69 protein-coding genes and 1 tRNA gene are annotated in these 84,817 nt (G+C 69.7%); 27 read left to right on the top strand and 43 right to left on the bottom strand.

The features are described from left to right. Window positions 1–1,087: 1,087 nt before the first annotated feature. Window positions 1,088–1,210 (bottom strand): hypothetical protein, encoded by a 123-nt coding sequence (locus HV826_RS37195; protein WP_013941470.1) that lies wholly within the window; start codon window positions 1,208–1,210, stop codon window positions 1,088–1,090. 155 nt (window positions 1,211–1,365) lie between these two features. Between HV826_RS37195 and prfA the strand changes: the two genes are divergently transcribed. The 4 genes from prfA (at window position 1,366) to HV826_RS15295 (ending at window position 5,145) form a co-directional block, all read left to right on the top strand. After that, window positions 1,366–2,454 carry a peptide chain release factor 1 gene (gene prfA, locus HV826_RS15310; RefSeq protein ID WP_176417748.1) on the top strand — a complete coding sequence of 363 codons (1,089 nt, stop codon included), beginning with the start codon at window positions 1,366–1,368 and terminating at the stop codon, window positions 2,452–2,454. After that, window positions 2,451–3,332 (top strand): peptide chain release factor N(5)-glutamine methyltransferase, encoded by an 882-nt coding sequence (gene prmC / locus HV826_RS15305; protein ID WP_176417747.1) that lies wholly within the window; start codon window positions 2,451–2,453, stop codon window positions 3,330–3,332. Before prfA ends, prmC begins: the two co-directional genes overlap by 4 nt. A 14-nt stretch (window positions 3,333–3,346) precedes the next feature. Beyond that, window positions 3,347–4,609, top strand: coding sequence for a UDP-N-acetylglucosamine 1-carboxyvinyltransferase (gene murA, locus HV826_RS15300; protein ID WP_176417746.1), 1,263 nt, complete (start codon window positions 3,347–3,349; stop codon window positions 4,607–4,609). A 146-nt stretch (window positions 4,610–4,755) separates the two neighbouring features. Further along, window positions 4,756–5,145 (top strand): zf-TFIIB domain-containing protein, encoded by a 390-nt coding sequence (locus HV826_RS15295; protein ID WP_176417745.1) that lies wholly within the window; start codon window positions 4,756–4,758, stop codon window positions 5,143–5,145. Window positions 5,146–5,198: 53 nt separating this feature from the next. Here the strand turns inward: HV826_RS15295 and HV826_RS15290 are convergent, their stop codons facing one another. Then, window positions 5,199–6,038 (bottom strand): NADase-type glycan-binding domain-containing protein, encoded by an 840-nt coding sequence (locus HV826_RS15290; RefSeq protein ID WP_255207787.1) that lies wholly within the window; start codon window positions 6,036–6,038, stop codon window positions 5,199–5,201. 157 nt (window positions 6,039–6,195) lie between these two features. Here HV826_RS15290 and HV826_RS15285 point away from each other — a divergent pair, with 157 nt between their 5' ends. From HV826_RS15285 to HV826_RS15260, 6 genes are all read left to right on the top strand, one after another. Next, on the top strand, window positions 6,196–8,367 hold the full coding sequence (locus HV826_RS15285) for an ABC transporter substrate-binding protein (protein WP_176417744.1): 2,172 nt from the start codon (window positions 6,196–6,198) through the stop codon (window positions 8,365–8,367). 59 nt (window positions 8,368–8,426) lie between these two features. Next, window positions 8,427–8,499: transfer RNA gene (locus HV826_RS15280), tRNA-Gly, on the top strand. A 132-nt stretch (window positions 8,500–8,631) separates the two neighbouring features. Then, window positions 8,632–9,399: a hypothetical protein gene (locus HV826_RS15275; protein ID WP_176417743.1), complete on the top strand. Its 768-nt coding sequence runs from the start codon at window positions 8,632–8,634 to the stop codon at window positions 9,397–9,399. Then, on the top strand, window positions 9,381–10,082 hold the full coding sequence (locus HV826_RS15270; protein ID WP_176417742.1) for a carboxypeptidase regulatory-like domain-containing protein: 702 nt from the start codon (window positions 9,381–9,383) through the stop codon (window positions 10,080–10,082). The genes HV826_RS15275 and HV826_RS15270 overlap by 19 nt, the downstream gene beginning before the upstream one ends. Before the next feature lie 9 nt (window positions 10,083–10,091). Then, window positions 10,092–12,110, top strand: coding sequence for an adenylate/guanylate cyclase domain-containing protein (locus HV826_RS15265; protein WP_176417741.1), 2,019 nt, complete (start codon window positions 10,092–10,094; stop codon window positions 12,108–12,110). Between the two features lie 155 nt (window positions 12,111–12,265). Further along, window positions 12,266–12,775, top strand: a complete 510-nt coding sequence (locus HV826_RS15260; protein ID WP_176417740.1) for a DUF305 domain-containing protein — start codon at window positions 12,266–12,268, stop codon at window positions 12,773–12,775. 121 nt (window positions 12,776–12,896) lie between these two features. Here the strand turns inward: HV826_RS15260 and HV826_RS15255 are convergent, their stop codons facing one another. Next, window positions 12,897–13,556: a hypothetical protein gene (locus tag HV826_RS15255; protein ID WP_176417739.1), complete on the bottom strand. Its 660-nt coding sequence runs from the start codon at window positions 13,554–13,556 to the stop codon at window positions 12,897–12,899. Window positions 13,557–13,646: 90 nt separating this feature from the next. Next, window positions 13,647–14,801, bottom strand: a complete 1,155-nt coding sequence (locus HV826_RS15250) for a class I SAM-dependent methyltransferase (protein WP_176417738.1) — start codon at window positions 14,799–14,801, stop codon at window positions 13,647–13,649. 114 nt (window positions 14,802–14,915) lie between these two features. Between HV826_RS15250 and HV826_RS15245 the strand changes: the two genes are divergently transcribed. After that, a complete protein-coding gene (locus tag HV826_RS15245; RefSeq protein WP_176417737.1) occupies window positions 14,916–15,998 on the top strand; it encodes a hypothetical protein in 1,083 nt (360 codons plus the stop codon). Window positions 15,999–16,122: 124 nt separating this feature from the next. On the opposite strand, the gene HV826_RS15240 is transcribed toward HV826_RS15245, so the two are convergent. Next, on the bottom strand, window positions 16,123–16,677 hold the full coding sequence (locus tag HV826_RS15240) for a TetR/AcrR family transcriptional regulator (RefSeq protein WP_217918636.1): 555 nt from the start codon (window positions 16,675–16,677) through the stop codon (window positions 16,123–16,125). Here HV826_RS15240 and HV826_RS15235 point away from each other — a divergent pair. Then, the gene (locus HV826_RS15235; protein ID WP_255217238.1) at window positions 16,630–17,700 is read left to right on the top strand and encodes a saccharopine dehydrogenase NADP-binding domain-containing protein; all 1,071 of its coding nucleotides are present in this window, start codon (window positions 16,630–16,632) and stop codon (window positions 17,698–17,700) included. The two genes, HV826_RS15240 and HV826_RS15235, sit on opposite strands and share 48 nt — an antisense overlap. Before the next feature lie 117 nt (window positions 17,701–17,817). Here the strand turns inward: HV826_RS15235 and HV826_RS15230 are convergent, their stop codons facing one another. From HV826_RS15230 to HV826_RS15200, 7 genes are all read right to left on the bottom strand, one after another. Next, entirely contained in the window at window positions 17,818–18,357 is a 540-nt protein-coding gene (locus tag HV826_RS15230; protein WP_176417735.1) for an AAA family ATPase, read from the bottom strand. 139 nt (window positions 18,358–18,496) lie between these two features. Continuing rightward, window positions 18,497–19,906: an NAD(P)/FAD-dependent oxidoreductase gene (locus HV826_RS15225; RefSeq protein WP_176417734.1), complete on the bottom strand. Its 1,410-nt coding sequence runs from the start codon at window positions 19,904–19,906 to the stop codon at window positions 18,497–18,499. A gap of 31 nt (window positions 19,907–19,937) precedes the next feature. Beyond that, window positions 19,938–21,212: a YcaO-like family protein gene (locus HV826_RS37190; protein ID WP_255207792.1), complete on the bottom strand. Its 1,275-nt coding sequence runs from the start codon at window positions 21,210–21,212 to the stop codon at window positions 19,938–19,940. Between the two features lie 1,017 nt (window positions 21,213–22,229). Continuing rightward, window positions 22,230–23,216: an alpha/beta hydrolase gene (locus HV826_RS15215; protein WP_368670930.1), complete on the bottom strand. Its 987-nt coding sequence runs from the start codon at window positions 23,214–23,216 to the stop codon at window positions 22,230–22,232. A 253-nt stretch (window positions 23,217–23,469) separates the two neighbouring features. Continuing rightward, window positions 23,470–23,691: an SDR family oxidoreductase gene (locus HV826_RS36705; protein ID WP_255217233.1), complete on the bottom strand. Its 222-nt coding sequence runs from the start codon at window positions 23,689–23,691 to the stop codon at window positions 23,470–23,472. Window positions 23,692–23,797: 106 nt separating this feature from the next. Beyond that, the gene (locus HV826_RS15205) at window positions 23,798–26,110 is read right to left on the bottom strand and encodes a kelch repeat-containing protein (protein WP_176417730.1); all 2,313 of its coding nucleotides are present in this window, start codon (window positions 26,108–26,110) and stop codon (window positions 23,798–23,800) included. 390 nt (window positions 26,111–26,500) lie between these two features. Continuing rightward, window positions 26,501–26,863: a hypothetical protein gene (locus tag HV826_RS15200; RefSeq protein WP_176417729.1), complete on the bottom strand. Its 363-nt coding sequence runs from the start codon at window positions 26,861–26,863 to the stop codon at window positions 26,501–26,503. Between the two features lie 1,112 nt (window positions 26,864–27,975). On the opposite strand from HV826_RS15200, the gene HV826_RS38085 reads away from it, so the two are divergent. Both HV826_RS38085 and HV826_RS15195 read left to right on the top strand, forming a co-directional pair. Continuing rightward, entirely contained in the window at window positions 27,976–28,578 is a 603-nt protein-coding gene (locus tag HV826_RS38085; RefSeq protein ID WP_368670929.1) for an SDR family NAD(P)-dependent oxidoreductase, read from the top strand. Beyond that, complete coding sequence (locus tag HV826_RS15195; RefSeq protein WP_368670931.1) at window positions 28,460–29,311, top strand: hypothetical protein; 852 nt, start codon at window positions 28,460–28,462, stop codon at window positions 29,309–29,311. The genes HV826_RS38085 and HV826_RS15195 overlap by 119 nt, the downstream gene beginning before the upstream one ends. 39 nt (window positions 29,312–29,350) lie before the next feature. Here HV826_RS15195 and HV826_RS15190 read toward each other — a convergent pair whose 3' ends face one another. Continuing rightward, window positions 29,351–32,503, bottom strand: coding sequence for a DUF3427 domain-containing protein (locus tag HV826_RS15190; protein ID WP_176417727.1), 3,153 nt, complete (start codon window positions 32,501–32,503; stop codon window positions 29,351–29,353). Window positions 32,504–32,710: 207 nt separating this feature from the next. On the opposite strand from HV826_RS15190, the gene HV826_RS15185 reads away from it, so the two are divergent. Then, entirely contained in the window at window positions 32,711–34,309 is a 1,599-nt protein-coding gene (locus tag HV826_RS15185) for a hypothetical protein (protein WP_255217232.1), read from the top strand. Between the two features lie 121 nt (window positions 34,310–34,430). On the opposite strand, the gene HV826_RS15180 is transcribed toward HV826_RS15185, so the two are convergent. The 3 genes from HV826_RS15180 to HV826_RS15170 form a co-directional block, all read right to left on the bottom strand. Next, a complete protein-coding gene (locus HV826_RS15180; protein WP_176417726.1) occupies window positions 34,431–35,477 on the bottom strand; it encodes an EGF domain-containing protein in 1,047 nt (348 codons plus the stop codon). A 286-nt stretch (window positions 35,478–35,763) separates the two neighbouring features. Then, complete coding sequence (locus HV826_RS15175; RefSeq protein ID WP_176417725.1) at window positions 35,764–40,779, bottom strand: hypothetical protein; 5,016 nt, start codon at window positions 40,777–40,779, stop codon at window positions 35,764–35,766. Between the two features lie 788 nt (window positions 40,780–41,567). Continuing rightward, entirely contained in the window at window positions 41,568–42,953 is a 1,386-nt protein-coding gene (locus tag HV826_RS15170) for an EGF domain-containing protein (RefSeq protein WP_255217231.1), read from the bottom strand. A 745-nt stretch (window positions 42,954–43,698) separates the two neighbouring features. Here HV826_RS15170 and HV826_RS15165 point away from each other — a divergent pair. Together HV826_RS15165 and HV826_RS15160 are read left to right on the top strand one after the other, a co-directional pair. Next, window positions 43,699–44,094, top strand: coding sequence for a hypothetical protein (locus HV826_RS15165; RefSeq protein ID WP_176417723.1), 396 nt, complete (start codon window positions 43,699–43,701; stop codon window positions 44,092–44,094). 115 nt (window positions 44,095–44,209) lie between these two features. Next, window positions 44,210–45,247: a PA0069 family radical SAM protein gene (locus HV826_RS15160; protein ID WP_176417722.1), complete on the top strand. Its 1,038-nt coding sequence runs from the start codon at window positions 44,210–44,212 to the stop codon at window positions 45,245–45,247. A gap of 22 nt (window positions 45,248–45,269) precedes the next feature. Here HV826_RS15160 and HV826_RS15155 read toward each other — a convergent pair whose 3' ends face one another. From HV826_RS15155 to serC, 3 genes are all read right to left on the bottom strand, one after another. After that, a complete protein-coding gene (locus tag HV826_RS15155) occupies window positions 45,270–45,518 on the bottom strand; it encodes a GlsB/YeaQ/YmgE family stress response membrane protein (protein ID WP_176417721.1) in 249 nt (82 codons plus the stop codon). Window positions 45,519–45,705: 187 nt separating this feature from the next. Continuing rightward, window positions 45,706–46,263 (bottom strand): chalcone isomerase family protein, encoded by a 558-nt coding sequence (locus tag HV826_RS15150; protein WP_176417720.1) that lies wholly within the window; start codon window positions 46,261–46,263, stop codon window positions 45,706–45,708. 41 nt (window positions 46,264–46,304) lie between these two features. Next, the gene (gene serC / locus HV826_RS15145) at window positions 46,305–47,393 is read right to left on the bottom strand and encodes a 3-phosphoserine/phosphohydroxythreonine transaminase (RefSeq protein WP_176417719.1); all 1,089 of its coding nucleotides are present in this window, start codon (window positions 47,391–47,393) and stop codon (window positions 46,305–46,307) included. A 161-nt stretch (window positions 47,394–47,554) separates the two neighbouring features. Here serC and HV826_RS15140 point away from each other — a divergent pair, with 161 nt between their 5' ends. Genes HV826_RS15140 through HV826_RS15125 form a run of 4 tightly spaced genes read left to right on the top strand, consistent with a single transcriptional unit; the run spans window position 47,555 to window position 51,733 of the window. Beyond that, entirely contained in the window at window positions 47,555–48,130 is a 576-nt protein-coding gene (locus HV826_RS15140; RefSeq protein ID WP_176417718.1) for a sigma-70 family RNA polymerase sigma factor, read from the top strand. Window positions 48,131–48,136: 6 nt separating this feature from the next. Then, entirely contained in the window at window positions 48,137–48,949 is an 813-nt protein-coding gene (locus HV826_RS15135) for a hypothetical protein (protein WP_176417717.1), read from the top strand. Window positions 48,950–48,959: 10 nt separating this feature from the next. Then, on the top strand, window positions 48,960–50,603 hold the full coding sequence (locus tag HV826_RS15130) for a caspase family protein (RefSeq protein WP_176417716.1): 1,644 nt from the start codon (window positions 48,960–48,962) through the stop codon (window positions 50,601–50,603). Further along, on the top strand, window positions 50,603–51,733 hold the full coding sequence (locus tag HV826_RS15125; protein WP_176417715.1) for a carboxypeptidase-like regulatory domain-containing protein: 1,131 nt from the start codon (window positions 50,603–50,605) through the stop codon (window positions 51,731–51,733). The genes HV826_RS15130 and HV826_RS15125 overlap by 1 nt, the downstream gene beginning before the upstream one ends. 92 nt (window positions 51,734–51,825) lie before the next feature. Here the strand turns inward: HV826_RS15125 and HV826_RS15120 are convergent, their stop codons facing one another. The 4 genes from HV826_RS15120 to HV826_RS15105 all read right to left on the bottom strand — a co-directional run bounded on the left by HV826_RS15120 (window position 51,826) and on the right by HV826_RS15105 (window position 55,240). Then, window positions 51,826–52,563 carry a DUF2063 domain-containing protein gene (locus HV826_RS15120; protein WP_176417714.1) on the bottom strand — a complete coding sequence of 246 codons (738 nt, stop codon included), beginning with the start codon at window positions 52,561–52,563 and terminating at the stop codon, window positions 51,826–51,828. Then, window positions 52,560–53,405 (bottom strand): DUF692 domain-containing protein, encoded by an 846-nt coding sequence (locus HV826_RS15115; RefSeq protein WP_176417713.1) that lies wholly within the window; start codon window positions 53,403–53,405, stop codon window positions 52,560–52,562. The genes HV826_RS15120 and HV826_RS15115 overlap by 4 nt, the downstream gene beginning before the upstream one ends. A gap of 115 nt (window positions 53,406–53,520) precedes the next feature. Next, on the bottom strand, window positions 53,521–53,766 hold the full coding sequence (locus tag HV826_RS15110; RefSeq protein WP_176417712.1) for a hypothetical protein: 246 nt from the start codon (window positions 53,764–53,766) through the stop codon (window positions 53,521–53,523). Between the two features lie 58 nt (window positions 53,767–53,824). Further along, a complete protein-coding gene (locus HV826_RS15105; protein ID WP_255207781.1) occupies window positions 53,825–55,240 on the bottom strand; it encodes a hypothetical protein in 1,416 nt (471 codons plus the stop codon). 475 nt (window positions 55,241–55,715) lie between these two features. Between HV826_RS15105 and HV826_RS15100 the strand changes: the two genes are divergently transcribed. Both HV826_RS15100 and HV826_RS15095 read left to right on the top strand, forming a co-directional pair. Continuing rightward, on the top strand, window positions 55,716–57,335 hold the full coding sequence (locus HV826_RS15100; RefSeq protein ID WP_176417710.1) for a short-chain fatty acyl-CoA regulator family protein: 1,620 nt from the start codon (window positions 55,716–55,718) through the stop codon (window positions 57,333–57,335). Window positions 57,336–57,343: 8 nt separating this feature from the next. Next, window positions 57,344–58,219 carry a tetratricopeptide repeat protein gene (locus tag HV826_RS15095; protein ID WP_176417709.1) on the top strand — a complete coding sequence of 292 codons (876 nt, stop codon included), beginning with the start codon at window positions 57,344–57,346 and terminating at the stop codon, window positions 58,217–58,219. 47 nt (window positions 58,220–58,266) lie between these two features. Here the strand turns inward: HV826_RS15095 and HV826_RS15090 are convergent, their stop codons facing one another. The 3 genes from HV826_RS15090 to HV826_RS15080 all read right to left on the bottom strand — a co-directional run bounded on the left by HV826_RS15090 (window position 58,267) and on the right by HV826_RS15080 (window position 60,487). Further along, window positions 58,267–58,725, bottom strand: coding sequence for a hypothetical protein (locus HV826_RS15090; protein WP_176417708.1), 459 nt, complete (start codon window positions 58,723–58,725; stop codon window positions 58,267–58,269). Then, window positions 58,722–59,504: a sulfite exporter TauE/SafE family protein gene (locus tag HV826_RS15085; protein ID WP_176417707.1), complete on the bottom strand. Its 783-nt coding sequence runs from the start codon at window positions 59,502–59,504 to the stop codon at window positions 58,722–58,724. The genes HV826_RS15090 and HV826_RS15085 overlap by 4 nt, the downstream gene beginning before the upstream one ends. 89 nt (window positions 59,505–59,593) lie before the next feature. Then, window positions 59,594–60,487: a zinc dependent phospholipase C family protein gene (locus HV826_RS15080; protein ID WP_176417706.1), complete on the bottom strand. Its 894-nt coding sequence runs from the start codon at window positions 60,485–60,487 to the stop codon at window positions 59,594–59,596. A 141-nt stretch (window positions 60,488–60,628) separates the two neighbouring features. On the opposite strand from HV826_RS15080, the gene HV826_RS15075 reads away from it, so the two are divergent. After that, window positions 60,629–62,224 carry a leucyl aminopeptidase gene (locus HV826_RS15075; protein ID WP_176417705.1) on the top strand — a complete coding sequence of 532 codons (1,596 nt, stop codon included), beginning with the start codon at window positions 60,629–60,631 and terminating at the stop codon, window positions 62,222–62,224. 43 nt (window positions 62,225–62,267) lie between these two features. Here HV826_RS15075 and HV826_RS15070 read toward each other — a convergent pair whose 3' ends face one another. The 6 genes from HV826_RS15070 to ruvB all read right to left on the bottom strand — a co-directional run bounded on the left by HV826_RS15070 (window position 62,268) and on the right by ruvB (window position 69,256). Beyond that, window positions 62,268–62,885, bottom strand: coding sequence for a hypothetical protein (locus tag HV826_RS15070; RefSeq protein ID WP_176417704.1), 618 nt, complete (start codon window positions 62,883–62,885; stop codon window positions 62,268–62,270). 53 nt (window positions 62,886–62,938) lie between these two features. Continuing rightward, window positions 62,939–64,171, bottom strand: coding sequence for a DUF4388 domain-containing protein (locus HV826_RS15065; RefSeq protein ID WP_176417703.1), 1,233 nt, complete (start codon window positions 64,169–64,171; stop codon window positions 62,939–62,941). A 25-nt stretch (window positions 64,172–64,196) separates the two neighbouring features. Further along, window positions 64,197–65,282: a thioredoxin domain-containing protein gene (locus HV826_RS15060; protein WP_176417702.1), complete on the bottom strand. Its 1,086-nt coding sequence runs from the start codon at window positions 65,280–65,282 to the stop codon at window positions 64,197–64,199. Between the two features lie 47 nt (window positions 65,283–65,329). Continuing rightward, window positions 65,330–66,274, bottom strand: coding sequence for a UDP-3-O-acyl-N-acetylglucosamine deacetylase (lpxC, locus tag HV826_RS15055; RefSeq protein WP_176417701.1), 945 nt, complete (start codon window positions 66,272–66,274; stop codon window positions 65,330–65,332). A gap of 468 nt (window positions 66,275–66,742) precedes the next feature. Next, window positions 66,743–68,218, bottom strand: a complete 1,476-nt coding sequence (locus tag HV826_RS15050) for a hypothetical protein (protein ID WP_176417700.1) — start codon at window positions 68,216–68,218, stop codon at window positions 66,743–66,745. Window positions 68,219–68,224: 6 nt separating this feature from the next. After that, window positions 68,225–69,256 (bottom strand): Holliday junction branch migration DNA helicase RuvB, encoded by a 1,032-nt coding sequence (ruvB, locus tag HV826_RS15045; protein ID WP_176417699.1) that lies wholly within the window; start codon window positions 69,254–69,256, stop codon window positions 68,225–68,227. A gap of 201 nt (window positions 69,257–69,457) precedes the next feature. Between ruvB and HV826_RS15040 the strand changes: the two genes are divergently transcribed. Next, window positions 69,458–70,537 carry a hypothetical protein gene (locus HV826_RS15040; RefSeq protein ID WP_176417698.1) on the top strand — a complete coding sequence of 360 codons (1,080 nt, stop codon included), beginning with the start codon at window positions 69,458–69,460 and terminating at the stop codon, window positions 70,535–70,537. Window positions 70,538–70,540: 3 nt separating this feature from the next. On the opposite strand, the gene HV826_RS15035 is transcribed toward HV826_RS15040, so the two are convergent. The 5 genes from HV826_RS15035 to HV826_RS15015 all read right to left on the bottom strand — a co-directional run bounded on the left by HV826_RS15035 (window position 70,541) and on the right by HV826_RS15015 (window position 75,535). Beyond that, the gene (locus HV826_RS15035; RefSeq protein WP_255207780.1) at window positions 70,541–72,067 is read right to left on the bottom strand and encodes an ELWxxDGT repeat protein; all 1,527 of its coding nucleotides are present in this window, start codon (window positions 72,065–72,067) and stop codon (window positions 70,541–70,543) included. Between the two features lie 272 nt (window positions 72,068–72,339). Further along, on the bottom strand, window positions 72,340–72,948 hold the full coding sequence (ruvA, locus tag HV826_RS15030) for a Holliday junction branch migration protein RuvA (protein ID WP_176417696.1): 609 nt from the start codon (window positions 72,946–72,948) through the stop codon (window positions 72,340–72,342). After that, window positions 72,945–73,520, bottom strand: a complete 576-nt coding sequence (ruvC, locus tag HV826_RS15025) for a crossover junction endodeoxyribonuclease RuvC (RefSeq protein ID WP_176417695.1) — start codon at window positions 73,518–73,520, stop codon at window positions 72,945–72,947. Before ruvC ends, ruvA begins: the two co-directional genes overlap by 4 nt. A 24-nt stretch (window positions 73,521–73,544) precedes the next feature. After that, entirely contained in the window at window positions 73,545–74,294 is a 750-nt protein-coding gene (locus HV826_RS15020; protein WP_176417694.1) for a YebC/PmpR family DNA-binding transcriptional regulator, read from the bottom strand. Window positions 74,295–74,380: 86 nt separating this feature from the next. Next, window positions 74,381–75,535 (bottom strand): PleD family two-component system response regulator, encoded by a 1,155-nt coding sequence (locus HV826_RS15015; protein WP_176417693.1) that lies wholly within the window; start codon window positions 75,533–75,535, stop codon window positions 74,381–74,383. Between the two features lie 105 nt (window positions 75,536–75,640). Here HV826_RS15015 and HV826_RS15010 point away from each other — a divergent pair, with 105 nt between their 5' ends. Next, a complete protein-coding gene (locus tag HV826_RS15010) occupies window positions 75,641–76,357 on the top strand; it encodes a hypothetical protein (protein ID WP_176417692.1) in 717 nt (238 codons plus the stop codon). Between the two features lies 1 nt (window position 76,358). Here HV826_RS15010 and HV826_RS15005 read toward each other — a convergent pair whose 3' ends face one another. The 5 genes from HV826_RS15005 to HV826_RS14985 form a co-directional block, all read right to left on the bottom strand. Further along, window positions 76,359–77,735, bottom strand: a complete 1,377-nt coding sequence (locus HV826_RS15005) for a sigma-54 dependent transcriptional regulator (protein ID WP_176417691.1) — start codon at window positions 77,733–77,735, stop codon at window positions 76,359–76,361. 16 nt (window positions 77,736–77,751) lie between these two features. Next, window positions 77,752–77,994: a hypothetical protein gene (locus HV826_RS15000; protein ID WP_163783905.1), complete on the bottom strand. Its 243-nt coding sequence runs from the start codon at window positions 77,992–77,994 to the stop codon at window positions 77,752–77,754. Between the two features lie 61 nt (window positions 77,995–78,055). Then, the gene (gene mutM / locus HV826_RS14995; protein ID WP_368670928.1) at window positions 78,056–78,910 is read right to left on the bottom strand and encodes a bifunctional DNA-formamidopyrimidine glycosylase/DNA-(apurinic or apyrimidinic site) lyase; all 855 of its coding nucleotides are present in this window, start codon (window positions 78,908–78,910) and stop codon (window positions 78,056–78,058) included. Between the two features lie 120 nt (window positions 78,911–79,030). Next, window positions 79,031–80,047: an RNA 3'-terminal phosphate cyclase gene (rtcA, locus tag HV826_RS14990; RefSeq protein ID WP_176417689.1), complete on the bottom strand. Its 1,017-nt coding sequence runs from the start codon at window positions 80,045–80,047 to the stop codon at window positions 79,031–79,033. A 164-nt stretch (window positions 80,048–80,211) separates the two neighbouring features. Further along, on the bottom strand, window positions 80,212–81,447 hold the full coding sequence (locus tag HV826_RS14985) for an RtcB family protein (RefSeq protein ID WP_176417688.1): 1,236 nt from the start codon (window positions 81,445–81,447) through the stop codon (window positions 80,212–80,214). A gap of 144 nt (window positions 81,448–81,591) precedes the next feature. On the opposite strand from HV826_RS14985, the gene rtcR reads away from it, so the two are divergent. Next, window positions 81,592–83,214, top strand: a complete 1,623-nt coding sequence (rtcR, locus tag HV826_RS14980; protein ID WP_176417687.1) for an RNA repair transcriptional activator RtcR — start codon at window positions 81,592–81,594, stop codon at window positions 83,212–83,214. A 9-nt stretch (window positions 83,215–83,223) separates the two neighbouring features. On the opposite strand, the gene HV826_RS14975 is transcribed toward rtcR, so the two are convergent. Beyond that, on the bottom strand, window positions 83,224–84,606 hold the full coding sequence (locus HV826_RS14975; RefSeq protein ID WP_176417686.1) for a M24 family metallopeptidase: 1,383 nt from the start codon (window positions 84,604–84,606) through the stop codon (window positions 83,224–83,226). Window positions 84,607–84,817 lie beyond the last annotated feature (211 nt).

The following is an 84,817-nucleotide window of genomic DNA, read 5'->3' as shown; positions in this document are numbered from 1 at the left end:
CTATTCGTCGGCAGCGTCAGATGTGTATAAAGAGACAGGTGTCCATCATCGTGGGCGGCGACGTGACCCTGGGCCACAACTACCAGACACACCACGACGCGGAGACCGCCAAGGGCCGCCCCCAGGACGCCCTGCTGGCCTACGGGTTCCAGGAGGTGAAGCCCCTGACGGACGCCGCCGACCTGTTCGTCGTCAACCTGGAGTGCCCCTTCACCGAGCGCGGCGAGAAGCTGCCGAAGAACTTCAACTTCCGCGCGAAGCCGGAGCTGGTGGGCATCCTCACCGCCGGCGGCGTGGACGTGGTGAGCCTGGCCAACAACCACCTGATGGACTACGGCGCCCAGGGCCTGCTCGACACGCTGGACACCCTGGACGCGGCGCACATCCCCTACTTCGGCGCGGGCCGGAACCTGGCGGAGGCCCGGCGCCCCGCAATCGTCACCGTGGGCGGCCAGCGGGTGGCGCTGCTGGGCTACTTCTTCCTGGGCACGCGCAACATCGAACCGCCTGGAGTCCTTGCGACGGAGACGACCCCTGGGGTCGCCGGCCACTTCTCCGACGAGGCCGTCATGACGCGGATGCTCCGCGAGGACATCGCCGCGGCCCGGGCCCAGGCGGACCTGGTCCTGCCCTACTTCCACTGGGGGCGCGAAGGCACCTACACCCCGGAGCCCTACCAGGTCCGGCTGGCCCACGCCGCCATCGACGCGGGCGCCGCGGGGGTGCTGGGCGCCCACCCCCACGTCCTTCAAGCCATGGAGCTGTACCAGGGCAGACCGGTCGTCTACTCACTGGGGAACTTCGTCTTCGGGGGGAACTGGAACCCTCGCGACAAGCGCGGCGCCCTGTGGAAGGGCCACTTCGGGCCCGACGGCGGCTACCTGTCCAGCGAGATTCTGCCCTTGAGGACCGACCGCTTCCCGGAGCTGCCCTTCCAGCCGGTGCCCGTCACGGGCGAGGCGGCGGAGGCGGTGCTGCGGCTGCTGGCGGAGTCTTCAGAAGGCGTGGAGCGGATGCTGCCCGAGCTGGAGCCGTGGGCCCGTCCGCCTCCCTCCCCCGAACTCCGAGGGAGGGAGTCGCCAACGCACTAGACCTTGTTGTTGGACTGGCCCTTCTTGGCGCGGCTGCGGCGGCGCTTCAGCTGGGCCTTCCGGCCCTTGGCACGGTTGGCGACCTTCTTCTTGGAACGATTTCCCTTCTGGGCGGGCATGTGGAAGGACTCCGTGTAGGTGATGTGAAACCGACCGCTGAGCGCGGTGAGGGCGGCCCTTTTTTCATGCTCCCGCCCAAGCGTCCAAGGAATTTCTTGACTCCGCCCGCCCTTGCCAGAGGCCGTGCAAAGGGGCAATACCCCCCGGAACGACGATGATTGACAAACTCGAAGACGTCGAGCGCCGGTTCGAACGACTGACGGCCGACCTGTCGAACCCCGACGTACTCGCCGACTCGGCGAGGCTCCAGAAGGTGTCCAAGGAGCGCGCGGGCCTGGAGAAGCTGGTCGAGGCCTTCCGGGCCTACCGCAAGGTGCTCGCCGACCTCAGCGAAGTCGAAGCCTGGCTCGGCAGCAGCGACGCCGACGAGAAGGCCTTTGCCCGCGAGTCCCTGCCCGGCCTGAAGGAGCAGCGCGACGAGATGGAGGCCAGCCTCAAGATCCTCCTCCTGCCCAAGGACCCGAATGACGAGAAGAACGTCATCCTGGAGATCCGCGCGGGCGCGGGCGGTGACGAGGCCGCGCTCTTCGCCGAGGAGGTCATGCAGATGTACCTCCGCTACGCGGAACGCCGGGGCTGGAAGGCGGACATCCTGGACATGAGCCCGGGCAACGCGGGCGGCGTGAAGGACGCCACGGTGACGCTGTCCGGCGACGCCGTCTTCAGCAACATGAAGTACGAGTCCGGCGTACACCGCGTGCAGCGGGTGCCGGCCACGGAGACGCAGGGCCGCATCCACACGTCCACGATTACGGTGTCGGTGATGCCGGAGGCGGAGGACGTGGACGTGCAGGTGAACCCGGCGGACATCGAGATGCAGGTGATGCGCTCCACGGGCTCGGGCGGCCAGAGCGTCAACACCACGGACTCCGCGGTGCGCCTCATCCACCACCCGACGGGCATCGTGGTGAAGTGCCAGCAGGAGAAGAGCCAGCTGAAGAACCGCACCATGGCCATGCGCATGCTGCGGGCGAAGCTCTACGAAATCGAGCAGGAGCGCATCCGCAACGAGCGAGACTCCGCGCGCCGCGCCCAGGTGGGCACCGGTGACCGCAGCGAGAAGATTCGCACCTACAACTTCCCGCAGGACCGGCTGACGGACCACCGCATTGGCCTCACCGTGCACAACCTGCCGGGAGTCATGGCCGGCAACGTGGACGACGTCGTCACCGCCTGCCGGACCTACTACCAGGCCGAAGCGCTCAAGGCGCAGACGGCCGGCGGCCCGAAGCCCTCCGCATGAGCAGCGACCCCTGGACCATCCGCAAGGTCCTCACCTGGACGACGCAGCACTTCGAGAAGCGACAGGTGGATGCCCCGCGGCTCACCGCGGAGATCCTCCTGTCGTACGTGCTCAAGCTCAGCCGCGTCCGACTGTACGTGGACCTGGACCGCCCGCTCTCCAAGGAGGAGCTGGGCGCCTACCGTGCCCTCATTGAACGGCGCATGGCGGGCGAGCCCACGCAGTACCTGACGGGGGTGCGCGAGTTCTACAACCGCCCCTTCAAGGTGGACGCCCGGGTGCTGATTCCGCGCCCGGAGACGGAGCTGCTGGTGGAGGCGGCGCTGCGCATGCTCCCCAAGGACGCGCCCGGCCGCGCGCTGGACGTGTGCACCGGCTCCGGCTGCATCGCCATCAGCCTGGCGGCCGAGCGGCCCCTGGCCACCGTCATCGCCACTGACTTGTCGCCGGACGCCTGCGCGCTGGCGCGGGAGAACGCCCAGGCGCTGGGCGTGGCGGACCGGGTGACGGTGCTGCAGGGGGACCTGTTCGCCCCGGTGCCCGCGGGCGAGCGCTTCCAGGTGGTGGTCTCCAACCCGCCGTACATCGCCTCCGAGGAGATTGCCGGCCTGTCCGCCGAGGTGCGGCGCGAGCCGAAGCTGGCGCTGGACGGCGGGCCGGACGGACTGGTGGCGGTGCGCCGGGTGGTGACGGGCGCGCGCCAGTGGTTGGAGCCTGGCGGCCTCCTTGCAATGGAGATTGGTGAGGACCAGGGCCCCGCCGTCCTGGAGCTCCTGCGCGCCGCGGGTTACGCGGACGCGCGGGTGGAGAAGGACCTGGAGCGGCGGGAACGGATGGCTTTTGGGACACAGCCCGTGGCCAACGAGCCACAGGGCTGAAGACGCAGGGAACCATGGACAAGATCGTCATCAAGGGCGGCCAGGCGCTGCACGGCGAAGTGCAGGCCTCGGGCGCGAAGAACGCGGCGCTGCCCATCCTCGCCTCGGCGCTGCTGGCCGACGGCACCTCCACCTACCGCAACGTGCCGGACCTGGCGGACGTCGCCACCATGCTCAAGGTGCTGCGCACCATGGGCTGCGACGCGGAGCGCAGCACCGAGACGTCGGACGTCTGCCGGGTGGGCGTCAACGGCCACATCACCCCGGAGGCACCCTACGAGTTGGTGAAGACGATGCGCGCCAGCGTGCTGGTGCTGGGGCCGCTCGTCGCCCGCTTCGGCCGGGCGCGGGTGTCCATGCCGGGCGGCTGCGCCATTGGCGCGCGGCCCATCGACCAGCACCTCAAGGGGCTCAAGGCCCTGGGCGCGGACATCCACCTCACGGAAGGCTACGTGGAGGCCACGGCGAAGCAGCTCAAGGGCGGCACCGTCAACTTCGACGTCATCACCGTCACCGGTACGGAGAACGTGATGATGGCGGCGGTGCTGGCCAAGGGCCGCACCGTCATGGAGAACTGCGCCCGCGAGCCCGAGGTCGAGGAGCTGGCCAAGGTGCTCAACAAGATGGGGGCGCGCATCGAGGGCGCGGGCACGTCCATCATCACCATTCAAGGCGTGGACGGGCTGAAGCCGGTGGAGCACGCCATCCTCCCCGACCGCATCGAGGCCGGCACCCTGCTGGTGGCGGCGGCCATCTCCGGCGGCGACGTGCTGGTGAAGCACGTGGTGTCCGAGCACATGGACGCCATGGTGGAGAAGCTGCGCGAGGCCGGATGCACCCTCACCGCCGAGGGCGGCGGCCTGCGCTGCAAGGCGCCCCAGCGGCTGAACGCGGTGGACATCACCACCACGGAGCACCCGGGGTTCCCCACCGACATGCAGGCCCAGCTGATGGCCCTCATGTCCGTCAGTCAGGGGACGTCCGTCATCAACGAAAACATCTTTGAGAACCGCTTCATGCACGTGCCGGAGCTGCACCGGCTGGGCGCGGACATCACCATCCAGGGGCACACAGCGGTGGTGAAGGGTGTGAAGGGCTTGAGCGGCGCGCCCGTCATGGCAACGGACCTGAGGGCGAGTGCGTCACTCATCCTGGCGGGCCTGCGGGCGGAGGGTCGCACCGACGTCAGCCGCGTCTACCACCTGGACCGGGGCTACGAGCGCCTGGAGCGCAAGCTGAGCGGCCTGGGTGCGGACATCCGCCGCGAGAAGGCATAGGGCCGAGGGGCTCGGGGGGCGACGGGACGGCGCGTTGCCAACAGACTGCGCAAGGCGGGTTGCATCCAAAATTTCGCGCGACCTATCATTCTCCAATCGACTGGGGAGAACACCACTCCCCCCCAACAGGAGAATGGAACCGCCCCATGGATTGCCCCAGCTGCAACGTCGAGATGTCCGATCTCGAGGGGGATGACCAGACGTTGCGAAAGTGTGGAGATTGCGGCGGCCTCTGGATTGACGTCGCGGACCTCAACCGGGTCCTGCTCCACAACAACCTCCCCGGGCTGGAGAGCCAGGGCGGCAAGGTAGATGCGGAGGCATTGACGGGTCAGTGCCCCGAGTGCCAGGTCGACCTCGTCCGCGTGGACGGTGGCGACCGCCAGCATCCGCTGCACTACGACACCTGCGAGTCCTGCGGCGGCATCTTCCTGGAATCCGAGTTCCAGGACGCCACCGACGTGAAGATCGCGGTCGAGGAAATCATGGCGTTCTTCCGCCACTTCAGCGTGAAGCGGAAGATGGCCATCCTCTAAGGCGAACTGCCTCGCCTCCCGGGAAGCCGGGCGGGCGGCAGCCCCCCGTCAGCTCACCGCTGGCCGCGGAACGCCTCGCCCCAGGCCTCGGCGACGGGCCCGTCGAACGCCAGCGACGCATCTGGCGGGCGCGTCCCCTCCGAGTCCCCTCGCGGGAAACGCACCGTCACCCGCCCGTGCGGGGGGACGTCCAGGGACAGCTTCTCCCCGGACAGCGTGTAGGCCCCGCTGACTGTCGTGGACACCTCGCCCTCCAAGGGCTCCTCGGTGAGGCTGTAGGTGCCGTCCAGGTAGAAGGACAGGAAGCGGTGCGGGGCGCCCTTCAGGCCACCAAACCAGGTGCCCAGCAGCGGCGCCAGCCGGGCGTTGTAGCGCAGCTTGGGCGCCAGCCAGGTGCCGTTGAGCGCCTTCCCCCTGGAGTAGAAGACGATGTCGGTGACGCAGACGGGCGCGTCGTCCTTGGCGCCCGGGAAGCGCTCCGACACCTCCAGCGTGAAGCGGGCGCCTCGAAGCCCTGGCTTGAGGGGCACCGCCTGGAGCCCCCGCTTGTCCTCCACGCTGACGCTGCGTGCTTCCTTGATGCCAGTCAGCGTGAGCTTCCGCGCCCGGGCGCGGGCCTTGAACGCGGCCCGGTCCGAGCCATCCCCCGTGTACACGCGGACCTCGTCCACGGTGACGATGTCCTTGAAGCCAAAGGTGAAGGACGCGGGCCCATCTGCGCTGACACACCACGCGGTGGAGTCGCGGCCGTCGAGCACGTTGAGGGGCCCATAGCGCTCCGGCTGGCGGGTACGGTCGAGCCAATCGGAGGCCTGGACGTAGCCAGGCGGGACATTGGATGCGGCGGAGGCCGCCGTGGCGGTCAGGAGGGAGGCGAGGAGCAGGCGTCGCATGTCCCCGCATCTTTGATCGCCTCGCGCGCGCGGCTCCAGTCCGAGCACGCACGGAGCGGCCGGGCGGGTGCGGATGAAAGCGCCCTCGCGGATGTTGGGGTGCTTGACACTCCGTCCCCGACGGGAAGGATGGCGGTTTGTGCTGGAGGAGACTGTGATGAGACGCTGGGGGTGGGCCTGTGTGCTGGGGCTGATGCTGGCCGGCTGCAAGGAAGACAAGGCGCCGGAAGCTCCGGACGCGGGGCCGGTGGAGACGGGGCCGGCCGCGCTCACGGAGCAGGAGCCCAACGACAGGCCTCACCAGGCCCTGGACCTCACCCGCAACAGCACGGTGAGCGCGGAGCTCACCGCGCAGCCGAACAAGGCGGACGAGGACTGGTACCGGCTGGCGCCCGGCGCGCCGCGCATCGCGGACGTCACCGTGTCCGGCCTGCCCGGCGGGGACATCACCCTGGAGGTGTATGACCGCGACCGCAACCGCCTGGTGGGCATCAACAGCGAAGGCGAGGGCAAGCCGGAGCGCTTCCCCAACCTCTTCGTGGAGAACGAGCGCTTCCTCCGCGTGGTGCCTACCCGCAAGGGCGTGGGCGGCGCGTACACGCTCGAGGTCCGCATGCGCGCGCCCGAGGACGGCGAGGAGCGCGAGCCCAACGACCGCGCTGTGGACGCGGTGAGTCTGCCGCTGGGCCAGACGGTGACGGCCTTCCTGGGCCATTCCGGCGACGAGGACTGGTACCGCATTGAGCTGCCGGACCCGGCGCTACCGTCGCCCCCGGAAGGGACGGGCCCAGGTGGGACGGCGGAGGACCCGGCGACCGCGCCCTTTGGCGATTCGCCAGCACGGGGCACGGCGCCCACCGAGGGCGGCGCTGGCGGACCAGGCGCCCCCCAGGGGCAGGACGACGCGCTGGGCGGCGGCCTCGCCGGCACACGGGGCACGAACGGCGCTGGCGCGCAGGACGGACAGGGCCCCTCCGGCGCGAGGCAGGACCTGGGCGGCAACGGCTTCGAGGCCGAGGAAGGCGCGGCGCCCCGGGGCCCGGAGGGGGATGGAGCGTCCGGCCTCATGGCGCAGGAGGGCATGCAGGGCGGGATGAACGGCTTCGGTCGTGACGAGGCCCCGCCCTCCCCCGCCGTGGAGGGCACCTTCGCGGGCAGCGAGCCGCCGCCCGTGGGGAGCCAGGCGGTGGGCGAGGCCATTGCGCGCGCGCTGGACGCGGGCACGGCGGTCGCCGCGCCCTCCGAGCCGGACGTGCCCCCCGAGCCGCCCGAGCCGCCCTCGGTGGCGCTGAAAATCGAGCTGACCGGCGTGGACGGCGTGCGGCCGGAGCTGTCGGTGCTGTCCGCGGCGGAGGCGCCGCTCTTCACCCTGCGCGGCAAGGAGGGCGAGACGCTGTCGCTGCGCAACATCGGCGTGCGCGGCATGGACCGCGTCGTCTACGTGGTGGTGAAGACGAGCTGGGTGGGCACCGGCAAGGAGGCCCGCCGGACCTTCAACACCACCATGCCGTACACGCTCACCGTGTCGCAGGAGGAGGCCGGCGCCAGCGCGGAGCTGGAGCCGAACGACGAGCTCCACAAGGCCACGACGCTCACGGCCGGGGGCTATCGCGAGGGCTTCCTGGCGCCCAGGGGCGACGTGGACCACTTCGTCCTGAAGACGTCCGAGCCGGTGCTGGCGAAGGTGGAGTTGACGGGCGTGGAGCGGCTGGACCTGGTGCTCTCCATGGTGGAGCCCCCGGAGGGAGACTCCGGCAAGGAGACGGTGCTGCTGCGCGCCAACGACGGCGCCATCAAGGAGCCCGAGCGCCTCAACAACGTCGCCTGCGAAGGCGCCTGCTATTTCCGGGTGGAGGGCGCGTCGCGCAAGGTGGACGGCAAGTGGGTGAAGGACTTCGAGAACGCCGAGCAGCCCTACCGCGTCACCGTCACCACGGTGCCGGACAACGGCGGTGAGGAGCGCGAGCCCAACAACACCGCGGACCGGGCGCAGGACCTGACGCTGGGGCAGCCGATGCGTGGCACGGTGTATCCAGTCAAGGACACGGACTTCTTCCGGCTGGACCTGTCGGACCGGCCGGTGCGCACGCCCATCCGCGCCACGCTGCTGGGCATCCTGAAGGTCGACGTGGGGCTGTACCTGCACCGCGTGCAGCCGGACGGGAAGCTGTCGCTCGTGCAGACGGCGGACCGGGCCAAGGGCGACCAGCCGGAGCGCATCCGCTACAGCGCCGAGCCGGGCGTCTACCTCTTCGAGGTCCGCGACGCGCGCAACCGTGAGTCCAACTTCCAGGACGCATACCAGCTCACCGTCGAGGAGTCGGAGTAGCGCCGCACTTCCCGTTGACAAGCCACGGGGCGGCCCGTACCTTGCGCCCTGCTTCGCCCGCGGTGGTAGCTCAGTTGGTAGAGCACGAGCTTCCCAAGCTCGGGGTCGAGGGTTCGAATCCCTTCCGCCGCTCACGCACAAAGGCCGGTAGTCCTTGAGGAAACTCGGGACTGCCGGCCTTCGTGTTTTGGGGCCTCGGGCCGCCTCCCAGACTGTGTGATAGTCAATCGCACAGACACCCCCGAGGCGGGGGTGGGAGGCCGAATGCGCACAACCCACTGGGTGACAGTGGTGGCATGCATCGTAGGGCTGACGTGGGCCGCGCCCGCGCAGGCGGGACGCCGCTCCTTCATCTGGACCTTTGACACCGAAATCGTCCCCAAGGGGGACGTCGAACTCGAGCAGTGGCTGTGGGCCCGCAGCCGCGCTCCAGCCGCCCCCCAGCGGCCATCGGTGTACTGGATATGGTGGGGGCCCGTGCTCGGACTGAGCCAGCACCTGGAGCTCGCGATTCCCTTCCAGGTGCGCGCCAACCAGACCGACACCCAGCTCGAGTCCTTCGAGGCGGACTTCCGCTACCGGCTCTTCCCCCGGGGGGACGACCGCGCCTTCCAGCCGCTCGTGCGCGCGGTGTGGCACCAGGCCATCAACACGCCGGAGCCCTCGCGCGTGGACGTGGACCTCGTCGGCTCGTACCAGTGGGACAGCGGCCTCCGCACGACGGTCGACCTGGGCGCGCAGGTGGGCCTCCCCGCGCTGCGCGGCGACGAGGGGCCGGCCCGCATCCTCGGGACGTACTCCGTCGGCGTGTCCTACCCCGTCATCGAGGACGAGCTCCGGCTGTCGCTCGAGTCCTTCGGGGAGTTCGGCCTGAAGGACGCGAACCAGGACCCGCACCTCTTCGTCGGGCCGAGCGTGGCGTGGACGTTCGGCCGGATGTGGGTGACGGCCGGCACCTTGTTCGGGCTGACGGCCGTTGCCCCCGAACCCCCCCGCTTCATGCCGAGGCTCATATGGGCAGTGGCGCTCTGAAGTCCTTGTTGCTGGCGCTCCTGCTGGCCGCATCGCCCGCGTCGGCGGAGCCGGGCAGCGTCCAGGGCGAGGTGCGCATCTCCGTCATCGGCGCGGACGGCGAGCAGCGCCCGAAGGCGGACCGCTCCGGCGTCGTCGTCTACCTCACCGGCTACACGGAGGAGCCTCCCGCCGAGGTGGCCGTGATGAGCCAGGCCAACAAGTCGTTCACCCCAGGCGTGCTGCCCATCGTCGCCGGGCAGAAGGTGGAGTTCCTGAACAAGGACGTGGTGCTGCACAACGTCTTCTCGCGCTCGGGGGCCCGCAAGTTCGACGCGGGCAAGAACCGGCCCGGCGAGAAGTACGTGGAGACGTTCAAGAAGACGGGCGTCATCGACGTCTACTGCGACATCCACGAGCAGATGGTGGCCACGCTGGTGGTGGTCCCCAACCGCGCCTTCGCGGTGACGGACGCGGACGGGCGCTTCGTGCTGCGCGGCGTGCCCCCCGGGCGCTACCCCATCTTCGCGGTCCACCGGCGGGACGAGAAGAGCGACATCGCCCGCGCGGAGGTCGTCGTGGAGGCGGGCCGCGCCAGCACGGCCACGCTGACGCTCGTGGAGACGCGCACGGATGACACCCACCTGGACAAGCGCGGCAAGAAGTACACCCCCCGGCCCGACTACTCCGAGAAGGACCGCTGAGCGCCTCCCGTGACGCTCGCCCAGAAGCTCATCCTCGCCTTCATGGCGCTCGCGGGCGCGGCGCTCGTCACCGCGCTGCTGCTCACCAACCTCGCCGTGGAGGCGGCGGCGAAGGAGAAGATCGCCAGTGACTTGGAGCGGACGCTGCAGTCCTTCGAGCGGCTCGCCCGCGCCAGCCAGGAGCGCATCCGCGACGTGGCCGAGGCGCGCACGCTGGACCGCTCCTTCAAGGAGATGTCGCTGTCGGTGAACTCCGTCGACGCCGAGGCGGGGCTGGGCGACGCGAGCTCGGAGACGGACGGCATCATCAGCGCCCGCGAGGTCATCGACTCGGCGGACACCGAGGCCTTCGGCTGGAGCCGCGACGGCCCGCTGCCCTGGGCCTTCTTCAACGCCAGCGGGCGGCTCGTCTACACGCGCGCGGCACCGGAGCAGCTGAGCGAAGGCCCGGTCGACCTCCCCCTGCTCGCCACGTCACTTCAGCGAGGTCCCACCTCCGCGCTCTGGTCTCCCGCGCAGCTGCGCGCCCTGCCCTTCGTCTTCGTTCCTCCCGATGAGCTCCGGGACGGGGACCTCCTGCTCGTCCATGCGCAGCCCGCCTACGGCTCGCGGCGGGACCCGGTGGGCGTGGTGCTGTCCGGACAGTGGGTGCGGGATGTGCTGCTGGAGGAACCCCTGGCGCCCCGGGCCCCCGGGCCCCACATGGGGGACACCCGCGCCCGCTTCATCGTGCGCACGGAGGACGGGGCCCTGGCCTCGCAGCTCCCCGTGGGCGCGCTCTTCGACGGCGACGGCGTGCGGTCCGGACAGGCCCACGACGTGTACATCGAAGGCACGCACTACCTCGCGCGCGGGGGTGAGCTGAGCGGCGTGGATGGGACGCGCATCGGCCAGGTGTTCGTGCTGCGCGACTTCGACGCGGAGATCAACCCCATCCTCAAGCGCTTCCAGCGCTGGCTCATCCCCACCGCGTTGGGCGTGGCGCTGCTCGCGCTGGCGGCGGCCGTCTTCATGGCGCGGAGCATGGCCTCGCCGCTGGTGCAGTTGGAGGCCGCGGCCGGCCGCGTGCGCCTGGGGGACCTCACCGTCGAGGTGCCCGTGCGCGGCTCGGACGAGGTGGGCCGGGTGGCGCAGTCCTTCAACGAGATGGTCATCGGCCTGCGGCAGCGGGACCAGATAAAGGGCCTCTTCAAGCGCTACCTCGCGCCCCAGGTGGTGGACGAGCTCATCAAGCACCCGGAGAAGGCCGCGCCAGGCGGCGAGCGGAAGATGCTCACCGTGCTCTTCAGCGACCTGGTGGGCTTCACGTCCATGAGCGAGCAGATGAGCCCGGAGGACCTCGTCGCCGTCCTCAACACCTACTTCGAGCAGGCCACCGGCGTGCTGACGAAGCACGGCGCGACGCTCGACAAGTTCATCGGCGACGCCATCATGTGCTTCTGGAACGCGCCGCTGCCGCAGGAGGACCATGCGGCGCGCGCGTGCCTCACCGCGCTGGAGCTGGTGGCGGTGGTGGAGCGGCTCGCCCCCGGGTTCACGGCGCGAGGGCTGCCCCCGCTGGACTGCCGCATCGGCATCAACACCGGGCAGGCCGTGGCCGGCAACATCGGCTCCAGCGCGGCCCAGGACTACACCGTCATCGGCGACACGGTGAACCTGGCCTCGCGCCTGGAGGGCGCGGCCAAGGTCTACGGCACCCGCACGCTGGTGGCCGAGGAGACGCTCGCCGCCGCCCGGGGCGTGGTGCTGGCGCGAGAGCTGGACCTGCTGCGCGTCAAGGGCAAGCAGCAGGCGGTCCGCGTCTTCGAGCTGGTGGGCCCCGCGGGCACGCCTCCTCCACCGCACCTCGCGCGCTTCGCCGAGGGGCTCGCGCTCTACCGGGCCCGCCGCTTCGCCGAGGCCCGAGCCGCGTTCCTCGCCTCGCCGGAGGACGTGCCTTCGGGGCGGTTCGCCGCGAGGTGCGAGGCCCTGCTCACGGCGCCCCCTCCCGAGGATTGGGACGGCGTCTTCGTCCTCGACAGCAAGTAGCGGCGCCCCGGAGGCGTCTGCCCCCTCAACCGTCTTCAGGCGAGCGCTTCGCCGGACGGAAGTGTCTGCTGCATGGCTCCCACGGGCGCTCGGTCCCGCATGGCGCGGAAGGCGCTCTAAAGCACGAGGCCAGGCCCCTGGGACTGGAGGAGTGAATGAACTACGCACGCTTTGGCGCGATGATCGCCGCGTCAATCCTGGTGATGTTCGGCCTGATGTACCTGAACACCTACGCACTCGACCACGTTCGCTTCAGCCAGACGAGAGCCTGGATGGCCGTGGTGATGGGCGCGACCATGGCCGTCATCATGCTGCTCTTCATGTGGTCCATGTACGGGAACAGGCGGGCGAACGTGGCAATCCTGGCTGGGAGCATCACCGCGTTCGCGGTGGCGCTCTGGCTCGTCCGCAGCCAGGAGACGGTCAGCGACGTCTCGTACATGAAGGCAATGATTCCGCACCACTCGATCGCGATCATGACGAGCAAACGCGCCCACCTCCGCGACCCGCGGGTGCGCAAGCTCGCCGATGGCATCATCGAGGCCCAGATTCGTGAAATCGGCGAGATGGAGACGCTCATCGCCGACCTCGAGCGCAATGCGACGCCGGAGGGTGCTCCCGACCTTCCTCCCCATGATCCGCGAAGCCCCGCGCCCGCAAGATAGACAAGTGCCATGACGCACGGATGTCTGGCGCGGAGCCGTGTCCGGTAGCCTCGAAGACGGCAGCGGTGGGCGTGACGCGCTCAGGCACATGCCATGACGGGCATGACCGGTGAAGCCCCGCTCAGTTGCAGCTGCCCCCTGAGCACTTGAAGCAGGAGGTGGTGCAGTTGCCGGGGGTGCACAGGTCGATGCCTTGGGGGTGGCAGCCGTTCTGGGTGATGTCGTGCATCATCCCCAGCTTGTATTGGTAGAAGGTGTTGGGCGCCACCGCGAGGCCAGCGCCTGAGTCACCGCGGAACCGGTTGAACCCCACGGAGGTGCTGCCTCCCGCGCAGTTCGCGACGCCCCAATGGGCGGAGTGAGCCGCGTGGGCGAAGTTGAGGGCCCCCGACCAGTTGGTGGCGCGGAGGCGGACGACCGTCGTCTCCCGCTCGACCCGGTTGCAGGGCTTGATGGCCGGCTGGCTCGGGTCACCGCACGAGGGGTTTCCATAGACGGATGCGCCCCAGTCACGGAACGACTGCGACCAGTTGGGCGCCAGGGATTGAGCTTCGAGGAGGTGGTCCAGGCTCAAGCCAGCGAGCTCGTCCGCGTTCTCGCGCTGGAGGCGCGCCCGCGTCTCTTCATCCACCGAGAGCAGTTGCTCGCTTTCGAGCATCTCGGGCATGGCCTGACGCTCGGGTGCCACGGCGAGGAAGCGTTCAGACGGCGTGTGCGTCTGCATCAAGTGGGGGGCCATGACGGGGCGGTGCGGATAGGCCGTCGCGACGGCGACGTCCACCTCTCCGTTGGGCGTCTTGAGCCAGCCGACGTAGCTGCCACCCTCCCCGTTGACGCGGGCAAGCTCGCGCGGTTCGGTGGCCAGTTTCCTTCAGGTCACCGGTTTCAAGCAGTAGAGCGTGGTGCTCTCGCGAGAGCGCGCCATGTGCAGCGGGTCTGACGTGTCCTTCGCTTTCGAGTGCCGCGCCGGGGTCGACCGGGCCCACTGCACCGACAGGCCGCACCGCTCGAACTCCGCTTCGAGCCACCCGGGGGAGCGCAGGCCGAGCAGCACCGCGAGGTCCGACAGGAGCAGCAGGCCCACGCCGCCAGGCGCCAGCGAGGTGGAGAGGCCTTCGAGAAAGCGCCGCAGGAACTGGCTGTCCTCGTCGAACACCGCGCGGTCTACCCGGTTCTTGGGCGGCTCGGGAATCCAGGGTGGGTTGCACACCACGAGGTCGGCCGTGCCCTTCGGGAACAAGTCCGCCTCCGCCACCTGGAAGCGCTTGCCGAGCCCGAGCTGCTCCGCGTTCTCCCGGGAACAGGCCACGGCGCGCGAGTCACAGTCCGTCGCCTGCACGGACGCCGCGCCCCGCTGGAGGAGGATGAACGAGAGCACGCCGGTGCCAGTGCCGATGTCAAACACGCGCTTGCCCTTCACCTCCGTGAGGGAGAGCAGCAGCTCCACATAGTCCGTGCGGGTCGGAAGGTAGACGCCGTAGTGCGGGTGCAGCAGCCCTGTGAGGCCAGGAACGGCGAGTCCCTTGCGACGCCACTCCGCCGCCCCGAGCATGCCCAGGAGCTGTTTGAGCGGGACCACGGTGGTGTCCGTCGTGGGAGCCCCCCATACCTGCAGGCAGGCCAGTGAAGTGTCTGGCGCCCGCGCGAGCCCGAGCCGGTAGTCGCGGTCGAGGGACACCACGATGCGCGACAGCGTCTCGTGTTCGAGCTGCCGTGCCCGGCGCTCGGCGCGGAAGGCCTCCAGCGGCGAGCGCGCCTTCGCGGGCTGCGGGAGCCGTCGGCTCAGCGCGCCGAGGAGCTGCTTCGCGTTGTGGAAGTCACCGGAGTACAGCAGGAACTCGCCTCGGCGCACCCGCTTGAGCGCCGTATCCGCGCTGAGGCGGTCATTCACGGGAGACAGCCGAGCAGGCGCGGGCACCGCGCTCTCGGAGTGCCAGGTGAAGGCGGAGTCCGGCGACAGCGCGGACGGAGAGACGGAGGCGGACGGCCCCTCGGGTGAGGTGCCGGTTCGGGGAGCGCGGGACATGTCCCTGGGGTAGCACGTCCACGCACTCCCGTCGCGAGGGGAAACCACCGCCTCGCGTGGGGGCAGCGCATTGCCATTGCCGGCGCTCCGGGGGCGCGTAAGGTGGAGGGCACCATGAGCTCCCTTCGCGCTATCGCGCTCGCCTGCATCGTCGTGCTCGGCTTCGTCGCCGCTTGCGGCAAGGATTCTCCCCCTTCCGAAGGCCCACCCGACGCGTCCGTGCCCGAGCAGTGCGACAGCGCCGGCTTCGAGCTGTGCGACGGCACCTGTACGCGCATCGAGACCGACCCGGCGCACTGCGGCGGCTGCAACCAGGCCTGCGCGACCACGGAGGCCTGTGAGGGTGGCGGCTGCATCGCGGTCTGTCAGATTGGCGACCAACAGGTCGCCTCCGAGACTGTGAACGCGGCGAATGCGTGCGAGCAGTGCGTGCCGGAGACTTCCGCGACCGCATGGACGCAGCGCGTGGACGGGACGCAATGCAGCCCGGGACAGGTTTGCGCGGACGGCGTGTGCGGCCCGAAGTGCTTCATCGGTGGCACCCTCTATGCCGAGGGCGCGGTGAACCCGGAGAACCCCTGCGAAACGTGCCAGCCGTCGGCGTCGACGGCGAACTGGACGGCGCGCGCCAGCATTCCGCTGCTGCGCGGCGGCGAGGACCTCACGGAGCAAGGCTGGACGACAATCTCTCAGGCGCCGAGCACGCTCACGTATGGCGAGGACTTCGTTCGCCTCGCGACGTCGACGAACAGCGGCGCGCGGACGAGCGGGCAACTGCTCACCATACGGGAGAACGCGTTCGACGGAACGAAGCCGTTCACGCTCCGGGTGACGATGCAGGTCGAGTCGGTGACCCCCCACAACTCGCTCGACAGTGGAGCGGCCATCCTGGGGAGCTTCACGGTGCCCTTCGGTAACGCCACGGACCGTTCGCAGATGATCTACCTCGACAGCGCGGCGATCGGCTGGGCGGATGACACGCAGTCCGCGGCGTTCTCCGTGACGGACGGCGCGTATCATGTCTACGAGCTCGCGGTGGATGCGGCGAAGGTGGCGACGGTGAGCATCGACGGCGTCGCGAAGCTCACGCGGAGCAACTTCACGACGACCGGCACCATCGCCATCGGCGACCAGACGAACGATCCGAACGTCGATGGCACGATGAGCATCAAATCGGTCGAGCTACTCTGTCTTTAGTCCTCCAGACGGACACAAACCAACGGAGGCGCCGTCCTGTGCGGGATTGAGGGCCTCCGCCCATCGAGCAACTGCCCTGGATGACGAGCACGCCTCGCGCCTGCGCTAGACTCGGGGCCTGCCTCTACCCTTTGCGCGCGGCTTCAATGAGCGCGAGCGCGGCGTTTCGCAGCAGCGGCAGTGCCTCCTTGGCGAGGAGGGTCTGCGAGCTCACGAACGCCCCGTTGATGAGGAGGGCCAACTGTCCGGCGAGCTCATCGGGGCGCCCGGCTCCGAGGCGCTCGGCAAGGCGCTTCAAGCGCCGCCGCAGCTCCTGCTTGTGCGCTGTCGCCACGCGGCGTGCCGGGTGGTCTGCGTCGGGGAACTCCGCGGCGACGTTCAGCTGCGGGCAGCCGCGGTAGTTCGGCCGGGCGACACGTTCGGCGATCCACTTGAGGTGAGCCTCCAGCTCCGCCAGCGGCTCGTCGGCGTTCGCCCGCGCCACGCGTTCCCAGCCGCCCCAGAAGTCCTCGTCCTCCCGTTGGAGGAACGCCGCGATCAGGTCGTCCTTCGTCCCGAAGTACCGGTACAGGCTGGTCTTGGCCACCCCCGCTTTCTCCACGACGAGGTCAACGCCCACGGCGCGGACGTCCTGGCGGTAGAAGAGCTCAGAGGCGGTCGCGAGGATGCGCTCCCTCACCTCCGCGAGCGCTTCCGGTGGAGGGGCTTTGGTTCGGGCTCGGGTCGCCGCCATTCAACGAACAGACAGGTCTGTTTCGTCACGACAAGAGGAGAACCCCTGACCGCTTCCAATCCTTCCCCAGGGATAAGGCATGCTGTCGCTGTCTTCGGCGCCAACGGGCACACGGGCCGCTTCGTCGTTGCCGAGCTGCTGCGGCGCGGCCATCGGGTCGTGGCCATGGGCAGGGACTTCGCACGGCTCTCCGCTGCGTTCGAGCAGACGGAGGTCGAGCTTCGCGCCGCCTGTCTCGAGGACTCCGACGCGCTTGGGCGGGCGCTCGCGGGAGTGGAGGTCATCGTCAACTGCGCCGGGCCGTTCCTCGACACCGCGGAGGCCCTGGTGGAGGCAGCGCTGCGCGCCAAGGTCCACTATCTTGATGTGAGCGCGGAGCAGGCCAGCGCGCAGGCGCTGTTCGAGCGGTTCTCAGTTGCCGCGAAGGACGCGGGGATACTCGTCCTGCCCGCGGTCGGCTTCTATGGCGGCTTCGCCGACCTGCTTGCCACCGTGGCAACCGATGGATGGGTGGAGGCAGCTGCGGTGAGCATCGGCATCGCGTTGGATGCCTGGTGGCCAACACCGGGCACGCGGAACACGGGCCGCCGCAACACCGTGCCGCGCGTGGTCATCGAGGCAGGCAAGCTCACCCCCAAGGGCGCTGCGGGGCCCGCCGAGTGGCACTTCCCCGCCCTCTTCGGCAGGCAGGAGATGGCCGAGGTGCCCTTCTCCGAAATCGTCCTCATCCACCGGCAGCTGCGAGCGATGCAAGTGCGGACGTGGCTCAACACCGGCCACTGGCGGACTTGGGTGATCCTTCCACACCACCGCCTGTGGCGACCGACGCGTCCGGGCGCTCCGCGCAGCGGTTCTTGGTGGAGGTGCGTGCCCGCCGGGGTTCAGAGGAACGCCGCGTCACAGCCAGCGGGCGCGACATCTACGCATTCACCGCTCCGCTGGTGGTCGAAGCCGTTGAGCGTATCCTGAACGGTGGCGCGCACGCGGGCGTTCGGTCGCCCGGCGAGGCCTTCGATGCAGCGGACTCCCTGCGTTCGCTGGCATCGCATTTCGACTTCGGCCCTTCGACCTTGGCGGCAGACGGCTCTATCCGCGCGCCAGTCGCTCGAGGACTTGGGTGACTCGCGCAGCCCTGGTGCCTTGGATGGGGAGCACCTCCACGCCCAACTCAAATGGGTCATCGAGCAGTATCCGGGCGAGCGCATCGTCCACCGCGACTCTCGACTCGCGGTCTGCGCTCGCCGGGAGCCGGATGAAGTCGTGTTCCTCAATCGGCACGAAGACGATGAGTTCCAGCGTCTGAACGGCGGAGCGCACCTGGGGAAGCCACGCCTCCAGGTCGAACGAATCCGCGTCCTCATGCGTCTGGAGGTACCCCAGGAAGTCGAGCGGGCAGCGGTCAAACAGGATGTTTCGTGAGCGCTTCTCGCTTTCGAGCAACTCCACCGAGAAACGGAGCTGCTCGAGGAAGTCCTCCAAGGAGGGAGGCGACGCGAACTCGTAGCCCTCCTCTTCGAGGAGGAAGTACGGCTCTTCGGCGAGCCGGTACCCCTCGAGTCGTTCCCCAAGCAAGTCAATCAGCGTCGACTTGCCCACCCGGTGTGAACCCGTCACGGCGATGCGCATGGTGTCCTATACCGCGCCTCCAAGCCATCGTACGACACAGGAAGCGGCGGAGCAGGTAGAGGCCGCCGCTACCCTTCAACGGCCCCAAAGCCAGGAAGCAGCCCGCACGGCCTCTCGCAAGGCGCTTCCGCGGTCTCGCTCAGGCGCCGCGCAGGCCCTCCGCCATGCCCACCCCGTTGGCTCCTGACAGGATTTCAAGGGCGGCGCGTTGGCCTGACAAGAGCGCCCCCTCCATCCAGCCGGGCATGGGAGAGGTTTGGTCTCCGGCGAAGTGGACCCGGCCTTCGCGCGTTGCGAGCGCGCGCCCCCACTGCGTGAGTTGCGTCGGCCGGAACCACGCAAAGGCGCCCCGAGCCCAAGGGTCCAGGTCCCATGCGTAGGAGGTTCCGCTCCGCACTTCAGAGGACAGCTCTGGCGCGAACTGGCTCAGTCCGCGAACAGTCATGGCGATGCGCTCATCCTCGGAGAGAAGGCCCGCCGCGCGGGCGCACGGGCCCACGCGATACGCTTCGAGGATGCCTGACGCCTGAGGTTGTGTCGGTGCGGCGTCGAGGACGTGCATGATGGGGAGGTCCGTCAGCCACCCATTCGACCACCCCCACTCTGTCCAGAGGCGGCGCTGGTATTGGATGAAGGTGCGCACGACGGACGCATGCTCGAGCTCGCGAATCGCCCGCATCTTCTCCGCCGAGAAGGCGGGGACGAGCTCAACGTCACGAAGGACCGAGAACGGGATGGCGCACACGAGCCGCTCCGCCGTGAACGTCCTGTGTTCTCCCGTGCTGCCACGGCAATACACGCGGACGGCCCCCTGCTCCTGCTCGATGCGCTTCGCGGCCCATCCGAACTGAATCCTTCCACCGAGCGCTCCCGCCAGGGCGACGGGAAGCCGGTCACTTCCGCCTCTCAAGGTGTAGGCGCTCGAGCCTCCTCTGCCGACCGTCAGCAACTCCCGTCGAAGAACGCCAAGCGCCGAGCTTGCGTCGATGCCATCACCCACCAGGTCAAACCGTCCCAAGCTCACCGCCTCGCTGGCCGCCGAAGAAGCGCCCCGCTCCGCGAGGGCCTCACGCAGGGTCAGGCCATCGAGGTGGGTCGCACCTGGACCGGGCCAGGACGCATGGAAGGGGTCGCCGACAGCCTCGACGAGGGGGGCCACGTACTTCCGATAGAGCCCTGAAAGGCCGAGCTGCTGCTCATCCGCCCTCACTCCCTGCAGGACGTCCGTCTCATCACCGGCGGGGGCCAGGATGCGACGTCCCCGAAGATGGAAGGGCCGCAAGGCCGACGTGTGAGGCGTTGGCAGCGGGTCAAGCTCCAGGCCGAGTCTCCTCGCAAAGCCGAGGACCGTCGCGTGCCCGCTGAGGACATACTTCGCGCCCGCCTCGGCATACATTCCGTCCAGGAACGGCTTCCGCAGGGTCAGGACCCGGCCACCGACTCGAGCGCGCGCCTCGAGCACGACGACGTCCTGCCCCGCGAGGACAAGCGCATGCGCTGCCGCCAGTCCCGCGAGGCCCGCGCCCAGAATGATGACGCGTTCGCTCATTCGAGACGTCGCCTCGCGCCTTCGGTGCGGCTCATGCCAGCGGAAGCAGGTATGGGTTCAGCAGCCCTCGCCTGAGCTTGAGCGGTGAGGTGGGCAGCTTGGGATTCCGCGGGGGGAGGCGGCGCGGTAGCAGCCCACTCCCGAGCCGCAACAAGCTCGGACAGAACGCCAGAGGTTGCGTCCCAAGGACCAGCGCCTGGCAAGTCCGGAACGGAGAAGCCGCCTCCAGCGTGAGATTGATGACCAGGGTGCGCAGCCCATGCTGGCGGAACCTCGTGACGAGCGCCCCTGCCTCGTCGGGGACCCGAGCACGAGGGAGCGCCACCGGAGGGCCCTCCAGGAGCAGGTCGACAGCGCTCCGCATCGCGGGGTTCAAGTAGAGCAACGTGATGTCGAGGAGGGAGTCGATGAGCCAGTAGTTCTCCAGGACCGGGGGCCGCCGGAGCGCCTCGAAGTCAATCGCGAGCTGCCGACGGAGGGCCACCGCCTCCGTCAACATCCGCATCTCACGGAGCGCTCGATGCACGGCCACGGCCGGGTCCCCCGCGGCCGCGGCGGCGAGGAGCGTTCCTCCTTTGGGGAACGCGCCCGCGCCTGTCGCCTCTGCGATGAGCGCGACGACGTGAAGGCCGGCGCGACCGGGCAGGTACGAGAAGTGGAGGGTCCAACCCGAATCCTTGAAATGACGCGACACCCCCTCATCCATGCCGAGCGTAGCCGTGTCGAGGCGCCGCGCCCCTTGACCTCGGTACCAGGCGAGCTGGAGTGCATCGCGCTCGACCACCTCCAGCAGCGCGGACCGCAACGCGGCGTCATCGCTCGTATGCGTCGCGACGCCATTGGATGAGGCGCACAGAAAGCGCGGGCCCACGAGCCGCTCAGAGGTCGTGAAGGCCGCGGGAACGAGCAATTGCTCACCGGTCTCCGCATCGGTGGCCCTGACCCAATCCAGCGGCGTGTCGTGGGTGACTGGCGCGTAGGGGAACCCCGGGCTTGCGTACTGCTCCGGCGTGTAGAGATCCCAGTCACGCATGGGCAGGAATGGTTGTTCAAGCGCACGCGCCGGAGTCGCGGAGACATCGGGCACACGAAGAAGGGACGAGGCGCGCTCGATCGCCTCTGCTCGCGCGGTCAGCCTCCGCTCCTCCAGGGATGCTCCGACGCCCACCTGGGCCAGGAGATGGCCTGACACCACGGGCCGTCCTCGCTTCCGAGGACGGAGGGTGGCCACTCCCCAGGTCAGGGTGACAACGGGAGGAGCCCCCCGCCTGCCGCGGACAGTGGCTTCGCGCGTCGCGATTCCCATGCGCCCCAGCGCGGCGCCGGCCATCCGCGCCCCCTCCAACTTGCCGATGCGGTTCGCCGCGCCCCGGTCCGAGGAACACGCGCAACCCGCCGCGGGCTGGGCCCGGGTGCGCCTGGTGCCTGGTCGCCCGTAGGCGCCCTCTGTCCAGGCACGCGCATCGAATGAATGCGCCTTCAGGGCTTTCCGGAGGGCCGTCAGGTCGGCTGCCCCCAGCGCAATCACGGCGCGGCGCGGAATCGCGTTCGCCACCGCGGCGGCCTCGTCGGGTGCATCCGCGCGCTGGACCTCCCAGAGCAGACCACATGAGATACACACGCCACTGCCAGCGCTTCGCCAACGCGTGGCGCTCAGCTGGATGAGCGCTCCGCTGTTCTCGGAAATATCGTTTGCGCGAAGAGGCCCCAGTCGCAGCCTGCCGGTGATACCCAATGCCTCGCGGAGAGCTTGCTCGTCCATCAAACGGGGAGCGCCTCGTCCCAGCGCCCCTTCCTCTTCGAGCCGCGCCCCGAGCTCCACGGCGCCGGCAGGGTCGACGCCCGCCTTCACCAGCGCGCGGACGACCGCGGCGCTCCCTCCGCGGCGAACGTCTCCGAGGATGGAGACGAGAAGAGCAAAGGGGAGGCCCCGTATCTCCATCAGCGCCCTCCGGGTCTGAAGGATGGAGACTCCCCTCGCCATTTCGAGGAGCACGACACCTGACTGAACGCCCATGTCGTGCCCGGGATACCGCTACTTCGAAACGTGGGAGATGCTGGACACGTTGGTCTCAAACGCCTTGAGCGCGGACACCTTCAGAACGCGCACCGTGACCTTGAGAGTCTTTGAACGCTTTGTACGAGCAGGCTTCTTCATGTTCGGCCTCCCTGGGTGAAAGGGAAGTGTCCCCTCAAGTCACACTTTGAGTCAACAACAGGCCAGGTACTTTGGGCCGTGATGGGGATTGAGCTGGCCCACACTGGAGCTGGGGCATGAGTCTGCGGCTCCGTCAAGCAGACCGGGACCAGCAGCGCCTGTCGCTCACGGCCCGTCGAGCACGGCCAACATGCGCGGCAGCACGTCGAAGAACGCGTAGTTCCAGCAACTGAAGTTGTGTCCGCCGTCACAACCGAAGGGCTTCTGGCCCGGCGCGGGGCGGCCATACATCTCGTAGTGGTGCGGCACGCCCGCGGCATTCAGCGCATGGTGGAACCGGTCCGTGGACGCCCCCGGGACGCGTTCGAGCACATCCCCATCCCAGATGCCCGAACCCGCGTACAAGGCGACGGCCACGCCCCGCAGGGACGCCGCGCGAGGAATGGGGTTGTTCATGTTCCAGGCCTGGTCGAAGGGCCAGAAGGGAGCGCCGAACGCCCCATCCGGGTTCTGCAGCCACCGTGTCCCCTCCTCCGTGACGGTGGCGCGGATGGTGGCGTCACCAAGGTCCAGGGCCCCCGAAAAGCTGGCCGCATAGGCGAACAAGTCGGGGCGCCGCGCGGCGTAGCTGATGGCGCCGAAGCCGCCCATGGACAGCCCCGCGATAGCACGGCCCCGCTTGTACGCCAGCGTTCGGAGGTTCTGGTCCACCCACGGAATGAGCTGGTTGAGGTGGAACTCCTCCCAGGATTGATTCACGCCACGGGGAAAGACCCAGTTCGTGTACCAACCGACCTTGCCGCCATCCGGCATGATGGTGATGACGGGCATGTTCTCGGTAATCGCATACGCCGCACCGAACTCCACCCACTGGGCCGAGTTCGCGCCTCCACCACCGTGCAACAGGTAGACCGCGGGGTAACGCACGCCCGGGTTGTTGTAATACCCCGTCGGCAGGAGCACGCGGACATGGTGGCGTGGGTCATAGACCGCGTGAGGCGCGATCAACGGCGTGGAGATCTCCACATCAATGAGCCGATCCGTGATGTGCCGCACCGCATGAACCGTGATGCCATGCCCTGAATGGAAGTTCGGCGCGAGCGAGGCATCGGAGGCCTCCGCGCCGCCGGGCACGCCAAGGAGCAGGGCCACGAACAAGGCCCCCACGAGCCTGCGTGCGGCACGGGCCTGAGGCGAAACAAATTCATCCTGGGGCAGCAATCCGCGCATCTCAACCTCGGAGAGTAGATGGGGCGACAACGGGCTCTTCATCCGCCAATGACAGGCGCGACGCTAGGGGCCGCATCTGAACATGGCAACGCCCACGTTGGAAGCGGCTGTGTAAATCCCCGACGAGGGCCGCTGCGGCTGTGTCTTTCCTGCGCCTGTGGACGCGAGCTGTCCATTACTGCTCGGAGGCATGAAGGCGGGAGCGGCGCCCAACGGTCTGGATACTGCCTGCCGACGGCTCAGCGTGCCATCGGTTCGTCACGACGCCGTCCACCAGCAGCTCGGTGCCAACGACGAAGCGCGACTCGTCCGAGGCGAGGAACACCGCGGCCTTGGCGAGTTCCCAAGGCGTGTCCATGCGGCTGAATCGCACCAGGCCACGGAGCTGCTCGCGCAACGCATCCTGTTGCTCGGGAACGCGACAAGAGCCCGGGGCCCCGCGCAGGACGTGCGCGGGGCCTCTTCGTTTCGTCACGCAGCTACGTGAGTCACGGCGTGGGGCGTCACGGTGAGTAGATGACCGCGGTGTTGAGGTACGAGTTGCCCCAGTGGCCTGCGGCGACGAGCACCTTACCCGAGGGGAGCAGGACACCCGTGGGGCCCTGGCGGCCCGACGGCATGCTCACGCTGAAAGAGACGGAAGCCGTGGCAGGGTCGTAGATCTCGGTGATGGCGCTGATGGCCTGCGAGCCACCGGTGACCAGCAGCCGGCCCGAGGCCAGCATCACGTGCGTCGGATTGTTCCTGGCGTGGGTCAGCGTGCCCGCGCTCGCCTGGAGGTTGAGCGCCGGATCGTACAACGCGAAATTGACGCCAGCGTGCAAGAGGACCCGCCCCGAGGGCAGCAGGTGGCCCTGACTCCAGCTCGTTCCGCTCGCCCCCGTCGCCGGCGCCCACGTATCCGTCGCGAGGTCATACATCTCGGCGGCGGAGCTACCGCCCGCGACCAAGAGCTTCCCGGAGGGCAAGAGGACCGCGGAATGCGAGGCGCGCAACGTGGCGGCCATGCTTGCGATGGGCACCCAGGTATTCGTTGCCGGGTCATAGACCTCGGGGATGCTGTTGACCGCGCTGGCGGCGCCTCCGATGACCAGCACCTTGCCCGAGGGCAGCAAGGTGGCCGTATGCCTCGCGCGCGCGAAGGTCAGAGGCGTGGCGGCACTCCAGGTGTTCGTCGCGGGGTCATAGATGTCGACGTTCCGGACCGACTGATTGCCCGCCTGGTCGGTGGAGCCGCCAATGGCCATGACCCTGCCGGAGGGCAGGCGCGTCAGCGTGTGGCTCCCGCGCGCGGAGCCCATGTTGCCCGCCGCGCTCCAGGTACCCGTGGCCGGGTCATAGAGTTCAGCCGAGGCCAGGGGGTCCGTGTTGTAGCCGCCCACGACCAGCACCTTGCCGGAGTCGAGGAGCACTCCGGGGGCCGCATAGCGGGGCGTGACCATGCTGCCGGTGGTCTCCCACCGCGCCGAGGCGCCGCTGCCGCAGTCCGTGCCGTTGAGGACGCTGACGCTGAAGGTGTGCGACGCGGAGAACCCCCTCGCGTTGGTCACGGTGACGGTGAGGGTCGGCGCGGCACCCGCGGGCACGCACATCGGAGCAGTCCAGCGGACCTCGCTGGAGGTGAAGCCGTTCGTCGGCGTCCCCACCGTGCCGGTGCTCGCCGTCCAGCCGAAGGTGAGCGCGCTGCCATCGCCATCCTCGGCAATCACGCGCAGCGTGGCGCTGCCACCGCCGGCCACCGATGTCGCGGACTGGTGCGTCAGAACGATGCGCGGCGGAATGCTTGCCCCCGTGCCCGGTCCCACGCAGACGCGCAGCATGCCCTGGCCCCGGCCGCCGTTCGGGTCCGTCACCGCGACGGTGAGCGGACAGTTCCCACACGGGTCTCCGGTAGGCACCGCGGTCGGGGTGAACGTCGCGCTGGCCGTTTCAGCCTCCGTCCACGTGCCCGCGCAGGCCGCCGTCCACTGGTAGGAGAGCGCGTCACCGTCGCCGTCCACGGCGTCCACCGTCACGGTGGTGCTCTGGCCCACCGGCACCGGAGAGCGGGAGATGGTGATGCCCCGCACGGACGGCGACGTGTTGAAGGACACGGTGACGCTGGCGCTGCCCGCCGTGCCGCCGTCCGTCGAGACGACATTGACAGTGAGGTTGATGCTGGCCGAGGCCCCGCGAGAATCCGTCACCGTCAGCGTGAGGACATATGCGCCCGACGTCTGCGGCGCCGTCCACGTCGTGGTCGCCGTCCCCGTGGAGCCGAAGGTGCCGCTCGCCGCCGACCACGAATAGGTAAAGGTGTCGCTCACGTCCGGGTCGTGCGCCGTGGCCCGCAGGGTGATGCTCCCGCCCGGGAGCACCGTGCTGGCCGCCGCCACCAGCGAGTCGATGCAAGGCACGGTGTTGTCGAAGGGCGGCGTCGTGTCGAGAGACTGCAGGGTGATGGCCACCACCGCGACCTCGCCCGCGGCGATGGTAACGCCCGTGGCCTGCCCCCGGTAGCGCAGCGCGCCCTCGGCGTTGAAGGCCTCCGCGGTGAAGGTGCGATTGGTGCCCGCGGGCACCTGATAAAGCGAGCCACTCCAGGTTCCGTTCGCCAGGGCCAGCGTCGTCGTGGCCGACGGGACTCCCGTGGCGCTCAGGGTGACGGTGACCCGGGTCACATCGTCCCCCGCGAGTGCCTGGGGAATGGAGCCCGCGAACTGGACGGAGCCCATGTCCACCGGTTCCTCCACGGAGGCTCCGCACCCCCACGAGGAGGACAGCGCCACGGCGACAAGGCACAGCAGCGCCCACTGGGTCTTTCTTTGTCTTTGCATCTGGGAGGGGTCCTTGCCTGAGTCGTGAGCAGGGAACCACCTCCGCCCCGAAGCAGGGGCCAGCGCGACGAGGAGATAGGCGGAAGGACAATTCCTTGCACCCGCATTCCGTCAGGAACGGAAGGCGAGCGAACAAATTAAAGCACCTTTCTCAAAAAACGATATGGCATTTCTACAAACCCTTGCCGATCCGACCAAGGCTTGCCAGCGCGTGTCAAAACCAGACGCCCGTATTCACTTCCAGTCCATGGCGCACTTCGCCGCAGCAGAGGTGTCTGGACCGCCCCATTACCGGGTCCACGAGGTCACCAAGCCGACCCTTCATCCAGCTCATTGCCGCCACAGTCCGCTTTAAATGAATATCGAGATTTAGTGACAATAGCCGATTACTCATGTGATTGGGCTTGCGCAATGGCATCCGCAGGCTGGATGGCCTTCTTGAACGAGCGTCGACGTGGGGCAGGCATCGGCAATCTGGTTGCCCATGTAGCCAATTGCTGTCGCAGCCTCCGGCCCAAGCACCGCCGAGATTGCCGCCGCCACGCACCGGGCGACGGCGACCAGCATGGGCGCGTGCGCTACCGGGTTCGCCAGCGTGTGGGCCAGCGCCGCTGCCGCGTTCGCCGCATTGCGCACGCTGAGTTCGACGTTGGTGTGCAGCCCTCCGGGCGAAGCGGCCTGCATGTCCGCCAGTGTCGCGCCGCCGCCGATCAATTCCCGAATCGTGTGTAGGAGGGCCTCGGGATGCTTCAAGGGAGCTGCTGAGCGGACTGGATAGGGAGGGGATGGAGCAGGGACATGTCGAGGTAGCGGTGGTCTGCCCAAATGCTGGAGACCTCCAGCGCCACGGTGGTGATGAGGCGCAAGGCGCTGGCGCTGGCGGGGAAGGCGCCACGGAGCGGACTCCGTGGAAGCAGCGCATCCCAGAAGCCCCCCAGGGACGAAGCTAAGGTTCAACAGGCGCGCGAGCCCCCCGTCTCGGTGGGCGCGGGCTGCAGCGCGCCCATATCCACGGCGTAGTCCTCACCCTCTTCCACGGAGAGCCGGGCCTCGCGCGCGCCAGGTGACACCCAGTGCTCGAGCCAGCCGCCCCCGTCCGTGGGTGCCGTAGAGCGCCTCGCCGTCCACCACGAGGCGATAGTCCACGCCCACGCGAGGCCGGTCCTCATCCAGCAGCCGAAGCCGAACCTGCTCGCGCCGTCCCTTCACACGGAAGCGTTGGGTGGCTCCCGTGCCGACAGAAACGGTGCGGGGCTGCTTCGGAGAAATGGTGATGCGGTCAACCACGAGCAGGACGTGCGGACTGCCACGGGCGGCCCTGAGCGCCTGATTGTCGGGATGCTCTCACAACATGCGCCAGTGGAGCCCGGCCGCCTCGGCGATGGAGGACACGCAGTGGCCCTCCCGGACCACAGAGTCCCCCTGGCCCACCGGCGCTCGTGCCCCCTCCGCCATGAGCCCCCTCTCGCGCCGTGCGCTCGCGACGAGACTGTTGAGAAACCTGCGTGCCTCCCCCCCGGGGCGGGGTGCAGCCAGCGTGGCCAGGAGGAAACACGGCGGGCCTGCGTGCTCACCGAACGCGCCTCGCGCCGGGCCGGGACGCGGAAGCTCGACTGCTTCACGGAGCATGAGCCCAAGACGGCCATGAACGTCGTCACCACCGATGTCGACCGGGGTATCGGCCTCGAGTTGGTGCGTCAGTGCCTCTCCCGCGGTGACGTGGTGCACGCCGGCGTGCGCGCTCCCGCGCAGACCGCGGAACTCACCGCGCTCATCCAGGACGCTGTCGGGAGACTCCATGTCCACACGCTCGACGTCGCGAATCCGTCGAGCGTGCGTGCCTTCGGGATGGGGCTCCCCGCCCCGTGCACGTGCTCATCAACAACGCCGGCGTGCGCAGCCGCCCGGACGCCCTCTCCGACCTGGACGGCGACGACCTCACCCGCACCTTCCAGGTGAACGCGGTGGCGGCGTTGCGCGTGACGGTGGCCCCGCTGCCGCGGTTGCGCGCGGCGGGCGGCGCGAAGGTGGCCAACCTCAGCTCGAACCTCGTATCCATCGCGGACAACAGTTGGGGTGGCGCCTACGACTACCGCATGTCCAAGGCGGCGCTGAAGACTCCGGAGGCTTCTTCGACTTCAAGGGCCAACGCATCGCGTGGTGACTCGCGCTGCTCCAGAAGGCGCTGCCCGTATGTGACGCGGGCCCTCGTCAAAATCGCCCTCCCCCACGCAACTCCGTGCGCGGATGAAGGACAATTCCTACAAAGGCATGCAGGAACGCACCTCATGCTTCAGACCAGGGGGGGGCTACAACATGGGTATCATCACGAAGGCAACGACGACGGTGTTGAAGCAGGCCGCGCGAGGCGCGTCCCACACGGGTGGCCACGGGGCACCAGCCCGGGTGCTGAAGCAGGTCGCTCATCACTCCACCAAGGCCCCGAGCCCGTCCCAGATTGCCAGTGAGACGCGGGCGCGGAACAACAGCCATGACCTGATGAGCGACATCATGGACGCCATGGACCGTCGCGATGGCGGCAACAACGCGTCCATGCCTCGTATCAAGCTGGATGTCCCGCTGTCGCGCCGTGAGAACTTCGCGTTCGACGCCATCCAACCGGGGTATGGGACCCCGAAGTCCGCCATCGACAAGCAGGGCAAGCTCCAGCCCGCGGGCGACAGCCCCACCGTCAGCGCCTCCGACCACGTCGATGGCGAGAAGTCCGTCAAGGCGAAGACGCCGTATACGTCCTTCAGCGGTCCGCCGGTGGGCGTGGACGGCAGGGCCACGGGACCCCGGGTCGACAACCCGCTCTACGGCAAGGACCTCATCGTCACCAACCCTGCGAAGGACCCCAAGAGCGGCGTGGTGCTCGACCAGTTCGACATCCAGCGGGACCTCCGGACGAGCACCAGGCCCGGCTTCGACGAGACCGCCGTGCTGCGCTCCGAGCCACGTCCGCAGCCGCTCTGGCAGCCCACCGCCGAGGAGCGCGCCATCATGCCCCTGGTCGGGGTGGACCCCGAGAAGCCCTCGTACTCGTTCCGTGAGCGCGCGATGGTGAACTCGGCGCGAGACGCCGAGTACCTGGTCAAGGGCACCATTCACGCGTTCGACTACTTCCAGGGGCTGCCGGACGGCTCGCTCAAGCCCCTCTCCAAGCAAGAGGTGATTGACGCGGCCGCGAAGAAGCTCTGAGCGGCCGGTTGCTTCACCCGGCGCCCGAACCTGCGCGGCCTACCCGGCGGCCACCTTCGTGGCCTGGAAGAAGTCCGCCGGCATGGGCCGCTCCAGCGTCCAGAGGATGCGCATGGGCCGCTCGGCTTCGTGACTCACGTAGCGGACCGGCCCCAGACACAGGTAGGGCATCGACTCGCCGCGGTCGTCCTTCCTCCGCTCGCGCACGAAGAGGATGACGCGCGTCCCTCGCTGGACGTGCTCCACGTACCGCCGGCCCGTGGGCGAAGCGGACGACGTGGCGTTCTGCGACTCCCAATGGAACAAGCTGGGCGACACGGCATAGTCCGCGTAGCGGGTGGTGGGCTTGAAGTCCGCGTCCGACTTGTCGAGGGTGACGAAGAGCAGGTCCGTCTTGTGCGCGTCCACCCACAAGACGCCCTCTCGCACTTCCCGCAGGCTCCCCTTCGTCCCCAGCACCCCGTAGGCGGCGATGATCTCGTAGAGACCATAGGTCGCATGGCACGCGAGGGGCGCGGCCCCGACGGGGTCCAGCGGCGTGTGCACCCTGCGGCTCCGGTCCTCGAGCAGCTCCAGCAACTCCAGCAGCTCCTCGCGCAGGGCCGTGCAGGACCACAGCTCGGACATCGCTTGCGGCCACTCCGCCACCGCGCGGCTCCGGAAGCCCAGGGCGGCGAAGAGCATCCATTGGAGGCGCTGCTCCCGACTGCCGGGAGTCGCTGGGGGCGGAGGTGCTGGCAAGGACACCCAGGCACACCACTGCCTCAGCCGTTCTTCGTCTCCCACATGAAGCATGCGCGCCAGGGCCTTGGAGAGCGTGGCCTCGTGCGGCCCCACGGGGCGTTGCTCATGGCCGGCGTCGCGGCGCAGCGCCGTGAAGGCGCTGCGCTCCGAGGGCCTGCCGTAAACCTCCTCCAGCTCATGGCCGGTGGCGTCCAGGAAGGCCTGGAGGCGCGTCTCGGGAGGCAGCGACTTGAGTTCCTCGAGCAGGATGCGCCGCGCATGGGAGACGGCCGCCTTGACGTTCTGCAGGACATGCTCGCGGGCAATCCTGTCCAAGCGGATGGCACAGCCGGGCGGCAGGCGTGGGAAGTCGTGCTCCAGCTCGGCTTCCAACTGCCGCCGCGTCCCGCCCACGATGGCCCGGTAGCGCACGTCGAAGCGATAGCGCTTGTTCGCCTGACCGATGAAGTCGAGCACCGTGAGGACGCTCTTGCCCGAGCCATGGGACCAGCGCAGCCCGCGGCCCAACTGCTGGAGGAAGATGGTGGCGCTCTCCGTGGGCCGGAGAAGGAGGAGCGTGTCGACCTCCGGGATGTCCACGCCCTCGTTGAAGAGGTCCACGGTGAAGAGGGCCTGGAGCTCGCCGCGCCGCAGCCGAGCCACGGCCTCACGGCGCTCACCGTCCGGCGAGCCGGAATGCAGGGCCGCGGCCTTGAGTCCCGCGGCGTTGAAGTGGTGGGCCATGACCTCCGCGTGCGTGACGCCAACGCAGAAGCCCAGGGCGCGCATGGCCCGCGGGACGTGGACGTATTCCTCCACGGCCTGGAGAATGCGCCGGGCCCGGAGGTCATCGCCGGTGTACAGGGCATTGAGCTCGCCCCTCGCGTACATGCCCCGTTTGAATGTCACCGAGGAGAGGTCAGTGCCGTCGTGCACGCCGAAGTACTGGAAGGGGCAAAGCAGCCCCTGCTCAAGGGCCTGCCAGAGGCGGACGTCGCAGGCAATGCGGCCGTCAAACCAGCCCAGCACGGACTGACCGTCTCCCCGGTCCGGAGTCGCGGTGAGGCCGACCAGGATGCGCGGCCTCAGGCGCTCCAGCAGCTTGCGGTACGTGGGCGCCTCGGAGTGGTGGAACTCGTCCACCACCACGACATCATACGCATCCGGGGCCAGCGTCTCGAGCTGTCGCTGGAGAGACTGCACGGAGGCGAAGACATGGTGGCCCCCGTGGACCGGGCGCTCGCCCGCGACGAGCCGCTCGCCGAACGCGGCGTCCCGCAGCACCAACTGGAAGACCTGCTGGCTCTGCAGGAGGATTTCATCCCGGTGCGCGACGAACAGGAGCCGTTCATGCCCTTGGGCGCGCAGCCGCCGGTAGTCAAAGGCAGCCACCCAGGTCTTCCCTGTGCCCGTCGCGGCGACGACGAGGTTCTTCCGGTGCCCATGCTGGCGCTCCGCCTCCAGCGCTTCGAGCATTTGCCGCTGGTGGGGCTTGGGTTCGAACTCGATGTCGAGCGCCACGAGGCGCTCGAGCGAGGACGCGCCGGAGCCGCCCCGCTCCCGGGCGAGGGCCGTGGAGAGCCGCTCGCCATCACGCTCCGGGTCGTACGAGACGAACTCCGGCTCGCTCCAGTACTGCTCGAACGTCGCGCCAACCCGTTCGAGGATGCCGGCGTTGTCCGCCTGACTCACACGCACGTTCCATTCCAGGCCGTCCACCAGCGCGCTGTGCGTCAGGTTGGATGAACCGATGTAGGCGGTGTGCAGGCCCGTCTTGCGGTGGAAGAGCCAGGCCTTGGCGTGGAGGCGTGTCTGGTCGGTCTCGAAAGAGACCTTCACGTCGGCGCCCAGCTTCACCAGGTCATCGAGCGCGCGACGTTCAGTGGAGCCCGTGTACACGGTGGTGATGACTCGAAGCCGGCCGCCGCGGCGCACGAAGTCCTCGAGCTGCTTGCGAACCAGGCGCAGGCCCGCGAAGCGGACGAAGGCGCACAGGAGGTCGATGCGGTCGGCGCTTTCGATTTCCCGCGCGAGCTCGGGCCCCACCTGGTAGTCGCGCCGGCCATTCACCAGCAGCCCGCTCTCCGAGAGGGAGAGGTGTGGCCGGAGCGTTGGACTCCGCGCCGTGAGGGCGCTCCCGCCCCGTCGCGCCTCGCGCAGCAGGTGAGCCTCCTCGTGCACCTGGTCCGTCATGAGGACGGTGTCGTCATTCCCCGCCTTGCTCAACAACGTGATGAGGTCATTGGCGAGCCGCACCTGCTTCTCGGCCTGCGCCTCATCCGCGGGCACCGAGGCCAGCGCGCGGCGCGCCATCACGTAGACATGACGGGCGAGCACCTCGGGCAGCATGGCCGCGTCGCACTTCTGTACGTCGAGCCACCAGCCCTCGCGCCTCGAAACATCGAGTTGGTCGTGCAGGGCCAGGCTGAGGAGCGTCTCGTAGAGTCCAGGCTCGAGCCCGGAAGGCATGCTTGGCATCAACGCGGAGCCTACGACAGACAGGACTCCGCTGAGGCCCCCTCCCCGCCCTGGATTCTCACAAACCGGGACCACCCACACGATGCGCAGAAAACACCACACGCAAAGTCCAATTTACCATGAAAATCATGTAAACCATTCGAAACAAACAAGTACGCGGCCACGGGCTGCGCGATGGGGCGTATGCAAAAGCTCTCAATGGCAGTTGTGATGTTGTGCGGAACGCTGGTGTCCGGATGCCAGGGCGCGGAGGAGGAGCAGCAGCAGCAGCCGGCCCTCGCGCAGCCTGACGGTGCAGGCAACGCGGCGTCCGTCGCCACCTCGCGCCAGGCGGTCATCTCCCCGGAGCTGGAGGCGGCGCTCGCGTGTGTCGAGACCTACGCCAACGCGGGGACCTGCGACTGGGCGCACTGGAGCGAGCTGTGGGAGGCGTGCCAGACCTACGAGCACCCGGAGCTGGAGGACGGCGTCTTCCTCGACGAGGTGCAGTCAGAGAATTGCACCGCGGCCAACTGGTCCACGCTGCGGGCGCAGCTCCTCGCCCCCCGCACGCAGCTCGTCCGCGTGCGCGACAGTTGCAACGGTGACGCCCAGGTGATTCAGGAGGCCGAGGCCAACGGCTGCTACACGCTCACGGAGGCCGCGGGCGCATCCTACGTTGACGTGCCGCTCGGCAAGAGCGTGACGCTGCATGCGGGCACGAGCTGCAGCGGCGACTCGGTCACCGTCGAGACGGACTCGAGCCTCTGTGAGACTTCGTTTGACAGCGGCGCCAGCGCTGACGACAACGTGCGCGCATTCCGGGTCGAGGACGTCGTGGCCCCCTCGTCGCCGTACCGCTACACCTGCGCCGACGATGAGCCGACGTGCGTCCAGAACTTCAACAGCAGACTGGGCGCCATCAACAAGAAGCTCACCGTCAGGGTCGTCCGGATGACCCTGGCTGGCAGGACGACGCCTTCATTGACCGCCATCCGGAACAGCGTCCGCGACCTGAGCGACTACTACGCCACCGCGTCTCGCAACCAGGTGAGCCTGGAGATCATCGGTTCGCAGACCGTGCAGGTGACGAGCAGCAACTGCGGGAAGGCCAAACAGCAGGCCATCCAGAAGTCCCAATCCAACGCGTTCATGACCGTGTACGCGCTGCCCAGCGGGATGTGCTCCACCTCGAACGCCGGCGGGCGCCGCATCTTCCTGAAGGGCAACCTGTTCCGGGACTACGCTCACGAGGCGGGGCATGTCCTCGGACTCGGGCACGGCAACCGGCGCGACCCCACGACCGGCAAGCAAGTCCCCTACGGCGACTCGAGCACGTACATGGGCAGCAATGCGTCGGACAACTACAACCTCCCGCAGCTCCACTGGCTGGGTTGGACGAAGAAGGAGGAGCTCGTCAAGGTCAACTCGGCCATCGACAACGGAGGCTCCATCGACGTCACCCTCCGCCCCGTGGGCGCCAACGCCGACAGCACCAGCGACCTCCCGCTGGGCGCGGTCTGGGAGGTCCCTGGCACCGAACAACGGCTGTTCATCACCGTGCCCAAGCCGCGCGTCACCAACTCGAACCAGATTGAGGGCGGCACCGTGTTCGTCTACCGCGCCTCCAGGGCCGTGGGCTGCACGGGCATCTGCCTGGGGACGCTGCAGGTGGCGCGGTTCAGCGCCAAGTCCAACAATGAGCATGAAGCGAGCGGCATCTTCATCCAGCCGGTGACCTACACCAGCCACTTCGTCCAGTCAGATGGGAAGCGCGTCGAGGTGTTCACCTCCGTCACGCTGCGCATCAGGCGGTAGCGCCCAGCCTGTCGCCGGAGTCGGGCAAGTTCATGGAGGATGCCAAGAGGCGGCGCCAGTCGCTCTGACGACTGGAGCCGCCCTGCCCCACGGCCCCTGCACGGGGAAGCGGAGGCTCAGGCTACCCGAGGACGCAGACCCCCGACGAGCAGGTCTTCGCCGCCGGACAGACAACGCCGCAGGCGCCGCAGTTGTTCACGTCCGACGACACCTCCACGCACTGCCCGCCACACTGCACCGAGGGAGCCGGGCAGGAGCCACCCACGCAGTCATAGCCACCCGGCGTGTTGACGCACACCTGGCTGGGATTGCACGCGGCGGTCCCGTTCACGCATTCATCAATGTCCTGACACGTCCAGCCATTGCCCGAGTAACCAGGCCTGCACGTGCAAGTGTAGCTGCCCGGAGTGTTCGTGCAGAACGCATTCACCGAGCACTGCGCGGTGCCATTCATGCATTCATTGACGTCATGGCAGACGCTGGGCTGCGTGCCCTGACAGGTGTAGCCCGGCTCCACGTGGCAGGCGCTGCTACAGCCATCCCCCGGCACCCGGTTGCCATCGTCACACTGCTCCGAGGCGCCCACCCGGCCATCGCCGCAGGTGGCGCCCGCGCCGCCGCCCGTGTCCTCCACGGCGTCCAGGCCGTACAGCGAGGCCAGCCCGCCCCGCAGCCGCACGTAGCGGTACGGCGTGGCGCTGCTGAAAGGCACCAGCGTGGAGTGCGTACCCAGCCCCAGGTCCAGCAGGTTCGCCTGCCCCGTGCTGATGATGCTCATGTCCGCGCGAAGGAACTCCACCTGGGCAATCACCGCCAGCGAGATTCCCTGATAGTAGATGCGCAGCGGCCCCGTGCCCTCCTCGCCCAGCCCCATGTCCAGCAACAGGGAGCCTCCCAGGAGGCCCAGGAAGGTGGCGGCGTTCCCATCTGGCGCGCCCACGGCGTTGTTCGGATTGAGCACGGCGAAGACACCGCGCTGGACCACGGCGTCGGCGTACCGGTCTCCCGCCATCGCGGACACGGCGTCCGCTCCCACCTCGGCGCCCACCGGCACCTCTTCGGAGACAAGGGACTCCTGCTCCAGCTCAGGACCACACGCACCCATCATTCCGAACGCCAGCGCCGCGCTCAGCCATCGCCACAGGGGGGTCACTCGACGGGTCTTCATTGTCTTGCTCCATTCCACTTGGACTTGGGGGTTGGCGGCCCGGCATGAAGACAACCACACCGGATGACCGCCAAGACAATGAACGCACGAAGGCCCGCCCCGGCTTTATACACACGCCTTCCGCCCCCCGGCGCGTGTGCCATTGGACAGCCTTTCCGCCAGATAGCGCCGCGACGAACGCCAGGTGACACCCACCCTGGACACGAAGGCTGAGACCTTCGTCCCAACACGCCTCAGCCTTCTTGATTCCTGGGAACGGAGAGAGGAAACGCGGCGTCGCGCACGCTCAATCCCAGCCGCGAAGCTGGAGGCGGACCCGATGCATGAGCAGCTCCCACTCCTGGCGCTTCAGGGTCGTCAGGACACGACCCCCAATGAGCGTGAGGCCAGCAAGCGTCATCACCACGAAGCCGATGCGGTGGTCCTTCAGCCCGGCGTCGAGCAGCGTGGCCGCGACATCCAGCGAGAGGAACAGGGCCCCCAACGCCAGGTAGGCGCGAATCTGGAACACCATGCCCGCCACGACGCCGAGCAGGCACACTCCGCCAAAGACGAGCGCATACATGCCGTCGGGAGACTGGCCCACCTGGACCGCCATGCGCGCGGCCGCGGGCACATACAGCAACAAGCCCCCGAGGATGCGCACCGTGTTGCGCGCGGCGTGCGGCAGGCTCTCCGCGAAGAGCTGACCCAGCATCAACAACAGCAGCCCCATGGGCGCCAGGTAGATTTCCAGGCCCTCCAACCCAAACGCCAGCGCGGAGATGAGCAGCGCGAAGTTGCACGCTGCCGCGGCGAACGCACCGAACAGCCGGCTGCGCTCCACCGCGCCCAGCGTCGCGTACAGGAGGCCGGAGCCGCCCGCGAGCAGCGCAGCCTCTTGCGTCGCCTCGCCTGGCAGCACCAGCGCCATCCCCATGGGCAGCAGCGCCGCGAAGCGTCGGGTCGCCGCCTCCACGGGCTGCACGCCTGCCCGCCGGGCCAGCACCGTCACGCCCACCAGGATGAAGCCCAGGGCCAGCGCGAAGAGCGCGTCGTGCTCGGCGCGCAGGCCCGGTGCATACAGGTTACGCACCAGGGCATAGACCCCAACCACCGCTGTCTGCACGAAGTAGACGTGCCGGCCGGTGTGCTGGCTCCAGGCGCAGTGCAGCGCCACCAACACCAGGATGCCGATGGAGGCGGCGGCCAGCGTGAGGGCGCTGTCGGAGGCTGTGCCCCCCACCGCCAGGGCCGCGAGCATCAGCCCGCTCACCACGAGCCCGGTGTCACGTCCCCACGCCAGGCCGCCCGCGACGTCCGGCCGGCGCCTCCGCACCCACTCCTGGGCGGCATGGAGGGCCAGCACGCCCACCGAGGCAGCCAGGGACAGGGCCGCGCCATGGACGATGAAGAGCTGGCCATAAGGCAGCGTCGGACCGACGCGGCCCGCGCGAATCGAGAGGACGGCCATGAGCGAGGCGACAAAAGTGCCGCCCACCCCCCAGGCCCCCAGCGTCGCGATGAGCGAGGCGAGCGTGCCCTTCCACTGAAACGCCGCCACGAGCACGGACGCGGCGACGAGCGCCAGCGTCACGGGCAACGCGGGAGAGACCATCCAGCTCCCGCCCATGCTCAGCAGCATCTCCCCCAGGAGGTTGAGCGCGGCCAGCGTCGACGACGGCGTGCCATTCGTCGCCAGCGCGTACACGAGCCCGGCCAGCAGGTAGATGGCCATGGCCTGGTGGATGCGCATGCGAGCGGCGCTCTCTGGCAGGCCCCTGCGCCGGACAAGCCACGGCCCCAGCGTCACCACCGCCAACCCCACCAGCGCGAGCACCGGGCCGGGCCACACCTCGAAGATGTCCACGCGGTGCGCCAGCGCGTGGACCAGCAGGAGGATGCTCGCGCCAAGCACACCGCGTCCCTGCACCCTGGCCCCTCCGAGGAACAGCACCAGGCCGGTGATGCAGACCAGGCCCGCCGCCGTGAGCCCGGGCTGGAAGAGGGCCGCGAGGAAGACCGCGCCCACACTGAGGACCGAATGGCGCCGCAACAGGTGCTGGAAGGACTCGGGCAGCCCCCGGAGCGAGGCCACGGCGTAGACGAGCCCCGCGGCGGCGATGCCCGCGAAAGCCCGCTGCCACAGCAGGAACACCGTGTCTCCAGGCGCGAGCCACGCGGCCTTGTCGAGCCAGTGCAGGGACTCGGCGCCGATGCGCACCCACATGCCTTCGGACGTCCCCGAGGGCGTGAGCCTGGGCCCGAGCAGCGACTGCCTCGCGGCCCAGAGCGCCGCGCCGGGCAGGCCGAGCCAGAGCCCCACGCTCGCGAGCCGCACCGAGCGCGCGGACACCGAGAGCAGCAACATCAGCACCGCGGGCCCCAGCAACATCAGGGGCGGGATGAGGGCCAGCGCACGGGACGGACGGGGCAGGCCGACGAGGAGCGCGCCTTTCAGGAGCACACAGGCCAGCACCGCCACGCCCAGATGGGGAACCCAGTGGTAGAGCGTGCCGTGACGAGGCTTCTCCAGGAGCCTGGCGACCCAAGGACCGAAGCGCCGTGTCGCCAACGCGACGCCCCAGAGCGCGACGCCGATGAGCGAGGTCCGCAGGGCGGCGACGTCCGGCGGCGACGGTCGGCCCGCGCGGTTGACCAGGGCGGTGAGCGCGATGAGCACGCCCAGCGACGCGAGCGTCACCACCGAGCCGCGCAGGTGCCAGGCCTCGAAGCCGCGCGACACGAAGGCCACGAGCGCGACCAGGAGGAGCAGACCGGCCGCGAGCAGGCACGTGGCGCGCTCGGCGTCCGTGGGCCTGGACAGCCACGCAGCCAGCGTGAGCGTGGCGACGAAGACCTGCACCAGCGCCACCGTGGCGAAGCCGTCCGTGAAGAGCGGCAGCCCTCGCGCCCCGAACGGGAGCCGGAAGAGGTCGAGCACCCGCCTGCTCCAGGGGCTGGGAGCGGCGCCCGTCCTGTCAGTGGGGACGGGCGTGCGGCCGCGAAGCGCCGCGAAGGCCGCGAAGCCTAGCGCCAGGGATGCGGCGACGAGGGCGGCTCGGGCGGACGCGAAGTCAGAGACGGTGCCCGCCACCTGGGACACCGCGAGCGCGAACCCCGACGCCGCGAGGACCCCGACGAGCCGGCTTCCGTCCCGCCGGACACGCAGCAGCAGCCAGGCCGTGATGACGGCCGTGGGCAAAGCGGCGAGCACGCGGCCAGGCAGCCCGAAGGCGGACGACAGCACGTCCGGCGCCACCGGGGTGGCGTCCACGGCCAGCAGGACTCCCGCCGCGGCCAGGCCGAGGGAGAGGTCATCCAGGGGCAGCAGTCCGTCTTGCCGCGAGCCCCGCCGGGCCCACGCGGCCTGGACGAGCCCCAAGGCACCGTAGAGCCCGCTCACGAGCGCGAAGACGGCCAGGCGGCCCCAGCTCCCCTCCAGGCCCGGAGTCCCCTGGGCGCAGGCGAGCACACCGAAGAGCAGACCCGCGCCGCCCAGGTAGTGCAGGCCCCGCCAGCGCCAGCCGCCAGCGACGTGCGCGGCCCCGGCGATGACGAGCCCCGTCATCACCCGGGCCCACGGCGAGTCGGAGCGGCCCACCTGGGTCACCAGGGGCATCGCCACCAGCGCGCCGAGGACGGTCCAGGCGAGCAGGCGGATGCGCAGCCCCGGGAAGGCGCTCCACCGCGCCAGCAGCATCAAGCCCGCGACCGCCACCGTGCCGCCGAACACCCACCAGCCCGGGTCCGCGGGCGCCAGTGTGCGCGCGAACAGGGCTCCGGCGAGCAGCGTCGACATCACCAGGAGGTGCACCAGGGCCCGCCGCCGGGGCTCCAGCAGGAAGAAAACCCCCGCCGCGAGGAGCGGCGCGAGCGCCGAGGCGAAGTCGACCTGGAGGTCCCCACCCGGCTGGACGGCGAACGCGCCCAGCGCCCCCGCGAGCGCGCCGCTGGCGAGCACCGCGCAGGCGACCACCTCCAGCACCGGGCTCACGCGTGGGTGGGACTCGCGCGCGGCGTCGGTGGTCGCGGCCACGACGATGACGGTGGCCAGCGCCTGCGCCCACAGCGTGAAGCCGGCGAACAGTGCGCTGCCCGGCTCCAAGGCGTCGAAGCCCGACGGCGCGCTCGCCACGCCGAAGACGGCGAGCCACAGCGCGCCATAGAGCGCGGCGCTGGCGCCCACGAGCGCCGTGTTCTCCGACGTCGGCCCGCGTGCGCGCCAGGCCGTGGTCCCCAGGGCCACCACGCCCACGCAAGCACACAGCGCGCGCAGCCAGGGCGCGTCGCCCAGCGCCATCAGCGGCAGCCCGGCGAGCAGCGAGGGCAGGAGCGCCACCGCCAGGGACGTCACCGGCGTGCCATGCAGCAGCCGTCCCGCCGACCGCAGCGGCACCAGGCCCAGCGCGGCGACACCGAGCGCCACCGCGGAGCCGAACCCGGGTGACAGCGCGAACAGCGACGACAGCGCGATGAAGGAGACAGGGAGCAGCGCGAGTCCGATGCCCGCGAGGACGCGGCCGACGGGCATGGAGCGCCGGGAAAGGAACACCCCCAGCCCGATGAAGCCCGCGTGATAGCCCCACAGCGCGCCCGTGACGAGGAGCTGGCGCGGAACCCCACCCAGCGCGCGCCAGGCCTCGCGCACGCCCATGAGCGAGCCGCCCAGCACGAGCATCGCGCCGAGGAACCACCAGATGAACTCCTGGAACCGGGGCGTGCTCTCCGGCTGTGCATCAAGCGCCACGACGGCTTCAAGTCCCCCGCTGAGCGGACCCGACGCATCCCGGGTGAAGAACGTCTGCCCGGAGTCCAGCGCCGCGCCCAGGTCGTCATCCCCTGACTCCGAGCCAGGCCGGAGCTCTCGACGCTTGCGCGCTTTCTGCTCCCGCTCCGCCTTCGCGGCTTCGTCCAACGAGCGCGCGAGCGCCGCGCCCCAGCCCCACAGCCGCGAGCCTCCCGCGCTTCGAAGCGAGCTCGCGACCCTGTCGGCCCAGGCCTCCGCGCGCGTCGCCGCGTCAACGGGAGGAACGGCCACCGGCGCTTGGAGGTCGTCAGCGGGAGCGGGTTCGACTTCCGCCACCACGGGTGTCCCGGCGTGAAGGTCGTTCGCGGCAGGCGCCAGGGACTCGGCGAGCCGGGCCGCGGTGACGCCATCAATGACGGCGCTGGCCTGCCAGCCTTCGATGTGCCGCCGCAGGGTCTCCCTCACGAGCGCGTCGAGCTGCGGCGCGGTGGCGGGCACGAGAGGGGAACCGCACTCCTGACACATGGCACCCGAGGCCACGTCGCGGAGCCGGGCACAGACTTGGCAGATCATGATGCGACAGCATAGCCTCAATCCCCCCCGCGCTCGGTGGATGCTCGCGAACAGAAGGAGCAGTCCCCCGAGCTACGGGGCGAGGACGGAGCAGCGTCCACCCGCTTCAGCAATCCCGGGGGCAGGTGAGCTCCTCGAAGGGAGCGCAGACCCCGTCACCGCAAGCGGTCGAGGGGTAGCAGTCCCAGGGACACGTGCTGGGCAGCTCGCGCCCGTTGCAGACGCCATCGCCGCACTCGGAGCCGCAGTCCACGGGGCAGTTCGCGGAGTGCTCGCCACCGCCGCAGATGCCATCTCCACACCAGGCGGGTATGCCGCAATCCTGGGGACAGGTGTTGGACGTCTCACCTCCGTTGCAAGCGCCATCGCCGCAGTAAGGGGGGCCGCAGTCCTCGGGACAGGTGTCCGCCGTCTCGGTGCGAGCGTCGCAGATACCGTCACCGCACAAGATGAGCACACCACAGTCCTGAGGACAGCTGCGGGAGGTCTCGCGCCCGGAGCACACATGATCCCCGCAGAAGTCGAGCGAGGCCTCCGACCGCGCCAACTCCTGCTCGGCCTCCACGGGCCCACATGCAGCGAACAACCCCAACGACATGCCAGCCACCAACATGACCAGACGCGCGTTCATGTGTGCCTCCTTGAAAAATGGAGCCGCACATATCAGCGCATCCTCAATCAATAGACAATGCCGAGCGGAGCGCGGCAAGCGCGGGCAACCTGGGAAGGCCCCTCGCCGCGACACATGGCGCGGCGAGGAGCCGGGGCCCATCAACGCATGACGTCAGCTACGGCACCCCGGGGTACGTGAAGGACGCGACATGCGACGGGTGGCCCGGGTAGCAGTCAGTCCCCGTGTCGCCGCTGACGACAGCGCCCCAGTAGATGAGGTACGGCTGGTCGAGCCGCAACACCGTGACGGTATACGAGACGGGGTCCGCCGCGCTGGGCGGAGGCGAGTAGCTGGCCGCCTTGAAGCAGACGTCGTAGGTGCCAGCCGGCGGGATGGCGCTGGTGCTCCAGATGACCCGCTCCGGCCCCCACCCCGATGACGCGGTCAGGTCCAGCGCACCGAAGTCCGTCCCAGCGTCGGGCCCGGGGTTGCCGCCGTGGATGACCTTCCCCGTGGGCGTCCGGACGACGAGGTTCCCATCGCCGAAGCGCGCCCACGACGTGGCGATCTGCAGCCGAAGGCCCTCCTCCACGCAGACGCCCTGCGAGCAGGTGTCCCCCGCGCCACAGACATTGCCGCAGGCGCCGCAGTTGGACGCATCAGACGACAAATCCACGCACTGCGCGCCGCACTGCACCGTGGGCGGCTGACAGGCGCCGCCCACGCACTCGTAGTTTCCGGGTGTATTCACGCACAGCTGTCCCGGCTGGCACACGGCGGTCCCATTCGCGCACTCGTCAATGTCATCGCATGTCCAGCCATTGCCGGAGTAGCCCGGAAGGCACGTACAGGTGTAGCTGCCCGGCGTGTTCATGCAGCTCGCGTTCACCGAGCACTGCGCGGTGCCATTCGTGCATTCGTTGATGTCCGCGCAGACGCTGGGCGCGCCGGAGCAGGTGTAGCCCGGCTCCACCTGGCAGCCCCCGCTGCAGCCGTCTCCCGGCGCCACGTTGCCATCGTCACACTGCTCCCCTGCGTTCAGCTCGCCATCGCCACAGATGGCGCCGCCACCGAAGCCCGTGTCCTCCACGGCGTCCACGCTGAACAACGAGGCCAGCCCGCCACGCAGCCGCACGTACCGGTAGGGCGTCGCGTTGCTGAAGGGCACCAGCGCGGAGTGCGTACCGATGCCCAGGTCCAAGAGCGCCGCCTGTCCCGTGCTGATGAGGCTCATGTCCGCGGCGAGGAAATCCACCTGGGCAATCACCGCCACCGCCAGCCCCCGGTAGTAGATCCGCAGAGGCCCCGTGCCCTCTTCTCCAACGCCCATGTCCAGCAACAGCGCGCCCCCCAGGAGGCCCAGGAAGCTGGCGACGTTCCCATCCGGCGGTCCCACGGCATTGTTGGGATTGATGACCGCGACGATACCGCTCGGGACGACCGCGTTGGCGTAGGGGTCATTCACCTTCGATACCTTGCTCGAGGCCCACTCGACCTCCGACTGCGCCTCCTCGGAGACGAGGGGCTCCTCCTCCAATTGGGGCCCGCACGCTCCCAGCATTCCGAACGCCAGGGCCGCGCACATCCAATGCCAATTGGGGGTCACTCGACTGCCATTCATTATCCTGCTCCATTCGATTTGTACTGGGGGATGGCGGCGTGACAAGCAGACAACGAAACAAGGCCGCCAACACCAAGCTAGGCACGAGGCCCCGGATGCAGCTCAAACGCACGCATGTCACCCCGGAACTCGCATGCCATTGAACAGCATTTCCGCCAGAGGCCGCCGCGACGAACGGCACGCGACACCCATCCTGGACATGAAGGCCGAAGCCTCAGCGCCCAGCGCGAGCAATGACTCTCAATTCTCAGGACTGGAGAGGCACCATTGAAGGCGCGAGTGAGGATACAGCGGCGGCACAACCGCGAGCGTCGAAGAGGAAGCCGTCCTTGATTCACGCGAGGAAGCGCGGCCCTTCTGCGACAACGAATCCTACTGGATTGACTTCTATTCGGACGCGAGCCTCACGTGTTGGGTCTGCTTCAAGCCCTGCGGTCGCAACGAGACGGCGCACATCACCAGGCGACAGACGGCTTTCGCCGTGACGGACGTCTACTCCGTCTGCCGTTAGCAGCCTTTGTCTCCGTTTCCACCAGGAACGCCGGCGGCGGCGCGATGCGTCATCCGGCGACGCAATCCATCCCAACCCACCGGGTGTCAAAAACACACCATTTACAATACGTAAAAACCCTCATACACACCGCACGTCTCCAATTCGGGGACAACTCGCAATGAGGGGGAAGTCATGAAGAAGTTCAATACGTTGGGAGTTGTGGGTCTGCTGTCTCTGGCCGCCGTGGGCTGCGGCGGGGAGTACACGCCGGAGGAAGAGCAGGCCATGCAGCAGCCGGAGCTGGGCGATGTGGCGCAGGCCGCGGAGTACGCGACCATCGACGCCATGCAGACACGTGATTTCTCGACGTGGCTGTTCGGCTCGACGCCGTTCATCATCGAGAACCTGTCCAGTACCCACTCGACGCCCTACTACGCGTACTGCGGTGGCAACTCCACCTCCGGCACCATCGCCGCGGGCGCGACCATCACCGGCAGCCTGATGTGCAACTGGCCCGGTTCGCGCCTGTACGTCCGCAACAACGGCACGCTCACCGGCAACCAGCGCCTCTACGTCACCACGTACTGAGCCACGTAGCCCCGCCATCCGGATGGCGCATTGGGGGAGCCCTCTGCAGGGGGTTCCCCTTTTTCACGTCCGTCCGGCCCTTGACTGAACGTGCATTCAGGCCCACGGTGCGCCCATGAAGGCGCGCCCCATCGACAATCCGCCCAACCCGTGGGCGAGCACCGAGGTGGAGTACCTGGACGAAATCCCCCCGTCCAAGCTGGAGGTCTTCGAGGACCACAGCCGGCAGGTGCTGTCCCACAACGACAGCCCGGACGTGGGGTTCAGCTGGAGCGTCAACCCGTACCGGGGCTGCCTCCACGCCTGCGCGTATTGCTACGCGCGGCCCACGCACCAGTACCTGGACCTGGGCGCGGGCACCGACTTCGAGACGAAGCTGGTGGTGAAGCCCCGGGCGCCGGAGCTGCTCCGCGAGGCCTTCGAGAAGCCCTCCTGGAAGGGCGAAACCGTCGTCTTCAGCGGCGTCACCGACTGCTACCAGCCGCTGGAGGCCTCGCTGCGCCTGACGCGCGCCTGCCTGGAGGTCTGCGCGGACTACCGGAACCCGGTGGGCATCATCACCAAGGGCGTGCTCGTCGAGCGGGACCTGGACGTCCTCCAGCGGCTGGCCCGGGACGCGCGCCTGTGGGTCAGCGTCAGCCTCCCCTTCCACAACGCGGAGCTGGCCCGGGCCATGGAGCCCCATGCGGCCTCCCCCAAGCGCCGGCTGCTGACCATCCGCCGGCTCACCGAGGCGGGCATCGACGTGGCGGTGTCGGTGGCCCCCATCATCCCGGGCCTCAACGACGAGGACATCCACCGCGTGCTGGCCGCGGCGCGTGAGGCCGGCGCCACCCGCGCGCATCACACGCTGGTGCGGCTGCCTGGCCCGGTGCAGGACGTCTTCGCGGAGCGGCTGCGCGCGAAGCTGCCCCTGCGCGCGGAGCGGGTGCTCCACCGTATCCGGGAGACTCGCGGCGGGGCGCTCAACGACAGCCGCTTCAAGCACCGCATGCGCGGTGATGGCCTCTACGCGGAGACCCTCCACCGCCTCTTCCACACGTCGGCGCGCAAGGTGGGCATCCGCGCCTCCTACGTCACCGAGGACGCTCCGGACACCTTCCGGCGCCCGGAGCGCAAGCCGCCGCCCACGCCGCAGCTCAGTCTCTTCTGAGCGCGCACGCGGGCGGCGGGCGTCATTTCCGGAGGGCTTGAACCACCGTGATGAGGATGACGGAGCCCACCGTCGCCACCAGCAGCGACCAGAGGTTGAAGCCCGTCACGCCGGTGCCGCCCATCAGACTGAAGACCCAGCCACCAATCATGGCCCCGACGATGCCGGTGGCGATGTTGGCGAACATGCCCATGCGGGCGTTGGTGCCCTTGATGATGCTGGCCAGCCAGCCCGCGATGCCACCCAGCACCAACCACGTACAGATACCCATGACGACCTCCTTCGTGCCCTCCGGTTGCTATCAGACCTCCCGCCCTCGCGCAGCGGCCGGCCGTCTTCCTCGTGTACGCACGGGCCCCGGAACCCATTGCCTCCGGCCCCTGAAACGGCGATGCCCCGTGCCTCCCAGGGAGACACGGGGCAGCCGCGGCGCTTCGGATTCGCGCGCCTGACGTCACTCAGTCCTTGCCGAGCATCCCGTCACGCAGGCTGCCGTCCACCGGGTTCTTGCCCACGAAGACGGAGAACAGCGCATCGGAGAAGTCCTTGCCCTCGACGGAGATCTCCTTGCCCGTCTTGCTGGACACCTGCGTGCCCTGGCCGGGGACGTAGGTGAGAATGAGCTCGTCACCCTTCTTCACGTCCGGGATGGCCGCGTTGAAGGTGTCCAGCTTGGGCTGGAGCTCCGCCAGCTTGGCGCCGGCGTTCTTCTTGAAGCCGTCGCCAATGGCCTCGACGATGGTCTTCTTGTCCAGGTCCCGCAGCATGTACATGCGCACGCGCTTCACCTGGTCCGAGCTGATGATGGCCGCGCCGTCCTTGGACGGCGTCTCCAGGTAGAGCCCCGCAGTGTAGACCTTGAACACGAACTTGCTGCGCAGGCCCACGCCGTTGAGCTTCAGCTCCTTGCCGGCGACGGTGGCCGTCTCCGGGTACTTCACCCCCGCGACGTCCTTGGCGAAGGCCGGGGCTGCGAGCATCAGGGACAGCACGACGGTGGTCAGCGTGGCTTTCATGAATCCTCCGGGTGTGGGTAATCCGTGCGGTTGGACGCAGCCTACCCGCGCGTCTTCACGAAATGGTCCATGAAGGCGACCAGCGTGCGCACATTCTCCACGCTCACCGCGTTGTACATGGAAACGCGGATTCCTCCGGCCGTCCGGTGCCCCTTGAGGCCCACCATTCCTTGCTGCTTCGCGTCAGCAACGAAGGCCGCCTCCAGCGCCTCCGTGGGCAACTGGAAGACAGCGTTCATCACTGAACGGGACTCACGCTCCACCGGCGCGCGGTAGAAGTCCGGGTGCCGGTCCACGGCCCCGTAGAGCAGCGCCGCTTTTTCCCGGTTCCACTGCTCCAGCCGCGGCAGACCGCCGACGGAGTCGATCCACTCCAGCACGTTGCGCACCAGGTAGACGGCGAAGGACGGCGGCGTGTTGTAGAGCGAGTTGTTCTCCGCGTGCGTCGAGTAGCGGAAGATCTTCGGGATGTCCTTGCGCCCGCTGGCGAGGTAGTCCTTGTCGGCAATCACCACCGTCACGCCCGACGGGCCCAGGTTCTTCTGCGCGCCGGCGTAGATGAAGCGGAAGGGGCGCACGTCGAACTTCCTCCAGAGGAAGTCCGAGCTCATGTCGGCCACCAGCGGAACGCTTCCCACCTCCGGGAAGTCGTGCCACTGCGTGCCGAAGATGGTGTTGTTGCTCGTCAGGTGGACGTAGGCTGCCTTCGGGTCCAGCCGCAGCTCGTCCTGGCGCGGAATGCGTGTGTAGCGCTTGTCGGGCCGCACCGTGCTGGCGGCCATCCTCGGGGCGCCGTAGTACTTCGCCTCGTCGAAGGCCTTCTCGCTCCACACCCCCGTCATGAGGTAGTCCGCGCTGGCGCCGGACGGCAGGAAGTTCATGGGCACCTGCGCGAACTGATGGGAGGCGCTCCCCGCCATGAAGAGAATCTGGTGGGTAGGGGGAACCTCCAGGAGCCGGGCCATCAGGGAGAGCGTCGCCTCGTGCACCGCCATGTATTCCGGGCTCCGGTGACTGTGCTCCATCACCGACATTCCGGACCCCTGGAAGTCGAGCAGCTCGTCGCGGGCACGCTCGAGCGCCGGAAGCGGGAGGCTCGCCGGGCCAGGATTGAAGTTGATGACGCGCATGAAAGTGTCCTTTAGGGAGATGAACAGCCGTGGGGGCATTCTTCTCCCCACCGCCCCCCTGAGTGCCAGCGGGAAGAAGCCCGCCCGCCTGCCCGCTGGGGGACGACATGGCAGCGGCCGGCTCTGTGGCCGGCGGGCGTTCACGAGGGTCAGGAGGACAGGTGGGTGCGTCGGAGGGACTGACGGAGTGGGTGCGGCGGGCATCGCAAGGGCAGGCGGCTGCCTACAGCGAGCTCTACCGTCGCACCCGTCCCCTGGTGACGCGGCTGGTAGGCGGCTTCTCCCAGCTGGACGCGGATGAGGTGGAGGACGTCATCCAGGAGACCTTCGTCCGGGCGTTCCGGGGGCTCCCCCGGCTGAAGGAGCCGGGGGCCTTCGAGTCATGGCTGCTGTCCATTGCCCGGAACCGGGCCAGGACGCGGCTGGAGCGGAAGTCCAGCACCCGGCGGCTGGAGGAGGACGTGGCGGACCCGGAGCCGGAGGCGGTCCCCCACCTCCCCGAGGCGCTGCAACTGGAGCGTGACATCGAGGTGGTGCGGCGGCTCATCGCGGAGCTGCCCGAGGGCGAGGAGAAGCGGACGGTGCACCTCTTCTACGTGGAGGGTGAGCTGTCCGCGCGGGAGATCGCGGAGAAGCTGGGCGTGGGAAAAAGCGCGGTGACGATGCGGCTGGAGCGGTTCCGGTCTCGAATCAAGCGCGAGCTGCTGCGGCGAGTCCTCGCCGGCCGGTGGGAGTGAGGGTTCATGAAACACCTGGACGACGGCGCGCTGAGCGCCCTTTCCCGCCGAGAGCCCGAGGCCGTGGCGTACTTCGCCGGACACCTGGCGCACCCGTGCGAGACGTGCGAGGCGTTCCTCGCCACGCACCCGGGCCCGGGCCTGCTCGACGGGCATGTGGACGCGCTGCTGCTGGGGCTCGCGCCGCCCGGCGCGTCCGCCCCGCCCCTGGATGAAGTGGGCCTGGCGCGCGTGCGCCGCGCGCTGCGAGCGCATCGGCCCGCGGCCGGGCGCTGGGGCATGGTCGCAGGAGGGCTCGCCGCGTGCCTGCTGGCGGTGGTGTTGCTGCCCCGCATGCGGGCGGAGGCCCCCTCCAGCCAGGGAGGCACCGCGGCGGAATGGACGGGTGAGAAGGGGCGCCTGGCGCGCATCGCCCTGGAGCTGTCGGTGGTGGCACGCGACAGCGAGGGAGGCTTGCGGCGCCTGGACCCGGGCAGCCCGGTGAAGGATTCGGAGGTGTTGCTCCTGCGCTACCACGCCACCGAGGCGGGCACCGCCCTGCTCTTCGAGCAACGGCAGGGCGAGGCGCCGGCGCTGCTGGGCCGCTTCCCCCTGGTCGCGGGCACGCATGACCTGCAGGGGCCGCAGGGGCTCGCGGGCGTGAGCCTCGCGGGCGAGACCGGCCCGGTGACGCTGTGGCTGGTGGGCTCCGCCGGTTCGCCACCCGAGGCCGCGGCGGTCGGTGAAATGTTGGAGGGACGAAGGGGGGCGGGCTCCCAGGACCCGCTGGCCATCATCCGGTTCGACGTGAGCGTGAGAAGCAGCCAGAATCGTCCCTGAACGGTTCCACGTGAGGCGCCTCCTTCCCATCCTGCTGGCCTGTCTGGCCGCGTGCGCGACGCCCTCCTCCTCCGGAGAGAAGGGCGGGCTGGTGCCGCTGAAGCTCGATGAAGCGTCGCTGTCCAGCGCCTACAAGCCACGCCGGATGGCCCTGCTGGTGGGCATCGCCTCGTTCGACGATCCGCGCTGGAAGGGGCTGCGCTACACCGGCAAGGACGCTCGTGATCTCGGCGCCGCGCTGGAGGACCCCGCGCGCGGCGGGTTCGACCAGGTGCGCGTGCTCACCCGCCGCGAGGAGACGACCCGCGAGGCCATCCTCGGGGCGCTCCGGCAGCTCAAGAAGGAGGCGAACCGGCCCGACGACGTGGTGGTCGTCTACTTCTCCGCGCACGGAACGCTGGCGCGCGACGCGAAGGGCGAGCTGCGCCGCTACCTGGTCACCCGCGACGCGGCCTACCGGGACATTCCCCAGACGGCGCTGAGCATGGACGCGCTGAAGGCGGAGTTCGACGGGCTGGCCAGCCGGCGCCGCATGCTGGTGCTGGCCACCTGCCACAGCGGCAGCGGCAAGTCGTTGCTGCCCAAGGAACTGAAGGCGGAGCTGGAGGGCATCAAGTCCAGCTTCTACGCCCGGCCGCTGGAGGAGTCGTCGCGCGCGTCCATGGTGTTCGCCGCCTGCGACTGGGGCGAGACGGCGCGCGAGGACGAGAGCCTGCGCAACGACATCTACACCCACTTCCTCATCGACGGCTTGAGCGGCGCGGCGGACCGCAATGGTGACGGCGCCGTCACGGCCACCGAGGCGCATGACCATGCACGCCGCCGCACCTTCGCCTTCACCGAGGGGCGGCAGCGGCCGTCGGCGGAAATCCTGGAGGTGGGCGCGGACCCCGTGGTGCTCTCCGGCAGCATCACCCGGACGGGCCGCCCCGAGCTGTTCTCCTACAACCCGCGCCTGGATGGCTTCACGCTCAAGGTGGACGGCGAGGCGCGGACGGACCTGCCCGGCGGCGCGGCGGTGACGCCCGGCAAGCGGACGGTGGAGCTGACCAAGGGCGACGCTGTCCTCATGCGCCGTGACGTGGAGGTGGGCCAGGGGGACCGTCTGCCCCTGGAGCGCCTGCTGGCGGAGGCCTTCCCGCGGCGCTCGCTGTCGCTGCTGGGCGGCGTGTTCAGCTTCGCGGATGCCCGCAGCCGCACCGAGCTGCTGCCCATGTCCCCCGAAGTCGCCCTGTCACTGCGGCTGGAGGACCGGCCGCTCCAGGATTTCGGACTGCTCTTCGACGTGGCCTTCAGCACCGGCAACCGGGCCCTGCGGCTGACGCCGGGCAGCGAGGTGCCCTTCCGCTACACCACCGTCTCCGCGGGCGCGGCCCTCCCCTACCTGTGGCGCTGGGAGCGGCTGACGTTGTTCGCGGGGCCGCGTGTGGCCGGCCTGTACCTCAGGCGGTCCTTTGACGTAGAGGCTGCCGCCAACGGGCAGCGGTTCTTCACCGTCAGCCCCGGCGTGGTGGGCGGCATCGTATGGCGGGTGGGTGAGCGGCTGGAGCTGATGTCACAGGCCCAGTTCATGCTGACGTATGTCGTTGTGGATGGGCAGGGGCAGGCCGTGGGTTTCACGGGTGGCTGGGCCGGCGCGGGATATCGTTTTTGATGCGCTCAACATTTCACATCGCTGTGGCCGCGCTCGTGGCCTGCTGCGCCGCGGGCTGCGGCAACCTGGAGAACGCGCCCTTCCGGGTGGGCACCGTGCACGGGCAGCTCACGGAGAGCGACCCGTCGGTGGCCATGGTGTCGCTGGTGGCCCAGCCGGGCGTGAGCAGCCACGTCGACGCGGACGGGCGCTTCACCCTGGAGGACGTCCCCACGGGGCTGGCGGAGCTCTTCATCGTCGCCACGGCCGAAAAGGCCGCCCGCGTCCAGGTGCAGGTGCTGGGAGGCCAGTCCGTCCAGGTGCAGCCGGTGGCGCCCACGCCCGCGGGCTTCCTCGACCTGCGCGTGAGGGCGACCAACGGCTTCCGGCTGTCTGCGGCGGAGGTGTCCGTGGCGGGCACGCCCTTCCAGCGGCTGCTGCTGGACGCGCAGGGGCGGCTGCGCGTGGGGCCGCTTCCGGACGGCTGTTACTCGGTGACGGTGACGGCCCTGGGCTTTGCGGCCACCCAGGTCGAGGACTGCGCGGGCCCTGGCGAGAAGAAGCAGCTCAACGTCGACCTGGAGGTGGACGAGTCGCTCCTCGAGCAGGGCTGCCAGGAGATTGGCTGTGTGGAAGGCCTGGTGTGCGCGCCGAACAAGAAGTGCCTGGAGTGCTTCGGCAACTCGCACTGCGGCGCGGGCCTGACGTGCAGGGGCAACCGCTGCGAGGGCCCCGGCCCACTGTGCGCGCCCTGCACGGGCGACTGGCAATGCGCCGCGGGGACGCAATGCGAGGTGCTGCCCGAAGCAAGCGCCGCGTGCGTGGCCCTGTGTGGCGGCGACGATGATGACGACTGCCCCCCCACGACCCAGGCCCTGCCGGCCGACGATTGCTCGGCGCGATGCGCGCCGGGCTTCACCTGCCAGTCCGGACGGTGCCTGCCGGATGCCGCGAACTTCGCGGGCTGCCATGCCCTGCGGCGGCTGGACGCGCCCTGCACCGACGACGCGAGCTGCCACGAGCTGGGGCTGCCCGGAGGGCGCTGCGTCAGCGGAGCCTGCACGGTGCCCTGCGCGACGGACCGCGACTGCCCGGGCAGCCGGCGGTGCGTGGCTTCATCGGAGGGCCCCGTCTGCCAGCCCGGAACGTGACACCGTGGCGCGCCAGGGACCGCGCTACGTGGGCACGGCGCCAGGCCTGGTGACGTCCCCCTGGCACTGAGCGCCCGGACAGCGCGGGCCCTTCATTCCCCGCCGCCGTCAGCCGGGAGGAGCACCAGGCCGTCGCGGCCGAAGCGCGTCACCGTTGCTCGCAGGTCGGATTCCGCCATGCCCGTGGCCGCCACCACGTCCGACAGGGCCAGCCCTTCCACCGCCATCTTCAGCACCAGCAGCGCCGGTGGCGTGGCGGCCATGTAGAGCGTCTTCAACTGCTCCGGGTGGCGCCACAGCAGCGCCAGCTCCGCGCCCGCCTCCGGTGACACCGCGGAGCCTCGAGCCCGCACGTACGCACACACGTGGAAGTCGTGCTCCAGCACCACCAGGGTGGGGTTGGCCGTCAGCCGCTCCACGCGCTCGGGAACAGGCTCCAGGGACGCGAACACCGCGAAGTCGGTCCACTCGAAGCGGGCCAGTGCGGGCACGAAGGGCGCCAATCCTCGCGAGGCCGCCGCGTCCGCGAGGAACTCGGGGAAGCCCTCACACAGGTGGTTGAGCTCATGGTGCCGCGCGGGCCGCGTCCGCGTGAAGGCCACCACCAGTCCGTCCCAGGCGTCCTGCCCCAGGGCCTGGCGCGTCAGCGGGAACACCTTGTCCAGTGCGGAGCGCACGTGGCCGCGCACGAAGCCGCCGTAGAGCGACACCCGCTCACGCGGCGCCTCCCACCCCGGGTGCCTCGCGTACAGCGCGGCCAGGGCCTCCGGGCCGGGCTCGGCGAGGTAGGCCCCCATGCTGTCGAAGAAGTCGCGCAGGGACGGCTTCATCGTCCGGCGACCTCTCGCAGCGCCGACCGCGCCACGTCCGCCTCGTCCAACACCGCGTCCAGGGAGGGAATGTCCTGGTCCCACTCGATGAGCGTCGCCACGGGGCCGGTGCGCGCCAGCACGTAGCGGTAGAGCGACCACACGTCGTCGCAGACGCGGTCGCCATGCGTGTCGACGATGACGTCCGGGTAGCACGTGTGGCCGGCCAGGTGAATCTGCACCACGCGCTCCAGCGGCAGGGCGTCCACGAAGGCCCGCGCGTCGTAGCCATGGTTGCGCGCGTTGACGTAGACGTTGTTCACGTCCAGCAGCAGCCCACAGTCCGCCTGCTCCACGACGTGGCGGAGGAAGTCCGCTTCGCGCAGCGTGCCGCCGGGCATCCGCGCGTAGTAGCTCGGGTTCTCCAGCAGGAAGGGACGGCCCACCCGGTCCATCACCTCGCGCACGCGGGGCACCACGTGGTCGACGGCGGCCTCGCTGAACGGCAGCGGCAGCAAGTCGTGCAGGTACACGCCGTCCAGCCGCGAAAAGCAGAGGTGGTCGGAGAAGAAGGGCGCCTCCACCCGCGCCACCAGCGCCGCCAGTCCCCGGACGTAGTCGTCGTCCAGCGCGTCCGGACCGCCGATGTTCAACCCCACGCCGTGGGGCAACACGGGCCACCGCTCCGCGCATGCGTCCAGCGCGCGCTGCGAGCGCCCACCCAGCGACAGGAAGTTCTCCGGGATGAGTTCCACCCAGTCGAGCGTCCGTCCGATGCGCGGCAGCTCCGCATAGAAGCTCCTGCGCAGCCCGATGCCCGCGCCCAGCGGCCTCAGCCCATGTCGCTGTGCGTACGTCACCACGGCGGAAGCCCTCTCGAGGCGTGGGAAACAACCCGGGCGGCGGTGGAGCTGCTCAGCCGCCCGGCGACGAGGGCCCGGGTTTCACCAGGCCCCCTGGGACTGCGGTCCGGCGGAACTACTCCTTCTTCTCGCCGCCGCAGGAGCCAGCGCCGCACGAGCCGGCGCCACAGCTACCCTCGGCGCCCTTCTCCTCGGTCGCGGCCGGAGCGGCCTCCTGCGCCTCCGTGGCACCGCTGCTCTCCGCGCCGGTCTCCTCGGCGGTGGCGGGCTCCATCTCCGCCGACTTCTTGGTCGCACAACCCGTGGCCAGCGCGGCCAGGGACAGGGTGCCGACAACCGCTGCAAGCGCCTTGACGTTCATGACTGAGACTTCCTTTCGGTACTGCGTGGGGGGTGCTGTGTGGAGGTCGCGGGTGCATTCAGGGTGTTTCGCCGTGGCTGCGCCGACCGACCACCGAATCACGCAACAGACTGTCTCGGGCGGGTACCAGCGAGACGCCGTTGGGTCCTTCCTGGACACCCAGCGCTTCTAGCAGACCGGCCTGCTCCGCAAAAGCGGGCCGCGGCAAGTGCCGCTCCAGCAGAGCATTGAACAGCGGCTGTCCCGCGACGGCATCCACCGCGGCACCAAAAGCCCCGAAGGTCGAGGAACTGCCGCGCGCCGCGAGCAACTCCAGCACGTCATCCAGCCCTTGCGTGTTTCCAGTGATACGGCGCAATTCCACATCCAGATGCAACGCGAAGAGCGCTCCCGTCCAATAGACAGCGAGTGAGAAGCGATCTTGAGACACGGCCTCCCGCATGGTTCGCGTGTCATTGCCCTCGCGCCCCCGAGCGAAGCCGCCCAGCAGTTCCTCCCAGGCGCGCCGCGAGTCCTGCCGTCCGGAGCGCGCACGCGCGACCTCCGTGTAGTAGGTGGCCAGTCCCTCCGACAGCCAGGACACGCGGGGCACGAAGACAGGATGGGTCAGGTGCAGCATCTCGTGGACGGCCACCCAGTCCCGCGCGAAGTCCTCCGGCCGCGCCTCCTGTCCCACGCTGATGGAGATGCTGGGCGGCGAGCTCCAGCGCACCATGCCGAAGACGCTGGGCCCCCGGTGCCCGGGCGCGGGGATGACCCGCACGGTGATGCGGGGATGCGGGAAGGCGCGCCGCACGGTGCGGACCTCCTCGGCGGCCTTGCCCAGCCAGGTGCAGACCGCCTCGTCGCGCAGGTGCGTGAAGTGCCCCAGGATGGCCACGTCCAGCACCGCGTCCGGCAGGCGCACCTGGCACCGGCGGCCTCCGAAGCCGTGGAAGCCCGAGTCCACCAGGTCCTCGCCGCGCAGCCGGTACACGCCATTTTCTCCCGGCTGCCACGGCAGCAATGCGTCGGTGCCCACCAGCGACAGCTCCACGCGCAGCCCCGGCTTCACCACCCGCGGCCGGATGAGGTACACGCGGCCCGCGACGTGCCGCGCATCGCCGTCCCCGGAGCCCTGGAAGAAGTCGGGGCCGCGCTCGCGAAGGGAGGCGTCCAGCGCGTAGCGGTAGCGCAAGAAGCGCGTCCCCCGCGGCAGCAGGACGCGGCCCTCCTGGACGGGCAACCGCTGGACGCCACCATCCTCCCGGTGCGCGGACACGGTCGTCACGGCGCCCGGCTGGCTGAAGAGGAACTCGCGCGGCGTGCCCCGCACCAGCACCACCTCCACGTCCACCGCGTGCTCGGGCTCACGCACGTAGGTGAGGTTGTAGCGCAGCGCCGCCGCATCCGCCCCAGGGTGGGGGCGCAGCGGCGCCTGACACGACAGCAGCGACAGACCAAGCAGGATGACGGCGGCGATTCGGGCCCGCATGCGCGGCGGCGCCCTCCTCCCCCTTCGCGGCCATCCATGCCCACCATCCATACGCGGCGAAGGTTCGCCTATCACGCGCCGGAGGTGAATCGTTCCCCGGCAGCAGGCGCCCCGCTCCGCCCCCCACCGTCGATCTGAAACCGAGCCCCGGGCGCTCCTTGTAAATCGGCGCTTCTTCCTTTGCCGAAACGTGACCCGAGCCCTGCCGCAACGCATCAGTAAATGCTTGACAAGGCGCTGCGGAGGAGGCGGCGGCAGGCTCCCCGCACGCCTCGGAGTTCAGCAATTTCAATAGGTTGAGCACACCAAAAGCCCCAGCTCCGACCGCAGTCCAGCCGGGCCGTCGCCAGGCCGACAGGGGACCTCCCGGATGAAAACGATCATTGCAAATCGGTAAATCGATTTGCAGAGTGGGTAAAGAGCCCGAGGCGCGCGCGGCCATTCGCGATCGCCTGGGGCATCAACGCATCCGGCCATGAACGACAACGCACTGAACGCCAACGTGGGCCTGAAGCTTCGGGGACTGCGCCTTGCACGGAACATCAAGCAGGCGGACGCAGCCAAGGACCTGGGCGTTTCCCCGGCGTACCTGAACCTCATCGAGAAGGGCAAGCGGGTGATGCCCTTCCCCCTGCTCTGGAAGGCCCTGCGCTACTTCGACCAGGACCCCGAGCAGTTCATGTCCACGCTGGGCGAAGGCCGCGTGGACGAAGCGCTCGCGAAGCTGCTGGACGAGCCGCTCCTCAAGAGCCTCGACATCGACCCGGAGTCGCTCCAGTCCCTCTCCGCGGAGCCGAAGCTCGCGGGCACGGTGGCGGCGCTCTTCAACCTCTACAAGAACACCCGCACGCAGTTGGAGAACGTGCTGGCGCAGCTCAACGTCGAGGAGCGCACGCGCGCCCAGGGCGGACTGGGCAACGGCGCCTCGCCCGGCGTGCGCTTCGACTACTCGCCCTTCGACGAGGTCAGCGACTTCCTGGAGAAGCACCGCAACTACTTCCCGGAGCTGGAGGAGCAGGCGGACGCGCTGCGCCGCGACGTGCGCCTGGAGCGGCAGCTCACCAGCGGCCAGCTCATCCGGCTGCTGGAGGAGCGCTTCGGCTACCGCGTCCTCTTCGACGACCCGTCCCCGTCCGGCTCGTCCGTGGTGCGGCGGTTGGACCCGGAGGAGCGGACGCTGACGCTGTCGCCCTTCCTCACCGAACAGCCGCTGAAGTTCCAGATTGCCGCGTCCATTGGCCTGCTGGTGATGGACCGCGAGAAGCTGATGGAGCGCGTGCTGGACGCGGGCCGCATGCGCCACGGGGAGACGCAGCGGCTCATCAAGGTGAACCTGGCCAACTACTTCGCCGGCGCGCTGATGCTGCCCTACGGGGACTTCTTCAAGGAGGTGCAGCGCACGCGCTACGACGTGGAGCTCCTGTCCAGCATCTTCGGCTCCACCTACGAGACGGTGGCCCACCGCCTGTGCAACCTGTCGGACCCGAAGCGGCCCGGGATTCCGTTCCACTTCCTGCGCGCGGACATCGCCGGCAACATCTCCAAGCGCTACAGCGGCACCGGCATCCGCTTCGCCAGCGGCGGCGGAAGCTGCGCCAAGTGGGCCGTGCACCTGGCGTTCCTCAACCCGTCCCAGCTGACGCGGCAGTACTCCATCATGCCGGACGGCACCGCCTACTTCTGCTTCGCCAAGGTGCAGCTCCAGCCGATCGAGGGCTCCATCGTCAAGGGCACCGCGTACTCCATTGGCCTGGGCACCCACGCGGAGAACGCCAAGTACCTGGCCTACGGCCTGCCCACGACGGACCTGCGCAAGGACGCCATTCCGTCCGGCATCTCCTGCCGCTTCTGCGAGCGCACCGACTGCAACCAGCGCGCGGCGGCCAGCTACCGCTTCGCCTTCGCCTTCGACGAGTACACGAAGAAGGACTGCTTCTTCTCCCCCATCCTCGTCCACGAGAAGGCCGAAAAGGCGGAGAAGGACCGGCACCCGGGCGCCCAGTCCCTGGCCGTGGCCGCCAACGGGACTGACGGGAGCGAGAAGGACGATTCGTTGGACAAGACCTCCCGCCGCCGCAAGGGTGGCGACGCCTGAGGCCCCAAATGCACCACCCGCCCGAAGACACCCAACGCACCCACATCCTCGACGCCATCCAGAAGCAGAAGAACGCGCTGGCGCCGCTGCGCATCACCGGCTCGCCCACCGAGGTGGGCCAGGGCCTGGTGACCCTGGCCGAGCTGCACGGCCTGCTGGAGGACCACGCCGCCAGCCGGCAGCTCTACGAAGAGGCGCTCGAGAAGTTCCTGGAGGCGAAGTACAAGCCCGGCCAGGCGCAGGCCCTGATGGGGCTGGGCGTGGTGAAGGCGAACTTCGAGGACCACCGGGGCGCCATCGAGCAGATTGCCCGCGCCGCCATGCTCTTCAACGAGTCCAAGGACCGCGAGGGCGAGGCCCTGGCCCGCGCCTGCATCGGTGAGTCCCTGCGCTCGCTGGGCCAGCCGGAGGCCGCCGAGGAGAAGTACCAGGAGGCGCTCATCCTCCTGCGCCAGACGCGCAACACGGAGCGGGTGGCGCGGCTGCTCATCGACATTGGCGACATCCGCATGGAGAAGGGCGAGTACGAGCCCGCCCGCAAGCGCTTCCTGGAGGCCGTGCCGCTGCTGGAGCAGGGAGAGGACCCGGAGGCGCTCGCGCTGGGCCACCTGCTGCTGGGCGAGTCCGAGGGACTGCTCGGCAACCACGAGGGCGCGCGCCCGCACCTGCTCCGCGCGGTGGAGCTGTACCAGGAGCTGCACGACCACGCGTACGAGGCCCGCGCCCGCTGGGACCTGGGCCTGTCCTGCTACTACCAGCAGGACTTCGCGGCGGCCCGCAAGCAGTTCGAGACGCTGCTTCCGCTCTACCAGGAGCTGGGGCAGCCGGGCGACGTGGCCAAGGTCCAGAACATCCTGGCCCACTTCACCGCGCGCGGCGTGTGAGCGCTCTTCCCTGACACCGGGGAGAGCGCCGTCACACGCGCGCTCCTCTAGGCTTGGATGCCGGCGCCCACGGCGACCGCGAGCAGCCCCAGCACGCCCGCGGCCATCGCCATGTAGCGCCACTCACCCCGCAGGCCCAGCAGCGTGCCCGCTACCGCGAGCCGCGCCACGGGCGTCACCAACAGCAGGGACGCGGCGCCCTTTCGCAATAAGTCGATGGCGACATGCACGCGCTCGGATTGGGGCATGACCTCCAGCCCCAGCGACACGACGAACATCCCGCCGCTGACCACCGCGCCGACGCGCAGCACCCGCGCAATCCACCGGTCGCCCACCACCGCGCGCTCACGGTGATGATGTTGCACCTGCTCCGCCGCCTCCGCGTCCGGTTGCGTCAGCGACGCGGCCCCTCCCGTGACTGCCACGTTGTGCGAAACGGCGGGATGCTCCGCCGCCACCGCCGACGCGGAAGCGCGTGCCGCTCGCGCCTCCTCGGGTTCACTCACTTCAGGATGCTCGGCCACAATCCCTCCCCTCCCTTCCACAGCATCTGTCCCGCGACCACCAGCAACACCACCGCGAACAAACGCTTGAGCACCGCCGTGGGCACCCTCGGCATCAGCCGACTGCCCACATATGCGCCTCCCAGGACACCCACCACCAGCGGCGACACCAGCGCCAGTTTCAGATGCCCCCTCAACGCGTACGCGGCAACGCTCGCGGCGCCGGTGACGCCAATCATCAGGTTGCTCGTCGCGCTGGCCACCTTGAACGGCACGTGCATGCCGTACGCCATCAACGGCACCTTGAGCGGCCCTCCGCCCACCCCCAACAGCGAGGACAGGCCACCGGCCACGAAGGAGCCGGAGATGCCCAGCGGGTAGTTGGTGGGCGCGTAGTCGTCCAGCGCGGCGGGCTCCTGGTGCGGCGAGCGCAGCAGCAACATCTGCAGCGCCACGTAGAGCGTGAAGAGCCCGAACACCACCGCCACCATCGCCGGCGCCACCATGGCCGCCACCAGGCCGCCAGCGATGGCGCCCATCACCGTGGCCAGCTCCAGCGACAGCCCCAGGCGGATGTCACTCAGGTGCTTGTGCACATAGCCCGCGGCGGCGGAGCACGAGCTGGCCACCACGCACATGAGGCTCGCGGGGATGGCCTGCTCCAGCGGAATGTCGAACCCCAGCACCAGCGCGGGCACCAGGACGATTCCGCCTCCGATGCCGAGCATCGCACCCAAGGTACCCGCGAGCGCGCCCACCGCGATGAGGAGTAGGACCGTCATTCCTCTTCGAGGATAGGAGCGGCCTCGCGCTTCGGACAGCGCCATTCCCCGGGAGCGCATGGCTCGCCAGGACGCCTGCTCCGCGGGTGTCACGCCGCCCGTGCGCCCAGCGTCCCTTCGGGGAAGGCCTCCAGGAAGCGGGCGCGCGTACGGGGCGTGAAGGTGCCCCTCGCCATGTAGCCGTGCAACCGACGCAGCACGCCACGCGCCGTCTCCAGCGCGCCTTCCACCTCCGCGGCGAAGTCGAAGGTGTCGTTGCGGTACAGCTCCTGGAACGACAGCCGCGCATAGGCCGGCAACGCGCGCGCCCGGCCCATGGGGCTTGAGAGGAAGAGACCTGAGACGTACAGGCCGCGCACCCAGCCATCCACCTCCGACTTGCCAGGCGCCTGGCCCACACGCTCCTGTGAGGACAAACGAACCAGCTCATAGAGCCCGCCGCCAATGCCCCGCCACGGGAAGCCCGGGCTCTTCACCACCTGACACTTCTCCCGCAGCCGCGGCGTGCCCAGCAGCTCCATGCCGTGCAGCTCACGCAGGTAGAAGAGCGTCTGCGCCCATTCGATGTCGCGGTGCGCCTCCAGGGCGCGCTCACCCCGGCGACGATGTCGCACCACCAGCCTGTCCACCACCGGATACAGCCGACGGTCCACGCACAGGTGCGTGAAGTAGCCCGCGAGCACCGCGAGGCCCGGCTCGGTGCCCACCAGCGCGCCGGAGGCCACCAGCTCCGCCATCTTCAGCCCGAAGCCCACGGGAGCGCGCTCGTGGTACAGCCGCGCGAAGTGCGGCAGCTCCCGTTCGGGCAGGAAGGCGGCGAGCCCGCCGCGGAGGCCTTGGCACAACGGGAGGTCTGGCAGCGCCGCGCCGAAGCGCGCGTACGGCAGGTCCTCTGACAACGCACGCACCCAATCCGCCGGCAGCTCACCCGGGTTGGCGGCCATCCGTTCAATGGCGGTCAGATGCATCAGCAGCGTGGGCATTCCCCACACTGCTACCCAGTGCAACGAAGCAATGCAATGCTCGAATGAAATCCAACGCTTTGCGTGTAACAAGGCGGGCGTTACAGTCCGCGCCCTTTGCAAAAGCCCCAGCCTTTCCACCGTTCAGGAGTTTCACGGCCCATGAACTTCAGCTTCGTCTCCGGCGATGCCACGCGGACGAGCGGCGACCTGCTCGTCATTCCCCTCTTCGAGGGTGAGCTGGGAGACAGCGCCCCGTCCTCCCTCTCCTCGGCGGATGGCGCCCTGGAGGGGCGCCTGCGCGGCGCCGCCACCCAGGAAGGCTTCAAGGCACGCGCGGACCAGAGCCTGGTGATGCACACCCTGGGGCGCACGTCGTCCGAGCGCGTGCTGCTGCTGGGCCTGGGCAACCGCGCCCGCTTCCATCCGGAGGTGCTGCGGCTGGCCGCCGGCCGCGCCGCGAAGACGGCGCAGCGGCTCAAGGTCACCTCGGTGGCGTTCGCCCTGCCGGCCACCGAGTCCGCGCAGGACGCGGTGCGCGCCGTGGTGGAAGGCGTGGCGCTGGGCGTCTACCGCTTCGACAAGTACAAGTCCTCCGCGCGCGAGGAGAAGAAGGGCGCCGCGAAGCTGGGCAAGGTGTCCCTGGTGCTCCCCGAGGGCACGGAGCGCACGCGCGAGCTGGATGACGCGCTGACGCTGGCACAGCGCGTCGCGGAGGCGACCAACTGGGCCCGAGACCTCGTCAACGAGCCGCCCAACGCGGTGACGCCCACGGTGCTGGCAGAGGCCGCGCGTCAGGCCGCGAAGGAAGGCGGGCTGAAGGTCACCATCGGCAACCGCCGCGACATCGAGAAGCTCGACATGGGCATGTTCCTCGGCGTCACCGCGGGGAGCACCGAGGAGCCGCGCCTCATCCACCTGACGTACACGCCCAAGAACGCGCGCGACGCCAAGCAGCCGCCGCTGGCGCTGGTGGGCAAGGCCATCACCTTCGACTCGGGCGGCCTGTCGCTCAAGCCGACGGACGGCATGGTGGACATGAAGACGGATATGGCGGGCTCGGCCGCGGTGCTGGGCGCCATGAAGGTCATCGCCGCGCTCAAGCCGCCCTTCCCCGTGCATGCGTTCATCGGCGCGTGCGAGAACATGCCGGCAGGCAATGCCTACAAGCCGGGTGACATCCTCACCTCGCGCCTGGGCAAGACGGTGGAGGTCACCAACACGGACGCGGAGGGCCGCCTGGTGCTGGGCGACATCCTGACGTGGGCCACCGAGCACCAGCCGGCCGCCATCATCGACCTGGCCACGCTCACGGGCGCCTGCGTCGTCGCGCTGGGCAACTACATCGTCGGCGCCTTCGGCGACCACGAGGAGACGGTGGCGCAGGTGCTCCAGGCCGCGCGCGCCGCGGGCGAGGAGATGTGGCGCATGCCCATCAGCGACATGCAGAAGGACGCCCTGCGCTCCGAGGTCGCCGACATGAAGAACTCCGGCGAGCGCTGGGCCGGCGCCATCAACGCCGCCATCTTCCTCCGCGAGTTCGTGGCCGACACGCCGTGGGTGCACCTGGACATCGCCGGCCCGTCCAGCAGCCCCAAGGAGCGCGGCTACCTGAGCAAGGGCGGCACCGGCGTGGGCGTGCGCACCCTGGTGGAGTACGTCCGCCTGCGCGCGCAGGAGCAGGACACCGCGCCCGTTGAAGCGGCGCCCGCGCCCAAGGCCAGCAAGGCCAAGCCGGCCCGGAAGCGCGCGAAGTAGCGCGGCCTCCCCGCCAGAGGGCGTCCCGGAGGAAGGGGCGCCCTCAGCGCTGGGGCACCTTCCACGCCGTCGCCGGCCCCGCCAGCGGGCGGACGCCCTGGATGAGCGCATCCACGCTCTGGGGCACGTCCGCCGCGGCCTGCGCCGGCCAGGTGGCCAGCATCATCAACACGCGCCCGGGGATGCCTTCACGCACGGCCACCTTGCCGTGCACGCCATCCCCCACCTGGAAGTCGAAGCCCACCGCGGTGTCCGACAGCGCGATGGGCGCCGGGTCCGTGGTGGTGAAGCCCGGGTGCTGACGGAGCCCTTCGGTGAGCCGCTCCGCGAACTGCGTGGGCGAGGCCACCGCGGGCGCCACCTGCAACACCACCTGCGCCCCGGAGACGTTGTGGCGGAGGATGACGGGAATGGCGAGCCCCTCCGGCGTGCGCTCGTTCGTCTCGTCCAGCTGCCAGTCCGCCGTGGGCCGGATGATTTCGAAGCCCAAATCTTCGTCCACGTAGCGGCGCGTCGTCGAGCGGCGGTCCTCGCTCGCGGCCTCCACGGACGGGGCGGGCCCGGAGCCGCCGGTGCCCTCGTGTGTCACCGCCTGGCGAGCGCCGCTGCAGGCCGTCGTCAGCGCCAGGAGTCCCCACACCCACTTCCGCATCGCGCCCATGCCCGCTCCCCGCCCCAAACGCCGTGACGGCGAACGTGGACACGGGCGGCCCCCTAGGCCAGCCCTCCCTGGAGCGTGCGGTAGGTGTTGGACAGCCGCTCCGCCACCTCCGCGGGCAGGACGTTGCGCGCTGAAAACAACGCATAGGACACGAAGGCGTCCAGGGCCTCCAACGTGAGGGCCCGGCCCACCGCCTCGCCTCCCGAGGCGAGGTTGGCCCTCAGCCGCGCCACGTCCACGCGCCCGTCCGCCGCCAGCGTCACCCCGGCGTACGCGTCCTCCAGCCCCTGCGGCGGCGCGTCCAGGAAGCCGCGCAGCAGGTCCGTGGCCTCCCCGGCGTCGCCCAGGGCCCGGTGCACCAGGGACAACAGCAGGTTGTAGCGCTCCTCGGCGGAGAGCAGCTCCCAGGCCATGCCCTCCACGGCGGGCGCCTGCGGCGGCGGCGGCGCGGGGTGGACGGCCACGTTGCCGCCGCGCACGGCCTCTTCCAGCCAGGTGTAGAAGGCGTGCGGGCCGCCCTCGTAGGACGCGCGCAGGCCGGCCAGCGGCAGCCCGTCCGCCAGCCGGGCGAACAGCCGCTCTTCACCCGGCAGCGGCCCTTCAGGGCCCAGCGTGGCGCGCATGTCGTCCGGGAAGCGGCGGCGCAGGCGCGACACCAGCTCCGCCCGCTTGATTCCGGTGAGGACCAGGTCCCGCGTGCGCTCGGGCAGCTTCACCACGTCCGCCATGGGCGCGGGGCCCTCGACGAAGACGAAGCCGCCGTCCTCCAACTCGAAGAGGCTGAGCACCACCTCACGCACCACGTACGTCATGGCGCTGTACAGGTTGGCCTCGGAGACGAGCCCTTCGGACGTGAGCACCTGGCCGATGCGGCGCGACGGCGTCACGCGCGACAGGGCCTGCGTCAGCTGCGCCTGCGTCAGCAGGCCCAGGCGGAGCAGCGCCGCGCCCAGCCGCTCCCAGCGCTCCGTGGAGGTGGCGAACACCACCTGTCCGTCCCGGAAGGACACCGTGCGGCGGCCCGTGGCGTGCTGCACCGCCAGCAGGCCGCTGCGGATGCCAGACAGGACGTGGGCGAAGACCTCCTCCACCGACAGGGTGCGCAGGCTGCCGGCGAGGAAGCCAGCGAAGCCGGGCGGCTCCTGGAGGAGCACCATCCCCTCCGGCCCGTGGAACCAGGCCTGGAGGGGACGGGCGGGGGACAACCCCTGGGCGAGCGGCCGCTCCAGGTCGAGCGATGCCGCATCACCCGCGAGGCGGGGCGTGGCTTTGGGTCGTGTCGCCACTGCCCACCTCTCCGACTGCCGGGGACTACTTCTTCGGCGCGTTCAGCTCCGCGTCGATGATGCTCTTGAACTCCTCGAAGGGCTGCGCGCCGGACAGCATGATGCCGTTGATGAAGAAGGCCGGGGTGCCGGACACGCCCGCCTGCTTGCCCTCGGCCAGGTCCTTCTGGACGATGGCGGCCTTCTCGCCCGAGTCCAGGCAGGCGTTGAACTTCTCCGTGTCCAGCTTCAGGTCGGCGGCGTGCTTCTTCAGCGCGTCCACGCTCAGCGCCTGCTGGTTGGCGAAGAGCTGGTCGTGCATCTCCCAGAACTTGCCCTGGTCCTGCGCGCACAGCGTGGCCTCGGAGGCCTTCGGCGCCTCCTTGTGGAAGTCGAGCGGGAAGTGGCGGAACACGATGCGGACCTTGTCGCCGTACTCCTGCTGCACCTGCGCCAGCGCCGGGTTGGCGCGGCTGCAGAACGGGCACTGGAAGTCGCTGAACTCGACGATGGTGACGGGCGCGCCCTCCGGGCCACCCTTGGCGGCGCCCGTGGCGGCCACCTGCTTGCGGACGACGGGGGCCTTCGGCGGCTCCGGCAGCGTCAGCTTGACGTTGGCGGACTTGCGCAGCTCCTCGAAGAGGGCCTGCGCGCGCTCCTGCTTCGGCTGCTGCGTCAGGAACTCCACGATCTGCGGCTTCATCTGCTCGAAGGTGGAGCCCTCCGGCAGCTGACCGGCGGCGCCGTCGTAGACTTCCTTGATGCGCTCGTCGGTGGGCGCGGGGACCTTGTCGTCAATCTCCGCCTTCAGGTACGCCTCTTGGGTGAGGCCGCGCTTCTTGGCCTCGGCGTCCACGAGCTTCTCCGTCACCATGCCGTCCAGGCCACGCTTCAGGAGCTGCGACTTCTGCTTCTCCAGGTTGGCCAGCGGCTCCTGGAGGCGCTCGTTGAGCTCCTTGTAGGTGATCTTCTGCCCGTCGCCGAACGTCGCGACGACAGTGTCGGGCGCGGGCTCGCCCGCGGCCTGCTGCGCCGCGGGAGCGGTGGCCGGCGCCTTCTCCTTGTTACAGCCGGCGGTGAAGGTGGCCGCCAGGAACGCGGCGAGGATGACGCGGGTGGGACGGTTGAGCATAGCCCGCCCACTTAGCCGAGCCTTCCCGGACCTGCAAGTTAATGACGTCAGGCGACCAGCGGCTCGAAGTCCAGCGCGCCGGCCAGTCCGGAGAAGCCCAATCCCATGCCCTCCAGCTCACGGCGGCGGGCGGGAACGATGTCGTAGCAGCTCGGGTCGGCCATCACCTTGCGCACCAGCTTGTGGTTGAGCGCGTGGCCCGTCTTGTACGCCGTCATGTGGCCGATGACGGGCCGGCCGAACAGCGACACGTCGCCGATGGCGTCCAGAATCTTGTGGCGAACGAACTCGTCCGGGAAGCGCAGCCCGTCCGGGTTGAGGATGGAGACCTCGTCCACGACGATGGCGTTCTCCAGCGAACCGCCCCGGGCCAGGCCCAGCTGCTTCAGCTTCTCCACGTCCCGCAGGAAGCCGAAGGTGCGCGCGCGGGAAATCTCACGCGCGAAGTCCCGGTCGCCGAAGTCCAGGTCGAAGGACTGGCCCTGGATGACGGGGTGCTCGAAGTCGATGGTGCAGCTGATGCGGAAGTGCCGGGCCGGCGTGAGCGAGGCCTGCTTGTCGCCGTCCACCACCGACACCGCCTTGCGGATGACCAGCAGCTCCTTGGGCGCCTCCTGCTCCCGCACGCCCGCGCCCTGGATGAGCGCCGCGAAGGGCGCCGCGCTGCCGTCCATGATGGGGACTTCCGGACCGTCCAGCTCCACCCGGAGGTTGTCGATGCCCATGCCGGCCAGCGCCGCCATCAGGTGCTCCACCGTGCCCACGCGGACCCCGTCACGGCCCAGCGTCGTGGCCAGCGAGGTGTCCACCACGTACTCCGCCAGCGCGGGGATGCTCACCGGGCGGGCGAGGTCCGTGCGCACGAAGACGATGCCATGCCCCGGGGGCGCCGGGCGCAGGGTGAGCGTCACCCGGGCACCCGAGTGGAGTCCCACGCCCTGCAGGGAGGCGATCTTCGAGAGAGTGCGCTGGTTGTAGGAGGACGGTCGCATTGTGGGTGTCGCCTCGTGGCTTCTCGGTGCTGCGGAGCTTCCGCTCCAGTCCCGCCGGAGGGCTGGAAACGTTCATCAGTGGTCTGATGTGACGCGCGAATCGAGCAATCAGCATGCCACTTCTCCGTGACATGCCTGGCAGCGCCGCGGGCCTGGAATTCAGCTCCAACCCCTTGGAGTTGCTCGGCTTTTTCGCGTGCCTTCAGGGGCACCGGTTCCGGCCTGGCGCCCCTCCCCCCGTGGCGGATTGCTGATTCCCTCCTGAACCGCGACACCGATGTCCGGGATTTGTCATCCCCGTCCTTGGCATCCCCGCGCCCTGCCCCCTCCTCGTCAACCCGTGTCTTCCATGCAACACGGGCGCGTCCATAGCGCAAGGAACTCAACGACGCAAACACTCGCAGTGACAATGCCCCATACACAGGGCCCGTCATGCGGGGTGGCCAGTAGCACCACGACAGGGCTGTATCAGCGTGCGGGGGTGGTGAGGAACCTGTCCCGAAGGGCCTCTGCGTCCGGCCGATCAAAGCCCCGGCCCTGGAGGTGGGTGCGGCGGCTGACGGCGTGGAAGGTGGACTCCAGCGTCTGGATGAAGCGCCGCAGGTCCTCGCCGAGCCGGGCGCGGATGCCAGGCCCCTCTGGCGGCCAGGGCAGCTCCACCAGCAGCGAGGTGAAGCGGTCGAAGGCGTCGTAGTCGCCGTAGCGCAGCAGCTGGTAGCCGCCGTCGTGGAAGTAGCCCAGGAAGTCCTTGAGGGCGTCCAGCGCGCGCTCGGCGGCGGGGACGTCCTCGGCGCGCAGGTGGGACTCCGCGGCGCGGCACAGCTGGGCGTACACCCACAGGTCCTTGCGCAGGCGCAGCGCCGCCTCCTGGGGGCTCATCAGCTCGTCGAAGACGCCGTCGGCCAGGCCCCCGTTGGGCGCGAGCGCCTCCACCAGCGCCACCACCTGCGCGCGCAGCACCGCCGTGAAGGCGGACGCGGCGCGCAGCGGGGCTTCCGCGTCGCGGTCCAGGTTGACCAGCACGTCGCGGGCCACGCGCTCCGTCTCCCGGGCGATGTCACGGGCGGCGCGCAGCGTGGCGGCCTGCAGGGACTTGGAGCCGGCCTTCGGAGACAGCTCCGAGTGCATCCACGACGCCAGCGCGGTGGCCTCGCTGCGCACCAGCGCCAGCAGCACGCGCACGCGGCGGGAGAAGGGCGGCTGCTCCTCCGCGTCCACGTAGGCCAGGTAGTGCAGCAGCCGGAAGAGGCCCAGGAAGGCGGTGGTGAAGGCGGTGCGCTGCTCCTCCTGGAGGGTGACCAGCGTGTCCAGCAGCCGCACCGAGCGGAGCCGGTCGTATTCGACGCGGAACTCCAGCGGGCGGAAGGGACGGAAGTAGCGGTTGAGGACGATCTCCCGCAGGGACAGCTTGCCCACGTCCTGGAACAGGCCGAGGTTCGCCGCCGGCAGCTTGAGCAGGTGGTCCAGCAGGTTCTTCAGCGCGTCGAAGGCCTCGCGCAGCACGAAGAGGCTTTCGGGCGGCGTCTCCTGGTCCAGCTGCTCTTCAATGAGCGCGCGCCGGACGCGGTCGTCCGCCAGCTGGGTCTCCACGTACTTGCGGAAGACCATCTTCTGGTCGCTGTCCGGGTCCTGCAGGTGGCGCGCGACGCGGATGGCGCGGTCCATGGCGTCGCGCACGTCCGCCAGCTCCTCGCGGAAGTCACGCGTGACGAGCGGCCTGTCGCGCGCGTCCACCACCGTGTTGAGGTTGAGGTAGCGCTCCACCGCGCGCAGCAGCATCTCGAACTCGAACAGCAGCTCCTCCCGCCCCTCCACGGGCACGCCCCGCAGCCAGCGCTCGCGTTCGGCGAGGAAGCCGGCGCGCGACGTCTGGGAGGCGCGCATCAGGTCGGCGTAGAAGTCGCGGGGGACGTGGGGCGACGAGGAAGGCGTGTCCTGGCTCATGGCATCTCAGAAGAGGCTGCCCTGGGGCGTGGGCGGTGGTTGCTTCTTGAAATACTGGTACGCGCGATGCGTGGCCATCCGGCCCCGCGGCGTGCGCTGGAGGAAGCCTTCCTGCATCAGGAAGGGCTCGTACACGTCTTCAATGGTATCGCGCTGCTCGCCCACGCTGGCGGCGATGGTCTCCACGCCCACCGGGCCGCCGCCGAACTTGTCGAGGATGGTCAGCAGGATCTTGCGGTCCATGGAGTCCAGGCCGCTGGCGTCCACCCCGAGCCTGTCCAGCGACTTCTGCGCCAGCTCCAGGGTGATTCTGCCATTGCCTTCGACCTCCGCGAAGTCACGCAGCCGGCGCAGCAGCCGGTTGGTGATGCGCGGCGTGCCCCGCGAGCGGCTGGCCACCTCGCGGGCGGCGTCCTTGTCCAGGGGAATGCCCAGGATGCGCGCGGAGCGGTGGAGGATGCTCTCCAGCGCCTTGGCGTCGTAGTACTCCAGCCGCTCCTGAATCTGGAAGCGGTCGCGCAGCGGCGAGGTGAGCAGGCCGGTGCGCGTGGTGGCGCCAATCAACGTGAAGGGCGGCAAATCAATCTTCATCGCCCGGGCGGCGGGCCCGGTGTCGATGGTGATGTCCAGCCGGAAGTCCTCCATGGCCGGGTAGAGGTATTCCTCCACGGCGGCGTTGAGGCGGTGGATTTCATCGATGAAGAGCACGTCGCGCGCGTCGAGGTTGGTGAGCAGGCCCGCCAGGTCTCCCTTGCGCTCCAGGGCGGGGCCGCTGGTGACGTGGATTCCCACGCCCAGCTCGTTCGCGATGATGTGCGCCAGCGACGTCTTGCCCAGGCCCGGCGGGCCGGAGAACAGGCAGTGGTCCAGGGCCTCGCCCCGGCTGCGCGCGGCCTGCACGTAGACCTTGAGCTTCTCGACGACGGGCCCCTGGCCCACGTACTCGTCGAACGAGCGCGGACGCAGGGAGGCCTCGAGCCGGACGTCCTCGGGCAGGACGTCTTCCGAGAGTGTGTCGGACTTCCTCGCCATGACCATCCGGACCCTATACAGGAAGGCCGCGCGTGTCGCCGCACATCTGGCGGCGATACACTCCGTGGGCCGCCGGGCCCGCCAGCCAGGCGGGCGCGGACAGGGGAAGGTGGGCCCCGCTCCCGACGTTCCTGGCACAGCCTCCGCCGACACTCCGAGGCGATTGAAGTGCGCCTGCCGTGTGCGAGAGTCGAGTCTGGAGACCGCATGAACCCGAGCCCCGCGTTTCGTCCCCTCCCATCCCTGGCCGGTGCGCGCGCCGAACCCGTGCCCGGGCTCCGGCTCCAGAAGCTCCGCCGGGCCGCGCTGGATGCGCGGGAGGCCTTCGTGAAGGAAGGCCCGGTGGCCGCGGTGGCCACCTGCGACCTCGTCACCTTCCCCTACCCCGCCCCGTTCGCCTTCAGCGGCGCGGCGGCGTCTCCGGCGCCCTACGTCATGCTGACGAACCGGATGCAGGTGGTGCAGTTCGTGGACCGGGAGGGCGCGCGGCGCACGCTGCTGTTCAACCCGTCCGACTACGAGCGCGGCGTCTCCGCCCCCTTCTACCGCGCGCTGCGCGAGCGCTACGGCGCCTTCGTCTCCGACAAGGTGATGTCCACGCGGCACGGCTCGGTGCAGAGCCACCTGGCCGCGCTGGGCCTCACTCCGGCGGACGTGGACTACCTGGCCTTCGACCACCTCCACATCCAGGACCTGCGCGGCTGGCTGGGCGGTGACGGCATGCCCGCGTACTTCCCCCGGGCACGCCTGCTGGTGCAGCGCGCCGAATGGGAGGTGGCCCTGGAGCCGCACCCCATGCAGGCGGTGTGGCTCGTGCCGGGCGGCGCCGACATCCCGCGCGAGCGCGTGGTGCTGCTGGACGGCGACGTGTGGCTGGGCCAGGGCGCGGCGCTGCTCAGCACGCCCGGCCACACGCGCGGCAACATGTCGCTGGCGGTGGCCACCTCGCGCGAGGTGTTCGTCACCAGCGAGAATGGCGTGGCCACGGAGAGCTACACGCCGCTGCAGTCCGCCATCCCCGGCGTGCGCCGCTTCGCCGAGCACATGGGCTGGGAGGTCGTCCTCAACGGCAACACGCGCGAGGACTCCCTGGACCAATACTCCTCCATGGTGGTGGAGAAGCTGTTCGCGGGCACGTCCTCCGTGGAGGGCGCGTTCATCAACTTCCACCCGTCCTCGCAGCTCACCGCGCACGTCATGGCGCCTGGCTTGTCGCCCACCATCGTCCTGCCCGCGCCCAACTTCGGCGACGTGCGGCCCACCCCCGCGTCACGGCGGGCCGCGTAGCGCTCAGCAGTCCCGGCTGAGGCAGAGCCACCAGGGGCGGAAGGGAACCGCGTACAGCTCCTGGTCCCTGTCGCCGTCCGACGCGGCGAAGAAGATGTTGAAGCCGGCGCGCACGAAGTTGAACGGGTTCGACGACGCGGCCCCTGGCGCGATGTCCAGCAGCCGGCTCGTCACCCAGGGGCGGCCGGCGCTGTACCAGACCTCGCGCCCGTGCCCCGCCGTCTCCGCGGAGAAGAACAGCCAGCCGGACTCGGCCTGGAGCCCCGTGGGCATGCTGCCCACCGGCCCCGGCTCGATGTCGCGCACCATCATCGTGCCCTGCGCCGTGCCGTCGGTCCGCCACAGCTCCCGGCCGTGCACGCCGTCGTCCGCGGTGAAGTACAGCGCGCCTCCCAGCGCGACCAGCTCCTTGGGCATCGAACCCTGGGGACCGGGCCAGAGGTCCCCGACGAGCCCCGTGCCCTCCACCGAGCCGTCACTGCGCCACAGCTCGCCGCCGTGCACCGCGTCGCCTGGGTTGCCGTACCAGTCTGCCGCCCCCGCCAGGAAGTACAGCGTGTCATCCAGCGCGGCGAGGTACGCAGGGTAGTCGCCTGCGAAGGTCCGCACCCGCTCGGCCAACGGTGGAGCCGTGCGCGCCACCCACAGCTCGGCCTGCTCCGTGCCCGGGTCCAACAGGAAGAACAGGTGCCGGCCCGCCGGCGTCAGCCCGAAAATCACCCCGGCGCCCTGCTGGGAGAACAGCCGCGTCGGCCGGCCCTGGCGGTCCACCCACCAGAGCACCGTCTCCGCGGCGTTGGCGGACACCAGCGCCAGGCCCTTGCCCCACGCCGTCAACTGGCTCAGGGAAAGTGAACCCGCGCCGGGCAGGAAGTCATGCACCCGCTCCGTGCCCTTGTCCGTGCCGTCGGTGCGCCACAGCTCGCGGCCGGACAGCCCGTCATCCGCCGTGAAGTAGAGGGCGCCGTCCACCTCGGTGAGGAACTCCGGCGCCGCGCCCACCGTCCCATGCCGCACGTCCCGCACCAGCACCGTGCCGTCCGCGGTGCCGTCCGTGCGCCACAGCTCGGCGCCATGCGCGCCGTCGTCCGCGACGAAGAAGACCCAGGACCCCACCCGCGTCAGGTTCCGAGGCTGCGAACCCGCCGGCCCCGGCCGCAGGTCCTTCAGCCGGACGGTCTGCCGCGACCCATCGATGCTGGCCCACAGCTCGCGGCCACTGACGCCGTCATCCGCGGTGAAGACGAGCACCTCGCCCGCTCGCGCCAGCTCCTGCGGATGCGAACCTGTCAGCCCCGGCCGGATGTCACGCAGCCGCTGGGCCGTGTCGCTGCACACCGCCCAGGGCTGCGGAAACAGGACGGGCCCCTTGCGCGCAGACGCCTCCGTCGACTCGTCGACAGGTGCCTGCGACCCGGGAACGGCCCGCGCCCATTCCTCCCCCGCCTCACCTTCCACCAGCGGCTCACACTCCGCCGCTCCCCCGCAAAGCAGCGACAGCCACACAGGAATGGCACGCCATGACGTCATGTATGCAACCCTCATCCTCGGCGCCGTGCCGGCCCTCGCCACTGGGACTGGAAAGTGTCACCCATGCCGGATGCTCCTACTCGGACTCGGGTAGGAAATCGCGTCTGCTGTCCGGCATCACGCGACGCCTGACGACTTCTGCAGACAGGGCAACACTGGGGCCTTCTGGCCCCAGCGACTTTCAAGCTCTCAACCCCAGAGAGGACAGTACGGCCCAGCCGTTCTCCTGGATTTTGCCGTCACAGCGCCGTCACACCGGCGTGTCGTAGCGTTCAGCCGCCGGAGCGGAGCGCCTTGAGGGCCTCGCGGAACAGCGCCTGGAAGGTGGCCTCCGCCCCCAACCGTTCGCCGGCCAGGTCCGCGGCCTTCTCCGCCTGGGGCTGCTTGTAGCCGAGGTTGAGCAGCGCGGAGACCAGGTCCGCATGGGCGCCACTGACGGCGGGCGGCGCGGTGCCACGGGACACCGCTTCCAGGTGAATCGTCTTCACCTTGTCCTTGAGCTCCAGCACCAGCCGCTCGGCGGTCTTCTTCCCCACGCCGTGAATCTTCGCCAGCCGCGCCACCTCGCCCCGCGACAGCGCCGCCACCAGCTCCGGCACCTCCATGCCGGACATCACCATCAACGACAGCCGGGGCCCCACCCGCGACACGCTGTTGAGCAGCAGGAACACCTCTTCCTCACCCTTCGTCAGGAAGCCGAAGAGGTCGAAGGCGTCCTCGCGCACCACGGTGCGCACGCGCACGTCCACCGGCTGTCCCTCCTCCGGCAGCTTCCCCAGCGTCAGCATGGAGAAGTTCACCCGGTAGCCCACGCCGCCCACGTCGATGGTGGCGTCCTCCAGGTCCTTCTCCAGCACCGTCCCGCGCAACCGCGAAATCATCTCGCCTCCGGACGCCGGTACGCGGGCGCCAGCCGGTCCGCCAGCAGCGACGCCGCGCCCTTGCGCTTCTTTCCCGATGCGGACGCCGCCGGTACCGCGGCCCGCCCATGGTTGAGGTGGCACAGCGCCACCGCCAGCGCGTCACTCGCGTCCGCGCGCTCCAGCACCGACGCCTCCAGGTCCAGGAAGGTCCGCACCATCCGCGCCACCGCGCCCTTCCCGTCCGCGCCGCCCGCCCCCACCGCCTTCTTCACCTTCGCCGGGGCGTATTCGAAGACGGGCAGCCCCGCCTGCGCCGCCGCCAGCAGCGCGACGCCGCGCGCGTGCCCCAGCACCAGCGCGCTGCGCGCGTTGCGGAAGGTGAACACGCCTTCCACCGCCACCGCGTCCGGACGGTATTTCACCAGGGCCGCCGTCAGCGCGCCGTGCAAGTCCCGCAGGCGGTCCGACAGCGGCAGCGCCGGGTCGCCCTTGATGACGCCGTGGCCCACGTGCACCAGCCGGCCCCGCTTCTCCTCCACCACCCCGAAGCCCATGAACCGGCTTCCCGGGTCAACGCCAAGCACGCGCACGTTCCACTCCGTTCCAGGACTCCGCTACTGCAACAACGAATCCAGCATCGCGTCTTCGATTTCGTAGTTCCCGTGCACGTTCTGCACGTCGTCGTTCTCCTCGAGCGCGTCCAGCAGCTTCAGGAGCTTCTTCGCCGTGTCCACGTCCAGCGCGACGGTGTTCTGGGGGAGGAACACCCACCGCTGCTGCCCCAGCGGCAGGCCCGACTCCTGGAGCCGCCCCGCCACCGTGTGCAGGTCCGCCGCCGCGGTGCGCACCTCGGCGCCTTCGTCCCCCAGCAGGATGACGTCCTCGGCGCCCGCGTCGATGGCCTGCTCCATCAACTGGTCCTCGGAGGGTCCGGACTTCACGCTGATGACGCCCTTCTTCTGGAACATCCAGGCCACCGCGCCCTCGGCGCCCAGGTTGCCGCCGTACGCGCTGAAGGTGGAGCGCATGTCGGCCGCGGTCCGGTTGCGGTTGTCGGTGAGGCACTCCACCAGGATGGCGACGCCGCCGGGGCCGTAGCCCTCATACGTCACCTCCTCGTAGCTCTCTCCCTCCAGCTCGCCCGTGCCCTTCTTGATGGCGCGCTCGATGGTGTCCTTCGGGATGTTGGCCTCGCGGGCCGCGGCCAGCGCGACGCGCAGACGGGCATTGCCGGAGGGCTCACCACCACCGAGCCGCGCGGCGACGGTGATTTCCTTGATGACCTTGGAGTACAGCTTCCCCTTGGTCGCGCCCATCGCGGCCTTCTGGCGCTTGATCTTCGACCACCGATTGTGACCGGACATGGGGGGTGTGCCTCAGCGGGCGCCCAGCGGATGGAGCACCCCGCGCCGGGCCTTGTCCCCTACCGGGGGCCGCCGAGTCAAACCCTTCAAACGCCCGCGTCGTCGGACCGGACAGCCCCCGTCAGGCCCTCCGCGCCGGGGCCCTTCTCCCGCGCCTCCACCGGCACGGCGTCCACGGCGGGCGCGGGCTCGAAGAAGCCGGGCACCTTGGCGCCACAGCGCGCCCGCTCGCGCTCCTCCAGCAGGCACGCGGGCACCAGGATGCCCAGCGCGAACAGCCGCGTGGACGCCTCGTACGCCACCGCCTCCGGGAACTGGCACTCCAGCAGCATGGCGCGCAGCGTCCGGCGCCCGTCGAAGAGGCGCACCACTTCGCCCACGTCCTCCGGCAGCGACGCCAGCAGATCCGCCAGCCGGGTGAAGTCCACCGTCAGCCGCGACGCCAGCGGCAGGCCCCGGGCACGCAGCGCGTCGAAGCGCTCCAGGCCCTGCAGCACCGTCTCACACAGGTACGGGCGGTCCATGGTGAACGAGCCCTTGTGCAGTTCGGGCCCCAGCACCACCGAGTAGTCCCCCGCGCCGAAGCAGAGCATCCTCCGGAAGGCCAGGCTGCCGCGCTCACCGTTGAAGACGGCGTCCACCACCAGGCCGTGCCGGAAGGCGAACCAGCCCTGCCCCTCCGCCATCACCACGCGGCCAGAGCGGCCGCCCGCCAGCAGCGCTCGCGCCACGTCCGTCAGCGGCAGCCGCCGCGTGTCCGACTCGAAGGCCGCGTCACCGCTGCACCGGCCCGCCTTGAGCCGGGCCAGCGCCACCACGTCTCGCGCCTCCACGGGATGGGCCAGATAGTCGTCCGCGCCCACGCCGCCCGCCAGGTCCCGATGGAAGTCCTCTTCACGCCGAGCCAGCAGCACCACCGGCAGGTGCGCCGTGCGCGCGTCCGCGCGAACCTGGCCACACAGGCTGAAGCCGTCTCCGTCCTGGAGCTCCACCTCGGTGACAACCAACTGCGGCGGCGTGCCACCTTCCGCCAGCGACGCCAGCGCGGCCTGCGCGCCCGCGACCAACAGGACCTCGAAGCCCGCCTCCGCCAGCGCGGCGGCCAGCACGGCCTGCGCGCCCGGCGCCGAATCCACCAGCAACACGCGGGGCCGGCCCCGTGACGCACGGCGACGCGCCCCCGCCTCGGCCAGGGCTTCCGGTCCGGCATACGTGGAAGGTTGTGGGAGCGCGGTAGCCATGAATTACTAAATCTTCGCGCTAAGCCGGACAAATACGCAAGGTGCCGACAAGCCCCTGGAATCGTTGGGGTTTCCGCCCGCCACGGTGCGGGGTAGGGTGTGCACATGATGCGTTCCGGCTGCTTCGGCCCTCTCGTGTCCGCGCTGTTGCTCGTCTCCCTGGAGTCCGCCGCCCAGGCGCCCGCCCCCGCCGACGAAACGCCGCGCGTCACGACGTCTGACACAGCGCTCCTGCGCGGCACGAGCGAGGACCCGCTGGGCGCGGTGCTGGCCCCGGTGACGCTGCCGGACGGAGCCACGGCGCTCTACGGCTTCGTGGGCGCGCCGGAGCTTGGCGTGGGCTTCCGGCAAGGCATCTCCGGCTTCGAGCTGGAAGCGCGCGCACGGCTCCAGTGGTTCCAGCTCTCCGCCTCGCTGGAGCTCGCGGTGCGGCGCAAGGTGCTGGAGCAAGGCATCCTGTCCCTGGCGCCCACGCTGGGCCTGGGCGTGGTGCTCAACTCGGGTGCCACGTACATGGACGACCGGAACTACTCCGGCGTGCTGCTTCGCGTGTCGCCCGGGCTGGTGGCGGGCTGGCGCGTCGCGGACACGGTGTCCGTGCTGGGGTTGCTGGACGTGCCGGTGGACATCGGCCTGTCCAATGGCCAGTCGCGGCGCATCCAGGCGCTCGGCGGAGGCGGCGTGGAGGTGTACCTGGGCAGCAACCTGTCGGCGCTGGCGGCGGGCCAGCTCGGCGTGGAGTCCTTCCAGGAGCGCTCGGGTGAGAGCCACACGCGCCTGGGCTACAGCGTCCGGCTGGGCCTGGGCGTCCGGCTCTTCTGACTCACGTCAGCCCGAAGCGCTCCAGCTTCTTGAGCAGGCCCTGGCGCGACAGGCCCAGCGCCTCCGCCGTATGCGTGCGGTTGCCATTCAAGCGCCGCAGGGCCTCCTCGATTTCACGCCGCTCCAGCGCTTCCACCTTCTGCGCCAGCGTGGTGGCGCCCGGCGTGCTGGAGGGCCGGAGCCGCTCGCTGCCGGTGAAGGACAAATCCTCGGGCTGGATTTCGCGCCGCTCCCCCGCCAGCACGGTGGCGCGCTGCATCTCATGGCGCAGCTCGCGCAGGTTTCCCGGCCACGCGTGGGCCAGCAGGGCCTCCGCTACGGCGTCCGACAACAGCCGGGCGCGGCCGTCCGGACACAGGTGCGCGCACTGGTTGAGGAAGTGCTTGGCCAGCAGCGGCAGGTCCGCGGGGCGCTCGCGCAGCGGCGGCAGGCGGATTTCAACGCCCTTCACGCGCCAGAAGAGGTCCTCGCGGAAGGCGCCTTCCTGCAGCATGCGGCCCAAGTCCCTGTGCGTGGCGGAGATGAGCCGCACGTCCACCTGGACAGGCCGGTCCGCGCCCACCGGCAGGATGTCGCCCGTCTCCAGCGCGCGCAGCACCTTCACCTGGAGGGACGGCGACATGTCGCCCAGCTCGTCCAGGAAGAGCGTGCCTCCGTCCGCCTCCGCGAAGAGGCCGCGGTGGTCCTTGGTCGCCCCGGTGAAGCTGCCCTTCACGTGGCCAAACAGGGCGCTCTCCAGCAGGGACTCCGGCAGCGCGCCGCAGTTGATGGGGACGAAGGGCCCGTCATGACGCCGGCTCTTGAGGTGGACGGCGCGCGCGAGCAACTCCTTGCCGGTGCCATTCTCCCCGGTGACGAGCACCGGCAGCTCACTGGCCGCCACGCGCTCCGCCAGGGCCGTGGCCGCCAGGAAGGACTCGCTCTGCCCCACCAGCGAGACACCGCCCGCCGCGCGCGTCAGCGAGCTGCGCAGCGTCTCCACCTGTCGTTCCAACTGCACCCGCGCCAGCGCCCGCTGCACCACCACCAGCAGCACGTCCGGGTCCACCGGCTTGGTGAGGAAGTCGTACGCGCCCAGGCGCACCGCTTCCAGCGTGTGCCGCGTGTCCCCTGCCCCGGACACGACGATGACCTTCGTCCCGGGCTTCGCGCTCAACAGCGCCGCCAGACCCTCCAGCCCCGCGGAGACGCTGCCGTCGGGAGGCAGCATCAAGTCGAGCAACACCAGGGGGAAGTCGCGTGCGTCAAAGGCGGCGCGAGCGGAGGGCCGGTCCGCGGCTTCCACCACCGCGTAGCCCGCCTCGCGCAGCAGCCCGCCATAGACTTTGCGGAACGCGGCGTCGTCATCCACGAGCAACAGCGGGTGCGGTGTGGACATGCGTGTGGCCTCCGCGTCAGTCCGGCAGCGGCGCCTGGCGCGGCGTCCCCATCAGCTCCAGGGTGCGCAGGGCCACCTGGATGAGCGTCTGGGCGCATGGCTCACACCCGCCGCCACAGCACCGCGGCCAACGGCCTTCCGGGTTGCGCAGCAGCGGGCGCACACAGGACTGGTAGTAGCTGGGCAAGCCGAGCTCCTCGCTGGCGCGGACCAGCGCGGCTTCGAACGGAGGTGGCGTGGATGGGGTGACGTCGGACACGAGGCCGTTTTAACAGCCGCCGTGTCCGCTGCCCACTCGCCCCAGCCCGTGACAGCGCGAATCACAGCAGCGAGGCCTGCGCGGAGACTTCAGGCGCGCTCGTCATGGGCTGGCACGTGGCACACCAGTACGTGTTCCGCCCGCCGAGGCGTTGATGGGAAACGGGCGTGGCGCAGCGCGGGCACGGCGCCCCCGCGCGGCCGAACACGTTGCGCCGGTGCTTCGCCTGCCCCTGGACGCCAAAGAGGTCCCGCTGGGTTCCTCGCATGCGGAGCCCTTCATCGAGCACCGCCTGGATGGCGCGATCCAACCGGACCACCTCATCGGCCGTGAGGGACGACGCCAGCCGACGTGGCGCAATCCCCGCCTGCCACAGGCTCTCGTCCGCGTCCCGGTTGCCGAGCCCCGCCACCACCCGCTGGTTGAGGAGCACCGTCTTGAGGGGGCTCTTCCGCCGCCCAAGCTGACGCGCCAGCACCGCTGGGGTGAACTCCACTCCCAGCGCCTCCGGTCCGAGTCCGTCCAGTTTCAAGCGCGCGGCCAGCTCATCGGAAGGGGCCAGGGCGAGGCGCGCGTAGCCGAGCGAGTCCGTGAACCGCAGCTCCTCGCCGCCCTCCAGTTCGAGCACCACCAGCGTCGAAGCCGGGCGCTCACTCCCCTTGGGGCGCAGCGCCAGCTCACCGAAGAGCATGAAGTGCAGCGCGAGCGTCGTCCCGTCATCGAGCGCGAGCAGGATGAACTTGGCCCTCCGGTTCGCTGCGGTGACCTGCCGCCCCTTCAAGGCTTCGATGAAGTCCGGCGGCGACGGGAAGCGGACGGCTGCGGAAACCAGGACCTCCGCCCCCACGAAGCGGCGGCCCACGACGGCCTGCCGCAAGTCCCGGGTGATGATTTCGACTTCAGGCACCTCTGCCACGCGGACGTCTCCTCCGCACATGCATGGTGTCGGCGCCTGGCGTCGTGCCACGAGGACGCCCTCGCGTCACGGCGCCCGGCTGCCCTCCGAGCGGAGCGCGCGACGCCGCGCCCCCTGGGCTCAGGCGCGGACTTCCACCTCGCGGACGTCGCGAGAGACCTCCCGCACCTCGACCTTCACATCCAAGAATTGGGCGATGGTGTGGAGCTGCGTCTCGGCATGTCCGTCCAGCGGCAGCGTGCGGAACGTGCCGCCCTTCGCCAGGGCCAGGAGGAGCAGCAGTTGGTCACACAGGTGCTCGCCCACCGGCACGCCCGCATCGAGGTAGCGTTTCACCTCTTCAACGACGTGTTCGGCCACGGCCTCCGCCCGCTTCCCCCGCTCACCGAAGCCGGTGAAGACCTCCGTCACGTGTTCACTCTCCACCTCGGCGACCAGCACGTTTCCGGGTCCCAGCGGGCGCTTCAGCTCCTCCGTCCGGAGCTCATCGGGCCGCCACTTCAGCGCCGCCCCCGCCGTACCCAGCTCGCGCTGCGCCACGTCGAACGGAATCATCGCAATCACAGCCTTCAGGTCGCGACGGACCACGCGCCCCCGCTCCAGCAGGTGCAACGGCTTCAGCGGCGCGGGCCGCACGTCGACCCGGAACCTCCCGCCCCCGGCCGGGAAGAAGCCAGCCCGCTCCAGCGTCGCCTCCACGGAAGGCCCCATGCGACGGACCAGCGGCAGATACGCCCGCTGGAGGAAGTCGAACGGTGGCGCCATGGGGTTGTGCGTTCCACCCTCCAACATCAACGTGGAAGGCCCGTCCGCCAGGAGCAGCGCCGGAAGCACCGTCTGGAGCACCAGCGTCGCGCTGCCCGCGGTGCCCACCGCGAAGTGGTAGTTCCCCGCGGCCAGGGCGCGCGGCCGGAAGGTCAGCTCGCGCGAGCCGAGCTCCGCGCCCGACACCTCCGCGGCCCCCACGGCCTCCGCCGCCTTCACCGACGTCAGGTGCTGACGCAGCAGGCCCGGCTTCTTCCGGCCCGCGCGGATGTTCTGGATGGTGAAGGGCGTGCCCGTCACCAGCGACAGCGCCAGCGAGGTGCGCAGCACCTGCCCCCCGCCCTCTCCCTGTGAGCCATCAATGCGCACCATGACGTACTCCTCCTTGCTGCTCGCGAATCACGAACCACCCGGCGCGCACTGACACCCCCGTGAAAATAGCGGCGCCCGCGCCCCCATCCTGGCGGCCTTTCGGCCTCTTGGGGAGCGCGGGCGCCTCGGTGTCTTCATCCCGGCATGGTCACCTCTGGGTTTCACTAACCCTTCACGCACACGACCTGCTTCAGGGTGTGGACCACTTCGACCAGGTCCGCCTGCGCCGCCATCACCGCGTCGATGGGCTTGTACGCAGCCGGCGTCTCGTCGATGACGTCCACGTCCTTGCGGCACTCCACGCCCGCGGTCGCCTTCGCGTGGTCCTCCACCGTGAAGCGCCGCTTCGCCGCCTCACGCGACATCACCCGGCCCGCGCCGTGGCTGCAGGAGTGGAAGCTGTCCGCGTTCCCCTTCCCTCGGACGATGAACGAACGCGCGCCCATGCTTCCGGGGATGATGCCGAGGTCACCCTCGCGCGCCCGCACCGCGCCCTTGCGCGTCACGAAGCAGTTCTTTCCGAAGTGGTGCTCACGGGCGATGTAGTTGTGGTGGCAGTTCACCGCCGCGTCCTTCAGCTCGAACGGAGGCAGCTCACCGCTCAATTGCAGCGCCTCCACCGCCTCATGCAGCATCAGCGCCCGGTTCGTGGCGGCGTAGTCCTGCGCCCAGCCCACCGCGAAGACGTAGTCCTCGAAGTGCTCCGTCCCCTCCGCCAGGTACGCCAGGTCTCCATCCGGCAGGTTGATGAACCAGCGGCGCATGTCCTGCTTCGCCAGCTCGATGAAGTAGCTCCCGATGCGGTTCCCCACGCCGCGCGAGCCGGAGTGCAACATCAGCCACACGCCCTCCGACTCATCGAGGCACAGCTCGATGAAGTGGTTCCCCGTCCCCAGCGTCCCCAGGTGCGACAGCTCCGGCCCACGGCCGATGCGCGGATGCTTCCCGACGATGCGGTCGTACCCCTCCACCAACCGCGCCCACTCCTGCTGGTGCCGCGCGGGCGCCACACGCCACGCGCCCACGTCGTTGCGGCCACCGTTGTCGGAGCGGCCATGCGGCACCGCCCGCTCAATCGCCGAGCGCACCCCACGCAGCGAGTCCGGAAGCTGGTCCGCCCGCAGCGTCGTGCGAACGGCGATCATCCCGCAGCCGATGTCCACCCCCACCGCCGCCGGCACCACCGCCCCCACCGTGGGGACCACGCTCCCCACCGTCGCGCCGTAGCCGCGGTGAACGTCCGGCATCACCGAGACCCACTTGTGGATGAAGGGAAGGCCGCGCACGTTGCGGAGCTGCTTCTTCGCCTCCTCCTCGAACGGAACACCCACCGTCCACGCCTTGATGGGGCGGCCCGCCTCGTCCGACAGCACCTCGTAGTTCCCGTTGTCGCGGCTCATCGTCTCCACCTTTCAGTCGTCCGCCGGGCGCTGTGTCCCGGTCACGGGGGAGGCCTAGAGCAGCCGCCGTGCCAACACCGCTCCCGAGGGGAGCCCTCCACGCGAGCTGACATTTTCTATCTTTTTGGATAAAGTCATATCTGGATGGCGAAATCGCGCGCGCGCAAGACGGTGGTCCTGGGGATGCTCGGGACGACGCTGGACAACGGGCAGGGGCCGCAGCGCTGGATGCGGTGGCGGCCCACGGTGGCGCTGTGCCAGCAGGAGGACCTGCTCGTGCACCGGCTGGAGCTGCTGCATCCGCCGAACGCGACCTCGCTCGCGGCCACCCTGGTGGGAGACATCCGGCAGGTGTCACCGGAGACGGAGGTGCGGGGCAGGCCCCTGGACATCCGGAACCCATGGGACCTGGAGGAGACCTACGGCGCGCTGCTCGACTACGTGCGCGGCTATGCCTTCAACCCCGAGGCGGAGGACTACCTGGTCCACATCACCACGGGCACGCACATCGCGCAGATCTGCATGTTCCTGCTGGTGGAGAGCCGCCTCATCCCCGGCAAGCTGGTCCAGGTGTCACCCGACCCCAGGGACCGCGCGGGGGCGGGCACGCACACCCTCATCGACCTGGACCTGTCCCAGTACGACACCCTGGCCGCGCGCTTCCGGCAGGAGCAGCGAGAAGGACTGGCCTTCCTCAAGTCCGGCATCGACACCCGCAACGCGGCGTTCAACCGCCTCATCGAGCGCATCGAACAGGTGGCCGTCCAGTCCCGCGCACCCTTGCTGATCACCGGCCCCACCGGCGCGGGCAAGTCGCAGCTCGCGCGGCGCATCTACGCGCTGAAGAAGGCGCGGCGTGGTGTGGCGGGCCCCTTCGTGGACCTCAACTGCGCCACGCTCCGAGGCGACGGCGCCATGTCCGCCCTCTTCGGCCACGTGAAGGGCGCCTTCACGGGTGCGCTGAGCGACAGGCCCGGGCTGCTGCGGCAGGCGAACGGCGGCGTGCTGTTCCTGGACGAAATCGGCGAGCTGGGCGCGGACGAACAGGCCATGTTGCTCCGCGCGCTGGAGGACAAGCGCTTCCTGCCGGTGGGCGCGGACCGCGAGGTGGAGAGTGATTTCCAGCTCATCGCGGGCACCAACCGGGACCTCCAGGTCGAGGTCGAGCGCGGGCGCTTCCGCGAGGACCTGCTCGCGCGCATCAACCTGTGGACCTTCCGGCTGCCCGCGCTGCGCGAGCGTCCAGAGGACATCCCACCCAACCTGCTCTTCGAGCTGGACCAGTCCTCGGAGGCCGTGGGCACGCGCGTCACCATGAACAAGGAGGCCCAGGCGCACTTCCTGGCCTTCGCCACGTCCCCGGAGGCGCGGTGGGCGGGCAACTTCCGGGACCTCAACGCGGCGGTGCTGCGCATGGCCACGCTGGCGGCGGGCGGGCGGATTACCCGGGACGTGGTGGACGAGGAGCTCGAACGGCTTCGCGAGCAGTGGCGCCCCTCCGGAGCGAAGGTGGCAATCGCCGCCGGGGACCTGGTCGCGGAGGTGCTGGGGGAGAGTCTCGCCAGCGAGCTGGACCGCTTCGACCGGGTCCAGCTCGCGGATGTGCTGAGCGCCTGCCGGGCGTCACGCTCGTTGTCGGACGCGGGGCGCGTGCTGTTCGCACAGTCACGCGCCCAGAAGAAGAGCGTCAACGACGCGGACCGGCTGAAGAAGTACCTGGCCCGCTTCGGCCTCACCTGGGCGGACGTCAGCGGGCGAGGCGCGTAGACAGGGGCTTCAGAGCATGGGCATGCCGCGCGTCGTCACGCCCTTGCCGCCGCGGCCCACGAGGTAGAACGACTCCTGCCGGGACACGAAGAACTTCCAGCCCTCCTCGGTGAGGTAGGCCGGGTCCTCCTGCATCACGTAGACCTTCTGCCCGTCCCACTCCGGCACCGCGGTGGCGGTGTTCAGCTCGATGGCGATGTACGAGCCCAGGCGCAGCGTCTTGGACTCCTCCTGCCGGCTCGCCGAGCGGAAGTCGATGCTCGCGCCCAGCGCGTGGCCCTGATTGCCCAGCGGGTGACTGTACACCATGGCCTCGATGCCCTTCTCCTTCATCTCCGCCATCGTCTGCGTGTACACCTGCGCGGACGTGCGGCCCGGACGGGAGGCGCGCAGCATCAGCGCGTCCTGGAGCTCCAGGGTGTTGGCCAGCGCCCGCTTGAGCCCCTCCGGCGCGTCCGTCTCACCCTCTTTCAGCACGTAGGCCATCTTCTGCCAGTCGGAGTTCAGCCCCATGTAGGTGATGCCGAAGTCCACGTGCAGCAGGTCGCCGCGGAGGATGACGACGTCCTCCTTCGCGGGCGCCAGGAAGCCTCGCGAGCTCGAGCCGTCCAGGCCCTTGCGCTGCACGCGCAGGTCCGGCTGGAACCAGGTGTCCACGCCCAGCGCCCAGAGCCTGTCATAGAGGTAGCGGCGCACGTCACCGACGGTCGTCTTCCCCGGCACCACCACCTCCGGAGAGAAGGCCTCCTTCACCACGGCCTCCGTCAGCATCACCAGCCGCTGATAGTGCAGCCACTCCTCGGGGATGCGCGTGTCCAGGTACTCCTCGATGAGCGGCGCGGCGCTCACGAAGCGCGCCTCCGCCTCCGCGCCCAGGGACTCCACCAGGAAGGCGTAGCTGTCCTTCGTCAGGCTGCGCGTCACCCCGCGCTTGCCGCCAATGCCCAGGGCAATCGTCCGGGGCTGATAGCGCGTGTTCAGGTCCGCCAGGATTTCCTGCGGCTTGCGCCCCTCTTCGGGCAGCTCGAAGAAGCGCGCGAGCGTGGCCTCCGAGTAGCCGGAGAGCGCGACGCGCTTGAGGCCCTCGGGCCCGGCGTCGACGAACGCGAAGATGTCCCGGTTGCCCGCATAGGGCCGCGGCGGCGCGATGAACTGGGTGAGCGGGTCGTCGTGGAACTCCTCGTTGACGACCACCCACATGCCCACGCCATGGCGGCGCATCATGTCCAGCAGCATGCCGTGGCGCTTCTCCAGCCAGGCTTCGCGCTCGGCGATCTGCTCCGACCAGGACATGAGGCGCGGCGGCGAGTCGTCAGCGGCGCCCTGGCGCCCCGTGGTGGCACAGGCGGCCAGCAGCAACAGCGGCAAGGCCGCCCACTTCACGGACTTCATGTGAGGACTCCCATCGAGAAGGAGGCCGCACCGTATCGCATGAAAGCCAGGGGGCCTCCGCCTCCAGAGCCCTTGGAGTCTCTGGAGGCGGAGGGCCTGGGGCGCGGCCCCTTCCTCCCCCCACGCGCCGAACTCAGAAGCTGGCGATTTGGAACTCGAAGTCGCTCTCGTCGAACGCCTCCAGCTCCCGCCCCCCCAGGTCCTCCGCGTC

This window comes from Myxococcus sp. AM010 (genome assembly GCF_013372585.1).
GTDB classification, from domain to species: Bacteria; Myxococcota; Myxococcia; order Myxococcales; family Myxococcaceae; genus Myxococcus; species Myxococcus vastator.
Note: the sequence above shows the minus strand (reverse complement) of the source record. Positions and strands in the feature narration are given on the sequence as shown.

Excerpts from the sequence above, each read along its gene's own strand:
- HV826_RS37195 (WP_013941470.1), bottom strand. The coding sequence starts at position 1,210 with ATGCCCGCCCAGAAGGGAAATCGTTCCAAGAAGAAGGTCGCCAACCGT.
- prfA (WP_176417748.1), top strand. The coding sequence starts at position 1,366 with ATGATTGACAAACTCGAAGACGTCGAGCGCCGGTTCGAACGACTGACG.
- prmC (WP_176417747.1), top strand. The coding sequence starts at position 2,451 with ATGAGCAGCGACCCCTGGACCATCCGCAAGGTCCTCACCTGGACGACG.
- murA (WP_176417746.1), top strand. The coding sequence starts at position 3,347 with ATGGACAAGATCGTCATCAAGGGCGGCCAGGCGCTGCACGGCGAAGTG.
- HV826_RS15295 (WP_176417745.1), top strand. The coding sequence starts at position 4,756 with ATGGATTGCCCCAGCTGCAACGTCGAGATGTCCGATCTCGAGGGGGAT.
- HV826_RS15290 (WP_255207787.1), bottom strand. The coding sequence starts at position 6,038 with ATGCGACGCCTGCTCCTCGCCTCCCTCCTGACCGCCACGGCGGCCTCC.
- HV826_RS15285 (WP_176417744.1), top strand. The coding sequence starts at position 6,196 with ATGAGACGCTGGGGGTGGGCCTGTGTGCTGGGGCTGATGCTGGCCGGC.
- HV826_RS15275 (WP_176417743.1), top strand. The coding sequence starts at position 8,632 with ATGCGCACAACCCACTGGGTGACAGTGGTGGCATGCATCGTAGGGCTG.
- HV826_RS15270 (WP_176417742.1), top strand. The coding sequence starts at position 9,381 with ATGGGCAGTGGCGCTCTGAAGTCCTTGTTGCTGGCGCTCCTGCTGGCC.
- HV826_RS15260 (WP_176417740.1), top strand. The coding sequence starts at position 12,266 with ATGAACTACGCACGCTTTGGCGCGATGATCGCCGCGTCAATCCTGGTG.
- HV826_RS15250 (WP_176417738.1), bottom strand. The coding sequence starts at position 14,801 with ATGTCCCGCGCTCCCCGAACCGGCACCTCACCCGAGGGGCCGTCCGCC.
- HV826_RS15245 (WP_176417737.1), top strand. The coding sequence starts at position 14,916 with ATGAGCTCCCTTCGCGCTATCGCGCTCGCCTGCATCGTCGTGCTCGGC.
- HV826_RS15230 (WP_176417735.1), bottom strand. The coding sequence starts at position 18,357 with ATGCGCATCGCCGTGACGGGTTCACACCGGGTGGGCAAGTCGACGCTG.
- HV826_RS15225 (WP_176417734.1), bottom strand. The coding sequence starts at position 19,906 with ATGAGCGAACGCGTCATCATTCTGGGCGCGGGCCTCGCGGGACTGGCG.
- HV826_RS37190 (WP_255207792.1), bottom strand. The coding sequence starts at position 21,212 with ATGGGAATCGCGACGCGCGAAGCCACTGTCCGCGGCAGGCGGGGGGCT.
- HV826_RS15205 (WP_176417730.1), bottom strand. The coding sequence starts at position 26,110 with ATGCAAAGACAAAGAAAGACCCAGTGGGCGCTGCTGTGCCTTGTCGCC.
- HV826_RS15190 (WP_176417727.1), bottom strand. The coding sequence starts at position 32,503 with ATGCCTTCCGGGCTCGAGCCTGGACTCTACGAGACGCTCCTCAGCCTG.
- HV826_RS15185 (WP_255217232.1), top strand. The coding sequence starts at position 32,711 with ATGGCAGTTGTGATGTTGTGCGGAACGCTGGTGTCCGGATGCCAGGGC.
- HV826_RS15180 (WP_176417726.1), bottom strand. The coding sequence starts at position 35,477 with ATGAAGACCCGTCGAGTGACCCCCCTGTGGCGATGGCTGAGCGCGGCG.
- HV826_RS15175 (WP_176417725.1), bottom strand. The coding sequence starts at position 40,779 with ATGATCTGCCAAGTCTGTGCCCGGCTCCGCGACGTGGCCTCGGGTGCC.
- HV826_RS15170 (WP_255217231.1), bottom strand. The coding sequence starts at position 42,953 with ATGCTGGGAGCGTGCGGGCCCCAATTGGAGGAGGAGCCCCTCGTCTCC.
- HV826_RS15165 (WP_176417723.1), top strand. The coding sequence starts at position 43,699 with ATGAAGAAGTTCAATACGTTGGGAGTTGTGGGTCTGCTGTCTCTGGCC.
- HV826_RS15160 (WP_176417722.1), top strand. The coding sequence starts at position 44,210 with ATGAAGGCGCGCCCCATCGACAATCCGCCCAACCCGTGGGCGAGCACC.
- HV826_RS15155 (WP_176417721.1), bottom strand. The coding sequence starts at position 45,518 with ATGGGTATCTGTACGTGGTTGGTGCTGGGTGGCATCGCGGGCTGGCTG.
- HV826_RS15150 (WP_176417720.1), bottom strand. The coding sequence starts at position 46,263 with ATGAAAGCCACGCTGACCACCGTCGTGCTGTCCCTGATGCTCGCAGCC.
- serC (WP_176417719.1), bottom strand. The coding sequence starts at position 47,393 with ATGCGCGTCATCAACTTCAATCCTGGCCCGGCGAGCCTCCCGCTTCCG.
- HV826_RS15135 (WP_176417717.1), top strand. The coding sequence starts at position 48,137 with ATGAAACACCTGGACGACGGCGCGCTGAGCGCCCTTTCCCGCCGAGAG.
- HV826_RS15125 (WP_176417715.1), top strand. The coding sequence starts at position 50,603 with ATGCGCTCAACATTTCACATCGCTGTGGCCGCGCTCGTGGCCTGCTGC.
- HV826_RS15120 (WP_176417714.1), bottom strand. The coding sequence starts at position 52,563 with ATGAAGCCGTCCCTGCGCGACTTCTTCGACAGCATGGGGGCCTACCTC.
- HV826_RS15110 (WP_176417712.1), bottom strand. The coding sequence starts at position 53,766 with ATGAACGTCAAGGCGCTTGCAGCGGTTGTCGGCACCCTGTCCCTGGCC.
- HV826_RS15105 (WP_255207781.1), bottom strand. The coding sequence starts at position 55,240 with ATGCGGGCCCGAATCGCCGCCGTCATCCTGCTTGGTCTGTCGCTGCTG.
- HV826_RS15100 (WP_176417710.1), top strand. The coding sequence starts at position 55,716 with ATGAACGACAACGCACTGAACGCCAACGTGGGCCTGAAGCTTCGGGGA.
- HV826_RS15095 (WP_176417709.1), top strand. The coding sequence starts at position 57,344 with ATGCACCACCCGCCCGAAGACACCCAACGCACCCACATCCTCGACGCC.
- HV826_RS15085 (WP_176417707.1), bottom strand. The coding sequence starts at position 59,504 with ATGACGGTCCTACTCCTCATCGCGGTGGGCGCGCTCGCGGGTACCTTG.
- HV826_RS15080 (WP_176417706.1), bottom strand. The coding sequence starts at position 60,487 with ATGCCCACGCTGCTGATGCATCTGACCGCCATTGAACGGATGGCCGCC.
- HV826_RS15075 (WP_176417705.1), top strand. The coding sequence starts at position 60,629 with ATGAACTTCAGCTTCGTCTCCGGCGATGCCACGCGGACGAGCGGCGAC.
- HV826_RS15070 (WP_176417704.1), bottom strand. The coding sequence starts at position 62,885 with ATGGGCGCGATGCGGAAGTGGGTGTGGGGACTCCTGGCGCTGACGACG.
- HV826_RS15060 (WP_176417702.1), bottom strand. The coding sequence starts at position 65,282 with ATGCTCAACCGTCCCACCCGCGTCATCCTCGCCGCGTTCCTGGCGGCC.
- lpxC (WP_176417701.1), bottom strand. The coding sequence starts at position 66,274 with ATGCGACCGTCCTCCTACAACCAGCGCACTCTCTCGAAGATCGCCTCC.
- HV826_RS15050 (WP_176417700.1), bottom strand. The coding sequence starts at position 68,218 with ATGAGCCAGGACACGCCTTCCTCGTCGCCCCACGTCCCCCGCGACTTC.
- ruvB (WP_176417699.1), bottom strand. The coding sequence starts at position 69,256 with ATGGTCATGGCGAGGAAGTCCGACACACTCTCGGAAGACGTCCTGCCC.
- HV826_RS15040 (WP_176417698.1), top strand. The coding sequence starts at position 69,458 with ATGAACCCGAGCCCCGCGTTTCGTCCCCTCCCATCCCTGGCCGGTGCG.
- HV826_RS15035 (WP_255207780.1), bottom strand. The coding sequence starts at position 72,067 with ATGACGTCATGGCGTGCCATTCCTGTGTGGCTGTCGCTGCTTTGCGGG.
- ruvA (WP_176417696.1), bottom strand. The coding sequence starts at position 72,948 with ATGATTTCGCGGTTGCGCGGGACGGTGCTGGAGAAGGACCTGGAGGAC.
- HV826_RS15020 (WP_176417694.1), bottom strand. The coding sequence starts at position 74,294 with ATGTCCGGTCACAATCGGTGGTCGAAGATCAAGCGCCAGAAGGCCGCG.
- HV826_RS15015 (WP_176417693.1), bottom strand. The coding sequence starts at position 75,535 with ATGGCTACCGCGCTCCCACAACCTTCCACGTATGCCGGACCGGAAGCC.
- HV826_RS15010 (WP_176417692.1), top strand. The coding sequence starts at position 75,641 with ATGATGCGTTCCGGCTGCTTCGGCCCTCTCGTGTCCGCGCTGTTGCTC.
- HV826_RS15005 (WP_176417691.1), bottom strand. The coding sequence starts at position 77,735 with ATGTCCACACCGCACCCGCTGTTGCTCGTGGATGACGACGCCGCGTTC.
- rtcA (WP_176417689.1), bottom strand. The coding sequence starts at position 80,047 with ATGGTGCGCATTGATGGCTCACAGGGAGAGGGCGGGGGGCAGGTGCTG.
- HV826_RS14985 (WP_176417688.1), bottom strand. The coding sequence starts at position 81,447 with ATGAGCCGCGACAACGGGAACTACGAGGTGCTGTCGGACGAGGCGGGC.
- rtcR (WP_176417687.1), top strand. The coding sequence starts at position 81,592 with ATGGCGAAATCGCGCGCGCGCAAGACGGTGGTCCTGGGGATGCTCGGG.
- HV826_RS14975 (WP_176417686.1), bottom strand. The coding sequence starts at position 84,606 with ATGAAGTCCGTGAAGTGGGCGGCCTTGCCGCTGTTGCTGCTGGCCGCC.